This window comes from Trichocoleus sp. DQ-U1, assembly GCF_039961925.1.
In the GTDB taxonomy this organism is placed as follows: Bacteria; Cyanobacteriota; Cyanobacteriia; order Cyanobacteriales; family FACHB-T130; genus FACHB-T130.
Genome location: NZ_JAMPKB010000019.1, coordinates 1 through 94,248, shown reverse-complemented (window position 1 = coordinate 94,248; position 94,248 = coordinate 1). Strand labels below are relative to the sequence as shown.

Annotated in this window: 81 protein-coding genes, 1 tRNA gene and 3 pseudogenes; 42 read left to right on the top strand and 43 right to left on the bottom strand. The window is 45.9% G+C overall.

Annotated features, from left to right (window positions below):
- The 4 genes and pseudogenes from NDI34_RS10700 to NDI34_RS10685 form a co-directional block, all read left to right on the top strand.
- Positions 1 to 97: pseudogene (locus NDI34_RS10700) on the top strand (IS5/IS1182 family transposase); the annotation flags it as partial.
- Between the two features lie 388 nt (positions 98 to 485).
- On the top strand, positions 486 to 6,167 hold the full coding sequence (locus tag NDI34_RS10695) for an alpha-2-macroglobulin (protein WP_348232641.1): 5,682 nt from the start codon (positions 486 to 488) through the stop codon (positions 6,165 to 6,167).
- 260 nt (positions 6,168 to 6,427) lie between these two features.
- Positions 6,428 to 7,135: a hypothetical protein gene (locus tag NDI34_RS10690; protein WP_190410039.1), complete on the top strand. Its 708-nt coding sequence runs from the start codon at positions 6,428 to 6,430 to the stop codon at positions 7,133 to 7,135.
- Between the two features lie 279 nt (positions 7,136 to 7,414).
- The gene (locus NDI34_RS10685; protein ID WP_348232640.1) at positions 7,415 to 10,399 is read left to right on the top strand and encodes an EAL domain-containing protein; all 2,985 of its coding nucleotides are present in this window, start codon (positions 7,415 to 7,417) and stop codon (positions 10,397 to 10,399) included.
- Positions 10,400 to 10,440: 41 nt separating this feature from the next.
- Here the strand turns inward: NDI34_RS10685 and NDI34_RS10680 are convergent, their stop codons facing one another.
- The 5 genes from NDI34_RS10680 to NDI34_RS10660 all read right to left on the bottom strand — a co-directional run bounded on the left by NDI34_RS10680 (position 10,441) and on the right by NDI34_RS10660 (position 15,004).
- Positions 10,441 to 11,616 (bottom strand): patatin-like phospholipase family protein, encoded by a 1,176-nt coding sequence (locus NDI34_RS10680; protein ID WP_190686716.1) that lies wholly within the window; start codon positions 11,614 to 11,616, stop codon positions 10,441 to 10,443.
- A 72-nt stretch (positions 11,617 to 11,688) separates the two neighbouring features.
- Positions 11,689 to 12,060 (bottom strand): dihydroneopterin aldolase, encoded by a 372-nt coding sequence (gene folB, locus NDI34_RS10675; RefSeq protein ID WP_190430762.1) that lies wholly within the window; start codon positions 12,058 to 12,060, stop codon positions 11,689 to 11,691.
- A 30-nt stretch (positions 12,061 to 12,090) separates the two neighbouring features.
- Positions 12,091 to 13,014 carry a bestrophin family ion channel gene (locus NDI34_RS10670; RefSeq protein WP_348232639.1) on the bottom strand — a complete coding sequence of 308 codons (924 nt, stop codon included), beginning with the start codon at positions 13,012 to 13,014 and terminating at the stop codon, positions 12,091 to 12,093.
- 51 nt (positions 13,015 to 13,065) lie between these two features.
- On the bottom strand, positions 13,066 to 13,446 hold the full coding sequence (locus NDI34_RS10665) for a group 1 truncated hemoglobin (RefSeq protein ID WP_190410034.1): 381 nt from the start codon (positions 13,444 to 13,446) through the stop codon (positions 13,066 to 13,068).
- Positions 13,447 to 13,702: 256 nt separating this feature from the next.
- Positions 13,703 to 15,004, bottom strand: a complete 1,302-nt coding sequence (locus tag NDI34_RS10660; protein ID WP_348232638.1) for a glutamate-5-semialdehyde dehydrogenase — start codon at positions 15,002 to 15,004, stop codon at positions 13,703 to 13,705.
- 258 nt (positions 15,005 to 15,262) lie between these two features.
- Here NDI34_RS10660 and NDI34_RS10655 point away from each other — a divergent pair, with 258 nt between their 5' ends.
- From NDI34_RS10655 to NDI34_RS10645, 3 genes are all read left to right on the top strand, one after another.
- Positions 15,263 to 15,976: a hypothetical protein gene (locus NDI34_RS10655; protein ID WP_348232637.1), complete on the top strand. Its 714-nt coding sequence runs from the start codon at positions 15,263 to 15,265 to the stop codon at positions 15,974 to 15,976.
- Between the two features lie 169 nt (positions 15,977 to 16,145).
- Positions 16,146 to 16,349 (top strand): tetratricopeptide repeat protein, encoded by a 204-nt coding sequence (locus NDI34_RS10650; protein ID WP_348232636.1) that lies wholly within the window; start codon positions 16,146 to 16,148, stop codon positions 16,347 to 16,349.
- A gap of 210 nt (positions 16,350 to 16,559) precedes the next feature.
- Entirely contained in the window at positions 16,560 to 16,841 is a 282-nt protein-coding gene (locus NDI34_RS10645) for a hypothetical protein (RefSeq protein WP_190430758.1), read from the top strand.
- Positions 16,842 to 16,845: 4 nt separating this feature from the next.
- Here the strand turns inward: NDI34_RS10645 and mazG are convergent, their stop codons facing one another.
- Both mazG and NDI34_RS10635 read right to left on the bottom strand, forming a co-directional pair.
- Positions 16,846 to 17,703, bottom strand: coding sequence for a nucleoside triphosphate pyrophosphohydrolase (gene mazG / locus NDI34_RS10640; protein ID WP_348232635.1), 858 nt, complete (start codon positions 17,701 to 17,703; stop codon positions 16,846 to 16,848).
- A gap of 28 nt (positions 17,704 to 17,731) precedes the next feature.
- Positions 17,732 to 18,346, bottom strand: a complete 615-nt coding sequence (locus tag NDI34_RS10635; protein WP_348232634.1) for a metal-binding protein — start codon at positions 18,344 to 18,346, stop codon at positions 17,732 to 17,734.
- 90 nt (positions 18,347 to 18,436) lie between these two features.
- Between NDI34_RS10635 and NDI34_RS10630 the strand changes: the two genes are divergently transcribed.
- Positions 18,437 to 18,509, top strand: a tRNA-Val gene (locus tag NDI34_RS10630).
- Between the two features lie 116 nt (positions 18,510 to 18,625).
- On the opposite strand, the gene NDI34_RS10625 is transcribed toward NDI34_RS10630, so the two are convergent.
- Both NDI34_RS10625 and NDI34_RS10620 read right to left on the bottom strand, forming a co-directional pair.
- The gene (locus NDI34_RS10625; protein WP_348232633.1) at positions 18,626 to 18,796 is read right to left on the bottom strand and encodes a hypothetical protein; all 171 of its coding nucleotides are present in this window, start codon (positions 18,794 to 18,796) and stop codon (positions 18,626 to 18,628) included.
- A gap of 70 nt (positions 18,797 to 18,866) precedes the next feature.
- Entirely contained in the window at positions 18,867 to 19,085 is a 219-nt protein-coding gene (locus NDI34_RS10620) for a hypothetical protein (protein ID WP_348232632.1), read from the bottom strand.
- A 173-nt stretch (positions 19,086 to 19,258) separates the two neighbouring features.
- On the opposite strand from NDI34_RS10620, the gene NDI34_RS10615 reads away from it, so the two are divergent.
- From NDI34_RS10615 to NDI34_RS10590, 6 genes are all read left to right on the top strand, one after another.
- A complete protein-coding gene (locus NDI34_RS10615; RefSeq protein ID WP_348232631.1) occupies positions 19,259 to 21,370 on the top strand; it encodes a hypothetical protein in 2,112 nt (703 codons plus the stop codon).
- A 348-nt stretch (positions 21,371 to 21,718) separates the two neighbouring features.
- Positions 21,719 to 22,297: a Uma2 family endonuclease gene (locus tag NDI34_RS10610; protein WP_348232630.1), complete on the top strand. Its 579-nt coding sequence runs from the start codon at positions 21,719 to 21,721 to the stop codon at positions 22,295 to 22,297.
- A 426-nt stretch (positions 22,298 to 22,723) separates the two neighbouring features.
- On the top strand, positions 22,724 to 23,674 hold the full coding sequence (locus tag NDI34_RS10605) for a phosphoribulokinase (protein WP_348232629.1): 951 nt from the start codon (positions 22,724 to 22,726) through the stop codon (positions 23,672 to 23,674).
- Positions 23,675 to 23,809: 135 nt separating this feature from the next.
- Positions 23,810 to 24,541, top strand: coding sequence for a DNA repair protein RadC (gene radC, locus NDI34_RS10600; RefSeq protein WP_190430057.1), 732 nt, complete (start codon positions 23,810 to 23,812; stop codon positions 24,539 to 24,541).
- Positions 24,542 to 25,027: 486 nt separating this feature from the next.
- Positions 25,028 to 25,954, top strand: a complete 927-nt coding sequence (locus tag NDI34_RS10595; protein ID WP_190410021.1) for an RnfABCDGE type electron transport complex subunit D — start codon at positions 25,028 to 25,030, stop codon at positions 25,952 to 25,954.
- A gap of 29 nt (positions 25,955 to 25,983) precedes the next feature.
- Positions 25,984 to 27,342: a DUF2330 domain-containing protein gene (locus NDI34_RS10590; protein WP_190533917.1), complete on the top strand. Its 1,359-nt coding sequence runs from the start codon at positions 25,984 to 25,986 to the stop codon at positions 27,340 to 27,342.
- Positions 27,343 to 27,418: 76 nt separating this feature from the next.
- Here the strand turns inward: NDI34_RS10590 and dtd are convergent, their stop codons facing one another.
- Entirely contained in the window at positions 27,419 to 27,874 is a 456-nt protein-coding gene (dtd, locus tag NDI34_RS10585; protein ID WP_190410019.1) for a D-aminoacyl-tRNA deacylase, read from the bottom strand.
- 126 nt (positions 27,875 to 28,000) lie between these two features.
- The gene (locus NDI34_RS10580) at positions 28,001 to 29,140 is read right to left on the bottom strand and encodes a GTP-binding protein (protein ID WP_190533920.1); all 1,140 of its coding nucleotides are present in this window, start codon (positions 29,138 to 29,140) and stop codon (positions 28,001 to 28,003) included.
- Between the two features lie 547 nt (positions 29,141 to 29,687).
- Here NDI34_RS10580 and cysS point away from each other — a divergent pair.
- The 3 genes from cysS to NDI34_RS10565 all read left to right on the top strand — a co-directional run bounded on the left by cysS (position 29,688) and on the right by NDI34_RS10565 (position 34,803).
- Positions 29,688 to 31,169 carry a cysteine--tRNA ligase gene (gene cysS / locus NDI34_RS10575; RefSeq protein WP_348232628.1) on the top strand — a complete coding sequence of 494 codons (1,482 nt, stop codon included), beginning with the start codon at positions 29,688 to 29,690 and terminating at the stop codon, positions 31,167 to 31,169.
- 442 nt (positions 31,170 to 31,611) lie between these two features.
- Positions 31,612 to 33,150, top strand: a complete 1,539-nt coding sequence (locus NDI34_RS10570; RefSeq protein ID WP_348232627.1) for an ATP-binding protein — start codon at positions 31,612 to 31,614, stop codon at positions 33,148 to 33,150.
- Positions 33,151 to 33,702: 552 nt separating this feature from the next.
- The gene (locus NDI34_RS10565) at positions 33,703 to 34,803 is read left to right on the top strand and encodes a hypothetical protein (protein ID WP_348232626.1); all 1,101 of its coding nucleotides are present in this window, start codon (positions 33,703 to 33,705) and stop codon (positions 34,801 to 34,803) included.
- A gap of 118 nt (positions 34,804 to 34,921) precedes the next feature.
- Here NDI34_RS10565 and NDI34_RS10560 read toward each other — a convergent pair whose 3' ends face one another.
- The 3 genes from NDI34_RS10560 to NDI34_RS10550 form a co-directional block, all read right to left on the bottom strand.
- Positions 34,922 to 35,926 (bottom strand): ribose ABC transporter permease, encoded by a 1,005-nt coding sequence (locus tag NDI34_RS10560; RefSeq protein WP_348232625.1) that lies wholly within the window; start codon positions 35,924 to 35,926, stop codon positions 34,922 to 34,924.
- Positions 35,923 to 37,467 carry a sugar ABC transporter ATP-binding protein gene (locus tag NDI34_RS10555; RefSeq protein ID WP_190527183.1) on the bottom strand — a complete coding sequence of 515 codons (1,545 nt, stop codon included), beginning with the start codon at positions 37,465 to 37,467 and terminating at the stop codon, positions 35,923 to 35,925. Before NDI34_RS10555 ends, NDI34_RS10560 begins: the two co-directional genes overlap by 4 nt.
- Positions 37,468 to 37,555: 88 nt before the next feature.
- Complete coding sequence (locus NDI34_RS10550; RefSeq protein ID WP_348232624.1) at positions 37,556 to 38,533, bottom strand: ABC transporter substrate-binding protein; 978 nt, start codon at positions 38,531 to 38,533, stop codon at positions 37,556 to 37,558.
- 1,020 nt (positions 38,534 to 39,553) lie between these two features.
- On the opposite strand from NDI34_RS10550, the gene NDI34_RS10545 reads away from it, so the two are divergent.
- Positions 39,554 to 41,698, top strand: a complete 2,145-nt coding sequence (locus tag NDI34_RS10545; protein WP_348232623.1) for a peptidase domain-containing ABC transporter — start codon at positions 39,554 to 39,556, stop codon at positions 41,696 to 41,698.
- 10 nt (positions 41,699 to 41,708) lie between these two features.
- Here the strand turns inward: NDI34_RS10545 and NDI34_RS10540 are convergent, their stop codons facing one another.
- The 4 genes from NDI34_RS10540 to NDI34_RS10525 all read right to left on the bottom strand — a co-directional run bounded on the left by NDI34_RS10540 (position 41,709) and on the right by NDI34_RS10525 (position 47,797).
- Complete coding sequence (locus tag NDI34_RS10540; protein WP_190410011.1) at positions 41,709 to 42,440, bottom strand: hypothetical protein; 732 nt, start codon at positions 42,438 to 42,440, stop codon at positions 41,709 to 41,711.
- 1,011 nt (positions 42,441 to 43,451) lie between these two features.
- Positions 43,452 to 44,156: an actin-binding WH2 domain-containing protein gene (locus NDI34_RS10535; protein ID WP_190675711.1), complete on the bottom strand. Its 705-nt coding sequence runs from the start codon at positions 44,154 to 44,156 to the stop codon at positions 43,452 to 43,454.
- 329 nt (positions 44,157 to 44,485) lie between these two features.
- Positions 44,486 to 46,198, bottom strand: coding sequence for an adenylate/guanylate cyclase domain-containing protein (locus NDI34_RS10530; protein ID WP_242033133.1), 1,713 nt, complete (start codon positions 46,196 to 46,198; stop codon positions 44,486 to 44,488).
- A gap of 39 nt (positions 46,199 to 46,237) precedes the next feature.
- Complete coding sequence (locus NDI34_RS10525) at positions 46,238 to 47,797, bottom strand: FAD-dependent oxidoreductase (protein WP_348232622.1); 1,560 nt, start codon at positions 47,795 to 47,797, stop codon at positions 46,238 to 46,240.
- A 182-nt stretch (positions 47,798 to 47,979) separates the two neighbouring features.
- Between NDI34_RS10525 and NDI34_RS10520 the strand changes: the two genes are divergently transcribed.
- Together NDI34_RS10520 and NDI34_RS10515 are read left to right on the top strand one after the other, a co-directional pair.
- The gene (locus NDI34_RS10520) at positions 47,980 to 49,203 is read left to right on the top strand and encodes a damage-control phosphatase ARMT1 family protein (RefSeq protein WP_348232621.1); all 1,224 of its coding nucleotides are present in this window, start codon (positions 47,980 to 47,982) and stop codon (positions 49,201 to 49,203) included.
- 178 nt (positions 49,204 to 49,381) lie between these two features.
- Positions 49,382 to 49,675, top strand: a complete 294-nt coding sequence (locus tag NDI34_RS10515; protein WP_190410007.1) for a hypothetical protein — start codon at positions 49,382 to 49,384, stop codon at positions 49,673 to 49,675.
- Between the two features lie 99 nt (positions 49,676 to 49,774).
- On the opposite strand, the gene NDI34_RS10510 is transcribed toward NDI34_RS10515, so the two are convergent.
- A complete protein-coding gene (locus NDI34_RS10510) occupies positions 49,775 to 49,954 on the bottom strand; it encodes a hypothetical protein (protein ID WP_348232620.1) in 180 nt (59 codons plus the stop codon).
- A gap of 200 nt (positions 49,955 to 50,154) precedes the next feature.
- Positions 50,155 to 50,427 carry a hypothetical protein gene (locus tag NDI34_RS10505; protein WP_348232619.1) on the bottom strand — a complete coding sequence of 91 codons (273 nt, stop codon included), beginning with the start codon at positions 50,425 to 50,427 and terminating at the stop codon, positions 50,155 to 50,157.
- Positions 50,428 to 50,735: 308 nt separating this feature from the next.
- Here NDI34_RS10505 and NDI34_RS10500 point away from each other — a divergent pair, with 308 nt between their 5' ends.
- Together NDI34_RS10500 and NDI34_RS10495 are read left to right on the top strand one after the other, a co-directional pair.
- Entirely contained in the window at positions 50,736 to 52,046 is a 1,311-nt protein-coding gene (locus NDI34_RS10500) for an HlyD family efflux transporter periplasmic adaptor subunit (protein ID WP_348232618.1), read from the top strand.
- A gap of 107 nt (positions 52,047 to 52,153) precedes the next feature.
- Complete coding sequence (locus tag NDI34_RS10495; RefSeq protein WP_190440549.1) at positions 52,154 to 52,981, top strand: SirB1 family protein; 828 nt, start codon at positions 52,154 to 52,156, stop codon at positions 52,979 to 52,981.
- Positions 52,982 to 52,984: 3 nt separating this feature from the next.
- Here the strand turns inward: NDI34_RS10495 and NDI34_RS10490 are convergent, their stop codons facing one another.
- On the bottom strand, positions 52,985 to 53,440 hold the full coding sequence (locus NDI34_RS10490) for an SRPBCC family protein (RefSeq protein WP_348232617.1): 456 nt from the start codon (positions 53,438 to 53,440) through the stop codon (positions 52,985 to 52,987).
- Between the two features lie 275 nt (positions 53,441 to 53,715).
- On the opposite strand from NDI34_RS10490, the gene NDI34_RS10485 reads away from it, so the two are divergent.
- Positions 53,716 to 55,479 (top strand): mechanosensitive ion channel, encoded by a 1,764-nt coding sequence (locus NDI34_RS10485; protein ID WP_348232616.1) that lies wholly within the window; start codon positions 53,716 to 53,718, stop codon positions 55,477 to 55,479.
- A 58-nt stretch (positions 55,480 to 55,537) separates the two neighbouring features.
- Here the strand turns inward: NDI34_RS10485 and NDI34_RS10480 are convergent, their stop codons facing one another.
- Entirely contained in the window at positions 55,538 to 55,684 is a 147-nt protein-coding gene (locus NDI34_RS10480; RefSeq protein WP_348232615.1) for a hypothetical protein, read from the bottom strand.
- Between the two features lie 3 nt (positions 55,685 to 55,687).
- Between NDI34_RS10480 and NDI34_RS10475 the strand changes: the two genes are divergently transcribed.
- The gene (locus NDI34_RS10475) at positions 55,688 to 56,365 is read left to right on the top strand and encodes an A/G-specific adenine glycosylase (RefSeq protein ID WP_348232614.1); all 678 of its coding nucleotides are present in this window, start codon (positions 55,688 to 55,690) and stop codon (positions 56,363 to 56,365) included.
- 599 nt (positions 56,366 to 56,964) lie between these two features.
- Here NDI34_RS10475 and NDI34_RS10470 read toward each other — a convergent pair.
- Positions 56,965 to 58,371 carry a GTP-binding protein gene (locus tag NDI34_RS10470; protein ID WP_242033884.1) on the bottom strand — a complete coding sequence of 469 codons (1,407 nt, stop codon included), beginning with the start codon at positions 58,369 to 58,371 and terminating at the stop codon, positions 56,965 to 56,967.
- A 275-nt stretch (positions 58,372 to 58,646) separates the two neighbouring features.
- Here NDI34_RS10470 and NDI34_RS10465 point away from each other — a divergent pair, with 275 nt between their 5' ends.
- On the top strand, positions 58,647 to 58,910 hold the full coding sequence (locus NDI34_RS10465) for a DUF3146 family protein (RefSeq protein ID WP_190409998.1): 264 nt from the start codon (positions 58,647 to 58,649) through the stop codon (positions 58,908 to 58,910).
- 56 nt (positions 58,911 to 58,966) lie between these two features.
- Here the strand turns inward: NDI34_RS10465 and NDI34_RS10460 are convergent, their stop codons facing one another.
- The 3 genes from NDI34_RS10460 to ntcA form a co-directional block, all read right to left on the bottom strand.
- Positions 58,967 to 59,371, bottom strand: coding sequence for a pre-16S rRNA-processing nuclease YqgF (locus tag NDI34_RS10460; RefSeq protein WP_190527203.1), 405 nt, complete (start codon positions 59,369 to 59,371; stop codon positions 58,967 to 58,969).
- Positions 59,372 to 59,445: 74 nt separating this feature from the next.
- On the bottom strand, positions 59,446 to 61,047 hold the full coding sequence (locus NDI34_RS10455) for a DUF3084 domain-containing protein (protein WP_348232613.1): 1,602 nt from the start codon (positions 61,045 to 61,047) through the stop codon (positions 59,446 to 59,448).
- A 247-nt stretch (positions 61,048 to 61,294) separates the two neighbouring features.
- Positions 61,295 to 61,966 (bottom strand): global nitrogen regulator NtcA, encoded by a 672-nt coding sequence (gene ntcA / locus NDI34_RS10450; RefSeq protein ID WP_190409995.1) that lies wholly within the window; start codon positions 61,964 to 61,966, stop codon positions 61,295 to 61,297.
- 379 nt (positions 61,967 to 62,345) lie between these two features.
- On the opposite strand from ntcA, the gene fabI reads away from it, so the two are divergent.
- On the top strand, positions 62,346 to 63,122 hold the full coding sequence (gene fabI, locus NDI34_RS10445; RefSeq protein WP_190532578.1) for an enoyl-ACP reductase FabI: 777 nt from the start codon (positions 62,346 to 62,348) through the stop codon (positions 63,120 to 63,122).
- Between the two features lie 153 nt (positions 63,123 to 63,275).
- The gene (hisB, locus tag NDI34_RS10440; protein ID WP_190686061.1) at positions 63,276 to 63,920 is read left to right on the top strand and encodes an imidazoleglycerol-phosphate dehydratase HisB; all 645 of its coding nucleotides are present in this window, start codon (positions 63,276 to 63,278) and stop codon (positions 63,918 to 63,920) included.
- A 130-nt stretch (positions 63,921 to 64,050) separates the two neighbouring features.
- On the opposite strand, the gene NDI34_RS10435 is transcribed toward hisB, so the two are convergent.
- The 3 genes and pseudogenes from NDI34_RS10435 to NDI34_RS10425 form a co-directional block, all read right to left on the bottom strand.
- On the bottom strand, positions 64,051 to 65,169 hold the full coding sequence (locus tag NDI34_RS10435) for a WG repeat-containing protein (RefSeq protein ID WP_348232612.1): 1,119 nt from the start codon (positions 65,167 to 65,169) through the stop codon (positions 64,051 to 64,053).
- Positions 65,170 to 65,380: 211 nt separating this feature from the next.
- Complete coding sequence (locus NDI34_RS10430; protein WP_190409991.1) at positions 65,381 to 65,782, bottom strand: hypothetical protein; 402 nt, start codon at positions 65,780 to 65,782, stop codon at positions 65,381 to 65,383.
- A gap of 120 nt (positions 65,783 to 65,902) precedes the next feature.
- Positions 65,903 to 66,095 (bottom strand): annotated as a pseudogene (locus NDI34_RS10425) (hypothetical protein); the annotation flags it as partial.
- A gap of 250 nt (positions 66,096 to 66,345) precedes the next feature.
- Here NDI34_RS10425 and crcB point away from each other — a divergent pair.
- Entirely contained in the window at positions 66,346 to 66,744 is a 399-nt protein-coding gene (crcB, locus tag NDI34_RS10420; RefSeq protein WP_348232611.1) for a fluoride efflux transporter CrcB, read from the top strand.
- A 220-nt stretch (positions 66,745 to 66,964) separates the two neighbouring features.
- A complete protein-coding gene (gene mgtE, locus NDI34_RS10415; protein ID WP_190430354.1) occupies positions 66,965 to 68,356 on the top strand; it encodes a magnesium transporter in 1,392 nt (463 codons plus the stop codon).
- On the opposite strand, the gene NDI34_RS10410 is transcribed toward mgtE, so the two are convergent.
- From NDI34_RS10410 to NDI34_RS10380, 7 genes are all read right to left on the bottom strand, one after another.
- Positions 68,325 to 68,549, bottom strand: a complete 225-nt coding sequence (locus tag NDI34_RS10410) for a hypothetical protein (protein WP_190675473.1) — start codon at positions 68,547 to 68,549, stop codon at positions 68,325 to 68,327. The genes mgtE and NDI34_RS10410 overlap by 32 nt on opposite strands.
- Positions 68,550 to 68,597: 48 nt before the next feature.
- Positions 68,598 to 68,852: a hypothetical protein gene (locus NDI34_RS10405; protein ID WP_190440574.1), complete on the bottom strand. Its 255-nt coding sequence runs from the start codon at positions 68,850 to 68,852 to the stop codon at positions 68,598 to 68,600.
- 101 nt (positions 68,853 to 68,953) lie between these two features.
- On the bottom strand, positions 68,954 to 70,132 hold the full coding sequence (locus NDI34_RS10400) for a M20 family metallopeptidase (RefSeq protein WP_348232610.1): 1,179 nt from the start codon (positions 70,130 to 70,132) through the stop codon (positions 68,954 to 68,956).
- A 578-nt stretch (positions 70,133 to 70,710) separates the two neighbouring features.
- Complete coding sequence (locus NDI34_RS10395) at positions 70,711 to 71,409, bottom strand: Uma2 family endonuclease (protein WP_190430350.1); 699 nt, start codon at positions 71,407 to 71,409, stop codon at positions 70,711 to 70,713.
- Between the two features lie 137 nt (positions 71,410 to 71,546).
- The gene (locus NDI34_RS10390) at positions 71,547 to 72,233 is read right to left on the bottom strand and encodes a hypothetical protein (RefSeq protein ID WP_190532600.1); all 687 of its coding nucleotides are present in this window, start codon (positions 72,231 to 72,233) and stop codon (positions 71,547 to 71,549) included.
- Between the two features lie 642 nt (positions 72,234 to 72,875).
- Positions 72,876 to 74,534 carry a serine/threonine-protein kinase gene (locus NDI34_RS10385; RefSeq protein WP_348232609.1) on the bottom strand — a complete coding sequence of 553 codons (1,659 nt, stop codon included), beginning with the start codon at positions 74,532 to 74,534 and terminating at the stop codon, positions 72,876 to 72,878.
- A 310-nt stretch (positions 74,535 to 74,844) separates the two neighbouring features.
- A complete protein-coding gene (locus tag NDI34_RS10380) occupies positions 74,845 to 75,069 on the bottom strand; it encodes a hypothetical protein (protein WP_242028962.1) in 225 nt (74 codons plus the stop codon).
- Between the two features lie 1,031 nt (positions 75,070 to 76,100).
- Here NDI34_RS10380 and NDI34_RS10375 point away from each other — a divergent pair.
- The 4 genes from NDI34_RS10375 to NDI34_RS10360 all read left to right on the top strand — a co-directional run bounded on the left by NDI34_RS10375 (position 76,101) and on the right by NDI34_RS10360 (position 78,412).
- The gene (locus NDI34_RS10375) at positions 76,101 to 76,265 is read left to right on the top strand and encodes a hypothetical protein (protein ID WP_190411245.1); all 165 of its coding nucleotides are present in this window, start codon (positions 76,101 to 76,103) and stop codon (positions 76,263 to 76,265) included.
- Positions 76,266 to 76,442: 177 nt separating this feature from the next.
- Entirely contained in the window at positions 76,443 to 76,889 is a 447-nt protein-coding gene (locus NDI34_RS10370; protein ID WP_190428539.1) for a tellurite resistance TerB family protein, read from the top strand.
- A gap of 378 nt (positions 76,890 to 77,267) precedes the next feature.
- The gene (locus tag NDI34_RS10365; protein ID WP_190675489.1) at positions 77,268 to 77,654 is read left to right on the top strand and encodes a hypothetical protein; all 387 of its coding nucleotides are present in this window, start codon (positions 77,268 to 77,270) and stop codon (positions 77,652 to 77,654) included.
- Positions 77,655 to 77,893: 239 nt separating this feature from the next.
- Positions 77,894 to 78,412, top strand: a complete 519-nt coding sequence (locus NDI34_RS10360; protein WP_190433214.1) for a hypothetical protein — start codon at positions 77,894 to 77,896, stop codon at positions 78,410 to 78,412.
- 129 nt (positions 78,413 to 78,541) lie between these two features.
- Here the strand turns inward: NDI34_RS10360 and NDI34_RS10355 are convergent, their stop codons facing one another.
- Positions 78,542 to 78,643 (bottom strand): cytochrome b6-f complex subunit PetL, encoded by a 102-nt coding sequence (locus NDI34_RS10355; protein ID WP_190433215.1) that lies wholly within the window; start codon positions 78,641 to 78,643, stop codon positions 78,542 to 78,544.
- A gap of 90 nt (positions 78,644 to 78,733) precedes the next feature.
- On the opposite strand from NDI34_RS10355, the gene aroB reads away from it, so the two are divergent.
- From aroB to NDI34_RS10335, 4 genes are all read left to right on the top strand, one after another.
- Complete coding sequence (aroB, locus tag NDI34_RS10350; RefSeq protein ID WP_190428537.1) at positions 78,734 to 79,837, top strand: 3-dehydroquinate synthase; 1,104 nt, start codon at positions 78,734 to 78,736, stop codon at positions 79,835 to 79,837.
- 70 nt (positions 79,838 to 79,907) lie between these two features.
- Positions 79,908 to 80,039, top strand: coding sequence for a hypothetical protein (locus tag NDI34_RS10345; protein WP_277878448.1), 132 nt, complete (start codon positions 79,908 to 79,910; stop codon positions 80,037 to 80,039).
- Positions 80,040 to 80,345: 306 nt separating this feature from the next.
- Entirely contained in the window at positions 80,346 to 81,956 is a 1,611-nt protein-coding gene (locus NDI34_RS10340) for an NAD(P)H-quinone oxidoreductase subunit 4 (protein WP_190527228.1), read from the top strand.
- Entirely contained in the window at positions 81,957 to 82,130 is a 174-nt protein-coding gene (locus NDI34_RS10335; RefSeq protein WP_348232642.1) for a hypothetical protein, read from the top strand.
- Here NDI34_RS10335 and NDI34_RS10330 read toward each other — a convergent pair.
- A complete protein-coding gene (locus NDI34_RS10330; RefSeq protein WP_190411249.1) occupies positions 82,074 to 82,235 on the bottom strand; it encodes a YqaE/Pmp3 family membrane protein in 162 nt (53 codons plus the stop codon). The genes NDI34_RS10335 and NDI34_RS10330 overlap by 57 nt on opposite strands.
- Positions 82,236 to 82,636: 401 nt before the next feature.
- On the opposite strand from NDI34_RS10330, the gene NDI34_RS10325 reads away from it, so the two are divergent.
- On the top strand, positions 82,637 to 84,808 hold the full coding sequence (locus NDI34_RS10325; protein WP_348232608.1) for an ATP-binding protein: 2,172 nt from the start codon (positions 82,637 to 82,639) through the stop codon (positions 84,806 to 84,808).
- A gap of 128 nt (positions 84,809 to 84,936) precedes the next feature.
- Here the strand turns inward: NDI34_RS10325 and NDI34_RS10320 are convergent, their stop codons facing one another.
- Positions 84,937 to 85,305, bottom strand: a complete 369-nt coding sequence (locus NDI34_RS10320; protein ID WP_190532615.1) for a translation initiation factor — start codon at positions 85,303 to 85,305, stop codon at positions 84,937 to 84,939.
- Positions 85,306 to 85,683: 378 nt separating this feature from the next.
- Between NDI34_RS10320 and trpB the strand changes: the two genes are divergently transcribed.
- Positions 85,684 to 86,934: a tryptophan synthase subunit beta gene (gene trpB / locus NDI34_RS10315; protein ID WP_348232607.1), complete on the top strand. Its 1,251-nt coding sequence runs from the start codon at positions 85,684 to 85,686 to the stop codon at positions 86,932 to 86,934.
- A 203-nt stretch (positions 86,935 to 87,137) separates the two neighbouring features.
- Here trpB and dnaB read toward each other — a convergent pair whose 3' ends face one another.
- The 3 genes from dnaB to gloB form a co-directional block, all read right to left on the bottom strand.
- Positions 87,138 to 88,514, bottom strand: coding sequence for a replicative DNA helicase (gene dnaB, locus NDI34_RS10310; RefSeq protein WP_190675487.1), 1,377 nt, complete (start codon positions 88,512 to 88,514; stop codon positions 87,138 to 87,140).
- Positions 88,515 to 88,666: 152 nt separating this feature from the next.
- On the bottom strand, positions 88,667 to 89,125 hold the full coding sequence (gene rplI, locus NDI34_RS10305) for a 50S ribosomal protein L9 (RefSeq protein WP_190428532.1): 459 nt from the start codon (positions 89,123 to 89,125) through the stop codon (positions 88,667 to 88,669).
- Positions 89,126 to 89,259: 134 nt separating this feature from the next.
- Positions 89,260 to 90,033: a hydroxyacylglutathione hydrolase gene (gene gloB / locus NDI34_RS10300; protein ID WP_190532621.1), complete on the bottom strand. Its 774-nt coding sequence runs from the start codon at positions 90,031 to 90,033 to the stop codon at positions 89,260 to 89,262.
- Positions 90,034 to 90,204: 171 nt separating this feature from the next.
- Between gloB and NDI34_RS10295 the strand changes: the two genes are divergently transcribed.
- The 3 genes from NDI34_RS10295 (at position 90,205) to NDI34_RS10285 (ending at position 93,929) form a co-directional block, all read left to right on the top strand.
- Positions 90,205 to 90,411 (top strand): hypothetical protein, encoded by a 207-nt coding sequence (locus NDI34_RS10295; RefSeq protein WP_190411256.1) that lies wholly within the window; start codon positions 90,205 to 90,207, stop codon positions 90,409 to 90,411.
- A gap of 244 nt (positions 90,412 to 90,655) precedes the next feature.
- Positions 90,656 to 91,867, top strand: a complete 1,212-nt coding sequence (locus NDI34_RS10290; protein WP_348232606.1) for a glycosyltransferase — start codon at positions 90,656 to 90,658, stop codon at positions 91,865 to 91,867.
- Positions 91,868 to 91,910: 43 nt separating this feature from the next.
- A complete protein-coding gene (locus NDI34_RS10285) occupies positions 91,911 to 93,929 on the top strand; it encodes an ABC transporter ATP-binding protein (RefSeq protein WP_190675451.1) in 2,019 nt (672 codons plus the stop codon).
- A gap of 223 nt (positions 93,930 to 94,152) precedes the next feature.
- On the opposite strand, the pseudogene NDI34_RS10280 reads toward NDI34_RS10285, so the two are convergent.
- Positions 94,153 to 94,248, bottom strand: a pseudogene (locus NDI34_RS10280) (IS5/IS1182 family transposase); the annotation flags it as partial.

The following is a 94,248-nucleotide window of genomic DNA, read 5'->3' as shown; positions in this document are numbered from 1 at the left end:
AGAACAATACCGCAATCGTCGTCGGCGATTTGGATTCCGTTTCAACCTCATTGCCGCGATCGTTAATATTGAACTGCTCCGTTCCCAATCTGCCTGATTCACGCAAGAGGTCTATTATCCATAGGGGTATCGTCAGAATCAGGTAGTTCTGTTGAGGATGCTAGATAAGGCAATGGGTCTTACTGCTTTCCCTAGAATTGTTGCCTAGAGCTTAGCCGAGCGTGAGTAGCGTTAGCTCAGCATAAAGTAAAGATTTTAAGCGTAATGATTCAGCTACCCGGAAGACTGAGTAGTTGAGATGTAGACCTCTTGTTAGTGAGTCATGTAGGGGTAACTCTTGTGGTTTACCCTCCGATGAATTACCTGCAATGAGGGAAAAAGTCATGCCAGTTTCAATTCCTGATACAGATTCGCTGTCTTCCCTTCATGCACAGGATAGTACAGATAAATCCTTTCAACAGATAGGCACAATCGTGAGAATTTGGATGCGGTTTCTGGTTGTCGTAGCATTTGTACTGGGAATAGCCGGATGTGGCGTGATTAATCTCTCTGGAAATGAACCACTTCCAGCAGTTCCTTCTCTAGCGACGCCGCAACTCCCAGACTGGATTGAGGAAATTAGTCCATTTGGGGAGGTTGAACCTTTAGCGCAGATTCGCATCCGATTTAAAGATGCTTTGATTCCTGTTGAGAGTCTTGATAGCCCCGATCAACAGCAAAAGCTAAAACAATTTGAGATTTTGCCGCCGCTACCGGGACAATTTCGATTTTTGACGCCGCGAATGGTGGGATTTCAAGCCAACAAAGCATTGCCGAAAGCGACGCGAGTCAGAGTCACTCTGAAAGCTGGTTTGGCGGATCTAAAAAATCATCGTTTAGAGAAGGATTTGGCGTGGACTTTTAATACCGAACCGATTAAACTAACTAATTTACCGACTACTAATCCTGAAAATCCTGATAATCAAGCGATCGATCTAAAGCCAACTCTAAAATTTAACTCAAATGTAGAACTGGATGTCGCTTCAGTCCAAGAGCATTTGAAGCTAATTCCGGAAGGAAAACAGAAGGATATACGGCTGAAAGTTGACTTAGAAAAAAAAGAGACACCCTCAGAGAATGAACAGGCACAGGAGAAACTTGACCCTTCAACCCGCAACTGGACATATAATTTAGTACCGCAGCAGACTTTAGAAAAAGCGACTCGTTACCGCTTAGAATTTTCTCCGGGTTTGCGTCCTACTCGGGGTAATCTGCCCAGCGAGATGTCTTATGTTAGTCAGCTAGCTACTTATTCGCCTTTGAAGTTACTGATAATTAAATATTACGGAGTACCCGATGCCGGAGGGACTTATGGTCGGTTTGTAAAAGGAAGCCCTCAACTGCAATTTAATAGCGGGCTTGATGCCGATTCAGCGATTGAGAATATTACTGTAACTCCTGCGCCAAAAGAAGCTATTAAACTGGTTCAAGTTCCTGATGGAGAAAGTCTTGTTAATCTCAACCCTTGGGCATTAGAACCTGCCACTACTTATACAATTACTATCGATAAAAAACTCAAGGATAAGTTTGGGCAAACATTGGAAAAGCCAGTTACGCTCAAATATGAGACAGGCGACGTAGCTGGAGATATTTGGGTACCATCAAATCTAAATATTTTCCCATCTGGTAAAGATTTACAGTTAAATGTTTCCACTGTAAACTTGCCAGAATCAAAGTATAAAGCGGCTTATCGGGTATTGCAGCCGACAGATTTAGTTTATGTAGATTCCGCTTATCCCAAAGGCGATGGGAATGATTTATTACCGAATCCCAATTCTTGGCAAAGTGTCAAGGTATCGAGCAAGAAAAATCAGTTAATTGATGTACCTGTTCCCATCCAGGAAAAACTGGGTACTGCTACGGGAATGTTAGCTTATGGAGTTCAGGCGCGAACTAATCGTTATGAAGAAAATGGTAAGCAACAATGGCGCGAACCGACGACTTATGGAATGGTGGAATTGACTAATTTGGGAGTGTTTGCACAGTGGTTCCCAGATTCGGGATTGATTCGCGTGCATCATCTCTCAGATGGTTCTCCCGTAGCATCTGCACCTGTAGAGATTTATGAGTCGAAATTAGAGGCAAAATCTCGTCCTCAACCCGTACCTTGTGCATCAGGGAAAACGGATGAAGCGGGGACATTACTATTGCGTCGTGAGGATATGCAGCAATGTACAAAATCCAGTTCTGGATTTGAACAAGGGCCTAAATTGCTCGTAATTGCCCGCGAAAATCAAGATTGGGCATTTGTCCGCACGGAAGAATATAGCGGTGCTTATGGCTATGGCGTTGATGCTGGATGGGATGATGGGAAGCCAGTCTCACGGGGGGTAATCTTCTCGGATAGACAGCTTTACCAGCCAGGGGAAAAAGCATCGTTTACGGGTTTTGCCTACTACTTACAAAATGGCAAGATTCAGCAGGACAAAAATGCTAGTTATAAAGTCACTCTCCTAAATCCAGATGGTAAAAACACGGATTTAGGTACTCAAAAAACCAATGAATTTGGAAGTTTTTCTCTAGAAATGCCGTTTAAGGCTAATCAACCGCTTGGCTATTATTCGATTCAAGCGAAAGGCAAAAGTGGTGTAGAGGTTTTGGGTGACTTTCGCGTTGCCGAGTTTAAACCGCCTAATTTTAAGGTTGAGCTAAATCTAGATAAAGAATTTGCTCTAAAAGACCAGCAAGTTGAAGCGAAATCCACGAGCAATTATTTATTTGGTGCGCCTGTAGAAGGCGGGAAGGCAGAATATTACGTCACACGATCGCAAGCTGATTTTAAACCGAAAGGGTGGGAGCAATTTTCCTTTGGGCGACAGTGGTTTTGGCCTGAGGAAAGTCCGACTGTTTCCAGTGATGTGTTGCAATCAAACCAGGTATTAGATGGTAAGGGGAACAGCCAAATTGTCAAGATAGCGAAAGATGTGCCTTACCCGATGACTTATCGGGTGGATGTACAAGTCTCCGATGTGTCGAATTTGTCAGTATCGGATTCTAAGACGTTTACGGTATTGCCGAGTAATCGCTTAATCGGTTTACAATCCAATTTCGTCGCGGATGCGCTTCAAGCTTTCCCCGTCCAAGTTATCGTCACCGATCCTACCGGCAAGGCGATGGAAGGGCAACGGGTGCGCGTGGAACTGCAACAGATGAAATATAGCAGCGTCACGCGGGTGGTAGAAGGCAGTAATACCGCTAAAAATCAGGTCGAATATAAGACAGTTTCACAGACAGAAGTAAAATCTGGAACCAGTCCTCAATCTGTCTCTCTTACACCTCCGGAATCGGGTTCTTACCGGATTAGAGCAAACTTTGCCAACACCAAGGATGAAGTTACCGCAACTGATTTGCAAATTTGGGCGACGGGTGGCAATGCGGTGAGTTGGGGAGAAAGCGATCGCGATCGCTTGGAAGTCAAACTCGACAAAGACACCTATAAACCGGGTGAAACGGCTACCGCTTTAATTCAATCTCCTTATCCGGAAGCCGAGTTATACTTTGCTATCGTCCGCGACAAACCCCTGTACAAGACAATTACCAAAGTGAAAGGGGGTGCGCCGCAGATTCAATTCCAAGTAACGCCGGAAATGTTGCCAAATGCCGCAGTAGAAGCGGTATTAGTTCGCCAAGGCGTTCCCCTAAGCCAAGTAGAACCCGGAAGCTTAGAAAACTTGGTGCGGATTGGGTTTGCTCCTTTTAAAACTAACTTGGATGATAAGTATTTAAAAGTCCAAGTTACCCCCATTCAAACGCAACTAGAACCGGGTGTCCCAGAAACCGTACAGCTAGAACTCAAGGATGCACAAGGCAACCCAGCACAAGGACAGTTTACCGTCATGGCGGTAAATGAAGCGGTGCTGCAACTGAGCGGTTATCGTCCGCCGGATTTGGTGCAGACTGTTTATGCAGAACAGCCGATTTCAACTCGATTTAGCGATAATCGTCCTAATGTGGTGGTGCAACCAACCTCAATGACGAAACCAAAAGGTTGGGGTTATGGCGGGGGACAATCAGCAGGCGCAGCGAATACCCGCACCCGCAAGGATTTCCAAGCCTTAGCTTACTACAACGGTTCTGTTCTCACAGACGCGACAGGGAAGGCAGAGGTGACATTTAAGTTGCCGGATGACTTGACAACGTGGCGGGTGATGGCAGTTGCTACCGATGGTAATCTGCACTTTGGCAACGGCGACGCGACATTTATCACCACGAAACCCCTGCTGTCTAACCCTATATTGCCGCAGTTTGCACGTCCGGGCGATCGCTTGGAAGCTGGCTTATCTGTCACGAACAATACCCAACAAACCGGAAATCTGGCAATTAACGGTGTGGCGAACGGTTCGCTTCAATTTGCAAAACCCGCTAATCTGCAAACCAAAGCAGAATCTGGCACTCGTGCGTATCGCTTTCCCATCGTGGCGGGAAGTTCCGGTAAATCTCAGGTGAAGTTTACCACTCAGTTGAATGGAACCGCTGATGCGTTTGAAGTACCTTTGGAGGTGAAAGCGCTAGAGATTACCGAACAAGTCGTAGAAAGCGGTACAACTACAAATCAGGTGAAGATTCCCCTAAATGTGGATAAAAAGGTTGTCCCTGATGCGGGAGGCTTGGAGATTTCCCTTGCCAGTACGCTGATACCGGAAATTACCGCACCGGCGCGTCAAGTATTGCAGGATGAGCAATTGCCATTTTTGGAACCGGCGGCGAGTCAATTAGCGATCGCATCCAGCTTGCAAACGCTTTCTCAAAAATACGGTCAAACCTTTGCACAATTCAACCCGACTCAACAAGCGAACCAATCTCTAGAACACCTGCAAAAACTCCAGCAATCGGATGGTGGATTCGCCGCTTGGCCTGGTCAACAGAAGTCCGATCCGTTAGTATCTCCTTACGCAGCTCAAGCTTTGGCAAGAGCCTCGAAAGCGGGATTGACGGTAGAACCGAGAATGGTGTCTCGCTTGACGGCTTACTTGAAGAAAATTCTCGCAGATCCTGGTCAATACGATTTTTGTAAGCAGCCACTCTGCAAGAATCAGGTGCGACTAGAAGCACTCTCTGCTTTGGCGGAACTGGGAGAAAAGCGTAATGACTTTCTTGCAGACATCTACGCACAACGCAGTCAATTCGCTCCGGTTACGCAGATTAAGCTGGCGCGTTACCTATCTCAGTTTCCAGAGTGGCAAGAAGAATCTCAAACTCTGTCGAAACAATTCCAACAAAATATTTATCAAACGGGTCGCACTGCTACGGTAAATTTACCCCAAGGTTTATCTTGGCTCAACTCGGCAACAACAGCGCAAGCTCAAGCTTTACGCCTTGCGATCGCGCAAAAGACTAACCCAGAAATCCTGGATCGGTTGTTGCAAAGTCTCCTGACACTGCGACGAAACGGCACTTGGCAGAATAGCTATGACAACGCTCAAGCACTCACTGCTTTGGTGGAATATAGTCAGACGCAGCCAACTCCGCCTAACTTTGGCGCAACGGTAAAACTGGCTGGCAAAAAATTGACATCGGCGCAATTTAAGGGATACACCAACCCCAGCCAGGATCTTAAGGTGCCGATGACCCAGTTGCCACGCGATCGCCACGATCTGATTGTGCAAAAATCTGGTCAAGGCACGTTGCACTACTTGGTTGCCTACCGCTATCGCCTACAGGGAAATCAACCGGGAAGATTTAACGGCTTACGGGTGACACGCGAAATCCGTCCCGCTAATGAAGAAAAGGTGTTGCGAAAGCTCAGTCTCTATGCTTCTGATGAGCTGTTGACGGTGAAAAGCGGTCAGGTGTTTGATATTGGTTTGGAGATTATTACCGATCGTCCGGTGGATCGTGTAGTCATTACCGATCCTCTCCCAGCCGGGTTTGAGGCAGTCGATGCAAGTTTCCAAACTTCTACGGCTGCATTACAGGCAAAAGAAGATAACTTTGGCTTCAAGACGATTTACCGCGATCGCATTGTTGCCTATAGCGATCGCCTGGAAGCCGGAGTCTACTCCCTGCACTACCTCGTCCGTTCCGTCACTCCAGGCACTTTCCTTTGGCCTGGTGCAGAAGCTCATCTACAATATGCACCAGAAGAATTTGGACGCTCAGCTTCTTCTACTTTGAAAGTGTCGGATTAGAGCGCAAAGGAAACATAAAGTTTCTTCCCGGCTGACGTTAGGGAAGGAGAACTATGGGGTGCCATCATCTGTTTTGCGAATGATAGCACCTCTTTTTTGCCTGATTTTGCCTTTTGTGTGACTTTTGCTTTTTAACTTTTGCTTGTTTGCCGATTAGTTTTGCCGCGATCGCCCTTTCTTTGCAAAGATTAGTTAGATTGTTATGCCACAACGGCAGTTATGGCGATATCAAGACTAAGTAAATTCATAAGGGAAGCAACATGGCTGGAAAAACAATAAATAGTAGTGCCAGTGGTTTTCTTGTTGTCCTCTTGCCATTGGCGTTTGCGATCGCCTTCCTGTTTGTAGCATGGCCTGTAGTGCTGGCACTGGTGTTGGTGGGCATCTGTTTAAGGCTTTGGCAAAACTATCAATGGCAAAAGTGGAGCCAGCAAGTCAATCCTTTTTTCCATCAGCTGATTCAGGAAACCCAAGGGCGCGTTACAGCACTAGACTTGGCAATGAAAGCGAATCTCTCTGGAGCAGCAGCGCAGCGGTACTTGGATACAAAAGCCCAAGAATTTGGGGCAAGTGCCCTTGACTATCAAGACAAAGGCAAAGTGTATTACTTTATCACTGCCAACACTTTAGGTAGCATCTTTGATGACAGCGAACCTTCCCGCCAATCTTATGTCAATGATGCTCCAGAAGCTGTGGCACCTGCCCGCAAAGAGCAGCAACCACAGGAATTAGCTGATGACGAGGAGTTTGAGGAACCTGAAAACGAACCCACTGACGAACAGAGGGCTTCTAAAGCGCTGATTCAATCTGAACTTGCAAGGCGGCTGGATGTTCATTCCAGTACCATTTACAAACGCAGAAGTGAGCCATACTTCGCAGATTGGAGCCAAGGTCGAGATCCAGAAGGAATATCCTGGAGATTTGAACCCGATAGTATGCTGTTTTTTCCTATCGAAACCGAGTCTTAAAAGGAAAGCTGAACCGGCTCCAAGGTAAAAGATAAATTTTCTGGAAAGAGGCTCAGTTTGGAAAGGCAAAAAGGGTAAGGGACGATTCCCTTGCCTTTTGCCGTTTTTAGGGGATCTGCTTGCCAACAACTTGCCTATAACACGGTTATCCCTCCCTAGAGGATTGAGAAGCATTAAGAAATTAAAATGATCCTTAAAAAAAAGGCAAAATAAGAAAACAAAGGTTAATAAAACGGGTTTGCATCCTATCTGTGTCCAACCTGTCGAAAGCATTTATGAATGATCGAACCAAAACGGCCTGCGAATCAAGCAGTTAAGCTGGATACGAATTATCACCCTCGTATCTTTGATAAAAATATAAGCTTCGTGCCGCGTCAGATTAGCCCAAAACAATCCGAAGCACTGCGAATCATCGCTCGTCAGGTTGCGGCTCAACAAGAACTACGCCGTGGTTTGAACCGCTTAACCCGTGCCCCCCAATCGCACCCACCAGGGGAAGAACAGCAGGAGCGTTTCTTTACGCTCTCTGAGGAGCGCCTGCGCCTACTAGAATCCATTGTTATCAATGCAAATGACGCGATTGTCATTACAGAAGCTGAGCCATTGGAAGAGCCGCTTGGCCCCAGAATTGTCTATGTAAATCAGACCTTTACCCAAATGACCGGCTATCAACCGGAAGAGGTAATCGGTAAGACTCCCCGGTTGTTGCAAGGGCCGAAAACTGAGCGATCGCAACTCGATAAAATTCGTCAAGCTTTGTCACGATGGGAGCCAGTCAGAGTCGAGTTGATTAACTACCGTAAAGACGGTTCCGATTTTTGGGTAGAACTGAATATCTTACCGCTGGCAGATAGTACGGGTTGGTTTACCCATTTGCTAGCGGTGCAACGAGATATTACCGAACGCAAAGCTGCTGAGTACGAACTAAAATCCCATGCGCGGGCTTCAGCAGTCGTGGCGCAACTGGGGCAAGGGGCGCTCTCTGGCACCAATCTAGATACGCTGATGCAAGAAGCGGTGAAGCTGGTTGCCCAAACCCTGGAAGTGCCCTATTGCCAGGTTCTGGAACTGATGCCGGGAGGCAATGCTTTGTTCATGCGAGCGGGCGTTGGTTGGCAGGAAGGGTTGGTGGGTTCGGCAATCATCGGTGCCCACGATCGTTCCCAGGCAGGATATACCTTGCTGACGGGGAAGCCAGTGATTGTGGAAGACCTCCGGATCGAAACGCGGTTTTCTGGAACGCCACTGCTGCACAACCACCGTGCGATCGCTGGCATGAGTGTGATTATTCATAGTCAGGGGAACCCGTTCGGTGTTTTGAGCGTTCACACCCCTGACTACCGAAGGTTTACGGAAGACGAAGTTCATTTTTTGCAAGCGGTTGCGAATGTCTTGGCAACGGCGAACGAACGCCAGCTGGCGGAAGAGGCGCTGCGAGAAAGCGAAGAGCGGTATGCGCTGGCGGTTCGCGGGAGTAATGAAGGTTTGTGGGATTGGAACCTGAAAGCGGAAACCTTCTATTTTTCGCCGCGATGGAAATCGATGTTGGGTTGCCAGGAGGATGAAATTGGCGACAGCCCGGAGGAGTGGTTTAACCGCGTACATCCAGAAGACTTGGAGCGAGTCAAAAGCGCGATCGCTGCCCATGTAGAAGGGTTGACTCACCACTTCGAGAAAGAATATCGGATGTTACATAAGGATAAAACCTACCGATGGATGCTTTGTCGAGGAATGGCGATTCGAGATGCCAATGACAAAGCCTACCGGATGGCAGGATCGCAGACGGATATTACCGACCGCAAGGTGGCTGAGGAACATCTCATCTATGATGCCTTTCACGATCCGCTGACAGGTTTGCCCAATCGAGCCTTATTTATGGAGCGACTGTCCCAGGCGATCGCGCGAACCAGAAGACAGCCAGAATATCTGTTTGCCGTCTTATTTCTAGATCTCGATCGCTTCAAAGTCGTCAATGATAGCCTCGGTCATGTCATCGGAGACCAGCTGCTGATTGCGTTAGCAAAGCGACTGCAAAGTAGCGTCGCTTCTTGCCTGCAAGCCTCTGTGTGTAGCAGCAATACTGTGGCACGGCTTGGGGGCGATGAATTCGTCATCCTCTTAGAAGAAATTCAAGATATCGACGTTGTAGAAGCGATCGCCAAAAGCATCCAAAAAGACCTCCGGCATCCTTTCAACCTAGACAGACACGAAGTCGTTGTGACAGCCAGCATTGGCATTACCTTAAGTGCAATCGAGCAACGAGGTTCATCAGGCACTTACAAAACTTGCCCCTACCCCGGAGACATTCTGCGTGACGCCGACATCGCCTTATATCAAGCCAAGGCACTAGGCAAAGCCCGTTACGAAGTTTTTACCACCGCTATGCACACTCATGCGGTGGCTCGCTTGCAACTAGAAAACGATCTCAGACAAGCCCTAGCCAGAACTGAGGTAAAAGACCGGCTTCAAACAAAAACTGTCAATTCTTCTGGTTACTCTTCACTCAGTCGTGAGTCCGCATCCTTCAGTCATTCTTTCCTGCTTCACTATCAGCCCATTGTCTGCTTCATGACTGGCAGAATTACTGGTTTCGAGGCACTGGTACGCTTGTCTCACCCGTTTCGCGGCTTGATTTCCCCAGTTGATTTTATCCCGATCGCAGAAGAAACAGGTTTAATCATCCCTTTGGGAGCGTGGGTTCTGCGCGAAGCCTGCCGTCAAATGCGGCTTTGGCAACAAGAATTTTCTGACTTAGCACCATTAACCATCAGCGTTAATCTTTCCGGCAGACAGTTTTCCAAACCTAATTTAGTCGAGCAAATTCAGCAAATTCTCCAAGAAACCGAGTTACCAGCACCAAGTCTAAAACTGGAAATTACCGAAAGTGTGGTGATGGAAAATGCTGCCGCCGCTACGGCTAGTTTAGAGCAACTAAGCAACTCCGGAATTCAACTTAGTATTGATGACTTCGGAACCGGCTATTCTTCTTTGAGCTATTTGCACCGCTTTCCGCTCAATACTCTGAAGATTGACCGCTCCTTTGTTAGCCGGATGGATGCAGGCGAAAATTCTGAGATTGTAAAAACGATTGTTACGCTGGCTCATCATCTGGGATTAGATGTGATCGCAGAAGGTGTAGAAACGGCGGCTCAGATGGAACAACTGCGATCGCTACGCTGCGAAGCTGGGCAAGGATTCTTCTTTTCCAAGCCACTAGATAGCGAATCTGCTAGAGCATTAATCGCCGCAATGCCCCAATGGTAAGACCATTCAAAATCATCTTATTTTTAATTTTTCTGAGTCTGCTAACTATTTATAAAATCCCTCAACGATCTTTGCACTTGTGGTAGGTTGATGTAGACTTTGGCGGCTTCAATTAGATTCATGACATTTGCCGGACTCGCATCATCGATATCGTCACTCAATCGTTTCCCAGTCAACTTGCTATCGAGTTTAAATTGCAAGCGCAAGTAACGACTATCCTCATCAATCACCTGTTTAGCAATGTAACTATTAATATCTGACGAAGCATCAAAAATTACATCAAGAATCGGGAGTGCCCACTGAATCGCACCCCATTGTTGGGCACTTTCAAGCGGAATTGCGCGGGTAAGACTTCCCGTACCGAGGGATAAAACTGAAATTTCGTGGGGTTTATAACCTAACCGCAGGGCTTCAGCGATCGCGCAAGCTGTGGGATTATTTGCCCCAACACCACCGTCAATCACCGAGTATACGTTAGTAATCCGGTAAGCAGAAGTATTATTAGGCACTACGTTCCACGGCTCATCCACAAGCGCCATCCGAGTCCCGCCTCTGTAACCAATGATGCTACGAATCTGACCGCGTCCCGCCCCGCCGATGATTTCAATTTGCATTTGATTGTAATCACCATTGTCTTCTGCGGCTTCTTGCCCTAACGTAATCGAGTTTGTATCTCCGCCTTGGGCAATCCCTTCTTCTTTTTTATCCAGTCTATAGGCAGGAAAAAAAGTTGGGGCAGAAGCAGAACAGAGGCACGCTTCCCATAAGGGAAGTTCAGCAAATATTTTGCGCCAGCTTTTAAAAATAATCGGTTCTCGCTTAATTGTGTCGTAGGCAGTAATTAAGAGTTTTGTTGAAGTGATATCCGACAGTTTTTTGTATTTAAATTCTTCTTTAAGAGATTCAATCAAACCTTTGTTTGAGTATTTAGGGGCAGAAGGGCCGTACTGAAGAAGCAACCCTACCCGTTGCGCCGACCAAAGGTTTCGGTAGGGAAAGATTCGAGTCCCTTTGTTCTGGTACACATCCACGATGTCCTGGGCTGTGCGATCGCTAGCAATCGACGCCGCCAAAATTGACCCGGTAGAGGTTCCTGCAATTAAGTGGAAGTATTGGCTTAAGGGCTGACCGATAATTTTCTCAATCTCTGTCAGCATCGTTGCCGAAATGACACCCCGGATACCGCCCCCGTCAAAGCTCAAAATGCGAAAAGTCACGCTTATTTCCCCACAAAAAATTGCTGTCAAATCTAATCGCTAATTGCTCATCCTTCCTTGTTTACGGGTCTTCTACCCATTGCCCTTTTGATTCGTCCTCGTGATGTCAATTGTAATTTTGCCGCCAAAGTCTGGAATCGGTGCGCCCGGTTTCGTTAACCGCACTTGGACTTGTGACACTTGCTTGAATTCTAAGATGGCATCTGCGATCGCGCTGATTAACTTTTCTACGAGGGCGAACTTAGCTGTTTTTACCAAATCCTTCACTGTCGAAATCACCGCACGGTAATCCAGAGTGTCTTCTATGGCGTCGCTGATGCCTGCTGGTGCCAAATCTAGCCACAAAGTTACGTCTACTTCAAACCATTGCCCCAATACCTGTTCTTCTGGTAAGTAACCAGTGTAGCCGTAGCAGCGAATTCCTGTTAGCTGAATGCTATCCATTTTGTCAAAAACTTTAATTTCCTTGCTACTTCAAACCTGAGGAGCCAAAATTTCTCCTAAACTTTGCTCCGGTATCTTCGTTAAATCTTCAAGATTCTCAATGATTGTGGTGCAAATATCATCTAATGGTAAATCATTCGGATCTCGTCCAAAAGGATTTTCAATTTCATTACCGATTTCTTCAATCCCAAATAAAATAAAACTAATTATACCGACAACTAGCCCTGTCCACCAGCCGGAAGTATCGACAAGTTGAAAAGGTAGCGCAAAGCCATAGATTAGCAACAGTCGCTTTAGGTAAATCGCATAAGCTAAAGGAATGGGGGTTTTTAAAATGCGTTCGCAGCCAGTTAAAGCTTCTACCATTTGATCTAGCAATCCATTCATTGCAGCTAACTGATTATTATTTAAGGAGTTCCGCTCGTGTTGCTGCTGTAGGTAATCCCCAATCCAAAATGCTATTTTTAGCGGAGGGTTTTTAACGCTTTTGAGCTGAAGAAATTGCGAGGGAGTTACTATCTCTTCTAACTCGTCGTTTAAAGCCTCTTGTCGCAACTGTAATTTAGTTGCGATCGCAAAGGCTCCTAATAACCGCATCGCTGTTGCTTTATCCTCTCTATCTGTTGATTCTCGTTCCGCAACCGATACTTGAATTTGCCGCGCTAAATTGCGGACGTTCACCACCAAAAGCCCCCAGGATTTGCGCCCTTCCCAAAACCGCTCGTAAGCCGTATTTGTCCGGAAAACCAATAATAAGCCTAAAACCAGATTATAAACAACATTAGTAACCAGATTATCTAGAAGGTTTCCAGCGATCGGTAATTTAAAATAATCGAGAATAGAAACGAAAAAACCAAACCCTCCACACAAAAGAACGCGGGGAAAAATAGTCGGTGCGACCGATCCCCTCAACTGTAAAGCTATTGCAAACCAGTTTTTATTCTCAATCGTCATGCTGCTGTTTATTCACTGAAGCAGAAAAAGATTAAATCATCGCGATCGCCTTCATTCAACAATATCTTGCCGAGTGCTGGCAACGATATCAAATAGCTCTTTCTGCTCTGTCTGAGGAACTTCAAACTTATCTAAACTTTGTTGAAAATCCGCCAGAAATACTTCCCACTCTTCAGGAGAAATTTTCAGATGAACATGAGAATCGTGCATTGAACGACCCGTATATTGTTGCGGGCCACCTGTCGCCCAGCAAACCATTTCTGTAACCAGATACTTGAAACCTGCTTTTGACACTCGGTGATGTGCTTCATCTACGAGAGGATTTGCATTCAATTTCGGGTCAACCATGATTCTGTCAATGAAATCATCGACTACGGCTGCAATATTGTAAACACCGCCCAGGCGCTCATAAAGTGATAGTTGTGAGTTCATAATGGCTTCTTCTTGAATTAAATAATTCCTGAATTCTCCTTGGCAAGTGGCAAGGTTAGCGAGCGTTCGGTAAGCATTTTAAGGTTTTAAAAAACCTCAATCCTACTTTAAAGTACACCCCAGCACTCGCGAATAAAATTTTTCCTAGGCTTCTGTTGGAAAAATTTATCTTCGACCTTCACTGGGCTGCTTTCGGGGGTGAGAAAATTTAGGGAGATTCTCCGCCGAGTATTTCTACTACACCTAGATTCGGTGTCTACAAATCTCGATGAGTAAAGAGTTTGGCATCTGCACCGCTGTAGGTGGCAGCAATATGCCCATCGCCTGCGATTTGATATTTGTATGTCACCAGTCCTTCTAAGCCTACAGGGCCGCGAGGAGGCATCATTTGAGTACTGATTCCCACTTCTGCGCCTAATCCGTAACGGAAGCCATCGGCAAAGCGAGTTGAACAGTTATGAAAGACTCCAGCAGCATTGACTTGTGCCAGAAAATTAGTGGCAGCAGCAGTATCTTCTGTCACGATGGCATCAGTATGCCGAGAACCGTAGGTATTAATATGGTCAATCGCTTCTGAGAGAGAATCCACAATTTTGATTGAGAGAATTAAATCGCTGTATTCTGTCGCCCAGTCGGCTTCAGTCGCCTGTGTAATGTTCAGAATTTCGCAGGTGCTTTCATCTCCTCGCAATTCTACATTTTTTGATTGCAAAGTATTCGCAACTTGCGGTAACAATTCCGATGCGATCGCACGATGCACTAGCAGAGTCTCTACAGCGTTGCAGGCGGCTGGGTAGTGGGTTTTGGCGTCTACGGTAATCGAGACAGCTTTTTGCAGATCCGCTGCTTTGTCCACATAGACATGACAAATCCCTTCAGCGTGACCCAAAACAGGAATGCGAGTATTTTCTTGCACAAAACGGACAAAAGAGTTAGAACCTCTGGGAATAATTAAATCTACAAATTGATCTAATTTCAGCAGTTCTAAGGTTTCCTCTCTCGTTGTCAGCAATTGCACTACATCTGGATTTACTTCAGTCTTCGCTAATCCTTGGCGAATCGCTTTCACCAGCGCTTCACAAGAACGCACCGCTTCCTGTCCGCATTTGAGGATAACACCGTTGCCAGATTTGATGGCAAGAGTGGAAATTTGCATCACTGCATCGGGACGCGCTTCAAAAATCACTCCCAGAACGCCTAGAGGACAGGTAACGCGCTTGAGAATTAATCCCTCATCCAGTTCCCGGTGAACCTGCACTGCGCCCACGGGATCGGGCAGACGCCCCACATCTCGCACCCCCGCAATCGCGCCTTTTAGCTTTGTTTCATCCAACTTCAAGCGAGCGTAAAGCGGTTTGGGAATTCCTGCCGCCTCCGCTGCCTTGCAATCTGCCGCATTCGCCGCCACAATCTCTGATGCTGCGGCTTCTAGCGATCGCGCGATCGCTTCAATCGCTTGGTTTTTCGCCTCTGCGGACAACACTGCCAAGCTTCGCGCTGCTTGACGAGTTTTTTGAGCGATCGCACTTAAGGACATGGAAGCAATCTGGGAAGTCATGGCTCTGAATCAAACGCCTACGTTCAAGCCAAAGTTTAGCAAAATGTGGCTTCTGTTTAAATTCTAATAGATGGGATGCCTGAGTTTAAATCGGATGAACCTAAGGCTAGAGATAGGTTTACTACTTTTTAATTGATAAATCAATTAAATTTATTAGCTCGATTTTAGCTCAGTTTAATAAATTCTTAATTGTTGTTTGTAAAATATATAAGTAGTATGAAAATAAAATTTTCAGAAAAATTACAAAATATAACTTAAATGAGTATACATCAAAAAAAACTGTTAGTTTCTGCTAGCCCACCCGCAGATAAACAGTTGCAATCTAGACAACAGTTACGGATTGATTTGGCTCAAGAGTGCCAAAAATCCCAGCAGTTACGAGCTGATGGCGTTAAAAAGCGCCAAAAATCCCAGCAGTTGCTAGCTAATTTGCCTAAAACCTGTCAAAAATTACAGCAATTGTTGGCTAATAGTGCTGAAGAGTGCCAAAAGTCGCAGCAGTTACGGGCTAGTTCAACTAGAAGTGTTCCGGTCGAGCTGTTAGACATTGATTTAGACATTGATTTAGATGAACGCCTCCCCGCGATAGACTTGCCCTTAGATTCATTAGAGTATTTCGACGCGCTTGTGCAATCGCAGTCTGACGTAGAGACTCGTCTCCAAATGGTAGATCGATTGCAGTTAGACTTAGTAGAAAGTTTGCGATCGCTTGAGGACTCCCTTCAGCAATTTCCACTTGATTTAGGTAAATCTCTGCTGAAAGAAGAGCTGTTGATAGAAAATCAGCAGCTAGATGTCTTAGATAGAGATATCCGCCAAGAGTCTTCCGATAGCCCTGAGTGCGGAGAAATTGTAAAAGTTATTGACAAATTTCTTGCTCAATATTTAAGCGGAGATTACTCAGAAGATGATGAATCTACCGCCAGCGATACTCAAAGAGTATCGCTGGCGGCGATGAAATTTTTTATTTAGTTTCATCCCCATAAACCCGGTTTCTTCGAGAAAGCGGGTTTTTCATTTCAATGGTTCTATCTTTTGGTAGATGAATTTCTGAAATTTTCCGAAACTACTGTGACAAACCGTGTATCTAGCGAGTATTTGGTCAACCAATACCGCTGCTCCTTCTTCAGGGAGATGCATTATGTCACTCGAAGCCGGATTTGACGCGCTCAAACAAGGACGATATCAAGAGGCAGTTCCGTTGCTCAGGCAATACTGCCATTGTTCCGATGCTCGCGCTAAAGACTACCTGAGAGGTTTGATGGGGCTAGCGAAAGCTTATCAAGAGAGCGGGCAGATCCAAAAAGCGATCGCCCTTGGTTTTTTCCTCCCCTCCCTGTTCTAAATTTCGGAAATTTTCTTCATCCAACCTGTAGTTTCAAAAAGGGCGAACACTGCAAGCGCACGGTTCGCCTTCTTCTTGGTGCTGAGGAACTCAAACCGGCAAACCAGGTGCTAGAAAATTTCATCGCAAATTTATATAAGTATTGTTTTCCTATGAAGAGTATATGAAGTTACATAGATTCAGTATTTTGACGGAAGATAATCGAATCCAATGACCTCTAAGTTAGGTAAAGAACAGTCAGGAAGTGGGCTTCAGAAAATGAGTGCAGTTTCAAAAAATGGGTGGGATTCCTGGAGAATGGCATCAATCGCGATCGCTCGGAATTCAAGAGCATTGGAACAGCTATCGGAGAAACTGACTTCAAAGTACACAGATTCAGAGATGGCTGGGATATGGCGGCAGGCACGGTTGGTGCTAGCAGAAGAAGATGAGTGCTGGCTGGAAGAAGAACTGTATCGCATCCTGATTCAGGATTCCCAAATCGCAGCTTAAAAATTTAGCGTTCCTGGTTTAATTCGCCCGAAGCTGCTAACTGAGCTTTCGCTTGTTGCCAAAGCGTTTCCAACTCATCTAATGTGTAATCAGAGAGGGGACGGTCGGCAAAAGCCTCCATTTTTTTCAGACGCTGAATAAATCGCTGATTTGTTCCCTGTAAAGCTTCTGAAGGATCGAGATCGTACCAACGGGCAAGATTAATCACCGTAAATAATAAATCTCCCAGTTCCGCTTGCTGATGGGCTTCGTCTTCCTGTTGCAGTGCCTCTTCAAATTCTGCTAACTCTTCGTGAAACTTCGCCCACACACCCTCAATATTCTCCCACTCAAACCCAGCCACCGCAGCTTTTTGAGAGATTTTCATCCCCGCCATCAGTGGCGGCAATGTGCGGGAATAACGAGTCAGTTTGCGACTTAGCTGTTGCGCGTCTTGAGTCGTTTCTCCTTTTTCTGCGGCTTTGATTTTCTGCCAATTTTCGTGGACTTCCTCCGCAGTTTCGACTTCAACCTCTCCAAAGACGTGAGGATGACGGCGGATCAGCTTTTGAGTAAGCCCCTGAACGACATCGGTTAAGCTAAATTGCCCGGATTCGCTGGCAATCTGCGCTTGCAGCACCACCTGTAGCAATAAGTCCCCCAGTTCTTCAGCGATCGCATCTTTATCCCCAGTGCGAATCGCATCTACGACTTCATAAGCTTCTTCGATGACATACGGGGTGAGGGTTTGGGGAGTCTGCGCTAAATCCCACGGACAACCTCCATTGGGCGATCGCAACTGGGCAACAATCTCAATCAACTGTTGCAGGGCTTCTAGTGCAGTTTGAGGCATGGGATGAGCAGATTCTGGGGAATTTGGCATAAACGAAAATTCAGTTTGTCTTTCGATCTTACCTTCGCGTCCTCTGCGTCTTGGCGGTTGGTTTCTTGACTCTACGCTGACTCACTTTGCCGGTTCGCTTCCGAGTCTTCACTCGCTTAGGCATCACCGCCTTCAATCCACTTTTTTTAAACCGCTTGTAGGCAGAACCCCCCCAGTCACTGAACGAGTGACTCATTGCACCCAATTCCAAACCGACAAACAGCGCCATCCATTCAGCCGCATATTGAGTAAGCGATCGCTCTACTTGATTCGCTATCACCTGCCAAGTCCACCCGACACCCCAGACTAGTTGTAGCATCCCCAATATCAACAATCCCACGAGAAAGAGCCAGCAGGAGAGATAAAGCGATCGCACGATTGTCCCAATTGCCAACCCGTGGGAGAAAATCGATCGGTGACGTAAACTCTTCTGGTAGGGTATCCAAATCCACCGCAACCAGCCCCAACGCTGATAAGGACGCGAGTTTAGATCCAAATCAGGGCTAAACATCAGCCCGCTGAATAAAAATCCTCCGGAAACGATTAACGTCAGATCGCCGCTCCGAGTCAGCCCGAACGTCATGCCAGCCACCCAAGGCAAGCACCATAAAGTAATGCGATCGTGCGTCCGACCAGAGGGCATCCGTTAAATTTGAGATTTTTTAAAATTTATTCTGTTTGAATAGTAGCAGCAGCAGCGTAATCTGCTATTATCTAAAAAGTGTCTGAATTTGGGCGGTTAGCTCAGTTGGTAGAGCGCCTGCCTTACAAGCAGGATGTCACTGGTTCGAGTCCAGTACTGCCCATTAAAAATTGTATAGTGACTAACTCTCTGTCATTGGCGACAGATTAATGTCATTAACCCAAATTCAGCTTCCTTCAAATTCATTTGGAGAAGCGAAAGGATGCGAGAATCTCGTCACTAAAATAGCACATTATGGAATCGATCGATTGGGGTCGCCTGTTGTGCTGTCTTGGAGCGAATTCGCTTGTGTGCCCTAAGCGCGATCACATTCATCAACCCTTGCGAGAGAACCTGTGAAGCTTTGAGCAGTAGGTGAGCTGGTTGGATTTTGGTTAGGATTTTATTCATGGTCAGTTTTAGTTAGAGATCAGCTTGGGGCAGGCAAGATGCCTACCCAGGTTTGCGCTAAGTGCCAAATTTAGAACTTGGTTAGGAGTTCGTGGATAGCAGTTCTGGCAGTTTCCGATTTAATGGCTTCAAATTGAAGGCTCTTGAAAAGGTAAAGAGCTTCTTCAAGCTTGCTAATTGCCTGAAGCGCTTGAGGGTGGCGGGTTGCCTTCATTTCCTGAAGCAGTAATGAGATGGGCTTCTCAATGGTGAGTGTTAGTTGCTTGGGTTGCGATATCGGTACTGTCATGCGTTAACCTCGCGTTGATTTAGCTTACACAGTCATGCTCTCTGATGAGTTGAGACAAGTCGAGGCAGAGAAAGTAAGGAGATTATAGAAGTGGATTTAGTCGTACTAAGCCAGGAAAAGTAAGAAAAAGTTGGATTGAGCATGATTACAACCTTGTAGTGCTAGGAGTTCTTATGGACTATAGAGATGCTTTTGAGGCTGCAAATGAAGCGGTTCGCCAACAAACGGGGAACTTACTGGACGATGCACAAACGCTTGTTCTAAAAGGTACTTGGGAAGGTTTGACTTATAACCAGATGGCAGAGGGTTATAATCCTGACTATTTAAAGGATGTGGGAGCCAATTTGTGGAAAACACTCTCCTCAGCATTTAATCGGAAAGTTACTAAGAAAAGACTTAAATCTGTCTTAGAGGAACAAATCCGAGTTAACAAATCAAAAGCAGAAGTAATTCCTTCTATTGAAAATGCTGTTAGGATCTCTGATAGCTCCAACTCTTGGTTTGTTGGGCGTATGGATGCAATTGCTCATATTAATGACCTTATTCAGTACCAAGAAGCTAAGGTTATTTATATCTATGGGCAAGGAGGACAAGGTAAAACAGCCCTTGCTCATCAGTACTTTCAGAGTCAACAATTAAACTACCTAGAGTTGCAAATTGGTACCGACTTCAACTATGTAACCCAAGTAGAGAGTTGGGTTAAGCGTCAACTGCGAGAGAAATTTAATCATCAAATTCCTGAAGATGATTTTCTTGAAAACTTAGAGCAGTTGAAGTCCGAGTTTCAAACTCAAAAGCTAGGTATTCTAATTGATAATTTTGATACTCTGTTAAACAAAGATGGAAAAATTCACAAAAATTTTCAAGGATATGTAGAGCTTATCAATAGAGTACTAAACGAGCCGCATATTCAAGCAATTACTTTGATCACCAGTCGCCAGAATTTGAATGAATCAAGACTCAGCTTTATTGAAACATACTCTTTACCACCATTGAGTCTAGATGCATGGAAAGATTTCTTCACTAGATTTAAAATTGCGTGTGATACACCTGCACTAGATGAAATACACAAAGCTTATGGCGGCAATGCTCTTGTAATGAAGGTTCTCTGCGAACCGATTCGTGAGCAATACAAGGGTCAACTCAATGAATATTGGAAGCAAAATAGAAAATTCCTGTTAAAGGGTAAAATTCGAGACCTTATATCAAGTCAGTTCGACGGCTTACAACAAATTAATATTAATGCTTATTATCTACTACTAAGAATGGGGATTTATGCTTACAAAGATATTCCTAAAATTAGAACGGTTGGGCTTTTTTGCTTACTTTGGGAGTTACCACAAGGTGCAAGAGTTTCAGCTCTTGAAATTCTAGAACGCTTTGGATTAGTAGAATTTGAAGCAGGAGAATATTGGCTTCATCCGTTTATTAAAGAAGAATCTATTATCAGACAACAAGAACTTGATATTTCAAGTGAATCTTTTTTGAGTTCCTTTAGGCAAGAGATTGATAAATTAATTGAAAATAGCGAGGAAATTCAAGACTTCTTATTTCATTTGAATGATAGGTTCCCACAATCTTATTCTTCTATTAGACAGGTTGCCAATCGTAGTGTTTACTACTGTCTTTCTAAAACTCATCGCTTAAATATAAATATCACTTTTGAAGCCCTAGAACTAGCCAATGCTTTAGATTCCTCAATAGGTTATGGTTGGAATTCAATGAATCCTGAGATTGGCTTTGATTGCTCTCTCGATCTTGTACATACTACAGCTTTGCAAATTGTGTTTGGTTACGAACCTATTATGGGTGATATGCTACTCAACTGCATCAAGATCCTTAGATTACTCAAGCTTTTCTTAGGAACAGCAATCAACCTTGCACCAGATCCCATATTAAAGGAAATTTGTTTAATTTTAGAGGAGCTTCTACCTAGCGATAAATTAGAACCCCAAGAAATCAATAATTGGTGGCAGAATGATTGGATAGTTTATGAGCAAGCCAGTTGTAAATTAAAATCTAATTTTAATTCAGAAAAAGAGAATTTGGAGGCTTTAGTATCAACCTCTTGGATAGGAATTCTAGTATTTTTAATGGTCGTTGGGCGGGATATTAGGCATGACTGTATCCAAGATTGGGATTTAGCTGATGATTACTTGTATGTAAATAAGTTAATTATAGATTGTCTTCAAAACATTCCTGATATTTCTAGAGAATTTCGAGAGAAACTTGAAGATAGTTTATTTCTGCCCACCAAAGTTGGTCAATACCCTCTGCAAGAGTAACATCCTATCAGCCTGTGAGAATCTACCTGTACTACTACCGTTAAGGAGAGGCATCATAGGGGATGAGCAAATGAGAGCGCTCATTCATTCCCTCCCAACTTCTCCAGTAATGCTTACCACGTTTCAATCTGCTAATGTAATTGCTGAATGCGATTCGCTACTAAATAGCTACGGCTCACGCATTTAGCACAAGAAAACATCATTGCTCAATTGCACTAAACGCAGCAGGAAATTTTTTGCAGCAGCATATGCTCATTTATATCAATAGCAATGCGTTCATCCTTGGATTCATCGCGCTTGCAAACGATATGCCACAATTGCTGGTAAGGATAGCCGGAGGTGGACGCGATGCCCCCACTACTGAATCAAACAACCGACCAACGCATTATTCATCAGGGAACTTGGGAACAGTTCAAGTTCATCCAGAAAGGCTTTGATGGTTCTCCTGGGGTGCGGCTGTTTTACTATGACGAGACGATCGAGATTCTTATGCCGGGACGCGAACATGAAATTTTTGCCAGTATCATTGGTTACTTAGTGACAACCTTTCTTGCAGAAATGGGCATTTTCTTTCAGCCAACTCGATCAATGACTCAGGAAAAAGAAGGCGTTGTCTCTGCCCAAGCAGACGAGTCTTACTGCATCGGCAGCGTGAAATCGATTCCAGATTTGTCGATTGAAGTTGTCTTTACCAGTGGAGGCACGAGCAAGTTAGAACGCTATAAAGCTTTGGGCGTTTCAGAAGTTTGGTTTTGGGAAGATGGATCGCTGAAGCTTTATCATCTTCAAGACGGCAGCTATGAACCCATTGAGCGCAGCCAGCTACCCGGACTCAGCGAACTCGATCCTGATTTGCTCAGACGCTGCATTTTGATGGCAGAAACTGACGCTGGAGAAGCGATTAGAGCATTCCGCCGAGAGATATAGCTTTAAGTAGATTATGCAGATTGTTGTATTGCCATCCTGGGGTATTTCTTCTTAAGAGTTACATCCACCCAGCGCGAGGTTATTAAAACGATGCGATCGCGTTTTGCATGAAGTGAGGGTGCGATCGCTTTTTGCCTGATAGTGCGATCGCATTTAACCCAGCATGGGAACGTCAGAATTCATCGGTTGAGGGTGAGGAGAGCTAATTTTATAGGCTGCTGAAGATTGCGATCGCAATCGGGCATTGCGATTAATTTATATTAATTTACTTGGCGGGTGCCGATATAAAGAACGCACTGGGAGCAACCTGCACTGAGAACCAACGCCCAAACAGCAGGCATTCTTGCGATCGAGTTGATCCCTATTCCCTCTACAATTGAACAATTCAGAATGTCCAGCAGGACTTGCTTTTGCGCGAGAGGGAAAATGAGCCATCGTCCGATTATTCTAGGCATTGTTGGTGACAGTGCCGCTGGGAAAACAACACTAACACGAGGAATTGCTCAGATATTAGGTGAAGAAAATGTCACCATTATCTGTACCGACGATTATCACAAGTACGACCGGATTCAGCGTGCAGAGAAGGGAATTTCAGCACTGCATCCCGACTGCAACTACTTGGATATCATGGAGCAACACCTGTCCCTGCTTCAAAACGGACAGCCCATCCTGAAGCCGATTTACAACCACGACACGGGGATGTTCGATCCGCCTGAGTATATCAAGCCGAGCAAGTTTGTGATTGTTGAAGGGCTTCTCGGTTATTCAACCATGAAAACCCGTGACTATCACGATGTAAAAGTTTATTTAGCACCGCCTGAAGCTCTACGCGCTGAGTGGAAGATCAAGCGAGATACGATGAAACGGGGCTATAACGAAGAACAGGTTCGCGAACAATTGAGAAAGCGCGAACCAGACTCAGAAGCATACATCCGTCCCCAGCGCCAATGGGCAGATATCGTGGTAAGTTTCTACCCACCTACAGACACGCCAGAGGAGAACAGTTCACACCTGAATGTGCAATTGGTACTCAGACCGACAATTCCACATCCAAGCTTGACCGAGATTTTGAACCCAAGCAGTCCTAATTACAAACCGGCAATTCGCCTGGAACTTGAGCGGGATATGGGTAAGCCGGTTGATGTGCTAGAAATTGACGGTCAAGCAACCAGCGAACAAGTCAAAGACTTAGAGCGGATGCTGTGTAACGACATCCCCGATTTACTGCCTTTCTGTAGCTTGGACGGCACCCCCAATCTGGGTACTCTCGTCGGGACAACTGGGGAAACGCTCCAAAGTTACCCTCTGGCACTGACTCAGCTACTAGTTGCCTATCATATGCTCAAAGCTGCAAATATCCACACAGTAAAGAATTAAAAAATTAAAAATGCAAAATTAAAAGTTGAATTTCTCAATTTTTAATTTTTAATTCTTAATTGTTTTGTTCTTGGCGCGATCGCAACTCTCACGGCACTATCGGGAAAACTAGATATAGTCTTTCCCGGTGCATTTATGACCTATTGCCTCAGAATTGCAGATATACCCCTTAGCGAACGTCCTCGCGAACGATTAATGGCGCAGGGAGCCAAAAATCTTGCAACCGCTGAGCTAATTGCGATTTTGCTGGGCACGGGTCAAGGGGCAGGAAAACTTTCCGCTGTCGGTCTTGGGCAATACATATTACAGGAATTAAGTCAACATCAACGCGATCCGCTGGATATGTTACGAGATATCAGCGTTCAAGAGTTGACGAAAATTCCTGGTGTAGGGCCAGCAAAAGCCACCACAATTCTAGCAGCGGTTGAGTTGGGAAAACGGGCATTTCTATCTCGCCCCGGAGTTAGCACCATGATTGATAGTCCTGCTGCCGCTGCTGCTGCGCTCAGTCATGAGTTGATGTGGCAGATGCAAGAACGATTTGCCGTGGTGCTGTTGGATGTAAAGAATCGCTTGGTGGGTACTCAAGTGATTACCATTGGCACTGCAACTGAAACGTTGGCTCCTCCCCGCGAGATTTTCCGAGAAGTCCTTCGCCAGGGTGCGACGCGGCTGATTATTGCACACAATCATCCGTCAGGGAGCATTGAACCCAGTCAAGAAGATATTGATTTGACCCGTCAGTTGTTGATGGGAGCGCAATATTTAAGTATTCCGCTGCTAGATCATTTGATTTTAGGCAATGGTGACTATCTGAGTCTGCGGCAAACAACCACCTTATGGGAGGAGTATCCGCAGGGGGATTGAAGTCGTGACAACGTCCCCATAACCTCTATGCTTTACCCACATCTGTTGAAAACCCTGTCATGCTACGGGAAAGGGCGCAGCCTTTGGATAGCGAGTTGCCCGTTTTTGTCCTCAAGTTATCGCTCAAATGCGAAAATCCCTACAGGGTTTTTGGACTTATAGGTAAAGCATAGCCATTAATCTTGGGGGCTTCTCAATTTCACGAGTGAGAGTTGCTGATTCATGAAGCAGTCGGGGATCTAAATCGCTGGCTCATAACTCAAATAAGATTTCTATATAGACTACTTTTGAAAAGCTTTCTAAAATTCATGAAAAGCATTGGCAAGATCCCTCGCTTATCCAAGAAGTCTGGGAGTTGAATCGCTGGTAAAAACCGTCTTAACTAACCGGCATCTTTGTAACAATTTCTGTAACAGAACCCCTGTTCGCATCTTATTGCGTCTAGATTCAGGAGAAAGATACGGCTAATCTTACTATTAATCGGCAATGCTGCTAAAAGATGTCCGAGACTATCAAATTCTGTTTCTATCCTTGTTCCTGTTCTTAGGTATTTGGACAAGAGACTGGACGCTAAGACCGGATCTAATTCTAGTGGTCATGGTAACTTGTCTGGGGACTCAGTGGCTAGCAGTATCGATTAAACAAAACTTATTCAATTTGCTTCCGGTACAAGATAATTGTCCCAATGAAATTGATTCTGTTTTAACAAATGTTCCTATCAATCTTTCATTACGGAGTGCTTTTATTACGGCTTTAGGTCTGAGTTTGCTCCTAAGAGCCGATAGTTACAGCACAATGATTTTGGCTGGTTCTTTCGCAATTCTCAGTAAATTTATTTTCAATTTTCGGAATAAGCATTTTTTTAACCCTGCTAATTTTGGTATTATTGCCGCGCTTATCTTGACAAAAGATGCCTGGGTTTCGCCCGGACAATGGGGAGATGAATGGTGGTATGCGCTGTTATTTGCAGGCACCGGGGGCACGATTTTAAAACGAGTTGGTCGTTGGGATACAACTGCTGCTTTTTTAGGTTCCTACGCTTTGTTGGAAGCTACTCGCAATATTTGGCTTGGCTGGACATGGGATGTATTTTTACATCGATTGATGAGCGGTTCTTTGTTGTTATTCGCTCTATTTATGATTACAGATCCTCGTTCTATTCCTAACGCTAGGAGTGGGCGTTTAGTATGGGCAGTTTCTATTGGCTGCTTAACTTTTTTCTTGCGAAATCAATTTTTTATTTCTACTGCTGTTTTCTGGGCTTTATTCGCCCTTGCACCTATGACCGTTCTGTTAGATTTTCTCTGGTCAGCACCCCGATTTTCTTGGGCGGAGACTTCCTCACAGACATTCAGTACTTCAGTCATTGATAAACCTGAGGAAACTGAATCTGAGACGTATCTACAAGTGTAAGTTTTTATTAATTACTAGCAGAGGTAACAATGAAGTTATTTCGGATCTGTAAAACTTTAGTGATAACGCTTCTGGCTGTTATTTGCTTTGCTCCGACAGCCTGGGGATTTTGTGGATTCTATGTAGCGAAAGCGGATACAAAGCTTTACAATAAATCCTCGCAAGTAGTAATTGCTCGCGATCGCGATCGCACTATTTTAACGATGGCGAATGACTATCAAGGCGATGTCAAAGACTTTGCTCTGGTTGTCCCCGTTCCGACAGTGCTTCAGAAAGAACAGGTTCACGTTGGCGACCCTAAAATTATCGAGCGATTGGATGCTTTTAGTGCGCCGCGACTGGTGGAATATTTTGACGAAGATCCTTGTAATCCGGTCATGTACGAGAGGCTCCCTGCACCAGCATCCGCACCAACGTCAGGCGGTGCAAGAGCTAGCAGGGATGAAGACAATAGCTTGGGTGTCACTGTAGAAGCTCGTTTCAATGTGGGAGAGTATGACATTGTTATTCTCAGTGCAAAAGAATCAAACGGTCTAGAAACCTGGCTAAATCGCAACGGATATAAGATTCCACGGGGTGCAAAACAACTGCTGCAACCCTATATCCGGCAAAACATGAAATTCTTTGTTGCAAAGGTCAATCTTAAAGAATTTCAAAATTCCGGTTCTCAATTTCTGCGACCTCTACAGATGGCTTACGAATCGCCTAAATTTATGTTGCCGATTCGTCTAGGGATGATTAACTCTACCAGTGAACAGGATTTAATTGTTTACGTTTTATCACCTAAAGGACAAGCTGAAGTTACGAATTACCGAACTGTAAAAGTCCCCTCAGATGCTGAAATTCCAGTATTCGTCAAAAATGAATTTGGTGATTTCTACAAATCGATGTTTCAAACTTCATACACTCGTGAGGATAAAAAGGTTGCCTTTCTGGAATATGCCTGGAACATGGGGAACTGCGATCCCTGTTCTGCCGAACCTTTAAATCCAGAAGAACTGCGGAAAGCTGGTGTTTTTTGGCTAGATAATTATCCTTCGGATGCCCGCGAGTCAGCGCCTTTCCGTAGAGCCGTTGTTCCCTCTAATAATGTTTTTATCACCCGTCTCCACGTCCGGTACACCCGCGATAAATTCCCGGAAGATTTGGTGTTTCAAGAAACATCAAATGAACAAAGTTTTCAAGGTCGTTATGTTCTTCGTCATCCCTTTACAGGAGATGTGAAGTGTCAAGCGGGTCAACAGTATAAACAGTCTTTGACTAAACGATTTGAACAAGAGGCGCAGACTCTCGCCAAGCTGACTGGGTGGAATATTCAGGATATTCGGAAGAAAATGCCTGTTGCACAAAGCAGTTCTAGACCTTGGTGGCAAAACATCTGGCCTTAATAATGACCTAACATTTTAACCCTCTTTCCTGCAAAGGAAGGGGGAATTTACAGCTTTGGAGTCAATGTTATTCAAGTTAAGTCGCTTCTCGTTCTAGCAGCAAAGTAACAGGGCCATCATTTTCAATTGCTACCTGCATCATCGCCCCAAATTCGCCTGTTTCCACGCGCAAACCGCTCTGGCGCAACTTAGCGATAAACTGTTCGTAAAGATTTTGAGCGATCGCAGGGGCAGCAGATTTATCAAAAGAGGGGCGGCGTCCTTTACGACAATCTCCGTAGAGGGTGAATTGGCTGACTACCAGCAATTCGCCCCCAATTTCTAGAACGGATTTCTCCCAACGCCCGCTACCATTTTGCTCATCTGGAAATAAGCGCAATTCTAGACATTTACGAGCCATCCACTCCAGTTCAGCTTCGGTATCTGTTTCGGCAATGCCTACGAGTAAATTAAGTCCGCGCCCAATTTTGCCGATTACTCGATCTGAAACTTCAACTTGTGAGGATTTAACTCGCTGAATGACAACGCGCATAATTAGCTTCGATACACCTGTCGGGACATGACAATGCCATGCCCCGACCAAAAATTAGAGCCGCAATCTATTTGACCTAACTGAGAAAAGCGATTAGGAATTTAGCAATTAGCTAATTCCTAAAAACTATTTCCCAAAGCCTTTACCGCGAGAAGTAGAAGGCAGACAAACACAACTTTTGATTTGTTGTTGCAGGGTCTCTTTATCTAAATCCTGACCAATCAGTACCAACTGGTTTTTTGGTTTTCCTGCCCAGTCTTCATCATCGATGGAGAAGCGCTTGCCGCACAAGTGGAAGATATGACGCCGAGGACTTTCATCAAACCAAAGAATCCCTTTGGCACGGAAGACGGTCGAGGGCAGCTGATTATCTAGGAAATTTTGAAATTTCTTGATCGCAAAAGGCTTGTCGCTTTCAAAGGAAATCGAGGTAAACCCGTCATTTTCCAAGTGGTGGGAATGATGATCGTGGTCGTGATGGTCGTGAGTGCAAACGCCATGATCGTGATCGCAACTACTATGATCGTCGTGATGATCGTGATGATCGTGGTCATGACCGTGGTCGTGGTGGTGATGGTCGTGACCCTTTTCTGCCTCTTCGTTTTGGAAATATTTGTCAGTCTCAAATAAACCGACGCTGAGGAGTAACGGTAGCGGCACCTGTCCTTTGGTGGTTCGCATAATCCGGGCACCGCCTTTCATATCCCGAATTCTGACTTCTAAGGAGTCTAAGTCGGCTTCATCCACCAAGTCTGCCTTGTTGAGCAGGATGATATCACCGTATGCGATCTGGCTGGCGGCGGCTTCGCTGTTGAATAAATCGAGACTGAAGTTTTCCGAATCTACCACCGTAATGATGGAATCTAGACGAGTCATGTCTCGCAGTTCTGTACCTAAAAAGGTAAGTGCCACTGGCAGGGGATCTGCGAGTCCGGTTGTCTCGACTACCAGATAATCGACCTTTTCTTCGCGTTCCAGAACTTTGTAGACTGCTTCGACGAGATCGTTATTAATGGTGCAGCAGATACAACCGTTACTTAACTCCACCATGTCCTCGCCGGTGGTGACAATCAGCTCATTATCAATGCCGATCTCACCAAATTCATTAACCAGAACAGCGGTTTTGACGCCTTGCTGATTGCTCAAGATGTGATTGAGGAGGGTGGTTTTGCCACTGCCAAGGAAACCTGTAATGATCGTCACGGGTAAGCCGTGCTTGGGGGCATCTATCTCTGGAGATTGACTGGGAGTGGTGGCTGGTTGCATAGTGCGACTTTCAGATTTTCTCAAAAAACGTTGATAGAGCTATACGTAAATTACTGTAGGAGCTAAGCGCTAAGCGGAGTGTAGGTTTAGATCCCGATGATGGCTTGAAATGGAGATCCAACCTTTTACTTTATAGCAAGCGAACAGCTTCGCATACGCGCTAACAGAGCGATCGCTCTCTCCCTCCAGCTTACCTAACTCCGAAGAAGGCATTCTCCAATCCTTTTCGCATCGCCTAAGCATTTTTCATCTTGAAGCGAATTTCGATCAGTAAAGCAATGTTGTTAGCGTTAGTGTTAGCGGATGCGAACTGACAAGTCAGCGCTAGGCTAACGCCTCGCTTCGCTAACGCTATCGCGTTAAGTCGATGTTGAAGCGCATGATGTTGTGTTGAAGCCGCATTGCTCCCTAGTTACTCTCTTAAGCACCTACTTTTTGAGACTTAATTAGCGACAAAGTAAAATTTTAATTCGGATGAGTGGATGGCTTGCTGACCAGGGAATTTAAAATACTGATACAGATGCACTTTATTTCTTAAGTTCTAGGAATGGCCCTAACACTCTACAACACCCTCACTCGTCGCAAGGAAGCCTTTGAACCCGTTGAACCCGGTAAAGCCGGGATGTACTACTGCGGCGTGACGGTGTATGACTATTGCCACTTGGGTCATGCAAGAGCTTGCATCGTCTGGGATGTGACGCGCCGTTATCTGCAATTTGTCGGCTACGACGTGCGCTATGTGCAGAATTTTACCGATATTGATGACAAAATCCTCAACCGGGCGCGTCTTGAAGGTTCGTCAATGGAAGAAGTCGCCGAACGCTACATCCAAGCTTATTTTGAGGATATGGCGCGGCTGAATATCAAAGAAGCCGATGAATATCCGCGTGCTACACACACGATCAATGGGATTCAGCGGCTGATTCACGAGTTGGAACAGAAAAATTTTGCCTATCCCGCTGGGGGTGATGTTTACTATGCGGTGCGTCAATTTCCGGAGTACGGTAAGCTGTCGGGACGCAAGTTAGAAGATATGCAAGCGGGCGCGAGTAACCGGGTGGAGGTGGAAGACCTGGAAGCGTCCAAGAAAAGAGATCCGTTTGATTTTGCGCTGTGGAAGGCGGCAAAACCGGGGGAACCCGCCTGGGAATCATCTTGGGGTGCGGGTCGTCCGGGGTGGCACATTGAATGTTCGGCAATGGTGCGCGATCGCTTGGGCGATACAATCGACATCCACGCTGGCGGTGCTGACTTAATTTTCCCTCACCACGAGAACGAAATTGCCCAATCGGAAGCAGTGACTGGCAAGCCGTTAGCGAACTACTGGCTGCATAACGGGATGGTGACGGTAAATGGGGAGAAGATGTCTAAGTCTCTGGGCAACTTTATCACCATCCGTGAGTTACTCGATCGAGGGGTCGATCCGATGGCGGTACGGCTATTTGTTCTTACAGCCCAATATCGCAAGCCGATTGATTTTACCGATGAAGCAATACAAGCGGCGACAAACGGTTGGAATACGCTAAAAGAAGGTCTGTTGTTTGGATATAAGTACGGTTCCCAACTGAGTTGGACGGGAAACCCCGCTAATCTCCCCGTCAGCGAGGGGGGACATGACAACGCTGTGGAAAGATTTCAGGCAGAAGTGGATGATGACTTGAATTTTCCTGGCGGGTTAACCATATTGTTTGAACTTGCCAAAGAGTTAGGCAAGCAGGGAAATATCCTCGTTCATCAGGGTAAAACTGAGATCCCACCCGAACAATTAGAAATTTTCTGGCATAATTTGGTTGATTTGTCAAGTGTGTTGGGCTTGGAAGTAAGTGCTGACGAGATCGCAAAGCTACAGGTTGAAACTGCCGCTTCTGGTGGTTTCAGCGATGCAGACATTGAGGCGATGATTCAGCAGCGCCAGGAAGCCAGGATTGCGAAAAATTTTGCTGAAAGCGATCGCATTCGCAACGAGCTACAAGCCAAGGGCATTACTTTAATTGATAGCCCGGATGGTACGCGATGGCATCGTAACTAAGATGAGCATTGCGGCAACTACCTATGCTGCACCAGCGATCGCCTTGTCAGGATTTTCAGCAGGAGCGATCGCTTTCTTCTTTCTCACCCTCACTCTCGTCATCTGAGTCTCATCCTGACTTTGCCAGCGCTGTTTATAACGCTTTTGAGTTTAGCAATTTGGCTACCTTGGCTGATTGCTTGATTAGGAGAGTGGCTAAAAGCCTACAAAATGGCATCTACACAAAAGAAGAGTGCTAATTCACACCCGTGGTAGAGGCTTTGCGTTTAAAGTTTCCGTATAGTGTATCGAACAACACGTAAATTTACGTAAGCGATCGCGATCGCTGTTTCCGGATTAAGCGATCGCAAACGTGTAGAGATCGGTAGCACTACGCAGCTTTTTCAAAAGCTTGATAGTAGCCATACTGAATCAGGGCATTAACAGAGGTGCGATGGGACTGATGCACAAAATTCCAGAAGACACTTCTCACTGGACGGACTACTCACAAGAAATGCTAAGCAGGACTCAACAACAAGTAACGCCCTGGGCATGGATTGAGCAAGCATCAGTAACCCGGACTGAGGATTTTGAACAAAGCCAAAAAGAGGCGACTTCCCAACCGTCACCCCTACATTTAGATTCGACGCTAGAAGAATTAACGCTCTACGACGCTAGTATCGAGTCGGAACGTGCCGTAGAGGAAGCAATCCAGATTTTTGAAGCGAACCCATTGCTTCCTGGCATGATTATTACCGAACAAGGTAATTTCGTCGGAATGATTTCGCGACGGCGCTTCTTTGAATCTATGCGCCGTCTCTACAGCTTAGAGTTATCTTCCCCGCCCTCTCTGAAGGCACTCTACAGCATTGCCCAATGTGAGATTTTAGTATGCGATCGCAACAGTTCCATTGTCGAGACTGTACAGCAGTCCTTAAAGCGATCGCCCGAACTCATTTACGAACCGATTGTCGTACAACTGCAATCGGGAATTTGCAGACTCTTAGACGTACATCAGTTACTCATTGCTCAATCGCAGATTCATCAACAGGCAGCAGAAGCACTGCGGCAATCAGAAGTTCAATCCAGAGAGAAAACAACCCAGTTGGAGCAAACCCTGCATGAACTCCAGCGTACTCAAGCTCAACTGATTCAGACCGAAAAAATGTCTGGGTTGGGACAAATCGTTGCCGGTATCGCCCACGAAATTAATAACTCTGTCAGCTTTATTTACGGCAATCTCACCCATGCCAGCGAGTATGCCTACGACTTGCTGCACTTGCTGCACCTGTTTATCCAGCACTATCCTCAGCCAGTGCCAGAGATACAAGCAGAAATGGAAGACATTGACCTGGATTTTCTGAGGTCAGATTTGCCGAAACTTCTATCTTCAATGCAGGTAGGTGCAGAACGGATCTCTGAGATTGTTCTTTCCCTGCGGAACTTCTCTCGGCTCGACGAAGCAGAAGTGAAGTGTGTCAATATTCACGAAGGCATCGACAACACGCTCCTGTTTCTACAAAATCGGCTCAAAGGCAGAGGTATACGCCCTGATATTGTGGTTCAAAAAGACTATGGCGACCTTCCTTTTGTAGAATGCAATGCTGGGCAACTCAACCAAGCATTCATGAATATCTTCTGCAATGCAATTGAGGCACTAGAAAAGGAAATTAGTCACAGACAAGGAAATACCCATTACCCATCACCGATAATTCGGATTCGCACGGAAGTCGGAGATAACAATCAAGTTGTAATTCGGATTGCAGACAACGGCATTGGGATGACCTCGGAGGTACAGCAACGACTATTCGATCCTTTCTTTACGACTAAACCTATCGGCAAAGGAACTGGCTTAGGGTTGTCAATTAGTTATCAAATCGTGGTAGAAAAACACAGCGGTCAATTGACCTATATTTCCGAAACGGGTAAAGGAACAGAGTTTGCGATCGCGATTCCGATTCAGCAGTACAATTCATCCGCTACTCTGTCTCAGTGCGCCTGAGCCAAAATTGCTGCTTGTCTTTTTCTAAACCTTTTTAACTCAATTGTTATGGCAATCCTATTTGAGTGTGGATGCTAGTAGTTCAGATCCCCAACTTCTTTCTCGAAGTCGGGGATCTCGCCTTCACGAATCATTCAGGCTTGCGATATCAAAGTATAGGTACAGTGGATTTCTGTTAGCTGCCTCATTTCAAATCTGGTAGATTTCCCGCAAGAGGAAACCGCTTCCTCTATCTACCCACATTTCAGGGAGGAGAGATAGTGCCAAAGACTTAGACTTGCTTTGGATTTGGGGAAATTGCGAGTAATCAATCAGATTGGATATTACTACCTAATTAGGCAGATTAATTTAACATTAGTACAACTCTTTAGATAGACGAGCCAAGAAAATAATAGAGGTAGGGTTTTAACAAAGAGTTTCAAGAAATATGTCTTTAGGCTGCTAACTGACGTAACTGATTGAAGGTCAATTTTTTTACAACCAACATTTGTTCGCTTTTGGCAAGAAAGTTGCCAAAGTCAGTATTTTTTAGCCTAAGTTCAGGATATTCCCATGAGTACGCAAAATCAGAAACATTCGGTTAAAAAGCTTGTTAGCTTGATGAGCGTTGCTGGCGCTAGTGTTTTCCTCAGTTTTCCAGCATTAGCCCTCATCAATTCCAACTCTAGTACGAGAAGCCAACAATTATTAGCTCAGAGTACTCCAGGTGGGACACAAACAAATCCATCTGGCGCTGGTGCTAACCAACAAACTCCCGCTGGTACGGGTACGGGTACTAACCAACAAACTCCTGCTGGTACGGGTACGGGTACTAACCAACAAACTCCTGCCGGTACTCGTACTGGGCAACCTAACTATGAGGTAATTAGCCCAGGAGTTGTGCAACAGAATCCGGCAGGTGCGGGCACTACTCAGCAAACTCCAGCAGGAACTGGCACTGGTACAACTCAGCAAACTCCAGCAGGAACTGGCACTGGGCAACAAACTCCAGCAGGTGCGGGTACTACCCAGCAAACTCCAGCAGGCACGGGAACTGGTACAACTCAACAAAATCCAGCCGGAACTGGCGCTGGGCAACAAACTCCAGCAGGCGCGGGTACAATTCAACAAAATCCCACAGGTACAGGTACAGGTACTGGGCAACAAACTCCAGCAGGCGCGGGAACTGGTACAATTCAGCAAAATCCAGCCGGTACAGGTACTGGACAACAAACTCCAGCAGGTGCGGGAACTGGTACAACTCAGCAGAATCCGGCAGGTACAGGTACAGGTACTGGGCAACAAACTCCAGCAGGTGCGGGAACTGGTACAACTCAGCAGAATCCAGCCGGAACTGGGGCTGGGCAACAAACTCCATCTGGTGCGGGTGCAACTCAGCAGAATCCAGCCGGAACTGGGACTGGGCAACAAAATCCAGCAGGAACGGGCACTACCCAACAGAATCCCGCAGGTAATACTCCAGGGGCTACGCAACGGAGTGGTCGGCAGGGGAATTATACTCAGTACATGAGACTTGGGTACGCTGCAACCCAACAAAGAGATTACCAAACTGCTTTGATTAACTTTAGAAGGGCGCTTAATCTACGTCCTGGGGATTCGTATGCGACACGAGCGATTAGCAATGTAGAAAGCTATCTTCAACGCAGTCGTTAGTTAAATCTTCGGTGAGGATCTGCAAACAGGGAGTCGCGATCGCGACTCCCTGTTTTTTAGATCTATTCTGCCTGACGTGCGATCGCTTCCTACCAGTCTGTCATCGGAAGCTCAATACTTACGCAGCGCTAGTGCGGGTGCGAAGTTTGTCAATCGTCACGGCAATAATGATCACAAGACCTTTAACAACTAACTGCCAGAAAAATGACACGTTCATCAGGGTTAACCCATTGTTGAGGAGGGCAATAATTAAAGCACCCAGTAAAGTCCCCCAGATGGTGCCAATGCCACCCGTGAAGCTGGTTCCTCCTAAAATGACGGCAGCGATCGCATCAAGTTCGTAGCCTTGACCTAACATACCCGTCGCACTGTAGAGACGCGAGGCGCTCATCACTCCGCCTAAACCGGAAAGCAACCCACTCACACCATAAACAAATAACAGCACCCGACTCACCTTAATTCCTGTTAGTCGTGCTGCCCGTATGTTACCGCCTACGGCGTAAATATGCCTTCCCAATACTGTCCGTCTTAAGACAAACCAACTCGCTACAACGGCAAGCAAAGCAATCACAACTAGCCAGGGAATGGGACCAAGATAATTGTTGCCTATCCAAGCAAAATTTAGATTTCGATTTAGAACGGTCGTGCCATTAGCAACTAAGTAAGCAACACCCCGCAAAGCCGTATAAGAACCAAGCGTGACGATAAAAGGTGGCAAACCTAAATAGGCAATCAACGACCCATTTAGTAAGCCTAACCCTAATCCCGCTAATAGGGCGGCTGGTATGGCAAGTAAACCAAGACCTGGGATCAACGAGACAAGCACCCCGACAACTGCTGTCACGCCCAAAATTGACCCCACAGAAAGGTCAATTCCTCCGGTTAAAATGACAAATGTCATCCCGGTCGCTAGCACGATATTGATCGATGCTTGCCGAATGACATTAATCAGATTTCCGGGCGAAAGAAAGCTTGGCGTAACAATTGAAAAAATTATACAGATTGCAACCAAAATCGGTAGGATACCAGCAACCTGAATGAAATTTTTCCAAGCTTGACGATTACTCGCTTTAGAGCGATCGCTCGTTTCATTTCTGGTGGTTCTTACTTCTGTTTGACTCATGATTTTGCTACCTCTCTTGCCCCTGTGGCATAACCCATGATGTTCTCTTGTGTAATTGCTTCCCCAGTTGAGCCGCCTACTTCACCAACCAGGCTTCCCGCACGCATCACCAAGACGCGATCGCTCATTCCCACGATTTCCGGCAGTTCGCTGGAAATCATCAAAATGGCTACACCTTTTGCTGCCAGATCGCTAATAATTCGATAAATTTCGCTTTTCGCGCCGATGTCAACGCCGCGCGTAGGTTCATCGAGCAAAAGTACCTTGGGATTAATTGCCAACCAACGGGCTAGCAATAACTTCTGCTGATTTCCCCCAGATAAATCCATTGCCCTGATGCTTGGGCTGGCAAGACGAATCCCTAAGTTGCTAACGGCATCAGCCACAATTTTAAAAAGGGATTTTGAGTTGATGATGCCAGAGGTTGCCTCTCGTCCAAGAACATTCATAGTGATATTTTCACCAGAACTTATCTCCAGAAATAGACCGAGATCCTTACGATCTTCTGGGACATAGGCAATTCCCGCTTTAATTGCATCATCGGGTGTCGAGATATTGAGAGAACGACCTTCCAGCTTTATTTCACCGCTAGCCTTTCGGTCAGCACCAAAAATAAGACGAGCAATTTCAGTTCTGCCTGCGCCAACCAAGCCTGCTAAACCAACAATTTCCCCAGCATGCAGTTTAAAACTCGCAGATTTTACCTTGCGCCCATCACTTAAATTCTTTACCTCAAGGACTACTGAGCCAGGATGGGTTTGACGCTTATGTTCGTATAAATCCTGTAAAGAACGACCCACCATCATTTCTACTAAGCGAGGGGCGGAAATTTCACTCCTCTCCAGAGAGCCTATATACCCGCCATCTCGAATCACGCTAACGCGGTCAGCAAGCGCATAAATCTCTTCCATCCGATGGCTAATGTAAATAATCGCAATCCCTTCATTCCGCAAGCGGCGAACAACCTCGAAAAGTTTCTCTGTCTCTCGGTCTGAAAGCGCTGCTGTCGGCTCATCCATTACTAGAATGCGGCTCTTGTGTTTGAGCGCCCTAGCAATTTCAACTTGCTGCTGTTCTGCAATGGAAAGGGTTGAAACCAGGTCGCCCGCATCAAAACTCGCGTCGAGGTTTCTCAATACCTCAGATGCTTGATGCCGCATTCCGTCTCGGTCAATGAAGGTGCCTCCTTTCTTAAGCTCACTCCCCATAAAAATGTTTTCAGCCACGGTCAGATTTGGGGCGAGATTAAGCTCTTGATAAATAATGGCTATACCCAAATCTCTGGCTTGACCTGGGTCTGTCATCTTAACAGCTTGACCGTCAATTCTGATTTCCCCTGCATCGGCTATATAGGCTCCAGCCAGGATTTTCATCAGCGTACTCTTGCCTGCACCATTTTCACCCATAAGGGCATGAACTTCCCCAGGATAAATAGTGAGATTTACATCATGCAAGGCGGTGAAACCATTAAAGGTTTTTGTAATTCCTTGCATTTCGAGTACGGGTTTAGTTTTTATTGAGGGTTGAGTGCTACTTGCCATCAGAAATCCCTGTAATGTTTGTGAAAATACGATTCAAATTGATGGATTATCAAGTCATAAATTGGTGCAATTAACGACAAAAATTTCGTTATTCACTTGTCCAGCCTTTATGCTGATTCACGTTTTCACGAGTAACCAACGTGACTGGAATGAGAATGTCTGGATTGGCAGGTTTGTTCCCTTTGATAATGTCATTCCCGACCTCTACTGCCTTGGCTGCCATGCGAAAGGGATCTTGAGCCGCAGTCGCAACAAATAAACTATTTTCCTGCTTGAGCGCATCTAGAGCTTCGGGTGCGCCATCGACGCCAACAATAAAGAACTCTTTCCGTTGTGCTTGGGTAGCAGCTAGCTCCGCACCAATCCCACAAGGGTCATTAATTGCAAAAACGGCATCAATTTTTGGGAAGGATGTGAGCAAATCGCTCATGACTCTCAACCCACCATCACGGCTACCTTCTGCATTCTGATCTTTTGAAAGGATCTTGATATTGGGATATTTGGAAAATACGCTCAGACATCCTTGGACTCGCTCAACAACTGAAGCAACAGGAGGTCCGTTGATAATTACAACATTGCCTTGACCCTTCAATCGATCGGCAATGTATTGACAACTTACTTCACCTGCTTGCACGTTGTTGGAGGTAACAGTGGCATCAACACCTCCTTCAGCGGCAGTATCAACTGCAATGATTGGAATTCCTGCTTGTTTAGCTTTTTCAACCGCTGCAAAAATCCCCTTACTGTCAGCAGCATTAAGTATAATCATGCTGACATCTGAGGCAATGAAATTTTCAATTTGATTAAATTGCTGATTTAAATCGTCCCCGCTGGAGACGAGGGTTGTGCTAACGTCCGCACCGCCAATTCTCTTAGCTGCCGCCTCTGCACCCTTACCAACTTGTACAAAGAAGGGGTTGCCGAGATCGCGCACTGTGACAGCAACGGATGAAAGTTCTGAACTGTTTTGTTGGCTATTTTGAGCGTTCCGGGGAGCTGACGTGCAACTCACAAGAGCGCTACTGACTAGACTAAAAAGACTAAATGCGATCGCTACTCGTTTCACCTTAAACTCCAATGAATGCTCATTTGGAAAGAGTCGCGCGAATCTTAGCCCGCAAACCAAAAAGTAATCCTTTCAGATTGAAGCTTTAATACCTTAAGTTTTAGGTAATAAAATTCCAAATATAGGGTTATACAATTCCTTTTTATTTCTTGCTAGTAAAATTTTCTCAATTCAATTGCTGGAACGCTTATTTGAAGAAAAATGTTCAGGAAATCCCTTCTTGCTTCCTCCTAAGAAAAGTTATTTTTTCCTAAAATTTATTAAAATTGTGTAAGCGTTTTAGAGTTTCAAAACTAGAGAAAACTTTTTAGCAAAAGCCACTAAAGGTTTTGTTTAAAGGCTTGCAGAGTCTTCTTCTATTTGACTCGCGATATCGTATATTTTGCGACTTAAATACTGAGTTAGCATCAATCTCAAGATAGAGGAAAGACATTTAAAACAAGCAAATTTTATTGAGTTTTGTGTATGAGTTCTTTTAAAGATTGTTGGGATTATTCATTCAATGCTTAAAAGGTAGGCTAAAGTAGTTATAGCTAAGTAATACGGCTTGTTAATAATTAATAATTTTTTGTTTTAATGTATTTGATTTAATGTAAAGAGGTAGGACTCTTGTCAAGAGGCTGGGATTGTTCAAACGCCTCATATTAGATGCAAACGTCATAATTGCAGAAATGTTTGACCAAGGGTTTTATCAAACATTCATGACAAGTTATGTAAATGTGGTTACTTGCGTGTTGATTGAGATTTTCGCTTTGGAGCGATCGCTCCCATCGTTGAGCTGGGTTGATGAAAACCCAAGTATGCATCTACTGCTTTGTGATTGATGCTCGTTGCGAAAACTGACTGAGGCGGTCACGAATGTCAAAGGGAAGCAGCCACGATCTTCTTGTAGTGACTGCTTTTGAGCGCCTCCTAACTCTATCAACCGTTCAAGTTGACCATTAGATTTTGTCTATAGTGCGCCTATAGTGTGTTAGTTACCGAACCGCATAAATCCTGACACTATGGCATGAGTTAAGCATGAAGTACGAGCATGTCTTACAACACAGTGAAGAAGACTGCGGAGCAGCTTGTCTTGCTGCGATCGCGAAACACCACGGGCGGACTTTTACGCTCAACCGTATCCGTGAAGCCGTAGGCACTGGACAGCTAGGAACCACATTGCTAGGACTCCGGCGGGGTGCAGAAGCACTCGGTTTTAATGCTAGAGCCGTGAAAGCTTCACCACAGATTCTTGACAAATTGAAGCAAGCACCGCTACCAGCCGTCATTCACTGGAAAGGCTACCACTGGGTTGTTTTATACGGGCAACACCGGAAAAAATATGCGATCGCCGATCCCGCTGTCGGCATCCGTTACCTCTCCAAAAACGAGCTAGCGGCAGGTTGGACAAATGGCATCATGCTGTTACTAGAGCCAGACTCCGCCCGCTTTTTTGCCCAAGTTGATAATAAAGTTGGCGGTTTTGGGCGTTTCTTTAAACCCGTCTGGGCTTACCGAGGGATTCTCGCTGAGGCATTTATCATTAACCTTGTCTTGGGATTGCTTTCCCTCACATCCCCCTTCCTCATCCAAATCCTCACCGATGATGTGCTGGTTCGGGGGGATACCCAGCTACTAACGGGTGTCGTGACTGCTGTTATGGTAATGAACGTTGTATCCAGTAGCCTCAGACTGGTGCAATCTAACCTAATCGCCCATTTTTCTCAACGGCTCCAATTAGGCTTAGTTTTAGAATTTGGCAGAGCAATTTTGCGTTTGCCGCTTTCCTATTATGAAGCTCGTCGCAGTGGCGAAATTGTCAGCCGCTTGCGAGATATTCAAGAAATTAATCAGTTAGTTTCTCAAGTCGTTGTCAGCTTGCCGAGTCAGCTATTTATTGCCATCGTTTCATTTAGTTTCATGTTGTTCTACAGTATGAAACTCACAAGCGTTGCTGTGGGCATTGCTGTTGTTATGACAATTTCCACAATTATTTTCCTGCCGACACTGCAACAAAAAACTCGGAGCTTATTAGTCTTAGAAGCAGAAAATCAAGGCATTTTAGTTGAGACTTTTAAAGGGGCACTGACGCTCAAAACGACTACATCTGCACCGCAATTTTGGGAAGAGTTTCAGAGTCGCTTCGGTCGCCTTGCCAACATCACCTTCCGCACGATTCAGATTGTCATTATCAACAGTACCTTTTCTGGATTAGTTTCTAGTATCGGTAGCGTCATCTTACTTTGGTTTGGCAGTAGCTTGGTGATTAGTAAAGAATTAACCATTGGGCAACTGTTAGCTTTTAATGGGATGAATGGAAACTTTCTAGCGTTTATTGGGGCAGTCGTGGGATTTGTCGATGAACTCACTCGCGTTCAAACCGCCACCCAACGTCTTACGGAAGTAATTGACTCTACACCAGAAAATCCAGTTGATGACAAAAGACCCTTTGCTAAAATTCCGGGAGATGCAGATATTATTTCCACAAATCTCAACTTCCACCACGCTGGCAGAACTGACCTTTTAGAAGATTTTTCGCTAACAATTCCTGGAGGAAAAGTTATTGCACTCATTGGTAAATCTGGCTGCGGTAAAAGCACCCTGGCGAAGTTAATCGCTGGATTATATTCACCACATTCTGGAAATCTCCGCATTGGCATGTATAATTTGCAAGATTTATCACTTGATTGCTTGCGACAACAGGTGATTCTCGTTCCTCAAGAGCCTCACTTTTGGAGTCGCTCAATTGTGGAAAACTTCCGCTTAGGTTCCCCTCACGTTGCATTTGAACACATTGTGAGAGCCTGCCAGATTGCGGGTGCAGATGAATTTATCAGCAAGCTACCTGACAAATATCAAACCGTTTTGGGTGAATTCGGGGCAAATATTTCTGGCGGACAGCGGCAACGATTAGCAATTGCCAGAGCGATTGTAAACGAGCCGCCAGTTCTGATTTTAGATGAATCCACGGGGGGACTCGATCCGGTGAGCGAAGCGCAAGTTTTAGAGCAGTTGCTGTCTCACCGCCAAGGCAGAACCACCATTTTAATTAGCCACCGCCCCAGAGTAATTAATCGAGCTGATTGGATTGTTTTTCTGGAGCAAGGTCACTTGAAATTGCAAGGTTCTCTGGAGGATCTACAAGCCCAAGCTGGCGCTCATTTGGACTTTTTGATTCCCTAAAGTGAAATGATTATTTTACAGAGGCATTGGTGAGGTTAACATTGCTGGCAGAGGATGCGGAGAGGCTTTTTATGGTAACGTTCGCCGTGGCGGATGTCGTGTTGTCGCCTAAGAAAATCAGGTTGGAAGTTGTGTAAGGGTTGAGATATCCGGGAGGCGGTGTAAATCCGGTATATTGACGCAGATTGCCTTGCAAAACAGGAAAGGTAGAACCGTTCATAAACAGTTGATACTGGTTGTCTTTTACATACAATACATAGTTATTCATCGTTTTCTGGACGTTGAAAGTTACTTTCTCGCCTTGAGTAAAACCAACGTTTTGCGCCCAGATGCTATTTTGCCAGAAACCTAATTCCAGCCCATAAGGTTGCGTTTCACCAGAGACGCCATTGCTCATCACAATCAGACTGAAGCCTGCACGATTGTTGTTGAGGTGAGTTTCTGAACTCACCTTGACGCTGAAACTGATGCTATATCCGGTACTGCGGTCAAGCAGCACTGGCGATACTTTGAAGTAGCCTGCTTGATTACTGGTATTACCCGTATTCAAAATAGTGCCTTCAGTGGAAGGCGTTGCAGTCGGTACAGGAGACTTAAAAGCATTTTCTTTATATTCCCATCCTTGTTGAGCGGGCGTTTGATTTGGCTGCGATACGCCGTCGTAAAGAGGAACGGCGTTAGCAGAAGTGGCTCCCATCGCTAAGGTAAAGCCAACAGTAAGGGCGGCTAGAGTTTTTTTCATGAGTTTGTTTCCTTTGATGACCATCTCGTAAGTAAAAAGCCGATTTTTATAATTTTTTTGCGGGTTGGACTAGCATGAGAATGCAGGTTGTCTTTGAGCTTTAACGCCAAAATTGGCTCAGGAGATTTTGGATGGTACTTAAGACAGAAGACAGAAAAAATTAGTAGTTGCGGGATTTTTAATTGTCATTGCTACCTGTTCTCCTACCTACCACTTCCAAAAACGTTCATCGCTTAACAAACCTGCAACACCTTACAGGGGCGAGACAAAGCTTCTAAAAACTTCATAACTGGAAGCGATCGCTCTCATACATCTCATAAAGCCGATGTATGACACTAGGAACTCTCGAATTCCTAATCAATCCTGATTCCAGATACTTTACATCTTGCACCTACCAAATCAAAGCTCTGCCTTGATTCCTCTCGTTCTCTAGGCTGACGCTTAGAAACGAGGGGTGGATGGATTGTTGCCTTCCCAGTTCCCAGAGTAAGGTGCAAAATGTCCGTGTTCCCTACCCTACACTCAAACATCCAAATTCAACGAACTGTAGCTTCGCCACTGAAATGAGTAGATTTCACCGCTGATCTGAGGATATTGCTATCAGTATTATCACCGATGAAATAATCCTTTACCCTAAATTTATAATTTAGGGGCTTTAAATGAAGTTTCTGTGAATTAAGCGCGATCCTGCAAGCGATCGCATCATTTTCTGATATTAATCGTGAGCCAGAATCACTTGTTAATATTATCTAGCCGAAGTTTTTTCCTTAAAAACAGTAACGATTTACTACAGAAATTACAACTATCAACTATCTATCGATAGATATAGCAGTTCTCACTTTGTTTCGATATCTACTCGTAACCTCACCCCTAACCCCTTCTCTGAAAGAGAAGAGAAGCAGGGGTGGGGTTATGTACTGCCTCCAAACAAGAATTCCGATATTTTAGCTAAGACCGAGCTAAGTAGGATGGACAATCCTGAACGTAGACAAGTGCTATTTGAGTGCAGCTTTAATTAAAACCTAGAAGGTGTCCAATTGCTTTGAAAATACTCAGATAAAAATTCCCTTCCATCGGTCGAAACAATACAAATTGTCCAGGAGTTCCAAAAAAGGGTCTGAGTGTCCAACCTAATTGACAGCCAACTAAAGCATAAAGAATTAACCAAAATTTCAGAACTCTGGTACGAGTTTCTTGTGCTGATTCGCTATCTTGTACGGACATAAACTGTATTCCCTGATAGAGGAAAGTGACGCCAGTCAATCCGGTGAGAGCAAAAATACCCACATTTAACAATACAAAAAATTGGTAGTTGTGGGCGGTCAACAGAAAAACTAGCGCTACGGGTGCCAAGCTAAATTCTAGAACGCTAATCACGGCGACAGAGGTCAGAAGCATGGCGAAATACTGTCCAATACTTTTGCTTGAGCCAAAAAGGATGCTGAAAAAATATAAAGTTGGCAAGCAAAGAATCAGCGTGATTAAGTAGAAGCAGGGAAGTTTAACAGCAGAGGACAATGCTTGTAAAAGGCTATGAGATGAACCGATAATTGCGCCATAGGCGGCAAAAAAGAGGGAACTACAAACGAGTAGAGAGGTGATTTTACTGGGAAGTCTCACGCCTTGACGAATTTCTTCCATAAATCCTTGGCGATCGCGTAGCAGCCCCATTAAGACGGTAAAGTAGTGAGTGGTTTGAAATTCTTGTTTAATCATGGTGCGATCTTTTGACTCAGAGCCAAGAGAGGTTTAATAATAAACTGGGGATGATCTACATTCCTTAACCTCGCTTTTTCGAGTTGAGCCGGAAATATTTAGAGATTGCCTTGTTCGCAGTCCTGAAAAACGAGAGAATCGCAAGTCTTCTACAAAAATCTATAGTGGAATCGCGCTAACTTCAGCCCTGAACTAAAGTTAGGGATAAGAGCGAAATTCAGTTGAAATTGGCCCAAATACTGGGGAAAAAAAGGCTTTTAACCTGTTTTAAGCTTTAGCTTTAAGGTGAGAGATTTATCTCAAGGCTCTTATATATCAGTACCATTCATCTATCGTGAATCGTCTTGATGTCTGCCTTTGAGGAGAAAGCTTTTCATCTCCCCTTTACCTTTTACTTGGATAGTTCCCCGTTCCTGAAACTGGTACTTATGCCGTAAGCGTTCATAAGTTGCTCCTGTCACTTGAATGCAACCCGCAATGCCTTGGGATTCCATACGGCTAGCAATATTCACCGTATCGCCCCACAAATCATAGATAAACTTTTTCGTGCCAATAACGCCTGCAACGACGGGACCCGTATTAATTCCAATTCGGATGGTGTAGTGTTGAGGGCGAGAAGTAGACAACGCTTCGCCAATCTTGGTACTTAAGCAAGTCATTTCCTCCAGCATATCCAGTGCCATTTCCGCGATCGCTTCCGCGTGATCTTCTGAAGGCATTGGCAGTCCTCCTACCACCATATAAGCATCTCCAATTGTCTTAATTTTCTCCAAACCGTGGCGATCTGCCAGCCGATCGAAGGCTGAGAAAATCTGATTGAGCAACTCAACCACATCAGTTGGGGAAATCCGAGCCGAAAGCTCAGTAAAACCAACAATGTCAGCAAACAATACCGTCACATCGGCAAAGTTTTCCGCAATCGTGCGCTGTTCCTGTTTTAATCGATGGGCGATCGCTTCTGGAAAGATATTCAGCAGCAGACGCTCAGATTTTTCCTGTTCTGCTTGCAAATTTTTTAAAGCAGTAGCGAAGATATTCGCAATCACCCCAGATAGCAACACCGCCGTCAATACTGTCATCGCTTGCAGTACCGTAGCTAGCGTGCTGGTTCGGGCGATTTCAAGGCGCGATCGCTGTACGTCAGCATTTGCCAACCCAATTACTTTAGTGGAAACACTTGCCGCTTGCTCGTCAAAAGTGCTGATTTTGCTTCTAATTTGAGCGTCGAGGTTGATAATTTCTCGGATCGCTAACTCGTAAGCATTCAGATACTCCCACGCCGCCGCCTTCTGAGTGGCATTGAGTTGGGGTGCTTGTTGAATTCCCTGGCGCAAACGTTCCACCGCCTCATACACCGCCTGGATTTTGTCCTCCTGACGGTTGGAGAGATATTCTTTCTCCACCGACTGCATTTCCCGATATAAAATCATCAACTCCGAACTGGCAGAGAGTTGCAGCGTGTCGTGCAATAGCCGCGAATTTTGCTCTAACCGCGCCAGTACCCCCACATCATCGATTCCCAGTGTCCCCACCAACGCCACAGCTTCTTTAAAGCTGCTAGCATAGCGCTCGACAAGCTCTACATAAGCCACCAATTCCGGATTGCTCCGACGCAAAGCATCGCTAACCTTCCCACCATTGAGTAACTCTTGCAACTGGCTGCTGATATCCAGGGCTTTGTCAATTTGCTCCCGATGCGCCTGGACATAATCCTGGCTAGCGCTGGAAAATCCCATAGAAGGCCAGCTCAAAAAAAAGTCTTTTTCCAGTTGGCGGGCGTCTTGTAAGGCGGCATCCATCTGAAATACTTTTGCCTGCACCTCAATGCTGGTGAGAATCGCCGCTTCTGTCTCTCGCACCACTGCATTCAGCGACAGCCAGCTCGTCATCGCGACTTGTGTAATCAGCAGCAGCAGCGCCACAACTGCCCAAGTAAACTTGCTGGTAATGCTCAAGCGATGCCAGAGTTTACCTAAGGATAAAGGATGAAGTCTCAAGCGTGAAGTATCAAGTGTAAAATTTCCTCTTTTAGGCTTCATCATGCTTGCCTCTATGGTTTCTTTTACCCTTACCGAAGGGCTTCACCCTAGATTCTTCAGGCTTCTATAATCGCCTCCGGAGCCATATTTCCAAGCTTGGAGGAAGCGATCGCAGTAGTATCGAGGCAGTGGCGGTAACGTCTTCGTCCACGGTTGCAGGGCGGTTGCTAGAGGATATAAAGCCGTGTAAATTCCCAAGTTTAGGTAGTGAACCATCCAATCTAGCAGCATCGGGATTCCCACTAAGGGAATAATTCGAGCCACTAATCCGGGGTAAGTCACGGCTGTTTTCAACAGGGTTTTTGATAAGGCGGGAAACTGGACAACATCTTGTAAAAATGGGCGTAATACCTCGTCTCCCAGCTGTTCCATTGCTTGAAATACACTAGAAAGCAACTGGTTGATTTGATTTGGGTCAACTTTTTGCTCGATTCCTACGCCCATTGTTTTTTGAAACAGCCAGGTTACAGCAATATTTGGCTGATAAGGTTGCAAAAGTGCCAAAGCATTCTTGTCGAGAGCATCTATTTGTAAAGCCTCGTGAATGCCTTCTGTTAACCGTTTCAGGTGCCGCGCCATCGCCCCAAACCCGCCAAAGCTGACGGGAGATTGGTTGCCACTGCTATCTCCTACGGGCAGAATGCGACTCCAAGGCATCTTTAAAGAGTTGCGGTAAGAGGGAAAGAAGCCAAACAACACCCGTTGAAATTGCAGTTGGGACACTTCTACGCCTTGATATTCGGGCAACAGGCGCAGGTATTCTTCAAAGAAGAACTCTAAACTGGGACGACTGGGGTGAGCATCCAGGTAAGTAAATAGATAAGTCGTTCTGCCATCTCGTGCTGGGAAGGCTTCCCAAAAGTATTGGCATTGATTTTGAATAGAGGTGAAAGTTGCGATCAGATCGCCGGTTTCGTTGCGAGGAAAGCCTTTGGCGCAACTCCCCACGACTAAGCAGACGCCTTCCGGTTTTTCTCCCTGTCGCACTTGCTGAACAATCGGAGAGAAATGTCCCATCGCATCGATTAACAACCGTGTTTTCATACCACCAGAGGCTTCCACCTTGACGCCATCTGAGTGAACCACTGCCCCTTCAAAGGGAGTGTTTTCAAACAACTGTCCGCCAGCAGCCAGAAACTTTGATTTGAGGGTGTCTAGGAGAAAAACGGGATCGACGCCGATATTCAGAACATCGCGCACCCATACCTCAGAACCGCCTAAAAAGGTGACGCGGGCGGGATTATACTCGGTTGCGATCGCTTGTTCTAATTCCGCTTCAGTCAGTAGATTCAGCTCTAAAAACACTTCTAACTCTTGGCGGGAGATATTCCACTCTTGCTCTCTACCGCGCAATATTCCTCTTTCAATCAAGGCAACTCGCCACCCCAACTGAGCTAATGCGGCACCGATTAAAATTCCCAAAGTGCCGCCGCAGATTATTGCATCCCAGTCTACGCTTCCTAGCGGCTCTTGGCTTTCTTTCACCACCATCGGTATTGGCGTGGTGTCTTCCTTGATGGCTTGCCAAAGGCTATCGGCTTTACGCAGTCCGAGGAGAGGATTTCCCGGTACCTGAGATAGAATCTGTTCGGTTAGGCTCATGGATATTTGCAAAAGATGCTCCCAATCCATCCTAATCGGCAACAGTTCTCAAGGTTGCGGCTTTTGGTTTGATGAGCTTGATGCGACTAAATTTCAGAGTCAATCATTGCTCTTTAAGTAAAATTACTGTGAACACATGACAAAAAGCGCGAACCGACAGGTCGGCGCTTCGCTATCACCTGATGTCACAGCAGATTTTAAAGCCTCGATTACCGCTTCCTCCACCGCTGATGATGTCGGAGGAAGGCTCTTTTGCGAACATGACGCTTCTGAAGCGAATGCCTGCGATCGCGCAGCGAGCGATCACTGAAAACGACTTTCCGGCATCGATTGTAGACAACCTGGAAACCTTGATCCGGGACTTGCCGAACGGAATCGTGCGATCGCTCAAAGATGACAATGGCCCAGATTTGGCTGCGTGGACAACATATTTGGCTCCTTTTCTGGGGAAGCGTTGGATAGACATTCCCTGGTTATTTGCAGAGTTATACTTTTTCCGGCGGATTGTGGAAGCAACCAATTACTTTCTGCCAGGATCGAGCCAAGGCGTCGATCCCTACGGATTGCAAAAACGCTTGGGTTTAGAAACGGCAATGGATTCAATCCGGGCAATCGCCGCTAGGATTGGGCATCATACAAGCGATCGCCATACTCGTTTAATCCCACTGCTCTATTTTTCACTGTGGGGCAACCGCGCCGATCTCAGCCTTTGGCCTATTGAGGCTGGAGAAAGCGATCGCAGCCGTCAGGAAATTCAGCACGAAGAGGCTCATATTTTGGTCGATGATACACCCATCATTGCGGACAGGATTGCCAGCCTTGATGGGGGAAGAATTGACTTCATCGTCGATAATGCTGGTTTTGAACTCGTCTGCGATTTGTGCTTGGCAGATTTTCTGCTAACCACTCAGGCGGCTGAGATTTCCCTGCACCTGAAGCGGTATCCTATCTTCGTCTCAGATGCGACCATTCAGGATCTGCACCACACTTTAGAGGTTTTGGCTGCTGACGTTGATGGGGAAGTGCGCTCGCTCTCTCACCGCTTGCAAGACTACATCGCTTCCGGTCGTTTGCGATGCTATGACGATTTATTTTGGACAATGCCCTTGCCTTTCTGGGAAATGCCCGAAGCTTTGCGACAAGAGTTAGCACCCGCCAGCCTAATTTTTATTAAAGGAGATGCTAACTACCGCCGCTGTTTAGGCAATCGCCACTGGGACTTTACTACCCCTTTTCAAGACATTGCCTGCTACTTCCCTGCGCCCTTGGTAGCACTACGCACCCTCAAATCTGAACTGGTGGCAGGTTTACAGCAAACTCAGATAAAAACACTTAACGAAGAAGATCCTCAGTGGTTAACCAATGGACAGCGGGGCGTCATCCAGTTCGTTGACTTTCCCGCTTAGAAGCGATCGCGAAAAGTTGCCCATACCGACTACGCACACAAAGCCGACTGCATTATTACAACCAACGGTATCAAATGCTAATCTCCCAAAAGTGGGAGGAAAAGCTGTTTTTATTTACGTAAGTTTTAAGCACGGCACAAGTTTCCAACGCTTCAAAGTTTATTTTGAGGGCAACATCATGACTGTAGGTGCAAACAACCAACCAATGCAACCTCAAGACCAATCCCTGTTTGCAGAACTATCCGAACAGGAACAAGAGGCAGTGGCTGGAGGTTTAGATTTATTCAGTTTTGACTTTGACGATTTGAAGGCTGAGATTCCCAATGGCACTCTCAATCTCAGTCCATTTAACATCAGTTTCACGATTGACGATACCAGCTATACAGCTCAACTAACAGAACCAGCAACAATATCAATCGTGGATGGAACTTTGACTGGAACTGGAGGAAATTTAACAGTTACTAGCAGTTAAATCGTCAATTTATTCGCTGCAACTATTCAGTCAAACCACATGGCAACCCCCCTATTTTAAAATTAGGGTGGGTTTTTTCATGGTTGACCAAACCCAGGCTCAAGCCACGAGTTTTTCTTTGCCATCAAGTAATAAACGCAGCATTTTTGAAAAGAGCGATCGCAAGGCGAGCATCGCATCCCTTTGAACAATTGATTGCTGATAATAATCTTTGAATAAAAGATTCTCAACACAGAAAATTCCTTCCAAAACACGTTTTTGATGCCTTGCAGATTTCATTTCCGTCCTTCAGGCAAAATAAAAAAGATGCGATAGAGCAAAACTGCTCTAGAGACTACTTACAAAAGAATATAGAATTGCGGCTTTTCTTTAAAAAGTGCCCCAATTCCATTGATTCTGCCTGAAGAACCAGCTCAATTTTGCCTTAGTAATCAATGATTTCAGGAAAAAAAGTTAATCGGACATTACTTTCAATAAGGTTATTGCAGTCCGTTGCCTCCGTCTTCAGGGAGTGTCGCTGGGATCGTTACATAACCACCTTCTTCACCAAGCCACAGGGTGATAAAATACCCCCCCTCATCGTTAACTTCCAGTGGAGTGACAACATTCCCTCCAATCGGTATGCTGCCAGGTGTCGTGGGTGTGTGAAAACCGCCTGTAATGATGGCAGCTTCCTCATCCGTGAGTTCTTCTAGAAGATTGAACTCCACGGTTTCCAGTTCGGAAAGCGCTAGATCAAAGGGATGGGGCATAAAATCCTCCTAAATTTTCAAGTGTATTGTTGTTAACTAATTAGAGTTTTACTCGGTAGCATAAATGACCGTACCCCTCTGAGGTAAGGTTTTACATCAAAACAAACACGCTTTCAACCAACGCGACTCCCAATTAATTTAAGACTTTCAAAAAATCAACAAAAAGTATTGTGTAAATTTCAGACAACAGCGTGCGCTAGTAGAAAGCAATTGACCGCTCAAATTTTAAACGATGGCAAAGAAATTAAATTTTATTTAAAGTAAATGCAATCATAGTAGAGAACACTCATGAACTAAATGGGGCAATCATGCTCACTGACAGCAACCCCGACTTTCTCCGCCCAGTCTCTAGCGACGAATTTCTTCCTCCCATCAGCCGATGGACAACGCTAGGGGGATTGTTTTTAGTCGGTACTTTTGGGGTAGCTGTGATGCTTGCCGCTTATACGCAGTACAACATTACTGTTAAAGCTGCTGCCGTTGTGCGTCCTATAGGTGAGCTGCGAATCGTGCAAGCTGCAACAGAAGGAACGATTAAAAGCATCTATGTGAAAGAAAATCAGGTCGTGAAACAAGGGGATGCGATCGCGATTTTGGATAACTCCCAACTCCAGACGAAAAAAAGCCAACTGCAAGGCAATATCCAGAATAACCAACTGCAACTGAGTCAAATCGCAGCTCAAATCAGTGCCCTTGACAGCCAGCAAAAGGCAGAGTGGAACTTGATGAATCGCAACATTGCCTCAGCGCAAGCGGATCTGGGTCGCAATCAACGAGACTATCAAGAAAAGCAAATTACAACGAAGGCAGAAGTGCAAGAAGCACAGGCATCTGTGGATTTAGCAAGGGCGCAGATGAATCAATATCAACAGCTAGCAAATACAGGTGCGATCGCTCAACTGCAAATCAAGGAAAAAGAAGAAGCTTTCAAAGCCGCGCAAGCGAGACTACAACGGGCAAAAGCCACGCTAAATCCCAGTGCGGCACCCGTAGTAATTGCTAACGAGCGAATCGCTCAAGAAAGAGCAACGGGTGAATCTACCTTAGCAACATTGAACAAAGAACGAAAAACCCTGATTCAGCGTCAAATTGAAATTCAAAATCAACTCAACAGCGACACCCGCGAACTCAAACAAATCGGGATGGAACTGCAAAAAAGCGTGATTCGTGCTCCAGCATCTGGCACCATCCTCAAACTAGAACTGCGAAATGCCTCTCAGGTGGTGCGTGCAGCCGAACCAATTGCTCAAATTGCTCCCAGCAACACGCCACTCATCGTGAAAGCGCGGGTAGCGGCTCAGGATATCGGGAAAGTGGCGGTTGGGCAAAAGGTACAAATGCGGGTTTCTGCCTATCCCTATCCCGATTATGGAACTCTCTCCGGAAAAGTGAGCGCGATCGCACCCGATGCGATCGCGCCTGAAAATAATAACGCCAACGCTCCTGCGGTTCCGCCCTCCTACGAAGTAACCATCCAGCCAGAAAAAACAAATCTGCTCAAAGGCGATCGCCCCTATCCAATTCAACCAGGGATGGAAATTGCCGCAGAGATTATTTCTAGAGAAGAAACCGTACTCACATTTATTCTTAGAAAGGCAAGGCTGCTCACCGATTTGTAGTTAGCCTGCTAGCACGGATGACTTGCTAATTATCCTTTAGTTGTAAGCGAGATAGCACGTTGTTTTCTACAATCAGAGGAAGAGTTTCGCTAAACAATTGAATTGCCATGAACTTGCCGCTGGGTCGCCTATCCTTTTATCAGGAAATTAATCAGCCAGATGAGCAAATTAATCTGGCAAAAGCTGCTCTGGACATTGCTCAGGAAGAATATCCAGACCTCGACCCGGATGAATACCTCAATGCCCTCGATACAATGGCAGCGGAGGTACAAGAACGTCTACCTGCCCAACGGTATCCCCTGCGGGTGATTCAAACTATCAATCAATATCTTTACGACGACTTAGGTTTTACTGGAAATAATGAAAACTATTACGATCCTCGCAATAGCTTTTTAAATGATGTAATTGACCGGCGCACTGGCATCCCGATCGCCCTAGCGCTAGTTTATTTAGAGATTGCACGACGCATTGATTTTCCGATGGTTGGGGTGGGGATGCCGGGGCATTTCCTGATTCGCCCGCAGTTTGAGGATGTGGGAATCTTTGTGGACGCCTTCCATCGCGGCGAGATTCTGTTTGAGCAAGATTGCAGAGATAGACTTGCAAAGATTTACCAGCAATCTGTGCAACTGCAAGCGACTTTCGTAGAACCCGTGAGTTCTCGGCGCTTTTTGACGCGGATGCTGACAAATCTGAAAATGATTTACCTGAACCGCCAGGAGTTGCAAAAAGCACTCGCCACAGTGGAACGGATTTTGCTGTTGTTCCCAGACGCACCGATGGAATTGCGCGATCGCGGTCTTCTCTACTTCCAAATGGGACGCTGGTCAGAAGCATCCCAAGATTTAAACATTTATCTGGCGATACTTCCCAATGCGGAGGATGCTGGCGTGATTCGCCAGTTACTGACACAAATCGAACAAGATATCTATTAGCCTTTAGCGATCCATCTCCTCTGCCACTCGCTTGAGACGTCGCAATTGAGCTTGCATATCGGCTTTCGTAAAGGCAGCGGCGAAGGTATTAAAACCCCAACGCACTAAAGGACTGGGAATTTCAAACTCGAAGCGATTCAGCAGGCGCGTGCCCTTTCCCGTTGCCTCTGGCTGACATTCCCAGCGATCGCGTCCTTTGAAAAATCCTTCAAATCCCCAGACGATTAGCCCTGGTTCTCGCTCCACAACTACCGTTTCGAGCGTGGGTTGCAATAAGGGAATTTGAATAATAAACCGACTTTGACTCCCCACATCTGTTCGCCACTCTCCGACGGGTTCGCACCGCAACGCCGGATTCAGCCATCGATGCATTAAGACACGATCGGTAATGCAGCGCTCAACCACCGTTGCACTAGCATTGATTTGGATAGATTGCTCGAAAACTTCAGCAGGAGACATACTATACAGACTTACTGGAAGCGAACGCTACAGAAACGCAAATCGGGAAGCACCGCTAAAAATCGCAAATATTCGACTTTTTCGGCTTATTTATCTATAAAGATAGATTAAAAACTGAGAACGCTAGTCTATATCTATCTCATCCTGTTTTAGTCGGTTTTTGATTCTCCAATGCAGTAGCTAGAGAATTTATCAGCGTAGGATAAGTCTTGGCGATTCCTGCTAAGCAGCGTAACTTTTGTATATTTGCCCATCCGACGTTAACTCAGAACACCATGAATGGAACTTGGCAAGGAATTACACTCACTCTCTTTCGAGAGGTGCCACTCAGGTTGAACGGGTTGTTAGCGCAGAGTACACCCGTACCAGCGGCGGAATCCTCTCCTGCAACCAATAATAATTTTTCGGTTGACAATATTATCTCAGGCCTCGGCCTCAACTTAGGCAATTCGCTAGTGGATCTGATTAAGGCGATCCTAGCGTTAGTCGTTGGCTTGATCGTGGCTTCACTGGCGGCGGCGGCGGTGCGAGGACTGCTGAATCGCACAAACATCGATAATCGTTTAGCAGCTTGGATTACGGGTCGCCAAGGGGCTGAAGAAGGGCCACCTGTGGAGAAATGGATCTCCAGCGTGGTGTTCTGGCTGATTATGCTCTTTGCCATCGTTGCTAGTTTACAGACTTTAAAACTAACAGCGGTTGCTGGTCCTCTTAACACTCTGTTAGAGCAAGTCACTCAGTTCATCCCCAAACTCGTTAGTGCAGCGATTCTGTTAGGAATTGCCTGGGTACTGGCAACCTTGACAAAGCTAGTGGTAACGCGGGGACTGCGGGCGCTGCGGTTAGACGAACGTTTGGGCGAACAAACGGGAGGTACGGCACCGGGGGATACGACGCCAGGGGGTACGACGCCAAGGACAAACCAGTATTCTCTGAGCGATACCTTAGGCAACGCTCTGTACTGGTTCATCTTTTTGCTATTTTTACCGCTGATCTTAGATGCCCTACAGCTACAGCAGGCACTGGGTCCGGTTAATAATCTGCTAAATCAAATTTTGGCAGCAGTACCGAATATTTTGACTGCTATCGTCATCGGTGCAGCAGGTTGGTTGCTGGCGCAGGTGGTGCGGCGGATTGTTACGAATCTGCTGACAGCAACCGGAACGGATCGGTTGGGTGCGAGATTTGGAATTTCACGGGCAACCGGCGGACAAACGCTTTCTTGGCTGATCGGGACAATTGTTTTTGTTCTGATTTTAATCCCCACCGCGATCGCTGCTCTCAATGCTTTGGGAATTGCGGCAATTTCGGTTCCGGCGATCGCCATGTTGACCCAGATTCTCAACGCGATTCCGCTAATCTTTACAGCGGCGTTGATTCTTGGCATCGCTTATGTGGTTGGACACTTTGTTTCCGAGTTAGTCACCAACATCCTCACCAGCATCGGATTCAACAATATTTTCTACTGGCTGGGACTCCAATCTAAGCCTTACACCCGCGCCACGCCAATTCTACCTCCGGCTCCAGAGGCACAGGTACCGCCTACCGGACAAGAAACTATCCTTCAGGAACCGACGCCTCCCACCCGCACCCCATCAGAACTCGCCGGGATTGTGGTATTGGTTGGCATTATGCTGTTTGCGACAGTAGCAGCAACCAATATTCTGCAAATTCCGGCGCTGACTCTTTTGGTCAGCGGCATTGTGGTGATATTAGGTCGAATTCTCGCTGGTTTGGTGGTGTTTGCGATTGGTTTGTATCTCGCGAACCTCGCCTTTAACTTGATTACCAGTTCCGGTACTCGCCAAGCGCGGATACTCGGACAAACTGCTCGGATTGCGATTATCGCCCTCGTTTCAGCAATGGCGCTGCAACAGATGGGAATTGCTAGCGATATCGTTAACTTAGCTTTTGGACTGCTTTTGGGAGCAATTGCAGTAGCGATCGCCTTGGCTTTCGGGTTGGGTAGCCGCGATGTTGCAGCTGGGCAAGTCCGCGAATGGCTGGCATCCTTTAAAGAAGATAAAACGCCTCGCTAATCACAAATTTTCTCGGTCAGTTAAACGTAGGGTGGGCATCCGTGTCCGCCCTTTTCAGTTAAAGTTGGATGGGTTGAGTGAAGACTGATGCAATCGCAATACATATAGATATAGCGAGAAATTCTTCATTTTTAACTTGATGGTGTGCTAAAGCGATCGCATCGCAATCCATCAGAGCGATCGCTCTCACTATCCGAGGAGACAAGAAATGATATTGACAGCGCCTCTCGATCCAAGCAAACTCAAATGGTTTCGCTGTCAGCTCAAGGCTTGGGCGATACAGCACCTCCGAGATTTTCCGTGGCGTCGCACACAAGACCCCTATGCAATCTTCGTGGCAGAGTTCTTGCTGCAAAAAACCAATGCGGCATTAGTCGCGCCCATTTACCAGGCGTTTATCGAGCGATACCCGACGCTGCACGACCTTGCCGCCGCACCAGTAGAAGAAGTTACCAGCCTCTTGCAACCGCTGGGGCTTTCCTTTCGAGGTGAGCGACTGTACCAGTCAATGCAACTTATCCTCGCGCAGTATGCAGGAAACATCCCCAATCGCGAAACCGAGTTGCTCTTGCTTCCCGGAGTCGGGAAGTACACGGCGCGGTCTATCTGTGCCAATGCCTTTGGACAACCTCTCGCCGTACTCGATACCAACGTTGCCCGCATCTTGGAGCGCTTTTTCGGATTGCAGGGCGGTCGAGTGAAAGGGCGGGATCGACTGCTCTGGGAGGCGGCAGAACAGGCAGCACCGACAACGCAAGTGGGAACCTGGAACTTAGCGCTTTTGGACTTTGGGGCGGCAGTTTGCACAGCTAGAAATCCTCGCTGTGTTCAGTGTCCGCTACAGAAACAATGTAATTACCTTGCCCAAGCATCTAGCGCCTCATAGCGCAAACGCTACAAGTGAAAAGGCTGCAATTCCAGTCAATTGTTATATTAGAAACTCGGTTTCTTCTAAAGTTGCCGAGCTTTTTTATTTTGTATGCTTAGCTAAAAAAATTGCCTGCGCTGTCTATAATCAGCAAGTAGGGGTAAGGTATTAAGGCGATCACGCAATCTTCCAGTGGCTTTCCGGAAATTTTAACGATTATAAAAAAATACGCGATCGATTCATTCGGAAACTTAATCTATAGCTTTACTTAATTGCTAGACATCGCTTTTTAAGCGAACCGCTCCGCTTTAGACGCAAAAAGCGCGAGCAAAGAGAAAGTTGGCAACTTATTTGTAATTCTTCTATCCTAATTTTTACTGTTTTAGTAGATATTTTTGGAACTCGCGCAGAGGACATTGTCCTCTGCGCTCCAACTAAACTGTTATGTAGTCAGACAAATACAATTACTATATTATGGCTTTAATATATACAAAGCAAGTCCTTTATTATAAGTATATTCGAGCCAAATAAACTAATCGATCAGTTGCGCTGATCGATTAGTTTGTAAATCGAGTTAGATTACTTTTAAGTAATAAAAAAACAAGCGATCGCTTGTTTTAATTGACTAACTTTGCACTCAACTCATTCTTAATCCGATTCAAAATTGAGGCTTCATCCAGTGAAGTCAGAATGCGACTTACCACGGCTTTTGGGCCATCGGGACCCCAGGAAGCGCCGTTCGCCAAGTAAGTTTTAGTGACTTGTCCAATCCCGTAAGAAGAAACCCCAGAAACACCTGCCTGAGTCACGGCAACTGATAGATAGGGACCTAAAGACACCCCACCCGTTGCGGGTGCGGAGAGTCCTAAGAGACTTTTCAGGGAACTCAGTCCCAAAGTTGCCAAAAGTTCGCTAGCACTAATTCCGCCCATACTGATGGCAATTTTTTGTAGCAGTCCCACCGCTCCAGGCTGGGTCATGGGGATGCCGTAGAGTTTAGATAAGGTGAGAATCATTGCCACGTCGATGACGGCACCGCTGAGGAGATCGACAACCGTGACCGGGTTGAGGGCGATCGCAACTGCCTTCGTCATCACCCCTTTCCAGATGATCTGATTCGCACTTTCATCGCGAATCTGCATCTTCCTAGCAATCATCTGTTCGTTCACATCATCGGCATACAGCATGGTGTTGAGCGCTACCAAAGCCTTGCCTTCTCGGTGCAAAATTTCCAGAATTTTCAGCTTCAAATCCAGAACTTGGGGCGTTCCCGGTCGTCGCTGCACTGCCCTCGTTCCGTCAGGACGGCGAACCGCCTGCGCCACCAGGGGAGAGGCGGCGACCATCACAATTTCATCTGGTGAGAGCAATTCCCGCACCCGTTCATCCCGGATTTTGCGGTAAATCGCCATCCGGTCGGCATCCGGATACTGGTCAATTTTGTTAAATACCAGCAACATCGGTTTACCGACTTCCCGCAATTGCGATAGCGCCTCGTATTCCACCTTGTTCATGTCGCCCGAAATGACAAACAGCAGCAAGTCTGCTTGTCTGGCAACTTGTCTGGCTAAGGTTTCGCGGGTTTCTCCGTCTACTTCGTCAATTCCAGGGGTGTCAATTAGCTCGATTTGGGAATTGCCCGCACTCGGCAGCGTGACTCGTAGGATATCGCTGACGCTTCCCGCCTCATTCTCCTGAGTCAGTTGCCAGCTGGCACCTTGATGGGTGCGGGTGACGCCATGAAGTGGTCCCGTTTCAAACACGTTCTGACCTAATAAGGCGTTTAGTACTGAAGATTTACCCCGTCCCACCATCCCAAAGGCGGCAATCTGGACGACTGAGCGATCTAGCTTCTCCAGCATCGTTGCCAAATCATTAATCTCGGATTCCAGTCCCGTCCGCTCTTGAGGAGTGAGATCCAGGTTATCTACCAAGTCTCGCAGAGCATTTTGCGCCTTTTTGTAATTCAGTTCTGCTTGGATGTCATCAAAGCTCAAAATGGCGTTATCTAGTTCCCGATCCAAATCTGTCGCGTCCGGGGTTTGTGAAGGGAACTGGCTGGCATTTGGGGTTCGGTCAGACGATAAACGACTCAAAATTGCACCTTTTTTGCTCAGATGTTACTCTTCTTTCATCCTAGTCAATACCGATCTAGTCTGGCACTTTCCATATCCAGAGGGATATTTTTACTCGGTTCGTGCCAGCTCAGTATCAGCTGTGAGAATGATGTTATCTCGAAGGCGATCGCAATAAGTTTAGTATTGTTGCTGAATGAAGGTATTTGATCGGCACAGCGATTGTGAGTTCTAAGCGTTTACCTCAAACTACTGCCCACGTCCGAATTACCCATCTTTCCTGGCAACGGGGCTTTCTAGCAGGGGAAGTCACGGCGGCAGAATATGAATGGCAGTTCCAGTGGTGTTTCCGACAGGGTCAATTGTCGGTGACACCTTCTTTGGGACGCGCTTTAATTCAGGAACCTCTGGGTCGATTTTTAGAACAGAAAGATTACCAGCTAGAGCCTGGAGGGGACTATGCGTTTACGATCCGGGCGGAACTTTAAAAGTTTTGAGTTTTGAGTTCAGTTTAAATTAAGAAAGTTAAGAATGACAGAGTTTCCTAGTTCCTCGTCTCTCGTTGCTTCATGTATCTTTCGATGAGGAGGATGGCAACAATGTCATCGATTGGTCGGGGTAGACTCCGCATCCCTTGGGGAATCAGGCGTCCTAAACCTTGGGGAGGGTACATTTGCCAATAGCGATCGCGTGCTTCCAATGTACTGTAGCGCTCATCTACCAGGACAATTGGCACCGACGTTGGAAATTGCTGAAGTTTCTTTTTCCAACTTTTGGAAGTGGTTTGATCGCCCATCACTAGAGTATCAATCGGAAATTTTTCACACAACTCAAGGAGCGTTGCGATCGCTGCTTCTGCTGGTACAACCTGGTGGTAATGCAGAGAATTGTCTTTCCCCACTACGGCTAAACCACACTTATCGCGCCCTGGATCGAACCCTAAAATCATCTGAATTGGCTAATCGCTAATTTACAAATGGTTAATTGCCATTAGTCATCATCTCATCACTAATGACTAATAAATTACATCCTGACCACAACTTCTCCGTCTTCAACCGCCTCCAAATTTAATTTCATGGGTCCGGCAATATAGGCGTCCTCAGCCACGACCGCTTTCAGAGAAATCGGCTTATTGTGCTTTTTCAACTGCTCGATAAACCGAATCAAGCTAACAATTCGATTATCGCCAACCTGAACTGTATCGCCCAAAATCCCCGCGCGAGTAGCTCGGAACTGGGATGCTCCAAGCAGCAGGTCAATCCGCTGCCGAATTTGTTGGTCGGTCATGTTTGAAGGATCGGCAGATGTCGTTGCTACGACTTCACCAGTGCGGAATACAACTTGATTGGGTGCGGCGTCTGCAAAGACTTGTACCTGCTTTTCTCCCTGGACATAGTTACCAGCCGAAAAAACTCGGACTACATAGTTTCGACCATCCTGAATCTGGTTGATCAGTTGCTCTACCTGTGCCTCTGTAATTTGCACGACCCGTTCGTTCGCCACCTTGTTGAGACCGGGTTGGGTCGCTTTAATCGCTGTCCGATTCGCTTCCCGTAACAGCTGCTCAATGACCTGTCGGGCTGCGGCTGGCTCGACAATACGAAAAACGCCAGCCGCCAGAACCTGACCGCGCAGCAGTGCCAGACTACCCTGACGCAAAGTTTGATAAGACTGGTAATACTGTTCTAAGGTTGCCACTTCCTGCTCTAGGGAAGCTTGTTGTTTTTCGAGTTCTTTAAGGCGATTTTCTCGCTGGGCAATCACCTCATCTCGTTGAGAAATTTTGTTATCAAGTAGAGATAAGGCTTTGTCTCGCTGGGCAATTTGCTCATCGCGATCGCTCAGGCTCTTCCGAAAGGTAGCAAGTTTCTCATCAAGTTCCACAAGGGCTTGATCCCGCTTGAGAATTTGCTCATCGCGTTGGCTAATTGCTCGGTCTTGCTGGGCAATTTTTTGGTCGCGCTGAGTCACTTTCGCTTTGAATTCAGTAATTTCAGCTCTGACTTGATTTCGCTGCTGGAGCAATTCTTGGCGTTCTGCTTGAAGTTGTTGGATTTCGGAACGTAGCGTCTTGGCTTGCCCTGAGACAGATGTAAGCTGTTTTTGGGTTTGCTGAAAGCTGCTGGCAACCCGGGTCAGTTCGCTTTGAGTCTGATTTAGTTGCGCCTCCGTCTGGCCTTGTTTAGCCAGCGCGGCTGCCAAAGATCGATTAATCGCATCTAAGCGCTGCTGGGCGACAGATTGCTGGGTGCGAGCCTGAGCGAGTTCCTTCTCTACTTGCTCTTTTTGGGCGGCGGTTTTAGCAAGTTCGCTTTCGGTCTTCCGTTTCTGCTCGTTTGCTTTGGCAATATCCTTACTTGCTGTTTTGAGTTTTTTCTGGACTTCTTGAAGTCTAAAAACTCCAATCCGCAATTGTTCGCTGGTCGCGAAGATGATTGTTAGTGTTGAGGCAGAAATCGTTAGTCCCGTTAGAATCGTTACTAAAACAGCTGTTTTGCGGGGACGCAGATTGAACAACGACAGGCGTGCTTTTCCCACGCGCGTGCCAATGCGATCGCCCACCGTTGCGATGACGCTTCCCAACACTAAAATAGACAAAATCAGGAAGAGCGCACTGTCGGTCATTGTCTGCTACAGTCATTCCAGTTACAGCCTATCGCATCGCAGGCTAGAGAAAGGGTTAACAGGAATTAAAGATCGAAGGTGAAATCGGAAAGGTTAAAGGTTGGAAGGTTGAAAACTATCCGCTTAAAACCTGACACCTTTTAACTCAACTCCCGACTAAATGTTAAAACTGGATAACCTGCTCGCGCTACCATGCCGTTTTAACCAACAACCTAACCTACAACCTGACGAGAGCCTCTAGCTGTTTTCAAGTAAACTGCTGACTCAGTGTAACTGGGTTGTGTACCGTAATTTTTTTCTTGTGGATAGAAATCATTTTTTCCTCCCGCAAATCTCCCAGTAAGCGGGTGACAGTTACCCTGGTGGAGCCGATTGCTTCTGCGATCGCTTGATGAGAAAGCTTCAGATCGATCGTAATTCCATTGGCGGTAGGAACGCCAAAATCACGGCACAGAATCAATAGAAAACTCACCAAGCGGGATCCCATATCTCGGTGAGCTAATGTCTCAATCATCATTTCTGTTTGCAAAATGCGCGAAGAAAGCCCTCGCAGCATCAACATCGATAGCTCCGGATTATCCTTGAGCGATTGCTCTACCTGATCGATCGGTGCCGAAAGCAGCTCCACTGGCGTAAATGCTACAGCGTGATAAAACCGATCCGAACGATGCCCTGTAATTAAGGACAGTACTCCAAAAACGCTGTTTTCTCGCAGCAGCGCCACGGTAATTTCTTCCCCAGCTTCATACACGCGAGACAGCTTTACTGCACCTTTGAGCAAAAAGTATACCCGTTCAGCCGGGTCTCCTGGGAAAAAGATCGTCTTGCCCCGCTCAAAAGTTTCCACCACGGGTGGAAACGCCCCACCTCCCAGTTGACGGAACACAGCTGCTAGCGGTCTATCTTGCGTCACTGCCACTTCCTTTTTCCTAAATGCTGCCCTACAGACTTCTGCAACTTTCTGTCGGAGGAACTTTAACCATAGCAAAACAACTATGAGAGTTTTCTGACATTAGACACAGATAAACTGACTTCCAAGCGGTTTTTGTGCTATTTGATACAAAATTTTAAAGTAGTTTCCCCGGCTACCTTCTTTAGTTCTCTCCCTGCTCAAGGCAAGTAAGATTATGACGGAAAATGTTGATATCTTGACAGTATCTGCGCTATCGGGTGGGATGCATGGTGAGTAAGGAGGCACGCTCCTTACCCGTACTAGACAGCCTCGCTCCGGGCGATCGCGATCTTGAATACTCCCCTAAATCGGATATCCTCTAATATTGCCTTCAAAATCGACATTTATGCTAGATTTAACCGGAAAAAACGCCCTTGTCACCGGCATTGCCAACAATCGATCGATCGCCTGGGGGATTGCTCAGCAACTGCACCAAGCGGGTGCGAATCTAGGAGTGACTTACCTGCCAGACGACCGAGGCCGCTTTGAAAAAAAAGTGGCAGAGTTGGTAGAACCCCTCAACCCCAGCTTATTTTTACCCTGCGATGTCCAGAATGAGACCCAAATTCAGTCTACATTTGACGCCATCCGCGATAAGTGGGGCAAGCTAGACATCCTGATCCATTGTCTTGCTTTTGCGAACAAGGAAGATTTATCAGGTGATTTTAGTACCACTACCCGTGCTGGCTTCACCCAAGCTCTAGAAATTAGTACCTATTCGCTGGTACAACTTGCTGGGTCAGCAAAACCACTGATGACAGAAGGTGGCAGCATTGTCACGCTGACTTATCTAGGCGGCGTTAAGGTGATCCCCAACTACAACGTAATGGGAATTGCCAAGTCTGGATTGGAAATGAGTGTCCGTTACCTGGCATCTGAATTAGGTCCACAGAATATTCGCGTGAATGCAATTTCGGCAGGTCCTATCCGCACTTTGGCATCGTCGGCGGTAGGTGGCATTCTGGATATGATCCATCACGTTGAGGAAGTAGCACCGCTGCGACGCACTGTAACTCAGAAAGAAGTGGGAAATGCGGCTGCTTTCTTGTGTAGCGATTTGGCAAGTGGCATTACAGGTCAGGTGCTATATGTCGATGCGGGATACGAGATTATGGGGATGTAAAAAGAATCAAACATTAAAAATTAAAAATTAAAAAGCAAAGATTCTGCTAATTTTTAATTTTTAATTTTGCATTTTTAAGGCTTTCGCGTCTCCCAAATGCTCAGTAACGTAGGATAATAAACTTAACTTTATTTTCTTGAGTGAGCATCTGCGATGCAGGCACGCGATCGCCAATTTCCACCTTCTCCAAGCATTGAACAGCTTTTGTCTCCTCGCATGGCAAGGGTTCCCCGCAAGACGGGCGAAACGGATGTTATCGTCACCGTCAAATTAGACGGGAATGGCACTTGCAATGCCAAAACCGGCATTCCGTTTTTAGACCATATGCTGCATCAAATCGCCTCTCACAGCCTGATTGATTTGGATGTAGCCGCGACGGGAGACTTGGAAATTGATGACCACCATACCAATGAAGATGTGGGAATTACCCTAGGAATGGCGTTGCATCAAGCACTGGGCGATCGCAAAGGAATTGTCCGATTTGGGAATTTCCTCGCCCCTCTCGATGAAGCGTTGGTTCAGGTAGCGTTAGATTTTTCCGGACGCCCCCACCTCAGCTATGGCTTAGAGATTCCCACTCAGCGAGTCGGGACTTATGACACCCAGCTGGTGCGGGAATTTTTTGTGGCGTTGGTCAATCACAGCCAGATGACGCTGCACATTCGCCAACTCGATGGAATTAATTCGCACCACATTATTGAAGCGACGTTCAAAGCGTTTGCGCGATCGCTCCGCATGGCAATCGAAGTTGATCCCCGTCGTGGCGGTACGATCCCCAGTTCTAAAGGCGTGTTATAGGTCTCCTTGCAAATACACTCCGATAAAGGCAACGAGAGCCGGGGAAATCCTCACCAGGCTCTCGCTTCATTCTGCTGAAGTTTCCGCGACCACTGACTCTCAATTCTTCTATGTCTTCAGAAATGAGAACTTATGGAAGAGGTTTGCGGATATAGCCATATTTATTGCCAATCTTAACTTTTGCTAGCCCTTGCGAAAAAGATTGAGCGCTATCAAATTGGGGTTTAATTACGAATTTGCCACTCTTATTGATATAGCCCCATTTGTCGCCGTTCTTTACCGCTGCTAGGTCTTCTGAAAAGTTATAAATATTATCAAATTGTGGGGGAATGACAACATTGCTTGCCTTGTCAATATAGCCTACCTTAGTGTCTATCGTTATGCCCGCCAGCCCTTGAGAAAAGTCCCCAGCCCAATCAAATTGGAGTGGAATAACAAGATATCCCATTCTGTCAATATAGCCCCACTTATTATTACTGGATATCACTGCTAGTCCTTCCGAAAAAAACTTAGCTTCCTCAAATTCCAACGGAACAATAACGTCTCCCCGATTATCGATATAGCCCCATTTGTTGTCTTTTTTGACTGGCGCGAGTCCTAGGGCTGATTCACTGCGATCGCTTATAGAAAAAGATTCAGCAACATCAAACTGGGGCTGAATGACGAAGTTGCCTTTCTTGCCGATATAGCCCCACTTTTTACCGATTTCTACCGCCGCCAGCGCTAACGCAGTGCGATCGCTTATAGAAAAAGATTCAGCAATATCAAATTTTGGGTTAATTACCAAGTTGCCTTTCTTATCAATATATCCCCACTTTCCATCTATCTTTACCGCTGCCAGCCCTTGAGAAAAATTCTTAGCCAAATCATATTTTGGTTTAATGACTAAGTTGCTACTCTTATTGATATAGCCCCACTTGTTCTTTAGTTTGATAGCCGCTAACCCTTGGAAAAAAGATTCGGCATTATCAAATTGAGGTTTGATTGCGAAGTTGCCTTTATTATCAAGATAGCCCCATTGGCCGTCTATTTTGACTGCTGCTAGCTCTTCTGAAAATGAATCAGCCCAGCTAAATTTAAGCAGGATGACTATTTGCGAATTACGGGCTTGTCCCTCAGTTGCATCAAAATTAACTTGAGAAGTCCGAAAATTTGAGATGGCTTCACATCCAGAAATTAGAGCGATCGCTAATCCAAACAGAAGGCTGGCAACCGCGACAAGCAATCTGTTGTGAGTTGCAATTTTCATAAAAGTACCCTATCCAATCGCAGCCAAGATTTAAGTAATCAATATTTGTTAATCATCTGAAGTAAACCCTGTTATTGTCAGTGAAATTCTAAAGCTTGCTGGTAATGCCTGACTAGATTAGGCTATCCGAATTTAGAATTAAAAAATTAGAAAGGCACCCAGCTAGCTGAGTGCCCCTGTTTTATATCGGCGCGTGATTACTGTTTCAACATCAAGAAGGGGTGCGAGGAGCTGTCAGGACATCCCAAGCCGCTTTAGCAGCTTCGGCAAGGCGATCGCCTAAAGTTGACACTTCCTTCACGATGGACTCCCAGTTCTTCTCTGCATCCATTTGAATGAGTTTAATCGAGTATGAAATTCGCTCTGGATCGAACAACTTATCCTGTTCAATCTTCTCCCGTGCTTGTTTCACTGCATTGAGATAGGCATCGCGAGTATATTCGGTAGCAGATTTTGTTTCTACCTGCGCCCGTTTTTTAATGGCGTCAATCAGCGCCATCGTTTCACGCTTCAAATCTTCGGATTCGCCTGCCATATTTTCATCAACGATAGCCTTTGTCTCCGGGCTAACTGTTATGGCGGTTTCTGTATTATTAGGGACTTCTGTATTCATGGCTACATCTCATGAGTAGAGTTTTGAGTGAAAAAGATTAGCTTTTAGTAAGGTTCGGCTACTAATTTCACAAACCGGAAAATTGAAGAAATGCTAGTACAGACCAATAAATCATCAGCGGTAGCTAACTATTGGGGCAAGAAACGCGATCGCACGACCAATTGTGACAGCAACGGCTTGAGTTAACGTGTCGCGATTGTAGATATGGTAGAGTTCGTAAGTTCGTCACAGCTACTAAAGCAATCCCTACCAAGGCACCCGTCCAACCACCAATGAACCAGTAGCTGACGGTAATGATTGGCGCACTAAACAGACCTAATTAGGCAACGGTTTTAAACTGATTCACTCCGCTTGCTCTCGTTGAAGGCATCTGCTTAAATAAAGGGCTATATCAGAAATAGCATTTCTGTAGTATATTTCCTTCAGCCTATCGGTATAATTTCAGAGGGTTATGGGAAAAAACGATAGCAAAGGTACGGGTTAACCAACCTAACCTCCTAGGAGAAATCGCTGGATTGGAGACCCTTCATTCCCCCAGTCCGAGAGTCTAATTTTCAAGTTAAATGCTCCAAGACCCCGCGATTCGTCATCCCATTGCCATCAGTTTAGGAGCGATCGCTGGAGCATTGAGTCGCTACTATCTCACCCTCTGGTTTGCCCAACGCTTCGGCACCAGCTTTCCCTACGGCACCTTTTTTATCAACCTTACAGGTTGCTTTGGGATGGGTTTTTTTGTCACTCTCGCCTTAGAACGGGTAGCGAATATTCCTCTAGATGTGCGATTGATGGTAACGACCGGCTTTTTAGGAGCTTACACAACTTTCTCCACTTATGGGTTAGAAACAGCTACTCTACTGCGCGATCGCAGTTATGCCGCCGCCGGTATTTACTGGGCAGGTAGCGCCATATTTGGAATTATTAGCGTTCAGCTAGGCACGCTTCTGGCTCGGAGCGGGCGGTAGAAAAAACCCTATGACTGCTTAGCACACACCATTCCCAGAGCCTTCAATCTCGATCCTTGGAGACTAGACTGGTGCAGGAAAAATATCAACAATTGATTAAGTAGGGCGGTTGGCTCTCATTGGTGCTGCATTTACTCTTAAATCCCACGAAAACAACCGTACCAATGCCCTTTAGACTAAAAGCAGCAACAAACTTAACACTGGATTAAGAGGGTCTACCTTGACTGACACCAATACTCCTTTCCAGACAGTCTCGCGCAGCGAACTCCGGCAGCTCGTCCGAATGCAGCTGCAAATGCTGCTTGAGGCGGAAGACCTTCAGGGGGCAAAAGCAATCCTCGTCCCGGTGCAACCGGCGGACATTGCAGAAGCCATTGAAGGGTTGCCAGAGGCGATGCAAGCGATCGCCTTTCGCTTGCTCTCCAAAGACGAGGCGATCGAAGTTTATGAATATCTCGACTCCAGCGTGCAGCAGGCGCTGATTGAGGAATTCCGGCGGCAGGAAGTTCTGGACATTGTTGATAAAATGTCCCCTGATGACCGGGCACGACTTTTTGACGAACTGCCCGCTACCGTTGTCCGTCGTCTGCTCGAACAGCTCACCCCCACCGAACGCCAAGCGACAGCTCAGTTGTTGGGTTACGAGGCTGGTACTGCTGGACGATTGATGACACCAGAGTATATCTCTTTGAAAGAAAACATGACGGTGGCGGAAACGCTGGAGCGAATTCGCAGTTTAGCCCATGCTACTGAGATTATTTATTACCTCTATATTACGGATGCTGCTCGTCACTTGTCGGGCATTTTATCCTTACGCGATTTGGTAATCGCCAATCCCGATCAGAAGATTGGGGACATTATGACCCGTGATGTAGTATGCGTTTATACCAGCGATGACCAGGAAGAAGTGGCGCGGCTGATCGGGCGCTATGACTTTCTCGCTGTCCCGGTGGTAGACCGGGAAAAGCGTTTGGTGGGCATTGTCACCGTTGATGACGTGATTGACATCATCGAACAAGAAACGACAGAGGATATTTACAAACAGGGCGGTCTCCAGTCGGGGGGCGACAATTATTTCCAGACGGATTTGCTCACAGTGGCTCGCAAGCGTGTCGTCTGGTTGTTCGTCTTGCTACTAACTAATACTGTCACCGGCACGATTATCAAAGCGGAAGAGGAAATTCTTCGGCAAGTGGTATCGCTGGCGGCGTTTATTCCCTTGTTAACTGGCACTGGCGGGAATGTCGGTTCTCAATCCTCGACAGTCGTGATTCGGGGCTTAAATACCGAAGAACTTCGAGAAATGGGGCCAGCACAGGTGGTAATGCGAGAAGCGATCGCTGGGGCACTCCTGGGAGTGATGTTAGGCACCGTGGCAACGTTATGGGCTTTCTGGCTGCTGAATGGAGATTGGTCAGTCTCGCTGGCTGTAGGGATTAGTTTGGTGGCTATCTCGGTTTTGGCATCAGTTGCAGGTTCCGGTCTTCCGTTCATCTTCCGCGCCGTCGGGTTAGATCCGGCTTTGATGTCAGCGCCGTTTATTACAACGGCAGTTGATGTATTGGGCGTACTGATTTACTTTAATTTGGCGCGGCTAATTTTGAAGTTGTAGAAGCGAGTAACTGGGTATTCAGTTGAATCAGGAAGTTATGAGAAGGTGATATCAAATCCGCTTGAGCAACCAGTGCATTCTTGTCGGCGTAGCGTCCTGAAAGGGTATAGAACCATAATTCCTGCGGCTTCGCTTTTCCCTCGCCGCTGACAAAGAGGGTTTGGGGATGAGCTTTCAAATGATGGTGATTCAAACGAATTTGATATACGTAAAATTAAACGTTGCGGATGAAATTTCGCGTCTACAATTCTGTTGCTGTATCAGGAGCAACAATTTCCCCTTCCATACTCATTAAAGAGTCTTGATCGGTAATCAGATCGCTCAACTCATGGAAAGTGACGCCCATATCTTCACAAGCTTTCTTGAGTTCTCGCTTAAAGGTGCCTAAATCCTCACCATAGCCTGACAAATGAGCCGCAGTTTCAACTCCCTGTTTTGCATTTGCTTTAGCACAATCAACCAGCTCTAAACCTTTCAGAGGTATTGGTGAGGCCATAAGTAGTTTTGAATCTTAAGTTGTATTATTTGCAGCATACTGAGATTTACTCCAGAGACTTATCCTTCTGGAGTTAGAAAATCGAGGGAATTCAAATGCTTTTAGCGATGCTGCCAATATTTACAGACAGCATAGGCGAGGGTAACGACGCCAGTAATAATGGCAGATTCATCCACCTCAAATTGGGGATGGTGCAGCGGGTAGTTTTTTCTGTCCGGGTATCCCACGCCTAGTCGAAACATTGTACCGGGAGCGTGTTCCAGATACATCGAAAAGTCTTCCGCACCGAGAGAGGGTTCTAGTAAAATTTGGACGCGATCGCTTCCCCACGCTTCTTTGGCAGCTGTTTCCACTAGCTGAGTTAGCGCTGAGTCATTTTGCACAGAAGGGACTCCCCGGCGATAGTTAACTTCGCAGGTAGCTCCGTAAGTTTTACAGATATTGCAGACAATCTGCTCGATCCACTGGGGTAAACTGGCATGAGTTTCTGGATGCAGCGATCGCACAGTTCCCAATAATCGCACATGGTCGGCAATCACATTTGGGGCGCGTCCGCCCTCGATTTTACCAATCGTTAGGACGACCGGGCGCAACGGGTTCTGTGTGCGGCTAATCGCTTGCTGAAGAGAAGCGATCGCTTGCGCCGCAATCCAAATTGCATCAACTGCCTCATGAGGACGCGCCCCATGCCCAGATTCGCCTTTAATAATAATCTCCAGATCGTCTGCGGCTGCTGTCAAAGCACCGTAACGAATTCCCACCGATCCCGCCGAAATAGAAGGGAAAACGTGAACGCTCATAATCGCGCTGACATTCTGCATCACCCCATCTGCAACCATCCACCCAGCTCCTTGGGCAATTTCTTCGGCTGGCTGGAACAGAAAGCGCACATCTCCTGGCAAGGCCTCTCCGAGCTGAGATAGTATCATCGCCGTGCCTAAACCGACTGTGGTGTGGACATCGTGACCGCAGGCGTGCATAATTCCCGGAAGACGCGAGGCATACTCTAAACTGGTGCGTTCTACGATTGGCAAAGCATCCATATCAGTACGAATTGCCAGTAGTCGCTCATCGATACCTTGTCCTTTTAATTCTCCAATTACGCCAGTTTTACCCACTGCTTCTTGGACGTGAAGCCCGCAGGAAGACAGCACGCCAGCAACATAAGCAGCAGTTTGGTATTCTTGACCGCTTAGTTCTGGGTGAGCGTGGATATGTCGTCGGATTTCAATCAGGCGAGGCGCTAGTTTTTCAGCAATGTCTTTAATACGAGTTAGCACGGATTTCTTAATTGAATGAACGCTTATTTCATGATAAGAGTGGTTAAAAAACTCAACTGCCCTTTAGTCATTCAATTATAAGGACTGTGAGGGATTGCTGAATAATGGGTAAATAGAAAGCAATTGCAGAATAGTTACAAAAGTAGTGATTCTAAGCCTTGACAAAAACAGGGCAGAGGCTATAGGGAGCTAGCTGGACGTGATGCGATCGCTACTGGGATCGATTGATATCAAAACGTACTATTAATCATCATTCCCAAATCTAAATACCTTTCTACCCAGATAGTCGCATTTACAGATTTCGATACTTTCTTGATAATCATTCGGGTGAGAATCGCCAATTTCAAAACAGTTTTTAGGCGATTTTCAGAGGTTATAAAAATAAATTAAATTTAGTATTACCGGAAGGGTTACTTTATCAAAAAGGAAAAAACTACCACTGCTGACAAGTAGCGATCGCTTTCAGCTAATTATGCAAAGCTTGTAGTCATATATCTGCTTGAGCGATCGCATTAGCCCGTTGCTAAGGTCTAGACGTATCCGTAGCCTGCAAAACCCAGTCTAGGTAGAACGAGATATTACGCTAGCGAGTCTGGATCTAACCCCATCGCACGAAGTTGTTTTGCTAGAACTTGAGCGCGTTGTTCAGCAAGTTGGGCGCGCTGTTCGGCAAGTTGGGCGCGTTCTTCCGGTGTCAGCAATCTTTGCCCTTGCTCGTCGTACCAATACAACCACTCCCGCGTTATTCCTTGATAAATTCCCCGTTCTGCACCAATCGCCAATCCCATTTCTGGTAGCCAAACCGGGTTTCCTGGCTGCAACACATATTCGCCATCAACTAACCGATGCACTTCTAAATGCGGCTTTCTGCGACGGCGGGAGGAATAAATTACGTAGTACAACACCCCTAAATTCGCATAATCTAGCTTTTTTTGGCTGTATTCTTTCCGATAAGTTTGGGAGACAACCTCCAACACCATCGTGGGGACACGCTCTTCTTCCCAAATCGCATAACTTAAGCGCAGTTCTTCATCAAAAAACCGCTCGACTCCTAAGCTAAGAAATCCATCGGGGACGATAGCTGGTTTATCTGGATCGTAGTATATTCCCATATCTACGCCAAAAAACCAATCCATGCGATCTGCCCAAGCCATAGCCAATATAGCTTTTAGTAAACCGGGGATTAAATCTTGCAGTTCATTATCCACAGGCGTTTCGTCAGAGTCGGGTAGCTCCTCGGAAGAGGGAAAATACTTTGGTGGCTTGTACTCTAACATGACTAATTTCCCTAAGACTACTGACTCTATGATAAATAAGTAGATACAAACAAAAAAATTAGAGAAGCCCATTTTCTAAAAAATGGAATTTCTCTAAATTTATTTAATGCAAGTAGACTTGTCCCTTAAATAAAAACTTAATCGCAGACTGCAAAAGTTTTTTGTTTACCATCTAAGAAGTATAAAGCCTCAGAACAGTAAGCAAGAGAATCTACATCTAGTTGTTTGGGTGGTTCATCGGTCTTACTAACTTTCCACAATTCAATCGCTGGTGTATTAACATAGGTTTTTTCTTCTGGCGATTCCGCTTTCAAAGGACTATACTTGCGGTTAGCTAAACCTTTTTCTCCTGCGGGTTTGAAGTCCATTGAAGTGTAAATTACCCCTTCTTCTGGCTTCGTGGTGCGCCTGTAATCTTTCACGAGCGATCGCTTAAACTTTTCATTGCCTTGATTCAGGGCGATTTGAAATCGGAAATCAGCCGTTTCTTCAGCTACTAATAACATTGCATAGTCTTTCAAGCCATCTTGATTAAAATCAGCTGAGAAGATGCTGCAAGTAAACTTCTGGTTCGGCGTTTCACTAGACTTAAAGTTGCGAATCGACGGTACAAAATCGGATTCCTTAGCGAGGCGGTGTTCGCCAAGGGTTGCTTTCACAGGTTGCGGGACTTCGCCTTGACACTGCAAATTGGGTAACTCAGCCACTGTTGAGGGAGTTGGGGAAGTTGTCGATGTTGTTGATGTGGACTGGTTGGAATTTGTTGTAGAGTTACAAGCACCCAACATCAGAACCATTGCCAATAAGAAAATTTTTTTTATCATGAGCTGCTAATTAAATCTGTCTGCTCAAGTAGAGCTTCCAAGGCGCGATCGCAAATTCCGGGGATTAAGCGATCGTGTACACCATCCCAACTAGGGGTGGGTTGAAAGGTGCCTTTTCTGCGTTGGTTAGGCTGGCGTTAACGGTTTCAACGACAATCCCAACTAGGGGTGGGTTGAAAGAATGAACTGAAAGGTCTAATCCAGCAGGAGATGGGTTTCAACGACAATCCCAACTAGGGGTGAATTGAAAGGAAAGACCAATCCGGAAGTTGGGAGTGAATGAAGTTTCAACTTTACATCCCAACTAGGAGTGGGTTAAAAGTCAACGAGGTTGACTTGCTGTGCGGGTCGATAGGGTTTCAACTTTCATCCCAACTAGGGGTGGATTGAAAGCGGCTCAGTATATTCTGTCGTTTGGACGTGGTTGAAGTGTTAAAAGTGACAAATAATTAGTTAATGTACAAAGGCGCACTTCCTTAACACTATCTAGCTAGATAGATAGTCCCTGCAAGAATGACATTAATTTGTCACTGTTACTTCAGCGACATTAATTTGTCTCAACGTCACACAATTCGTCATAACGACAGCAATCTGTCATCGATGACAAATAGTTAGTCACTGTACAGCTCAGGCGACACGTCATTAACGCCAACCTAACCAACGCAGAAAAGGCACAATTAAGTAGTAACTCACGCCCAGCCAGAAGGCAATCGTGACACCCAGGAGACTGAAAAAACCAAGGCTAGGAAGGAGAGCGAACGAACTAAGAGTAAAGAACCCTAAACCCCCAAAGATTCCGGCTGTGCCAGCTGCGGCGACAATGGCGTGAACCAGTTGATGGCTGGGCAAACCAAGACCGAGCGTTAACGGGCCAACAGCAACTGCAATCAACGTGACCATTTGCAGCACCGTCCCAGCAGGCATCAAATGGCAAACCAGCCACCCCAACCCGTATCCAAAGACACCCATTAATCCAGCTACTAAACGACGCTTGCGTTGACCAAAGCCACCTGCTTCAGTAAGACCCCAAGCCGTTCCCCATCCAGCGAATGCAAATAGCAAAATTGCTTGTCCGACTGGGGGTGGAATATAGGGGAAAACAGGTGGTAGCTGCGCTAGTAAAGCAGCAATATGAGTCCCTAAAGGGAACACGTAAGCCAAAGAAAAACCAGTAACAGCAAACACCCCCCCCGCAATTCCGCCAACAAGCATCTCCCAAAGCGTATCCAGGCAAGCTGTCACAACTTTAGCGATCGCTCGAACCACGAAAAGCGCCGTTTGACCCGCTAGCGTCACAATCGATGCGATCGCCACCCACACCAGCTTCAGACTTCTGCCAGCGATGGTCGCGATCGCATCCGAGAAAGACTGCGGAACCTGGCTGGTTTTCGTCTTCATTGAAGAATCCCCAATCAGACGCTGCTGAATTTCCACAGCCGTTGCTGGTCGCTGGCGCACATCAGCCTGCACCATATCATCCAGCAAATCAGCGAAGGCAAGACTCACCGGGACACAATGACGCCAACGTAACTCTCCTGTCGCCGGGTCTTCCAACTCCGGAGGATATCGACCCGTGAGCAAGTGAATCATCGTTTGACCCAGCGCATAGAAATCTGCTGCCGGTCCCACCGCACCCCCAAAAATCTGCTCCGGCGGACTGTATCCAGGCGAAATCAATCGCGTTGAACTTGCCTCTTGACCCACTTGGACAGTGCCTATCTGTTTCGCCCCACCAAAATCAATTGCCACCAGTTGCCCGGTTTCCTGGCGCAGCATCAAGTTGGAGGGTTTAATATCTCGGTGAATAATCTGCCGTCGATGCAACTCTTGTAAAATATCGAGCGCTTGCTTGAGCCAATTTGCCACCAGCGACTCCGGACACCCTTGGGGATAATGGCGCTCCAGAATATCCTGCAATGTCTGACCGTTAATTTTTTCCATTACCAGACAAGGCAGACGCCGGTAAGAGGGATGACCCAAATTCACCACAAAATAGCTATCTGGCTCAACGCTAGGGACACCCGGATGATGCAGACTTGCTAAGACAGATGCTTCTTGCTCAAACAGTTCCTGCGCCTTTGATGAAGATTCCAGTAATACCTTCAGCACCCGGTCTTTTGCCAACTGCAAATCCCAGACTGTATAAATAGCAGCGAATCCCCCAGATCCTAGAGTCTGGAGAGGAATATAGCGATTGTTCAGATGTAGCGGTGCCCCACAACAGTTGCAAAATTTGTTTCCCCAAGGCTGGGGATAGGGACGCGAACAATCGGGATTAATACAGTGGGCAGCACTGGTCACAGACTAGAATTAGATGAAAACACAAGCTCCCTCGATTCTACTCGACGCCTCAGACTAACCGGAAAACCCGCCAGGATAATCTTCACCAGCGATAAGTAAATACGATACTACCAGCCCTTGAGGAACTTTATCTTTGTTCTAGAACCGACTAAGCGCTTGATAAGGGCATGGTGATTCTTAAAACGATATCCATTGGGTGGTATCGAGCGCAATCTAATAATTTAAAGCGTTTAGATACAAACAAAGCCGGAGAGTTGCTTCTCCGGCTTTGTTTTCACTTGTCGTGCTTCTTTAATGTATTACCAAAAACTTATTTGGCAGAGAGAGTAGTAGCGGTCTGCTGTTGAATCCATGCTGAATGCAAGTCCTCCTCTACAAAAGCCTTTTTCCCAGACTTTAAACTTTCAGCTATAAGCACTTTGATGGTTGGTAAATAAACCCCATTAACCATTTCATGTCCGTAACCAACCACTTTGCCAAAATGCCCAGTTTTCTGGCTAAGAACATCATCCCCTATGGCAAACATGATTTCCATCCTTTTGCGGTGATTCTTTTACTAATCTAATTACTGGTTTAAACCTTTGCTTCTATCAAAGGGAAGGAGTAGCTGTTCCAAAGAAATACCCACATATTAAGTCATTAAGTGCTTTTGAATACATTGCTCTGTAATTAGTTTGTTTTAAAAAAACAAACTAATTTTTTTTTGATAAGCTGTAATGTGGAACCAAAGCTTGCCAATTTTACAAGTTGCCGACAGTCTAATAAATTGAAAGGATCATTTATCTGATTCTCTCCATTAATCCTTTGTTCAAGCCTATAGCAAGCACAAACAGCAAAATTAAATAATAATATTAAAGGTAAAAGAGATCCAATATTTATGGCTAAGAATGAATTCCTAAATCAACTGCTTATAAATAAATTTTAAAAACATTATTTAACTAGCAATTACTGTAACTAGAAACGGCGAACTAGTATACAATAAGCAATTAATTCCCAAAGATAAAAGCCTCAACATCTTCCCTTAATTGGGAAAATGTTGATTTTCTTAAAAAAATTAAGACGATCGGGAAGCTGAGAAAAACTAAAGTTTACGAGAAACTTGGACGCGATCGCTTTCTTAGGAAAAGTTTTTTCTTGCAAGTTTAGAGGGAACTTGGAACCAAATCTCGGTATCAAGAGCAAACCCAAAAACGCAGGAATCGTTGAAGTGGGCGAACTGACAAGTCAGCGCTAGGCTAACGCCTCGCTTCGCTGTTTTCATGCCCAAGGGGCTGTACGCTAACGCGCACCTCATTATAAAAAACATTTAAGTATAAAAAATCAAGAACTAAAAATCTGAAACTTCGCTAAATCACTCATTTCGTCAGTTGCCTCAGTATTATTGCTGTTAATTTTAGTATTTATAGTTTCACGAGACTTACCAGCCTATTGAGTCAAACCCGTGTAATTACCGGGATATTAGTGGCTCTTAGCCTAAATCTAGTGATTCTTCTGAGGAAATGAGTAGCCAGTGTGTGGAGTAATAAGGGAAGAACAACAACAGCCCAGAGCTGAGAAGGCCAAACCATGACGACCTACATTACTTTTGAAACCGCGCTACGGATGCTTGAAAACGCCTATTTAGCTTCCGTTATCTTCCTCCTTGCGGCTTCTTACCTGGGTTTAATCGCGATCGACAAGATTGAAAAAGCTAGCGACAACACCCCCTCACGGCAACTCGGTTCTCGTTGAACAGCGATCGCTAAAAGTTCTCGCTCAAATAGTTTGACTGTTAAAAATACTCATCTAGGACTCGCGTCATACTCAACCAAGCTGCGAATTGAAGTTGACAGGCTTCTGGAATCATCAGCATCAATCGTGTAGGACAAGTAAATACCTACCTACTATGCCCCTAAGGAGTAGACTGCGATGGGCTTGTTTGACAAAGTATTCAGTACTCAGAACAAAGTTCAAGAAACGCTTAGTCCAACGGAAGCATTTGCTGCTATTACCTTAGCTGCTTGTGCCTCTGACGGATACCTCTCCGACGAAGAAGCACGAGGCATTTCTTCTACACTGTCTCGAATGAAACTCTTCAGAAGTTATCCAGACGATGTGATGAGACGGATGTTTGATAAACTTCTCGGTATTCTTAAACGACAAGGCCCTAGCGGGTTGGTTAAAGCGGCTCGTGAATCTCTTCCTCACGATTTACAGGAAACGGCTTTTGCAGTGGCAACCGATCTCGTCTTAGCCGATGGCATCGTTACCGAAGAAGAACAGAATTTTTTAAATGATTTGCATCAAGCTTTAGAGATTTCCACGGAAACGGCGGTGCAGATTGTGCAAGTGATGTTAATTAAAAACCGAGGTTAAACCTATCCCCTCACCCTTTCGGATTAAATCTCGATAAATATTCTTCAGTAGAGACTAAATGACCCCTGTTAAGGGGTTTTTTTTTCTGGTTACGATTCCCGGTATGCGCTCAGCACTCACATCGCTCAGAAATGTCTCAAATTTCTACTTTTTATCCAATTTTTATCAAGCTGTCTTCGTAGAGCATCTATATACTCTTGCGATCGCCATAACAGCGATCGCGCAGTCATTCTACTGTCTGGCGCTACTGACAAGGTTCTGCTTATACTTTCTAAAATAATTTATTTCTTCATCCTCCTAGAGGTATATTTCACTCTTTCTTTAGGTATACTTGGCAGAACCGCAAACACAGTTAGGAAGGAAACCTAAATGTCAGGCATGAACTACTTAGAGTTAGAACAAGAAATTGCCAAGATGGCTAGGGCGATGATGACCCGCAATAGCCAGATTGGGAAAGACCTAATAGCGAATTTGAGAAGTCAGATGACCCTCGAAGAGATCGGTGGCATGATGCTGGTGAGTATCGAACGTTTAATCTGGTTTGACAGCGATTCAGTGTTGTGGACGATAGAGAATCTCATTCCTGCCGATGTAATGCAAGAAATTCGCACCATTACTTCAGTAGCTGTCGGCAAACGTTTGATTTGCAAAGGATTTATGCCAGGAAAAGATTTTAGTGTCGATGCATCTGGCAAACTGCTACTCAACGACAAAGCTAAAACAGCGATATTACCTCTGGCGACTCTAACTCCTTTGAAAAGTTGAAGATGCCGTCAGACGATTGGCTGGAAAGCACAACGCTAGCCTAGGGAAACGTCCTCAAGCATTGTGCTACAAGTCCAATCCTGGATGGGTAAACATCTTCATCTCTAGTGAGTCACAGGATTTATAGTGATAAGAATCACTAATGAGTCAAATGGGTATCACACCCCCTAAACAGATTCGATCACCGAGGGGTATAAGTAAATGCAAGATACTCAATTTAGAGGATTCTGTGACTTACGATGCCCGACAAAGCCCTCATCACCAAACCGATTAATCAACCCACAGAAATCTTAAGCCAGTTGCACAGCGGACAGCTCCTCCGGGTCAATGGTTGTCGCAGCAGCGCCTTAATTATCTGTCATCGCCACCATGCAGAATTGGCAGGTCCTGGTGCAGGGATTGGCAGTCTGTTTGATATTAATTGTAGCCGGGTGATTCCCATTGGCAACCCGTCAGTGGTTTGTCCTGAGTCTCGCGTCGAGCGACAAAAAGCTTATGAAATTCGGCAACAATGGATTCGCTTTACTCAAAAAGCAATGGAGTATTGCGTTCCGTTGCAGCGTGCCCGTGTCATTTTAGTTGTATTTGAAAAATACTTTGGTCTTGAAGCGACTGCCCAAATGCCGGATGAGATTCTGGCTCAATTGGTGGGAGTTTTGCCAAAAACAATCCAAATGGCGCGTCGAGTGACTAGCAAGCCCTGTGAGAGTACCCCAAAGCAATCTACCGTAAAGGTGTTAAGTCTAACAGAAGGATGAGAGATGAAAGGATTCGTTGATTCGTCTTCTTATATCCTTCTGTAACCTGCCTTTAGCAAGGATGAAGTAGGAAAGAAGTACAGAACGAACAATTCCTTCATCGTTCATCCTTCGCCAGCAGGCTAGTGATTAGATCAGCTTGATGGCGCGGAGGCCGAAATACAGCCCCACAGCAACACCAAAAGCACCACCCAAAAGTAAGAAGTAAGCGATCGCTCCAGAGATTTCCATTTTTCCGATAGAACGCAATATCCACCATTGAAACATCAAGTGGAGTAGAATACAGCCCACGGGCGCTTGTTGGTTGATGGGGTTTGGTTTATGGAATCGGTGATTCGGGTTAATTTACCGCAGCAGGCTTACGAAATTGCGATCGCATCTTCTGGTCTAGGGCAACTAGGCGCTAAGATGACCAGTTTGAACTTGGGGAAGAAAGTGTTGGTTGTTTCTAACCCAGAAATTTTTCGGCACTATGGTCAAGAAGCGATCGCATCCCTTAAAGAAGCTGGTTTTGACGTTACCGAACTAACCCTTCCCGCTGGCGAACGCTACAAAACCCTCGACTCTGTCCAAAAAATCTACGACGCCACCTTGGAAAATCGCCTAGAACGCTCTTCAACGCTTGTTGCGGTAGGCGGTGGCGTAATTGGTGATATGACTGGCTTTGCTGCGGCTACCTGGCTGCGGGGGATTAACTTCGTACAAGTTCCGACAACACTCTTGTCAATGGTTGATGCTGCCATTGGCGGCAAAACCGGCGTTAATCATCCCCAAGGAAAAAATTTAATTGGTGCCTTCCATCAGCCGCGGCTGGTTTTAATTGACCCAGAGGTGCTGAAAACTTTGCCAGTGCAAGAGTTTCGGGCGGGGATGGCAGAGGTGATTAAGTATGGGATTATCTGGGATGCTGATTTATTTGAGCAGATGGAGCGATCGCCATATCTTGACTCACTCCCCTCTCTAGACGCTGGTTTATTACAAGAAATCCTGGCACGATCCTGCCAAGCCAAAGCCGATGTCGTCAGCAAAGATGAAAAAGAAGCTGGACTCCGCGCCATTCTCAACTACGGTCACACTATCGGTCATGCTGTAGAAAGCTTAACCGGCTACCGTGTCGTGAACCACGGGGAAGCAGTAGGGATTGGGATGGTCGCGGCGGGTCAGATTGCGGTTAACCTTCAGATGTGGGACAAGGCAGACGCCCAACGTCAAGATGCCCTAATTCAAAAAGCCGGATTACCCACCCAGCTACCAGCAGGGCTAGACATCGAAGCAATTATTGAGACGCTGCAAACCGATAAGAAAGTGAAAGATGGAAAGGTGCGGTTTGTCCTTCCCACCCAGATTGGGGCAGTAACTGTAACCGACCAAGTGCCGTCAGATGTAATACGACAGGTGCTGCAACAAATGGTTACTCACCAGTAATCTGTAAGCGCAAAAAGCTACACTGAGCCAACTGTTTTCGTCAAACGTCTCTGTTTATAGGGGCTTTCCGATGACTCACTTTGGCATCATCTGTCCTACCGCCTCCGGTCATCTCAACCCGATGACGACTTTAGGCTACGAATTGGTTTCTCGCGGTCATCGCGTCACTCTATTCGGGAAGCCTGTATTGGCGTTGCATTAACTGAGCAAGGGTCTTTGGGCGCTCTTGAGCGCATTAGTTATGGCGTTCTTATCAAATATTTACTCGAAGATGGCGATCGCAGCCGTCTTTTTTTTGCCTAGATGCTTAACATAAAAATTTTTAAATTAACATATTGCAACATTTAAACAACTAGAGCTATATTCGTAGGGTAAGTATAAATTCCTAAGACATCACTTCTGATTGAGTCTATACAGGAAACTTTGGCGAAGTACAGGTTGCTCTGTTGAGTGCCTGCAATACGCCACCTAAATGCCGCAATATCGCCTCAACCTTGGGTAGGTTCTGATGATCAGTACTCAATTTCCGTGGCTCACCACGATTATTCTGCTGCCGTTACTCGCTTCCTTCGCCATCCCCGTACTACCGGATAAAGACGGCAAGACCGTCCGCTGGTACGCATTGGGCGTAGCGTTAGTAGATTTTGCTCTGATTGTTTATACCTTTTGGCGTCACTACGACTTAAAAAACCCAACATTTCAGTTAGTTGAAACCTATTCTTGGGTGCCTCAACTCGGTCTAAATTGGTCTGTAGCGGTGGATGGGCTGTCTATGCCGTTGATTGCTTTGACCGGCTTAGTCACCACCCTGGCTATCTTCGCGGCTTGGAACGTTACAAATAAGCCACGTTTGTTTTACTTTTTAATGCTGGCAATGTACAGCGCTCAGATTGGCGTTTTTGCTGCTCAGGATATGCTTTTGTTCTTCCTGATGTGGGAACTGGAGTTAGTGCCGGTGTACCTGCTGATCTCCATCTGGGGAGGGCCAAAGCGCCAGTATGCTGCAACCAAATTTATCCTTTACACTGCCTTAGGCTCGGTGTTCATTTTGGTTGCCGGTTTAGCAATGGCTTTCTATGGCGATACCGTCACCTTTGACATGGCGGAACTGGCAGCTAAGCATTACCCCTTAGCATTGGAACTCCTGGCCTATGCTGGGTTCTTGATTGCCTTCGGCGTCAAACTGCCAATTTTCCCGCTGCACACTTGGCTACCTGATGCTCACGGCGAAGCTTCCGCCCCCGTCTCGATGATTTTGGCTGGGGTGTTGCTGAAAATGGGCGGCTATGCGCTAATCCGCATGAATATCGAAATGCTGCCTAGCGCCCATGTTTATTTCGCCCCAGTACTCGTGATATTGGGTGTCGTCAACATTGTCTATGGTTCTTTAAACGCTTTTGCTCAAGGCAATCTCAAACGACGGCTAGCTTGTTCTTCGATTGCCCACATGGGCTTTGTACTGATTGGAATTGCCTCGTTCACTGACTTAGGGCTAAACGGTGCAGTTCTGCAAATGGTTTCCCACGGGTTGATTGCAGCGGCGCTGTTCTTCCTCTCAGGCGTTACCTACGAACGCACCCACACCCTGATGATGGAAAAAATGGGGGGAATGGCGAAACAAATGCCTAAAGTTTTTGCTTTGTTCACCGCCGGTTCAATGGCTTCTCTTGCCTTACCGGGAATGAGCGGATTTGTCGGGGAATTGACAGTCTTTCTAGGCTTCACCATGAGCGATGCTTACAGTTCCACTTTCAAAGTAGTGGTGGTGTTGCTGGCTGCGGTGGGATTAATTCTGACGCCAGTTTATTTACTCTCTATGCTGCGACAGGTTTTCTACGGAAAGCAGCATCAAGAGTTGGTGACAGATTTAGTGTTGCTGGATGCCCAGCCGCGCGAGGTGTTTATTGCCGCTTGCTTAATTATTCCGATTATCGGAATTGGTTTCTATCCCAAGGTGGCAACTCAAACCTACGATGTGAAGACTGTAGCGATCGCTGCCCAGGTTCACAATGTACTCCCTCTAGTCGCTCAAACCAAAGCGCCTCTCTACTCGCGCGGTTTGGTTGCACCAACTTTACCCGCTACTGCGGCTGGAAATTTGCTGAGTGCAGCCGAGTAATTGACTCGACTGTCCTTAGAAATCAATCGTGCTGATTTAAGGAGCCATCTTCATGGCTCCTTGTTTCTTTTGGATGGAGCCGAATGGTTAGGTTGTGGGGGAATGGAGGAGCGATCGCTATTTTCTCGAAATAATAATCCACACCGCATGAATGATTCCGGGAAAATAACCTAGAAAAGTCAAGACGAGATTGATCCAAAAGTCTCTTCCAAAGCCAACTTGCAAGAAAACACCCAGCGGTGGCACAAAAATAGCGATCAGGATACGGAAGAAATCCATAAAAACACCTTTTGAGAATTAATGGGAATATTTTCTAGGATCTCATTGATTTGGGGAATTCTTCTCTCTATTCCGATAGAACTGTCAATCTATCGGTGAGTAGATAAAACAACTTTACTGTTATCTTTGCTACTAAAATGCTAAAAATCTTTAATGTTTAAAAATATTAAGTCAGTCGTCAGTAGAGAGGGATTTTGGGAATGGGAATCGCGGGCGAGCGCCGAGAAGCAATGGTTTGTGTGAAACTATCGCGGAAATCCTCAGAACATCAAGCTGCACTGCATATTTATCAACAAGGTAGGAACTTTTTTGGGGAAAATCAGTCTAAGATGCGATGCTGCCCCAAAGAATATGAAGTTATTCTATTAAGAAAATAAAGGCACAAATAAGCAGAGCTATTATTGCAACAAATCCGGCAAAATCTGAGCATTGCTGATATGGGTATTACTGCTGATACAGAAGCGTTGTCTAGGCGGCTAAAGGGTGCAATGGTAAATGATCTAGACCAGCAGATTGAAGATTCCCTACAGCGGCTTGAGCATCTGTGGCAATGTGCTGGAAAGTTACCGATGTCTCACCAGGAGCCGCTCGTGGATGCTCTGAAAAAACTATCGACCCAGCTGCAAGAAATGCAGGCCGTCATTGAGCAACTGCGCCAACAAATTCAGCAAGAATTCGCTAACAAAAATCACGCAGGACTCAAAGAACAGCAGCGTTCCCCAACCGAAGGTGAGTTTATTTTCCTTTCCACTCACCAAAAAGCTTTACAAGCAATCGAGCCTGCTTATAGCAACTCAGAGGTGGTTTCCCAGGGAAAGGGGATTGGCTTTTTGGTGACAAATCCAGAAGCCGTAATTTTATCAGCCAACCGGACTAGCGGTGAGTGGCTCGAAAGCGTTCAAGAAAGCTTAGTCGGTAAGGCGCTGGTGGAGTTCGTGGTCACGGATGCTCGCGACGACTTTCAGACTCAGCTCAGCGCCCTACAACAGGGATTTGTTGTCAATAACTGGGAAATCCGCCTGCAAACAAGGCAGGGTAGGACATTTAAGGCTATCGTCACTGTCGAGCCAGTGCAAGAGCCGCAACATCTGCAAGTCGTAGGTTTGCGCTGGCTGCTGCAACAAATGCTTCCGTGTCAAGCCGAGCAGGTAGTAGATTTTTCGGGGACAAATTGGGAGTGCGCCGATAGGGATCTAGAAAATCAGGTTGAGGGAAAAATTGCCCAAAATGATAGCGGGGTAAGGGATACGAGGTTGCAAAAAACGCTGCACGAGCAACCCCACGACCAGCTCAATCGCGATCGCACAATCCACTTGCAACAGATCCTTGACTTTGAAGCAATGCTTAAACGCATTACTGACAAAGTTCGCGATAGCCTCGACGAAAACCATATTTTGCAAACGGCTGTCGAAGAATTAACGTTAGTGTTAGGGATTGAAGGCTGCGATACAGCTTTATACGATGCCAATCAAACCACGGCAACAATCGCTCACGAATACACCCAAGGATTGCCATCGGCACTAGGAAAAGTCGTCACAATTTCTGACCTTTTTCAAGACGATGCTCAATTACTGAAAGGTCAGTATTTCCAGTTTTGTTACCTAATCCCTGAGATTCGAGGATCGGTGGCTATCCTAGCTTGTCCGATTTTTGATAGCCAAGCAGTATTTGGGGATCTCTGGTTATTTAAGCGGCAGGAAGAAGCTTTCAACGAGCTAGAAATCCAGCTTGTGCAGCAAGTGGCGTCTCAATGCGCGATCGCAATTCGACAAGCTCGACTCTACCAAGCAGCACAAACGCAAGTCGCAGAACTGGAAAAGCTGAATCGCCTCAAAGATGACTTTCTCAGTACCGTTCCCCATGAATTGCGATCGCCAGTTGCCAACATGAAAATGGCGATTCAGATGTTGGGGATTGCCTTGAATAAAGACCACGGACTGTTTGCAGAACTCTCGAAGCCGCCCGCAGAAAGAAACAAAGTGGCTCGCTACTTCCATATTTTGCATAACGAATGCGAGCGAGAAACCAACTTGATCAACGATCTACTAGAGTGGCAGCGAATCAATGCAGAGATTCAGCCTTTGGTACTGACAAGCATTCAGCTAGAAGATTGGCTTCCCACAATTGTAGAAACTTTTCAAAAGCCAGCCCAAGAACGCGATCGCCACTTAGAAATTCACCTTGAGTCCGAACTGCCTCCGTTAATTTGCGATCGCACCAGTTTAGGACGCATATTCAGCGAGTTACTCAACAATGCCTGCAAGTACACGCCATCAGCCGAACGGATTGCAGTAAAAGCACGTAGCGTCGCAGATAAGATGGAAGTGAGCGTAATAAATACTGGCGTGGAAATTCCAGCCAGCGAGCGCGAACGAGTATTTGAAAAGTTTTACCGGATTCCCAACTCCGATCCCTGGAAGCAAGGCGGGACTGGCTTGGGACTGGCGCTGGTACAGAAATTGGTTGCCAATTTAGGAGGCACGATTCATCTAGAAAGTGCTGCCAATTACACTTGCTTTACAGTGTCGTTGCCGCTGAAGCCTTCGACTGTTACTGAAGCGCAACCTTCCTGAGAAATGTGCCTTACCCAAGCTGACTAAACCGGCGATTATCGGTGTTTTTCCACTCCCATCGAGAGAGCAATTGATAATCCTAGATCCGTACTTTGATTTCTAGCATTTCATCCCGTTTCCAACTAAAGTCAGCCGCCACTGATTTTCGCTTTGTAGCCCAAAGTTGCGAGAACTTGGACGAGTTTCTGAGTATGATCGCCCTGAATTTCAATCGCATTTTCCTTCACTGTGCCCCCCGTGCCGCACTGAGCTTTCAACTGTTTCGCCAGGGCTTCCAGTGTTTCTAGTTTTACCTGAAAGCCACTGATTACAGTTACAGTTTTGCCCTTTCTTCCTTTCCGAGATGCCTGAACCTTGAGGTTTTGCTGATTGGGCGGTAGTTCTGGCACGGGTCGTTCTAAGGCATCTGAATTATCGGTGTTTCCGAATTCCGAGTAAATAACGCGATTTTGAGCGGGTGTTTTAGAACTGGATGCTTTGCCCTTGGAAGAAGACATAACAGTGAGTCGGGTATAAGTTATTCAAGAACAGATTAGATCGAGAAGGAGCCGGAAATCTCTTCAAAATTTGGGCGCGAGTTTTGTCCGCGATTTATTCAGATGTAGCAGTTCTCAATGAAAGTGTGAGATACATCTGTAAGAGCGCACCTGTCTACCCTGTAGGGCAATTTTAGCGAATTTGTTAAATCTCGCCGCCAAAATCGAACCAGTCGCCGCCGCCGTCTTCAAATGCCACTCCAGTTCCTATCTCAACGGCTGCACCTCCCAGCCCCACTCTATCTCCGAGACACTAGAACCTTCCAGCCCAGTAATTTTGTTTTGGATAAACTCATCGAAACTATAATGAAGTTTGTGTTGTAATTCCCACAATTCGCTGTGACACGTACTCCCATTTCTCCGGATTCCCAAGAAACTGCTAACGCTTCTACACAACAACCCGACGCACTAGGGCGATTTGGACGATTTGGCGGCAAGTACGTGCCGGAAACGTTGATGCCAGCGCTGAGTGAGTTGGAAGCTGCTTTTCAACAATACCGAGCTGAACCCGCTTTCCAGCAGGAACTTCAAGGATTGCTGCGGGATTATGTGGGTCGTCCCAGCCCTCTTTATTTTGCCGAACGTTTGACGGCTCACTATGCAAAGCCAGATGGTACGGGGCCGCAAATTTATCTGAAGCGGGAGGATTTGAACCATACGGGTGCCCACAAAATCAACAATGCTTTGGCTCAGGTATTGTTGGCGAAGCGAATGGGCAAGCAGCGGATTATTGCAGAAACGGGTGCCGGACAGCATGGCGTCGCTACAGCCACGGTTTGCGCTCGATTTGGTCTGGATTGCGTCATTTATATGGGCGTCCAGGATATGGAACGGCAATCGCTGAATGTGTTCCGGATGCGGCTGATGGGGGCAGAGGTGCGCCCTGTGGCGGCGGGAACCGGAACGCTTAAAGATGCCACGTCAGAAGCCATTCGGGATTGGGTAACGAATGTAGAAACGACTCACTACATCTTAGGTTCGGTTGCAGGCCCTCACCCTTATCCGATGTTGGTGCGCGACTTCCATGCAGTAATTGGTCAGGAAACTCGCGCTCAAGCGATGGAGAAATGGGGCGGTTTGCCGGATATTCTCCTAGCTTGCGTCGGTGGTGGCTCAAATGCGATGGGACTCTTCTACGAGTTTGTGAAAGACCCATCAGTCCGGCTGATTGGAATTGAGGCGGCTGGTGAGGGTGTTGATACCGAGAAACACGCTGCCACGCTTACTAAGGGACGGGTGGGAGTTTTGCACGGGGCGATGAGCTATTTGCTGCAAGATGAGGATGGTCAAGTGGTGGAGGCGCATTCTATCAGTGCTGGTCTAGATTATCCCGGTGTTGGCCCGGAGCATAGTTATCTCAAGGATGAGGGTCGGGCTGAATATTACAGCGTGACTGACCAAGAGGCTTTGGTAGCGTTTCGGCAGTTGTCGCAGCTAGAGGGAATTATTCCAGCGTTGGAAACGTCTCACGCGATCGCTTACCTGGATATTCTCTGCCCTCAACTGACTGGCAATCCCCGCATTGTCATCAACTGCTCTGGACGCGGCGATAAGGATGTGCAGACAGTTGCTAAAGTCCTGTCTCTTTAAAGGCGATTAGCTCTCTTTTCAAGTCGGTCATGGCTCAAGAGTAGTGAGTAATCTTTACCCACTACTCTTAACTTGTTATGAAACAAGGTGAACTAGACTGATTGAAATCACCTTGCCTCACCTAAAAGCGGAGACGGCTTTTAGGTGACGTGGCGAGTGTATACATCACGCTCAACTGAGAACCCCTATCGTGAGTTCCATCCTCAGCGATTGGAAGAAGCCAGATTACGAAAGCGTGTAAATTGCGGATCGAATAATAGTCTCACAGTCCCTACTGGGCCATTGCGATGTTTTGCAATAATAATTTCTGCAATGCCTCGGTCAGGCGTGTCATTGTTATAGTATTCATCCCGGTAAAGCATGATGATTAAGTCAGCATCTTGCTCAATACTTCCACTTTCACGTAAATCTGACATCATCGGACGCTTATTGTTACGGGCTTCGACGCCGCGACTGAGCTGGGATAAGGCAATAATCGGGACGTTGAGTTCGCGGGCTAAACCTTTGAGGCTCCGCGTCATTTTCGACAATTCTTGCACCCGATTGTCACTGGCTCCTTCCATTAATTGCAAGTAATCTAAGAGAATTAATCCCAATTCTCCATGCTGTTCTGCCTGGAGACGACGAGCTTGCGATCGCATCTGCATCACCGTCATATTGGGCGTGTCGTCAATGTAGATTGGCATCTCCGAGAGGGTGCCGAGGGCGTGCGAGAGTGGTTCCCACTCATTTTGACTAATTCGCCCAGCCCGCAGGCGGTTACTTTCAATTCCTGCCTCGCTAGCCAGCATTCGCTGCACCAGCTGTTCTTTGGACATTTCCAGGCTAAAAACAGCGACCGGCAATTTATGAAATTCAGCGATATTTCGGGCAATATTCAAACAAATAGCCGTTTTGCCCATAGACGGCCTTCCCGCCACGATAATCAAGTCAGAACGCTGAAAACCACCAGTCATCGCGTCCAGGTCATAGAAGCCACAGGGAAGACCGGGGAGAGCCAGATCCTGATGGCGGATTTCAATATCCTGAAACGTATTGATTAGGGTGTCGGAAATTGGTACCAGACCTTGCTGAGGGCGATCCTGGGTGAGGCTAAAAACTTTCTGTTCTGCCTGGTCGAGAATCGTTGCCAGCTCGGTCGCGGTCTCATAACCCAACTGAGAAATCTCGCCGCCTGCTTGAATTAGCTTGCGGCGCAGGTACTTATCCATCACCAGTGCCGCATACTGGTCGATGTTGACAGCAGACACGGTGCGATCTACCAGTTGGGCTAACTTACTCTGTCCGCCCACTTTGTCAAGTTCGCTCCTGTCATACAGCCAAGTAGTGACACTCATCAAATCTGTGGGTTTGCCTTGACTGCTTAAGGCAAGGGCGGCGCGATAGATTGCCTTGTGAGCGTTAATTGAAAATGCGTCTGGCAGAAGGATATCGGCAACCCGACCGATGGCTTCCGGATCTAGTAAAATACCTCCCAAAATACTTTCTTCGGCCTCAATGTTTTGGGGGGGTAAGCGATTCGCCAAGGACGACATCGCTTCGTTACCGTTTTTGCCTTGGAAATTTAGTTCGTTAGCCATAACAAGGCCGTTCTCAGAAAGATTCAGACCATGACTATGATAACGGGGGTTAAGCGATCGCACTCCTGCTTCACTCAACCCCCTTCCTTGGCAGGAAAATATCGGTCAAACCGTTGTAGCGGCGACTCAATTTTTCAGGCAAGGCGCTCCGATTAGCTGGGCACAACCTGAATTTGCACAACTGCACTAACTTCAGGGTGTAGCTTGATCTCTGCCTTGTAGGTGCCCGTCTCACCAATATCGGGAAGACTGATCGTCCGGCGATCGATTTCCTTCCCAGTGGCTTGGAGAATGGCTGTCACCACTTCTGCACTCGTGACGGTACCGAAAATGGCATTTTCTTCACCCACCTGCTTGGCGATGGTGTAGCTGCCCACAGCTTCTATGGCAGTCTTCAGCTCAAGGCTCTGCTGTTTTTCTTCCAACAGGCGCACCCGCTCTTTTTCTTTGCGCCGTTCGACTTGCTTGAGCAAGCCAGCAGTGGCAGGGATTCCCAGTTTTTGGGGAATTAGATAATTGCGAGCATAGCCGGGAGCGACTTCAACCAAGTCACCGCTTTTTCCTAGCTTGCTGACATCTTGATTCAAAACTAATTGCACGCGCTTCGCCATAGTTTTTTTTCTGCTACAGACAAAAGAAAATTAATCGTGGGGTAGAACACTCCATACTACGAAAATATGTTGAGCGATCGCAATATAAAATCTGAATTCAGCGAATGCCTATCTGTTTGCCGGGGTACAGAATCCTAAAACCGATCTTTCATCCCCCGCAGCCGAGCAAAAGCCTGCACTGGATCTTGGCTGTTCGCTGCTGATTGCAGCGTCGGAGTGTCCCAGCGTAAAAATGGATTCGTGCGCTTTTCTACTCCTAGCTTCGATGGCACCGTTGCCTCCAAACGACTGCGGGCGTCTTTGACCTCAGCATAGCGGGATTGTAAATCTGGATTTTCCCCATCGACGGTGAGAGCAAATTGGAGGTTTTTCAGAGTGTATTCATGAGCGCACCAAACGCGGGTAGTATCCGGTAAAGCCCTAAGCTTGCTCAAGCTTGACACCATCTGGGTGGGTGAACCTTCAAACAGCCTGCCACAGCCACCGGCAAACAAGGTGTCACCACAAAATAAATCGCCCGTTTCCTCAGCAGTTGCTGGCAGGAAGTAGTAAGCAATGTGGGCGCGGGTATGTCCGGGAACAAAGAAAACTTCGCCACTTCTACCGGCAAACTCGACGCGATCGCCCTCCTGCAAAAACACCTGTTGCCCAGGAATTCTCCCTTTATCCTCAGCCCCCCCATACACGCAGACATCCGGAAAGCGTTGCATCAGCTGCCGATTTCCGCCCACATGATCGCTATGATGGTGAGTATTGAAAATTGCTACCAACTGCACGTCAATTTCTTGCAAGCGTTGCAGTACCGGCTGAGCTTCAGCGGGGTCTACAACCGCTGCTATCTTCTGAGTCGGGTCATGCAGCAAAAAGATGTAGTTGTCAGAAAGTACCGGAATTCGGTCAACCTGCATTTACCACTGCCTCTGTAAGGGAGTGTCCCAATGGGACAAGACTTTATCATTTCTTAACATTATTCTTACAGAAACTTTAGACAAATGCCAACGAACGGCAAACAGATAATCTTAAATAGACAGTAGACGCCACCAAATAATCGGCGAAACTTGAGGAGTCACTAACCACCTATGGCATGGACACGAGAACGCCAGTCAAACTTACAGATTCAACAAATGGTAGACCGTATCCTGTCAGCCGGTCAGTTGACCCGAAGCGAGTATCTGCATCTGACAACGGCTATTCTTTCTGATTACCTAGTGACAGACGAAGAACGTCGCCAGCTTAATCGCATCTTTGACAATATCCAAACGGGTCATCTAAAGTTTGTTGACTAGACCTTCTTCAATTCTTTTTTAGCAGATGGGAATGCCGAACAGACACCGAACCCTACTAGCTGATTTACTTACCATTGTTTTTTCCTACATACATTTATTCCAGTCTCTTGATATTTTAACTTCACCCATTATACTGATAAAGAATGAAGTCAGTCTCTAGAAAGGATTAAATTGGTTATTTCAGCTAGACTGTACTATTACTCGCTTATTCTATGTTCAACTATCTAAATTTAACTAGAAATTTGTGGATTTACAGCAAAACAAAAAATTAAAAATTTCATTGATTGTAAGCGATCTATCCGCTAGTGGTGCAGGAAGATGGGGAGGGGCTGTTCGTACGTTTTTGCTATATGAAGCCTTAAAGAAACTTAACCTTGAAGTCAAAATTTTTGGCTTTGTTTTTGGTGAAGAATCGCTAGAAGTCTCTCAGTCGAACATACCAATTGTGGCTATTCCTTGCGCTTATCATTCAGGTTTTATAAAAGCAGCTCAAAAACTCATAAAACAAATTGATGGAGATATTATATACGCCGTTAAACTGAAACCTACAAGTTTCGGCTTATCTATTATTAAGAAAATGACAGCTCGTCGTCCTGTTATTTTAGATATAGATGACTGGGAACTCAGTTGGCATGGAGGCGAACACTGGAAATATCGTCCCAGTTTAAAGCAATTTTATAGAGATACTTTGAAGGCTGATGGGGCATTAAGATATCCAGATCATCCTCTTTATTTAAAGTGGATGGAAAGCTTAGTATCTTATGCCGATACGATTACATTACACACTCAATTTTTGAAAGATCGCTTTGGAGGTGTATATTTACCGAATGGTAAAGATACTACTCTTTTCGATCCTAGCCAATTCGATTCTGAAGCAAGTAGAATCCGTTATGGTCTCACAGGCTACCGTATTTTAATGTTTCCAGGAGCGCCACGACCGTACAAAGGTCTTGAAGATGTCTTAGCAGCACTAGACCGGCTGAATCAGCCAGACCTTAGACTCGTAATTGTTGGGGGAAGTCCCTACGATGCCTACGATAATCAATTAATGCAACAGTGGGAGCGTTGGATTATCAAACTACCAAAATATCCAGTTTCAGAAATGCCTGCTGTGGTAGCCGCTGCCCATATTGTGGTTGTTCCCCAACGAGATACCCCTGCCGCACAGGCTCAGTTCCCGCTCAAATTAACAGATGGAATGGCAATGGCAAAGCCAATTCTGTCTACTTACGTTGGCGATATTCCAGAAATTCTAGGCGGCACAGGTTATCTGGTTGCTCCTGAATCTCCAGAAGAAATTGCTGAAAAAATCCAATGGATATTCGAGCATTTAGATGAAGCAAATCAGCAGGGTATAAAAGCAAGAGAAAGATGTATATCCCACTATAGTACCGAGACAATGGCATCTATACTATCTGATGTGATTAAAGATTTGCAACTAGCTGGAAAAGTTTAGACTATCAATCAAGTGAAGCTCGCTTCGTAGCAGAAGAGAAAGTATGTTTTCAAACTCTAATAAGTTACTTCTACAATTTGCGTTACGGTATCCCGTCTTAGTCATAGCGACGGTTATTCTGGGCTTCTCCGGCGCTCTATTTAATGGAGTCAGTACAACCTTAATTGTGCCGGTAGTGCTGGACTTTTTAGGGCAGAATCAGCTGAATTTAACCGGAGGCCCCCCCCTGATTCGGAGAATGCTATCCGTGTTTGACGGTTTTACTGGAGAAAACCGTCTCATCGCAATGACTGCGGCAGTATTACTAGCCATTATTCTAAAAAATGTGACTAGCTATATAAGCTCTCTAGTCGGTAGCTACTTATCTAAATCCTTGGTCAACGATATTCGTAAAGAAGGAATTCAGCTATTATTAGATGTCGATCTTGAATATTTTGGAAAGACGAAAGTTGGAGATATCATCAATCGGTTAGGACAAGAAGTTAGTCGTACTGCTGGTTCAATTCGCGTTTTAATACGGCTATTTATCACAGCAGTCACAATTTTAGTATTTGTTTGGATATTGTTACTAATTTCTTGGCAACTGACCTTAGCATCTACAGTTTTATTGATTTTAGTAACACTGCCAAATCAATTTTATATCCAGCGCTCTAAAAAATTTGGGAAGGCAGTATCAAGAGCATCAAAAGCTTATTCTAGTGCCCAACTTGAAGTTTTGACTGGGATTCGGCTTATCAAAAGTGTTAGCAATGAAGAGCGGGAATTCCAGCGACTAAACGAACTGATCAAGGAACGCGAACAAGCGGAATTACAATCGCAAGCGAACTCGGCAGCGATTGCGCCTATCAACGAAGTATCGGGAATTATTGTTGTATTAGCAATTGTATTGTTAGGTCGTGCTTTATTTTTACAGCAGTTGGAGTCGCTCTCGGCAGTACTGCTGACTTATCTAGTTGTCCTGTTCCGATTACTGCCTTTCGTGGGTCAGTTAAACAGTGCGAGGGGCGAATTTGCCAACTCTGCCCCCAGCGTTGAAGTGGTGACAGATTTCTTGCGCCGGGATAACAAGCCATTAATGGTAAATGGTGGCGTTCCTTACACCGGATTTAAAGAGGAAATTCGTTTTGAGGGCGTGTCTTTTGCCTATCCGGGGAATGAGGATTTAATTCTAAACAAGATAGATTTAGGGATTCCTAAAGGAAAAACTCTTGCTTTAGTAGGAGCATCCGGGGCAGGCAAGTCAACGCTGGTCGATTTGCTACCCAGATTTTACGATCCGACAGAGGGTCGGATCACGATAGATGGAAGAGATATGAAGGAATTTGACATGCACTCACTGAGAAAAGCGATGGGCATTGTCAGCCAAGATACGTTCCTATTTAACGATTCCGTCCGCAATAATATCGCCTATGCATGGGAGAAATTGAGTGAGGAAGAGGTAATTGCAGCGGCTAAACGAGCCAACGCCTACGAATTCATTGTGAACTTACCTCAAGGCTTTGATACAACCATTGGGGATCGAGGAGTTCTCCTATCGGGAGGACAACGACAACGGATTGCGATCGCTCGCGCACTGTTACGCAACCCAGAAATCTTGATTTTAGATGAAGCCACCAGTGCTTTGGATACGGTTTCAGAGCGTTTGGTACAACAGGCGATTGATGAACTTTGCCGCGATCGCACAACAGTTGTCATTGCTCACCGCCTTTCCACCGTGCAAAAAGCCGATCAAATTGCTGTAATGGAAAAAGGTCGTGTTGTGGAACTCGGTACTCATGCGGAACTTTTAAAGAAAAACGGCTACTATACCCGTCTGTACTCAATGCAGTTCTCTGAAACAACTCAAAATGTCATTAAAGCCGCCGTTAATGAAGCTTTAGTCAAAACTTCTTACGAAGTTCGGTCTCGTCTGAACCCCATGATTGGTTTTCTGAAGCTAGTGGTTGATGACTTGGTAGACAGTACAGAAGAGTCACGCGAATTAACCGAAGAAGCCTACGAGTCAGCAATTCGCCTGCTCAGAACTTTAGAATTTCTCGAAGATAGCTCTAAGATGAAATAAAAATTATCTATTGTTATTCTTCAAAACATTAATGCACTTACGCTTTTCAACTTTTGCAAGAATCTAAAAGTTCTTGTACTTTATCTTTGATTTTAAAAGCGTCTTTTCCAAATTTACAATAGGGGATTTGATAAGTCCAAGTTTGATAAAATAATTCATTCTTGTGATATGTATGTGTTCCCTAAAAAGATATGAAGAATGTTAAATAGACCTCCTGCATGAATCAGGAGGCATGTGCCAGTTCGTAGTTCAGCAAGCCAGCAATTAGGTTTAAGCGCAAACCAAATCTCTGCCTGCGATTGCGATAACGTCCTGAAAA

Bases quoted from the DNA above. Each gene is read 5' to 3' on its own strand.
- NDI34_RS10695 (WP_348232641.1), top strand. From the start codon at position 486: ATGCGGTTTCTGGTTGTCGTAGCATTTGTACTGGGAATAGCCGGATGT.
- NDI34_RS10690 (WP_190410039.1), top strand. From the start codon at position 6,428: ATGGCTGGAAAAACAATAAATAGTAGTGCCAGTGGTTTTCTTGTTGTC.
- NDI34_RS10685 (WP_348232640.1), top strand. From the start codon at position 7,415: ATGATCGAACCAAAACGGCCTGCGAATCAAGCAGTTAAGCTGGATACG.
- folB (WP_190430762.1), bottom strand. From the start codon at position 12,060: ATGGATAGCATTCAGCTAACAGGAATTCGCTGCTACGGCTACACTGGT.
- NDI34_RS10670 (WP_348232639.1), bottom strand. From the start codon at position 13,014: ATGACGATTGAGAATAAAAACTGGTTTGCAATAGCTTTACAGTTGAGG.
- NDI34_RS10665 (WP_190410034.1), bottom strand. From the start codon at position 13,446: ATGAACTCACAACTATCACTTTATGAGCGCCTGGGCGGTGTTTACAAT.
- NDI34_RS10660 (WP_348232638.1), bottom strand. From the start codon at position 15,004: ATGACTTCCCAGATTGCTTCCATGTCCTTAAGTGCGATCGCTCAAAAA.
- NDI34_RS10655 (WP_348232637.1), top strand. From the start codon at position 15,263: ATGAGTATACATCAAAAAAAACTGTTAGTTTCTGCTAGCCCACCCGCA.
- NDI34_RS10650 (WP_348232636.1), top strand. From the start codon at position 16,146: ATGTCACTCGAAGCCGGATTTGACGCGCTCAAACAAGGACGATATCAA.
- NDI34_RS10645 (WP_190430758.1), top strand. From the start codon at position 16,560: ATGACCTCTAAGTTAGGTAAAGAACAGTCAGGAAGTGGGCTTCAGAAA.
- mazG (WP_348232635.1), bottom strand. From the start codon at position 17,703: ATGCCAAATTCCCCAGAATCTGCTCATCCCATGCCTCAAACTGCACTA.
- NDI34_RS10635 (WP_348232634.1), bottom strand. From the start codon at position 18,346: ATGCCCTCTGGTCGGACGCACGATCGCATTACTTTATGGTGCTTGCCT.
- NDI34_RS10625 (WP_348232633.1), bottom strand. From the start codon at position 18,796: ATGAATAAAATCCTAACCAAAATCCAACCAGCTCACCTACTGCTCAAA.
- NDI34_RS10620 (WP_348232632.1), bottom strand. From the start codon at position 19,085: ATGACAGTACCGATATCGCAACCCAAGCAACTAACACTCACCATTGAG.
- NDI34_RS10615 (WP_348232631.1), top strand. From the start codon at position 19,259: ATGGACTATAGAGATGCTTTTGAGGCTGCAAATGAAGCGGTTCGCCAA.
- NDI34_RS10610 (WP_348232630.1), top strand. From the start codon at position 21,719: ATGCCCCCACTACTGAATCAAACAACCGACCAACGCATTATTCATCAG.
- NDI34_RS10605 (WP_348232629.1), top strand. From the start codon at position 22,724: ATGAGCCATCGTCCGATTATTCTAGGCATTGTTGGTGACAGTGCCGCT.
- radC (WP_190430057.1), top strand. From the start codon at position 23,810: ATGACCTATTGCCTCAGAATTGCAGATATACCCCTTAGCGAACGTCCT.
- NDI34_RS10595 (WP_190410021.1), top strand. From the start codon at position 25,028: ATGCTGCTAAAAGATGTCCGAGACTATCAAATTCTGTTTCTATCCTTG.
- NDI34_RS10590 (WP_190533917.1), top strand. From the start codon at position 25,984: ATGAAGTTATTTCGGATCTGTAAAACTTTAGTGATAACGCTTCTGGCT.
- dtd (WP_190410019.1), bottom strand. From the start codon at position 27,874: ATGCGCGTTGTCATTCAGCGAGTTAAATCCTCACAAGTTGAAGTTTCA.
- NDI34_RS10580 (WP_190533920.1), bottom strand. From the start codon at position 29,140: ATGCAACCAGCCACCACTCCCAGTCAATCTCCAGAGATAGATGCCCCC.
- cysS (WP_348232628.1), top strand. From the start codon at position 29,688: ATGGCCCTAACACTCTACAACACCCTCACTCGTCGCAAGGAAGCCTTT.
- NDI34_RS10570 (WP_348232627.1), top strand. From the start codon at position 31,612: ATGCACAAAATTCCAGAAGACACTTCTCACTGGACGGACTACTCACAA.
- NDI34_RS10565 (WP_348232626.1), top strand. From the start codon at position 33,703: ATGAGTACGCAAAATCAGAAACATTCGGTTAAAAAGCTTGTTAGCTTG.
- NDI34_RS10560 (WP_348232625.1), bottom strand. From the start codon at position 35,926: ATGAGTCAAACAGAAGTAAGAACCACCAGAAATGAAACGAGCGATCGC.
- NDI34_RS10555 (WP_190527183.1), bottom strand. From the start codon at position 37,467: ATGGCAAGTAGCACTCAACCCTCAATAAAAACTAAACCCGTACTCGAA.
- NDI34_RS10545 (WP_348232623.1), top strand. From the start codon at position 39,554: ATGAAGTACGAGCATGTCTTACAACACAGTGAAGAAGACTGCGGAGCA.
- NDI34_RS10540 (WP_190410011.1), bottom strand. From the start codon at position 42,440: ATGAAAAAAACTCTAGCCGCCCTTACTGTTGGCTTTACCTTAGCGATG.
- NDI34_RS10535 (WP_190675711.1), bottom strand. From the start codon at position 44,156: ATGATTAAACAAGAATTTCAAACCACTCACTACTTTACCGTCTTAATG.
- NDI34_RS10530 (WP_242033133.1), bottom strand. From the start codon at position 46,198: ATGATGAAGCCTAAAAGAGGAAATTTTACACTTGATACTTCACGCTTG.
- NDI34_RS10525 (WP_348232622.1), bottom strand. From the start codon at position 47,797: ATGAGCCTAACCGAACAGATTCTATCTCAGGTACCGGGAAATCCTCTC.
- NDI34_RS10520 (WP_348232621.1), top strand. From the start codon at position 47,980: ATGTCACAGCAGATTTTAAAGCCTCGATTACCGCTTCCTCCACCGCTG.
- NDI34_RS10515 (WP_190410007.1), top strand. From the start codon at position 49,382: ATGACTGTAGGTGCAAACAACCAACCAATGCAACCTCAAGACCAATCC.
- NDI34_RS10510 (WP_348232620.1), bottom strand. From the start codon at position 49,954: ATGAAATCTGCAAGGCATCAAAAACGTGTTTTGGAAGGAATTTTCTGT.
- NDI34_RS10505 (WP_348232619.1), bottom strand. From the start codon at position 50,427: ATGCCCCATCCCTTTGATCTAGCGCTTTCCGAACTGGAAACCGTGGAG.
- NDI34_RS10500 (WP_348232618.1), top strand. From the start codon at position 50,736: ATGCTCACTGACAGCAACCCCGACTTTCTCCGCCCAGTCTCTAGCGAC.
- NDI34_RS10495 (WP_190440549.1), top strand. From the start codon at position 52,154: ATGAACTTGCCGCTGGGTCGCCTATCCTTTTATCAGGAAATTAATCAG.
- NDI34_RS10490 (WP_348232617.1), bottom strand. From the start codon at position 53,440: ATGTCTCCTGCTGAAGTTTTCGAGCAATCTATCCAAATCAATGCTAGT.
- NDI34_RS10485 (WP_348232616.1), top strand. From the start codon at position 53,716: ATGAATGGAACTTGGCAAGGAATTACACTCACTCTCTTTCGAGAGGTG.
- NDI34_RS10475 (WP_348232614.1), top strand. From the start codon at position 55,688: ATGATATTGACAGCGCCTCTCGATCCAAGCAAACTCAAATGGTTTCGC.
- NDI34_RS10460 (WP_190527203.1), bottom strand. From the start codon at position 59,371: ATGATTTTAGGGTTCGATCCAGGGCGCGATAAGTGTGGTTTAGCCGTA.
- NDI34_RS10455 (WP_348232613.1), bottom strand. From the start codon at position 61,047: ATGACCGACAGTGCGCTCTTCCTGATTTTGTCTATTTTAGTGTTGGGA.
- fabI (WP_190532578.1), top strand. From the start codon at position 62,346: ATGCTAGATTTAACCGGAAAAAACGCCCTTGTCACCGGCATTGCCAAC.
- hisB (WP_190686061.1), top strand. From the start codon at position 63,276: ATGCAGGCACGCGATCGCCAATTTCCACCTTCTCCAAGCATTGAACAG.
- NDI34_RS10435 (WP_348232612.1), bottom strand. From the start codon at position 65,169: ATGAAAATTGCAACTCACAACAGATTGCTTGTCGCGGTTGCCAGCCTT.
- NDI34_RS10430 (WP_190409991.1), bottom strand. From the start codon at position 65,782: ATGAATACAGAAGTCCCTAATAATACAGAAACCGCCATAACAGTTAGC.
- crcB (WP_348232611.1), top strand. From the start codon at position 66,346: ATGCTCCAAGACCCCGCGATTCGTCATCCCATTGCCATCAGTTTAGGA.
- NDI34_RS10405 (WP_190440574.1), bottom strand. From the start codon at position 68,852: ATGGCCTCACCAATACCTCTGAAAGGTTTAGAGCTGGTTGATTGTGCT.
- NDI34_RS10395 (WP_190430350.1), bottom strand. From the start codon at position 71,409: ATGTTAGAGTACAAGCCACCAAAGTATTTTCCCTCTTCCGAGGAGCTA.
- NDI34_RS10390 (WP_190532600.1), bottom strand. From the start codon at position 72,233: ATGATAAAAAAAATTTTCTTATTGGCAATGGTTCTGATGTTGGGTGCT.
- NDI34_RS10380 (WP_242028962.1), bottom strand. From the start codon at position 75,069: ATGGAAATCATGTTTGCCATAGGGGATGATGTTCTTAGCCAGAAAACT.
- NDI34_RS10375 (WP_190411245.1), top strand. From the start codon at position 76,101: ATGACGACCTACATTACTTTTGAAACCGCGCTACGGATGCTTGAAAAC.
- NDI34_RS10370 (WP_190428539.1), top strand. From the start codon at position 76,443: ATGGGCTTGTTTGACAAAGTATTCAGTACTCAGAACAAAGTTCAAGAA.
- NDI34_RS10365 (WP_190675489.1), top strand. From the start codon at position 77,268: ATGAACTACTTAGAGTTAGAACAAGAAATTGCCAAGATGGCTAGGGCG.
- NDI34_RS10360 (WP_190433214.1), top strand. From the start codon at position 77,894: ATGCCCGACAAAGCCCTCATCACCAAACCGATTAATCAACCCACAGAA.
- NDI34_RS10355 (WP_190433215.1), bottom strand. From the start codon at position 78,643: ATGGAAATCTCTGGAGCGATCGCTTACTTCTTACTTTTGGGTGGTGCT.
- aroB (WP_190428537.1), top strand. From the start codon at position 78,734: ATGGAATCGGTGATTCGGGTTAATTTACCGCAGCAGGCTTACGAAATT.
- NDI34_RS10345 (WP_277878448.1), top strand. From the start codon at position 79,908: ATGACTCACTTTGGCATCATCTGTCCTACCGCCTCCGGTCATCTCAAC.
- NDI34_RS10340 (WP_190527228.1), top strand. From the start codon at position 80,346: ATGATCAGTACTCAATTTCCGTGGCTCACCACGATTATTCTGCTGCCG.
- NDI34_RS10330 (WP_190411249.1), bottom strand. From the start codon at position 82,235: ATGGATTTCTTCCGTATCCTGATCGCTATTTTTGTGCCACCGCTGGGT.
- NDI34_RS10320 (WP_190532615.1), bottom strand. From the start codon at position 85,305: ATGTCTTCTTCCAAGGGCAAAGCATCCAGTTCTAAAACACCCGCTCAA.
- dnaB (WP_190675487.1), bottom strand. From the start codon at position 88,514: ATGGCTAACGAACTAAATTTCCAAGGCAAAAACGGTAACGAAGCGATG.
- rplI (WP_190428532.1), bottom strand. From the start codon at position 89,125: ATGGCGAAGCGCGTGCAATTAGTTTTGAATCAAGATGTCAGCAAGCTA.
- gloB (WP_190532621.1), bottom strand. From the start codon at position 90,033: ATGCAGGTTGACCGAATTCCGGTACTTTCTGACAACTACATCTTTTTG.
- NDI34_RS10295 (WP_190411256.1), top strand. From the start codon at position 90,205: ATGGCATGGACACGAGAACGCCAGTCAAACTTACAGATTCAACAAATG.
- NDI34_RS10285 (WP_190675451.1), top strand. From the start codon at position 91,911: ATGTTTTCAAACTCTAATAAGTTACTTCTACAATTTGCGTTACGGTAT.